The sequence below is a fragment of the Citrobacter sp. LJND-P06 genome, from assembly GCF_058188415.1.
The window spans coordinates 2,243,499-2,358,841 of record NZ_CP187317.1 but is presented as its reverse complement, the minus strand read 5'-3'; the positions used below and the strand labels follow the sequence as shown (position 1 = coordinate 2,358,841).

At 53.3% G+C, this 115,343-nt stretch carries 101 protein-coding genes and 1 pseudogene (1 of these 102 only partly in view); 50 read left to right on the top strand and 52 right to left on the bottom strand.

The window, feature by feature from the left end:
- Positions 1–150: 150 nt before the first annotated feature.
- The 4 genes from ACO7SM_RS11230 to hdeB all read right to left on the bottom strand — a co-directional run bounded on the left by ACO7SM_RS11230 (position 151) and on the right by hdeB (position 4,308).
- Positions 151–1,419, bottom strand: a complete 1,269-nt coding sequence (locus tag ACO7SM_RS11230) for a type II toxin-antitoxin system HipA family toxin (RefSeq protein WP_490467610.1) — start codon at positions 1,417–1,419, stop codon at positions 151–153.
- Positions 1,412–1,726, bottom strand: coding sequence for a helix-turn-helix domain-containing protein (locus ACO7SM_RS11225; RefSeq protein WP_490467609.1), 315 nt, complete (start codon positions 1,724–1,726; stop codon positions 1,412–1,414). The genes ACO7SM_RS11230 and ACO7SM_RS11225 overlap by 8 nt, the downstream gene beginning before the upstream one ends.
- 138 nt (positions 1,727–1,864) lie before the next feature.
- A complete protein-coding gene (locus tag ACO7SM_RS11220; RefSeq protein ID WP_490467608.1) occupies positions 1,865–3,811 on the bottom strand; it encodes a methyl-accepting chemotaxis protein in 1,947 nt (648 codons plus the stop codon).
- Positions 3,812–3,978: 167 nt separating this feature from the next.
- Positions 3,979–4,308, bottom strand: a complete 330-nt coding sequence (gene hdeB, locus ACO7SM_RS11215) for an acid-activated periplasmic chaperone HdeB (RefSeq protein ID WP_490467607.1) — start codon at positions 4,306–4,308, stop codon at positions 3,979–3,981.
- 404 nt (positions 4,309–4,712) lie between these two features.
- Between hdeB and ACO7SM_RS11210 the strand changes: the two genes are divergently transcribed.
- The 7 genes from ACO7SM_RS11210 to ACO7SM_RS11180 are packed head-to-tail and all read left to right on the top strand — an operon-like array spanning position 4,713 to position 11,636.
- Positions 4,713–5,579 (top strand): MurR/RpiR family transcriptional regulator, encoded by an 867-nt coding sequence (locus ACO7SM_RS11210; RefSeq protein WP_490467606.1) that lies wholly within the window; start codon positions 4,713–4,715, stop codon positions 5,577–5,579.
- A gap of 14 nt (positions 5,580–5,593) precedes the next feature.
- The gene (gene ddpX, locus ACO7SM_RS11205) at positions 5,594–6,175 is read left to right on the top strand and encodes a D-alanyl-D-alanine dipeptidase (protein WP_490467605.1); all 582 of its coding nucleotides are present in this window, start codon (positions 5,594–5,596) and stop codon (positions 6,173–6,175) included.
- 27 nt (positions 6,176–6,202) lie between these two features.
- The gene (locus ACO7SM_RS11200; protein ID WP_490470929.1) at positions 6,203–7,750 is read left to right on the top strand and encodes an ABC transporter substrate-binding protein; all 1,548 of its coding nucleotides are present in this window, start codon (positions 6,203–6,205) and stop codon (positions 7,748–7,750) included.
- Positions 7,751–7,794: 44 nt separating this feature from the next.
- Positions 7,795–8,817: an ABC transporter permease gene (locus ACO7SM_RS11195; protein ID WP_192612206.1), complete on the top strand. Its 1,023-nt coding sequence runs from the start codon at positions 7,795–7,797 to the stop codon at positions 8,815–8,817.
- Positions 8,814–9,710, top strand: a complete 897-nt coding sequence (gene ddpC, locus ACO7SM_RS11190) for a D,D-dipeptide ABC transporter permease (RefSeq protein WP_490467604.1) — start codon at positions 8,814–8,816, stop codon at positions 9,708–9,710. Before ACO7SM_RS11195 ends, ddpC begins: the two co-directional genes overlap by 4 nt.
- The gene (locus ACO7SM_RS11185) at positions 9,707–10,693 is read left to right on the top strand and encodes an ABC transporter ATP-binding protein (RefSeq protein WP_490467603.1); all 987 of its coding nucleotides are present in this window, start codon (positions 9,707–9,709) and stop codon (positions 10,691–10,693) included. The genes ddpC and ACO7SM_RS11185 overlap by 4 nt, the downstream gene beginning before the upstream one ends.
- A complete protein-coding gene (locus ACO7SM_RS11180) occupies positions 10,686–11,636 on the top strand; it encodes an ABC transporter ATP-binding protein (protein WP_490467602.1) in 951 nt (316 codons plus the stop codon). Before ACO7SM_RS11185 ends, ACO7SM_RS11180 begins: the two co-directional genes overlap by 8 nt.
- Before the next feature lie 13 nt (positions 11,637–11,649).
- Here the strand turns inward: ACO7SM_RS11180 and ACO7SM_RS11175 are convergent, their stop codons facing one another.
- The gene (locus ACO7SM_RS11175) at positions 11,650–12,540 is read right to left on the bottom strand and encodes a LysR family transcriptional regulator (RefSeq protein ID WP_490467601.1); all 891 of its coding nucleotides are present in this window, start codon (positions 12,538–12,540) and stop codon (positions 11,650–11,652) included.
- A gap of 142 nt (positions 12,541–12,682) precedes the next feature.
- Here ACO7SM_RS11175 and ACO7SM_RS11170 point away from each other — a divergent pair, with 142 nt between their 5' ends.
- Genes ACO7SM_RS11170 through ACO7SM_RS11145 form a run of 6 tightly spaced genes read left to right on the top strand, consistent with a single transcriptional unit; the run spans position 12,683 to position 18,398 of the window.
- Complete coding sequence (locus ACO7SM_RS11170) at positions 12,683–13,381, top strand: CoA transferase subunit A (protein WP_490467600.1); 699 nt, start codon at positions 12,683–12,685, stop codon at positions 13,379–13,381.
- 11 nt (positions 13,382–13,392) lie between these two features.
- Positions 13,393–14,049 (top strand): CoA transferase subunit B, encoded by a 657-nt coding sequence (locus tag ACO7SM_RS11165; RefSeq protein ID WP_490467599.1) that lies wholly within the window; start codon positions 13,393–13,395, stop codon positions 14,047–14,049.
- Positions 14,050–14,059: 10 nt separating this feature from the next.
- A complete protein-coding gene (locus ACO7SM_RS11160) occupies positions 14,060–15,265 on the top strand; it encodes an acetyl-CoA C-acetyltransferase (RefSeq protein WP_490467598.1) in 1,206 nt (401 codons plus the stop codon).
- Positions 15,255–16,178, top strand: a complete 924-nt coding sequence (locus tag ACO7SM_RS11155; RefSeq protein ID WP_490467597.1) for a 3-hydroxyacyl-CoA dehydrogenase family protein — start codon at positions 15,255–15,257, stop codon at positions 16,176–16,178. Before ACO7SM_RS11160 ends, ACO7SM_RS11155 begins: the two co-directional genes overlap by 11 nt.
- Before the next feature lie 43 nt (positions 16,179–16,221).
- Positions 16,222–17,616, top strand: a complete 1,395-nt coding sequence (locus ACO7SM_RS11150; protein WP_490467596.1) for a GntP family permease — start codon at positions 16,222–16,224, stop codon at positions 17,614–17,616.
- Between the two features lie 11 nt (positions 17,617–17,627).
- A complete protein-coding gene (locus ACO7SM_RS11145) occupies positions 17,628–18,398 on the top strand; it encodes a 3-hydroxybutyrate dehydrogenase (protein ID WP_490467595.1) in 771 nt (256 codons plus the stop codon).
- Positions 18,399–18,468: 70 nt separating this feature from the next.
- Here ACO7SM_RS11145 and osmC read toward each other — a convergent pair whose 3' ends face one another.
- Positions 18,469–18,900, bottom strand: coding sequence for a peroxiredoxin OsmC (gene osmC / locus ACO7SM_RS11140; RefSeq protein WP_490467594.1), 432 nt, complete (start codon positions 18,898–18,900; stop codon positions 18,469–18,471).
- Between the two features lie 227 nt (positions 18,901–19,127).
- Between osmC and sra the strand changes: the two genes are divergently transcribed.
- The 6 genes from sra (at position 19,128) to ACO7SM_RS11110 (ending at position 25,176) form a co-directional block, all read left to right on the top strand.
- On the top strand, positions 19,128–19,268 hold the full coding sequence (sra, locus tag ACO7SM_RS11135; protein WP_192612217.1) for a stationary-phase-induced ribosome-associated protein: 141 nt from the start codon (positions 19,128–19,130) through the stop codon (positions 19,266–19,268).
- Between the two features lie 179 nt (positions 19,269–19,447).
- Positions 19,448–21,145 carry a malate dehydrogenase gene (maeA, locus tag ACO7SM_RS11130; RefSeq protein ID WP_490467593.1) on the top strand — a complete coding sequence of 566 codons (1,698 nt, stop codon included), beginning with the start codon at positions 19,448–19,450 and terminating at the stop codon, positions 21,143–21,145.
- 326 nt (positions 21,146–21,471) lie between these two features.
- On the top strand, positions 21,472–23,190 hold the full coding sequence (locus ACO7SM_RS11125; RefSeq protein WP_490467592.1) for an ABC-F family ATP-binding cassette domain-containing protein: 1,719 nt from the start codon (positions 21,472–21,474) through the stop codon (positions 23,188–23,190).
- Positions 23,191–23,418: 228 nt separating this feature from the next.
- Positions 23,419–24,429: an alcohol dehydrogenase AdhP gene (adhP, locus tag ACO7SM_RS11120; RefSeq protein WP_490467591.1), complete on the top strand. Its 1,011-nt coding sequence runs from the start codon at positions 23,419–23,421 to the stop codon at positions 24,427–24,429.
- A gap of 184 nt (positions 24,430–24,613) precedes the next feature.
- Positions 24,614–24,892: a type II toxin-antitoxin system RelE/ParE family toxin gene (locus ACO7SM_RS11115; protein WP_490467590.1), complete on the top strand. Its 279-nt coding sequence runs from the start codon at positions 24,614–24,616 to the stop codon at positions 24,890–24,892.
- On the top strand, positions 24,892–25,176 hold the full coding sequence (locus ACO7SM_RS11110) for a HigA family addiction module antitoxin (RefSeq protein ID WP_490467589.1): 285 nt from the start codon (positions 24,892–24,894) through the stop codon (positions 25,174–25,176). Before ACO7SM_RS11115 ends, ACO7SM_RS11110 begins: the two co-directional genes overlap by 1 nt.
- A gap of 63 nt (positions 25,177–25,239) precedes the next feature.
- Here ACO7SM_RS11110 and fdnI read toward each other — a convergent pair whose 3' ends face one another.
- The 3 genes from fdnI to fdnG are packed head-to-tail and all read right to left on the bottom strand — an operon-like array spanning position 25,240 to position 29,831.
- Positions 25,240–25,893, bottom strand: a complete 654-nt coding sequence (gene fdnI / locus ACO7SM_RS11105) for a formate dehydrogenase-N subunit gamma (RefSeq protein WP_162382270.1) — start codon at positions 25,891–25,893, stop codon at positions 25,240–25,242.
- Positions 25,886–26,770: a formate dehydrogenase N subunit beta gene (gene fdnH / locus ACO7SM_RS11100; protein ID WP_490470842.1), complete on the bottom strand. Its 885-nt coding sequence runs from the start codon at positions 26,768–26,770 to the stop codon at positions 25,886–25,888. Before fdnH ends, fdnI begins: the two co-directional genes overlap by 8 nt.
- Before the next feature lie 13 nt (positions 26,771–26,783).
- Positions 26,784–29,831, bottom strand: a complete 3,048-nt coding sequence (gene fdnG, locus ACO7SM_RS11095) for a formate dehydrogenase-N subunit alpha (protein WP_490470841.1) — start codon at positions 29,829–29,831, stop codon at positions 26,784–26,786.
- Between the two features lie 233 nt (positions 29,832–30,064).
- On the opposite strand from fdnG, the gene yddG reads away from it, so the two are divergent.
- From yddG to ACO7SM_RS11080, 3 genes are all read left to right on the top strand, one after another.
- Positions 30,065–30,946 (top strand): aromatic amino acid efflux DMT transporter YddG, encoded by an 882-nt coding sequence (yddG, locus tag ACO7SM_RS11090; RefSeq protein ID WP_490470928.1) that lies wholly within the window; start codon positions 30,065–30,067, stop codon positions 30,944–30,946.
- Between the two features lie 570 nt (positions 30,947–31,516).
- Complete coding sequence (gene ompC, locus ACO7SM_RS11085) at positions 31,517–32,608, top strand: porin OmpC (RefSeq protein WP_490470840.1); 1,092 nt, start codon at positions 31,517–31,519, stop codon at positions 32,606–32,608.
- 143 nt (positions 32,609–32,751) lie between these two features.
- Complete coding sequence (locus ACO7SM_RS11080; RefSeq protein WP_490470927.1) at positions 32,752–33,132, top strand: GFA family protein; 381 nt, start codon at positions 32,752–32,754, stop codon at positions 33,130–33,132.
- 1 nt (position 33,133) lies between these two features.
- Here ACO7SM_RS11080 and ACO7SM_RS11075 read toward each other — a convergent pair whose 3' ends face one another.
- Positions 33,134–34,621 (bottom strand): MFS transporter, encoded by a 1,488-nt coding sequence (locus tag ACO7SM_RS11075; protein ID WP_490470839.1) that lies wholly within the window; start codon positions 34,619–34,621, stop codon positions 33,134–33,136.
- Positions 34,622–34,739: 118 nt separating this feature from the next.
- Here ACO7SM_RS11075 and ACO7SM_RS11070 point away from each other — a divergent pair, with 118 nt between their 5' ends.
- The 7 genes from ACO7SM_RS11070 (at position 34,740) to ACO7SM_RS11040 (ending at position 44,662) form a co-directional block, all read left to right on the top strand.
- Positions 34,740–35,321 carry a TetR family transcriptional regulator gene (locus ACO7SM_RS11070; RefSeq protein WP_490470926.1) on the top strand — a complete coding sequence of 194 codons (582 nt, stop codon included), beginning with the start codon at positions 34,740–34,742 and terminating at the stop codon, positions 35,319–35,321.
- Between the two features lie 212 nt (positions 35,322–35,533).
- Positions 35,534–36,919, top strand: coding sequence for a NarK family nitrate/nitrite MFS transporter (locus ACO7SM_RS11065; protein ID WP_490470838.1), 1,386 nt, complete (start codon positions 35,534–35,536; stop codon positions 36,917–36,919).
- 117 nt (positions 36,920–37,036) lie between these two features.
- The gene (locus ACO7SM_RS11060) at positions 37,037–40,777 is read left to right on the top strand and encodes a nitrate reductase subunit alpha (RefSeq protein ID WP_490470837.1); all 3,741 of its coding nucleotides are present in this window, start codon (positions 37,037–37,039) and stop codon (positions 40,775–40,777) included.
- A complete protein-coding gene (narH, locus tag ACO7SM_RS11055) occupies positions 40,774–42,318 on the top strand; it encodes a nitrate reductase subunit beta (RefSeq protein WP_490470836.1) in 1,545 nt (514 codons plus the stop codon). Before ACO7SM_RS11060 ends, narH begins: the two co-directional genes overlap by 4 nt.
- Positions 42,318–43,013: a nitrate reductase molybdenum cofactor assembly chaperone gene (gene narW / locus ACO7SM_RS11050; RefSeq protein ID WP_490470835.1), complete on the top strand. Its 696-nt coding sequence runs from the start codon at positions 42,318–42,320 to the stop codon at positions 43,011–43,013. The genes narH and narW overlap by 1 nt, the downstream gene beginning before the upstream one ends.
- Positions 43,010–43,690, top strand: coding sequence for a respiratory nitrate reductase subunit gamma (gene narI, locus ACO7SM_RS11045; RefSeq protein ID WP_490470834.1), 681 nt, complete (start codon positions 43,010–43,012; stop codon positions 43,688–43,690). The genes narW and narI overlap by 4 nt, the downstream gene beginning before the upstream one ends.
- A 78-nt stretch (positions 43,691–43,768) precedes the next feature.
- The gene (locus ACO7SM_RS11040) at positions 43,769–44,662 is read left to right on the top strand and encodes a PhzF family isomerase (RefSeq protein WP_490470833.1); all 894 of its coding nucleotides are present in this window, start codon (positions 43,769–43,771) and stop codon (positions 44,660–44,662) included.
- A gap of 46 nt (positions 44,663–44,708) precedes the next feature.
- Here ACO7SM_RS11040 and nhoA read toward each other — a convergent pair whose 3' ends face one another.
- On the bottom strand, positions 44,709–45,554 hold the full coding sequence (gene nhoA, locus ACO7SM_RS11035) for an N-hydroxyarylamine O-acetyltransferase (RefSeq protein ID WP_490470832.1): 846 nt from the start codon (positions 45,552–45,554) through the stop codon (positions 44,709–44,711).
- A gap of 159 nt (positions 45,555–45,713) precedes the next feature.
- Between nhoA and ACO7SM_RS11030 the strand changes: the two genes are divergently transcribed.
- A complete protein-coding gene (locus ACO7SM_RS11030) occupies positions 45,714–46,283 on the top strand; it encodes a flavin reductase family protein (protein WP_490470831.1) in 570 nt (189 codons plus the stop codon).
- A gap of 161 nt (positions 46,284–46,444) precedes the next feature.
- Positions 46,445–47,494, top strand: a complete 1,050-nt coding sequence (locus ACO7SM_RS11025) for a GGDEF domain-containing protein (protein WP_490470925.1) — start codon at positions 46,445–46,447, stop codon at positions 47,492–47,494.
- Between the two features lie 4 nt (positions 47,495–47,498).
- Here ACO7SM_RS11025 and pptA read toward each other — a convergent pair whose 3' ends face one another.
- Entirely contained in the window at positions 47,499–47,726 is a 228-nt protein-coding gene (gene pptA / locus ACO7SM_RS11020) for a tautomerase PptA (RefSeq protein WP_490470830.1), read from the bottom strand.
- A gap of 57 nt (positions 47,727–47,783) precedes the next feature.
- Positions 47,784–48,401 carry a glutathione S-transferase family protein gene (locus tag ACO7SM_RS11015; protein WP_490470829.1) on the bottom strand — a complete coding sequence of 206 codons (618 nt, stop codon included), beginning with the start codon at positions 48,399–48,401 and terminating at the stop codon, positions 47,784–47,786.
- A 328-nt stretch (positions 48,402–48,729) separates the two neighbouring features.
- Here ACO7SM_RS11015 and ansP point away from each other — a divergent pair, with 328 nt between their 5' ends.
- A complete protein-coding gene (ansP, locus tag ACO7SM_RS11010; protein WP_490470828.1) occupies positions 48,730–50,220 on the top strand; it encodes an L-asparagine permease in 1,491 nt (496 codons plus the stop codon).
- A gap of 78 nt (positions 50,221–50,298) precedes the next feature.
- Here ansP and ACO7SM_RS11005 read toward each other — a convergent pair whose 3' ends face one another.
- The 5 genes from ACO7SM_RS11005 to ACO7SM_RS10985 form a co-directional block, all read right to left on the bottom strand.
- Positions 50,299–50,520 (bottom strand): YgdI/YgdR family lipoprotein, encoded by a 222-nt coding sequence (locus ACO7SM_RS11005; RefSeq protein ID WP_490470827.1) that lies wholly within the window; start codon positions 50,518–50,520, stop codon positions 50,299–50,301.
- 140 nt (positions 50,521–50,660) lie between these two features.
- Positions 50,661–51,722, bottom strand: coding sequence for a 7-bladed beta-propeller protein YncE (gene yncE / locus ACO7SM_RS11000; RefSeq protein ID WP_490470826.1), 1,062 nt, complete (start codon positions 51,720–51,722; stop codon positions 50,661–50,663).
- A gap of 251 nt (positions 51,723–51,973) precedes the next feature.
- The gene (locus tag ACO7SM_RS10995; protein WP_490470825.1) at positions 51,974–52,639 is read right to left on the bottom strand and encodes a GntR family transcriptional regulator; all 666 of its coding nucleotides are present in this window, start codon (positions 52,637–52,639) and stop codon (positions 51,974–51,976) included.
- A 387-nt stretch (positions 52,640–53,026) separates the two neighbouring features.
- Entirely contained in the window at positions 53,027–56,356 is a 3,330-nt protein-coding gene (locus ACO7SM_RS10990; RefSeq protein WP_490470824.1) for an autotransporter outer membrane beta-barrel domain-containing protein, read from the bottom strand.
- 423 nt (positions 56,357–56,779) lie between these two features.
- Positions 56,780–57,355 (bottom strand): helix-turn-helix domain-containing protein, encoded by a 576-nt coding sequence (locus ACO7SM_RS10985; RefSeq protein ID WP_490470823.1) that lies wholly within the window; start codon positions 57,353–57,355, stop codon positions 56,780–56,782.
- Between the two features lie 37 nt (positions 57,356–57,392).
- Here ACO7SM_RS10985 and ACO7SM_RS10980 point away from each other — a divergent pair, with 37 nt between their 5' ends.
- Positions 57,393–57,911 (top strand): GNAT family N-acetyltransferase, encoded by a 519-nt coding sequence (locus ACO7SM_RS10980; RefSeq protein ID WP_490470822.1) that lies wholly within the window; start codon positions 57,393–57,395, stop codon positions 57,909–57,911.
- Entirely contained in the window at positions 57,908–58,357 is a 450-nt protein-coding gene (locus ACO7SM_RS10975) for a DMT family transporter (RefSeq protein ID WP_490470821.1), read from the top strand. Before ACO7SM_RS10980 ends, ACO7SM_RS10975 begins: the two co-directional genes overlap by 4 nt.
- 5 nt (positions 58,358–58,362) lie before the next feature.
- On the opposite strand, the gene ACO7SM_RS10970 is transcribed toward ACO7SM_RS10975, so the two are convergent.
- Together ACO7SM_RS10970 and ACO7SM_RS10965 are read right to left on the bottom strand one after the other, a co-directional pair.
- Positions 58,363–58,596, bottom strand: coding sequence for a YdcY family protein (locus ACO7SM_RS10970; protein WP_490470820.1), 234 nt, complete (start codon positions 58,594–58,596; stop codon positions 58,363–58,365).
- Positions 58,597–58,613: 17 nt separating this feature from the next.
- On the bottom strand, positions 58,614–60,212 hold the full coding sequence (locus ACO7SM_RS10965; RefSeq protein ID WP_490470819.1) for an ABC transporter substrate-binding protein: 1,599 nt from the start codon (positions 60,210–60,212) through the stop codon (positions 58,614–58,616).
- A gap of 282 nt (positions 60,213–60,494) precedes the next feature.
- Here ACO7SM_RS10965 and ACO7SM_RS10960 point away from each other — a divergent pair, with 282 nt between their 5' ends.
- Genes ACO7SM_RS10960 through ACO7SM_RS10950 form a run of 3 tightly spaced genes read left to right on the top strand, consistent with a single transcriptional unit; the run spans position 60,495 to position 66,923 of the window.
- Positions 60,495–61,790: an SrfA family protein gene (locus ACO7SM_RS10960; protein WP_490470818.1), complete on the top strand. Its 1,296-nt coding sequence runs from the start codon at positions 60,495–60,497 to the stop codon at positions 61,788–61,790.
- Positions 61,791–61,794: 4 nt separating this feature from the next.
- Positions 61,795–64,776 carry a virulence factor SrfB gene (locus ACO7SM_RS10955; protein ID WP_490470817.1) on the top strand — a complete coding sequence of 994 codons (2,982 nt, stop codon included), beginning with the start codon at positions 61,795–61,797 and terminating at the stop codon, positions 64,774–64,776.
- Positions 64,773–66,923, top strand: coding sequence for a virulence factor SrfC family protein (locus ACO7SM_RS10950; RefSeq protein ID WP_490470816.1), 2,151 nt, complete (start codon positions 64,773–64,775; stop codon positions 66,921–66,923). Before ACO7SM_RS10955 ends, ACO7SM_RS10950 begins: the two co-directional genes overlap by 4 nt.
- A gap of 41 nt (positions 66,924–66,964) precedes the next feature.
- On the opposite strand, the gene ACO7SM_RS10945 is transcribed toward ACO7SM_RS10950, so the two are convergent.
- On the bottom strand, positions 66,965–67,138 hold the full coding sequence (locus tag ACO7SM_RS10945; RefSeq protein WP_192612253.1) for a GhoT/OrtT family toxin: 174 nt from the start codon (positions 67,136–67,138) through the stop codon (positions 66,965–66,967).
- 192 nt (positions 67,139–67,330) lie between these two features.
- Between ACO7SM_RS10945 and yncL the strand changes: the two genes are divergently transcribed.
- Complete coding sequence (yncL, locus tag ACO7SM_RS10940; protein WP_301697096.1) at positions 67,331–67,426, top strand: stress response membrane protein YncL; 96 nt, start codon at positions 67,331–67,333, stop codon at positions 67,424–67,426.
- Between the two features lie 89 nt (positions 67,427–67,515).
- Here the strand turns inward: yncL and patD are convergent, their stop codons facing one another.
- From patD to ACO7SM_RS10900, 8 genes are all read right to left on the bottom strand, one after another.
- On the bottom strand, positions 67,516–68,940 hold the full coding sequence (patD, locus tag ACO7SM_RS10935) for an aminobutyraldehyde dehydrogenase (protein WP_490470815.1): 1,425 nt from the start codon (positions 68,938–68,940) through the stop codon (positions 67,516–67,518).
- 21 nt (positions 68,941–68,961) lie between these two features.
- Positions 68,962–69,768, bottom strand: a complete 807-nt coding sequence (locus tag ACO7SM_RS10930) for an ABC transporter permease (protein ID WP_490470814.1) — start codon at positions 69,766–69,768, stop codon at positions 68,962–68,964.
- Entirely contained in the window at positions 69,758–70,702 is a 945-nt protein-coding gene (locus ACO7SM_RS10925; protein ID WP_490470813.1) for an ABC transporter permease, read from the bottom strand. Before ACO7SM_RS10925 ends, ACO7SM_RS10930 begins: the two co-directional genes overlap by 11 nt.
- On the bottom strand, positions 70,703–71,716 hold the full coding sequence (locus ACO7SM_RS10920) for an ABC transporter ATP-binding protein (RefSeq protein ID WP_490470812.1): 1,014 nt from the start codon (positions 71,714–71,716) through the stop codon (positions 70,703–70,705).
- Positions 71,717–71,733: 17 nt separating this feature from the next.
- Entirely contained in the window at positions 71,734–72,879 is a 1,146-nt protein-coding gene (ydcS, locus tag ACO7SM_RS10915) for a putative ABC transporter substrate-binding protein YdcS (RefSeq protein ID WP_490470811.1), read from the bottom strand.
- A 337-nt stretch (positions 72,880–73,216) separates the two neighbouring features.
- Positions 73,217–74,626: an aminotransferase-like domain-containing protein gene (locus tag ACO7SM_RS10910; protein WP_490470810.1), complete on the bottom strand. Its 1,410-nt coding sequence runs from the start codon at positions 74,624–74,626 to the stop codon at positions 73,217–73,219.
- Positions 74,627–74,741: 115 nt separating this feature from the next.
- Complete coding sequence (locus ACO7SM_RS10905) at positions 74,742–75,158, bottom strand: type II toxin-antitoxin system HicB family antitoxin (protein ID WP_490470924.1); 417 nt, start codon at positions 75,156–75,158, stop codon at positions 74,742–74,744.
- 46 nt (positions 75,159–75,204) lie between these two features.
- Positions 75,205–75,381, bottom strand: a complete 177-nt coding sequence (locus ACO7SM_RS10900) for a type II toxin-antitoxin system HicA family toxin (RefSeq protein WP_490470809.1) — start codon at positions 75,379–75,381, stop codon at positions 75,205–75,207.
- 260 nt (positions 75,382–75,641) lie between these two features.
- On the opposite strand from ACO7SM_RS10900, the gene ACO7SM_RS10895 reads away from it, so the two are divergent.
- From ACO7SM_RS10895 to ACO7SM_RS10880, 4 genes are all read left to right on the top strand, one after another.
- Positions 75,642–77,045, top strand: coding sequence for a cytochrome ubiquinol oxidase subunit I (locus ACO7SM_RS10895; RefSeq protein WP_490470808.1), 1,404 nt, complete (start codon positions 75,642–75,644; stop codon positions 77,043–77,045).
- Positions 77,045–78,055, top strand: coding sequence for a cytochrome d ubiquinol oxidase subunit II (gene cydB / locus ACO7SM_RS10890; RefSeq protein WP_490470807.1), 1,011 nt, complete (start codon positions 77,045–77,047; stop codon positions 78,053–78,055). Before ACO7SM_RS10895 ends, cydB begins: the two co-directional genes overlap by 1 nt.
- On the top strand, positions 78,055–78,183 hold the full coding sequence (locus ACO7SM_RS10885) for a DUF2474 domain-containing protein (protein ID WP_192612264.1): 129 nt from the start codon (positions 78,055–78,057) through the stop codon (positions 78,181–78,183). Before cydB ends, ACO7SM_RS10885 begins: the two co-directional genes overlap by 1 nt.
- 146 nt (positions 78,184–78,329) lie before the next feature.
- Positions 78,330–78,560 (top strand): DUF2554 family protein, encoded by a 231-nt coding sequence (locus ACO7SM_RS10880; RefSeq protein ID WP_203361271.1) that lies wholly within the window; start codon positions 78,330–78,332, stop codon positions 78,558–78,560.
- A gap of 3 nt (positions 78,561–78,563) precedes the next feature.
- Here ACO7SM_RS10880 and ACO7SM_RS10875 read toward each other — a convergent pair whose 3' ends face one another.
- Complete coding sequence (locus ACO7SM_RS10875; protein ID WP_490470806.1) at positions 78,564–80,525, bottom strand: peptidase U32 family protein; 1,962 nt, start codon at positions 80,523–80,525, stop codon at positions 78,564–78,566.
- A 78-nt stretch (positions 80,526–80,603) separates the two neighbouring features.
- Positions 80,604–81,140, bottom strand: a complete 537-nt coding sequence (locus ACO7SM_RS10870; RefSeq protein ID WP_490470805.1) for a helix-turn-helix domain-containing protein — start codon at positions 81,138–81,140, stop codon at positions 80,604–80,606.
- Between the two features lie 94 nt (positions 81,141–81,234).
- Here ACO7SM_RS10870 and ACO7SM_RS10865 point away from each other — a divergent pair, with 94 nt between their 5' ends.
- Positions 81,235–82,404 (top strand): benzoate/H(+) symporter BenE family transporter, encoded by a 1,170-nt coding sequence (locus ACO7SM_RS10865; protein ID WP_490470804.1) that lies wholly within the window; start codon positions 81,235–81,237, stop codon positions 82,402–82,404.
- A gap of 33 nt (positions 82,405–82,437) precedes the next feature.
- On the opposite strand, the gene ACO7SM_RS10860 is transcribed toward ACO7SM_RS10865, so the two are convergent.
- The 3 genes from ACO7SM_RS10860 to tehA all read right to left on the bottom strand — a co-directional run bounded on the left by ACO7SM_RS10860 (position 82,438) and on the right by tehA (position 84,876).
- On the bottom strand, positions 82,438–83,115 hold the full coding sequence (locus ACO7SM_RS10860) for a DUF3313 domain-containing protein (protein WP_490470803.1): 678 nt from the start codon (positions 83,113–83,115) through the stop codon (positions 82,438–82,440).
- A 163-nt stretch (positions 83,116–83,278) separates the two neighbouring features.
- Complete coding sequence (gene tehB, locus ACO7SM_RS10855) at positions 83,279–83,875, bottom strand: tellurite resistance methyltransferase TehB (protein WP_490470802.1); 597 nt, start codon at positions 83,873–83,875, stop codon at positions 83,279–83,281.
- Positions 83,872–84,876 carry a dicarboxylate transporter/tellurite-resistance protein TehA gene (tehA, locus tag ACO7SM_RS10850; protein WP_490470801.1) on the bottom strand — a complete coding sequence of 335 codons (1,005 nt, stop codon included), beginning with the start codon at positions 84,874–84,876 and terminating at the stop codon, positions 83,872–83,874. The genes tehB and tehA overlap by 4 nt, the downstream gene beginning before the upstream one ends.
- Before the next feature lie 112 nt (positions 84,877–84,988).
- On the opposite strand from tehA, the gene ydcK reads away from it, so the two are divergent.
- On the top strand, positions 84,989–85,969 hold the full coding sequence (gene ydcK, locus ACO7SM_RS10845; RefSeq protein ID WP_490470800.1) for a YdcK family protein: 981 nt from the start codon (positions 84,989–84,991) through the stop codon (positions 85,967–85,969).
- Here ydcK and rimL read toward each other — a convergent pair.
- The 5 genes from rimL to hglS form a co-directional block, all read right to left on the bottom strand.
- Positions 85,961–86,506, bottom strand: coding sequence for a 50S ribosomal protein L7/L12-serine acetyltransferase (gene rimL, locus ACO7SM_RS10840; protein ID WP_490470799.1), 546 nt, complete (start codon positions 86,504–86,506; stop codon positions 85,961–85,963). The genes ydcK and rimL overlap by 9 nt on opposite strands.
- Positions 86,507–86,596: 90 nt before the next feature.
- Positions 86,597–86,815, bottom strand: coding sequence for an HP1242/YdcH family protein (locus ACO7SM_RS10835; protein ID WP_192612273.1), 219 nt, complete (start codon positions 86,813–86,815; stop codon positions 86,597–86,599).
- A gap of 167 nt (positions 86,816–86,982) precedes the next feature.
- Positions 86,983–88,641 carry a glucan biosynthesis protein D gene (locus ACO7SM_RS10830; protein WP_490470798.1) on the bottom strand — a complete coding sequence of 553 codons (1,659 nt, stop codon included), beginning with the start codon at positions 88,639–88,641 and terminating at the stop codon, positions 86,983–86,985.
- 231 nt (positions 88,642–88,872) lie between these two features.
- Positions 88,873–90,381, bottom strand: a complete 1,509-nt coding sequence (locus ACO7SM_RS10825; protein ID WP_490470797.1) for a carboxylesterase/lipase family protein — start codon at positions 90,379–90,381, stop codon at positions 88,873–88,875.
- A gap of 48 nt (positions 90,382–90,429) precedes the next feature.
- Positions 90,430–91,773 (bottom strand): 2-oxoadipate dioxygenase/decarboxylase HglS, encoded by a 1,344-nt coding sequence (gene hglS / locus ACO7SM_RS10820; RefSeq protein ID WP_490470796.1) that lies wholly within the window; start codon positions 91,771–91,773, stop codon positions 90,430–90,432.
- Positions 91,774–92,068: 295 nt separating this feature from the next.
- On the opposite strand from hglS, the gene ACO7SM_RS10815 reads away from it, so the two are divergent.
- A complete protein-coding gene (locus ACO7SM_RS10815) occupies positions 92,069–92,992 on the top strand; it encodes a LysR substrate-binding domain-containing protein (protein WP_490470795.1) in 924 nt (307 codons plus the stop codon).
- Between the two features lie 80 nt (positions 92,993–93,072).
- On the opposite strand, the gene ACO7SM_RS10810 is transcribed toward ACO7SM_RS10815, so the two are convergent.
- From ACO7SM_RS10810 to ACO7SM_RS10780, 7 genes are all read right to left on the bottom strand, one after another.
- Entirely contained in the window at positions 93,073–94,746 is a 1,674-nt protein-coding gene (locus ACO7SM_RS10810) for a methyl-accepting chemotaxis protein (RefSeq protein WP_490470794.1), read from the bottom strand.
- 169 nt (positions 94,747–94,915) lie between these two features.
- On the bottom strand, positions 94,916–96,034 hold the full coding sequence (locus ACO7SM_RS10805) for an S-(hydroxymethyl)glutathione dehydrogenase/class III alcohol dehydrogenase (RefSeq protein WP_490470793.1): 1,119 nt from the start codon (positions 96,032–96,034) through the stop codon (positions 94,916–94,918).
- 32 nt (positions 96,035–96,066) lie between these two features.
- Positions 96,067–96,342, bottom strand: coding sequence for a metal/formaldehyde-sensitive transcriptional repressor (locus ACO7SM_RS10800; RefSeq protein ID WP_003833178.1), 276 nt, complete (start codon positions 96,340–96,342; stop codon positions 96,067–96,069).
- Positions 96,343–96,576: 234 nt separating this feature from the next.
- Complete coding sequence (locus tag ACO7SM_RS10795) at positions 96,577–96,738, bottom strand: hypothetical protein (RefSeq protein WP_490470792.1); 162 nt, start codon at positions 96,736–96,738, stop codon at positions 96,577–96,579.
- A 45-nt stretch (positions 96,739–96,783) separates the two neighbouring features.
- Entirely contained in the window at positions 96,784–97,683 is a 900-nt protein-coding gene (locus tag ACO7SM_RS10790) for a hypothetical protein (RefSeq protein ID WP_490470791.1), read from the bottom strand.
- A gap of 166 nt (positions 97,684–97,849) precedes the next feature.
- Positions 97,850–99,874, bottom strand: a complete 2,025-nt coding sequence (locus ACO7SM_RS10785; protein ID WP_490470790.1) for a hypothetical protein — start codon at positions 99,872–99,874, stop codon at positions 97,850–97,852.
- A 288-nt stretch (positions 99,875–100,162) separates the two neighbouring features.
- Positions 100,163–100,594 (bottom strand): bacteriophage antitermination protein Q, encoded by a 432-nt coding sequence (locus ACO7SM_RS10780; RefSeq protein ID WP_490470789.1) that lies wholly within the window; start codon positions 100,592–100,594, stop codon positions 100,163–100,165.
- Between the two features lie 72 nt (positions 100,595–100,666).
- On the opposite strand from ACO7SM_RS10780, the pseudogene ACO7SM_RS10775 reads away from it, so the two are divergent.
- Positions 100,667–101,039, top strand: a pseudogene (locus tag ACO7SM_RS10775) (IS4 family transposase); the annotation flags it as partial.
- A 41-nt stretch (positions 101,040–101,080) separates the two neighbouring features.
- Here ACO7SM_RS10775 and ACO7SM_RS10770 read toward each other — a convergent pair.
- From ACO7SM_RS10770 to cybB, 3 genes are all read right to left on the bottom strand, one after another.
- Positions 101,081–102,001: a Tle-like phospholipase domain-containing protein gene (locus ACO7SM_RS10770; protein WP_490470788.1), complete on the bottom strand. Its 921-nt coding sequence runs from the start codon at positions 101,999–102,001 to the stop codon at positions 101,081–101,083.
- A gap of 449 nt (positions 102,002–102,450) precedes the next feature.
- The gene (locus ACO7SM_RS10765) at positions 102,451–102,663 is read right to left on the bottom strand and encodes a hypothetical protein (RefSeq protein ID WP_162382219.1); all 213 of its coding nucleotides are present in this window, start codon (positions 102,661–102,663) and stop codon (positions 102,451–102,453) included.
- Positions 102,664–103,037: 374 nt separating this feature from the next.
- A complete protein-coding gene (cybB, locus tag ACO7SM_RS10760) occupies positions 103,038–103,568 on the bottom strand; it encodes a cytochrome b561 (RefSeq protein ID WP_490470787.1) in 531 nt (176 codons plus the stop codon).
- 191 nt (positions 103,569–103,759) lie between these two features.
- On the opposite strand from cybB, the gene gap reads away from it, so the two are divergent.
- A complete protein-coding gene (gene gap / locus ACO7SM_RS10755) occupies positions 103,760–104,761 on the top strand; it encodes a type I glyceraldehyde-3-phosphate dehydrogenase (RefSeq protein ID WP_490470786.1) in 1,002 nt (333 codons plus the stop codon).
- A gap of 62 nt (positions 104,762–104,823) precedes the next feature.
- On the opposite strand, the gene aldA is transcribed toward gap, so the two are convergent.
- Together aldA and ACO7SM_RS10745 are read right to left on the bottom strand one after the other, a co-directional pair.
- A complete protein-coding gene (gene aldA, locus ACO7SM_RS10750) occupies positions 104,824–106,263 on the bottom strand; it encodes an aldehyde dehydrogenase (RefSeq protein WP_490470785.1) in 1,440 nt (479 codons plus the stop codon).
- Between the two features lie 204 nt (positions 106,264–106,467).
- Positions 106,468–107,268 (bottom strand): YdcF family protein, encoded by an 801-nt coding sequence (locus ACO7SM_RS10745; protein ID WP_490470784.1) that lies wholly within the window; start codon positions 107,266–107,268, stop codon positions 106,468–106,470.
- Positions 107,269–107,655: 387 nt separating this feature from the next.
- Here ACO7SM_RS10745 and ACO7SM_RS10740 point away from each other — a divergent pair, with 387 nt between their 5' ends.
- Positions 107,656–108,975, top strand: a complete 1,320-nt coding sequence (locus ACO7SM_RS10740; protein ID WP_490470783.1) for an MFS transporter — start codon at positions 107,656–107,658, stop codon at positions 108,973–108,975.
- Positions 108,976–109,031: 56 nt separating this feature from the next.
- Here ACO7SM_RS10740 and hrpA read toward each other — a convergent pair whose 3' ends face one another.
- Positions 109,032–112,934 (bottom strand): ATP-dependent RNA helicase HrpA, encoded by a 3,903-nt coding sequence (gene hrpA / locus ACO7SM_RS10735; RefSeq protein ID WP_490470782.1) that lies wholly within the window; start codon positions 112,932–112,934, stop codon positions 109,032–109,034.
- A gap of 201 nt (positions 112,935–113,135) precedes the next feature.
- On the opposite strand from hrpA, the gene azoR reads away from it, so the two are divergent.
- A complete protein-coding gene (gene azoR / locus ACO7SM_RS10730) occupies positions 113,136–113,741 on the top strand; it encodes an FMN-dependent NADH-azoreductase (RefSeq protein WP_192612286.1) in 606 nt (201 codons plus the stop codon).
- A gap of 620 nt (positions 113,742–114,361) precedes the next feature.
- A protein-coding gene (locus ACO7SM_RS10725) for a peroxidase family protein (protein WP_490470781.1) crosses the window boundary here: on the top strand, positions 114,362–115,343 show its beginning. 4,310 nt of this gene lie beyond the right edge of the window; only the first 982 of its 5,292 coding nucleotides appear in the window; its start codon is at positions 114,362–114,364; its stop codon lies beyond the right edge, outside the window.

Below are 115,343 nucleotides of genomic sequence, written 5' to 3'. Positions count from 1 at the left end.
TATGTATATATAACGCGATTCTTCCCCCTCGCCAACCCTTTTCTGTGTTTCGGGATCACAGTTTGAGCAACCGTAAATCCAATAAAAAAGCCGCGCTGAAGGTATTCAACACGGCTTTTTCGCCATCGGCTAACCTGTGGTTTTCTCAGGTCATTCGTTCAGACGACGGATATTTTCCACGATCCGCTTTTGTATGGTTGTAAGCGTTGGCAGGGTAATGTGTCCGGGATACAGGTCGTTCGCTATCTCACTGAATCTGGCTGCCACCGTACAAATCTTCGCAATGATTTCGGCCACCTTCTCCGGCATTAACTCCGCTTCCTGTTCACCCAGCGCCTGCAGATGTTTTCTTCCGATATCTAATGCCTCGCCCATAACATCCATCTGGTGATAGCCGCCTGGCCCTTCACACCAGGTGACATCATACGCGGGAGCCAGCGTCCAGTTGCCCTCTGCGGACATCAGCCAGGCAAAATTCTTCGGATGATCGTCGCGATTATTAAACACGACGTTGAAGACCACGCGCTCAAAGGCGACGGCTTTTTCTCTGACATCATTGGTGCATATCTGGGTGGCGCGTAAAAAACTGCGATAGTCCAGTGCCCCCGGAACCTGATAATTCGCCCCGGTAAAAGAGGCCAGACTTTGCATCGGAACACGGCGATCGTTGTTGCGGTCAAAGCGGCGCGTGGCAAAGGCGGCCTGTTGATCATCCAGCGAAAAGTAAGCGGTGTCCGGGGTGGTAATCCCGCACCGACGCAGACATTCAGAGTACACCGCTTCAATGGCGCAGACTTCCGCGTGCTCATGTTGTGCCGGAAACTTGATTAACCAACTTTCGCATCCGGGTTGCGGCGACGTGGTGAATTTTTTAGTGACAGTGTCACGATAAAGTAACGCCTTGGGTCTTGCGCCCTGTGGTGAGCCTCCCATTTGCAGTAACTTTTGCAGGAACTCGCCGCCCTCGCCGCTCAACACCTCCTGCACTTCAGAGGCTAACTGAATCAGGGGGATCTCCTGTGCGGTAACGGTTTCTGCTTCCGGCTGAACCGGCTGGAATGTCATGGCGCCCATCGCATTGCTGCCGATCCAGGTCAACCGCTCCAGAGGGCCAATACGCGCGGCATTGAGTCCCCGTCGTTTAAACAATCGATCCATGAGCAGCATTCCCCAGCCATCGGGTAATGCGTCATAAACGGGGCCAGGCAGACCAAGCTGATGGGCGGGAAAACCTTGTCGTAAGCGAGAACCGTTAAGCGGCAGGGTCAGCCGGGAGAGTTCGAAGCCTTTGCGCATGGCTTCATCACTGTATTCGAAGGCAATCAACGGCCGTCCCGTCACGGCGGTTGACGACATCAGTCGGCCCCAACGCCAGCGCTCCCCCCATCCTTCATAAAAGACATCAATTTGTTCAGGCATCGTCATTTTTCCTTCTCACACGCTGACGTGCTGAACTTTCCTCGTAGCGCACCATGTCATCCAGGCTCTCAATTTTCGGTTTGAACAGGTTTTCCAGTTCATCCCCTAACCCCAGCACCACGGCCACCCTGACCAGCCCCTCAAAGCCCACATTTCGTCCGGCCTCGAGATTCGACACCGTATTCACGCCAATCCCCGCGCGTGCGGCGACCTCCGCCTGCGTCATCTGTTTTGACAGGCGTTCTTTGCGTAATCGTTCGCAGAGAAGTTTGACGATTTCAACAGGCGTTTTGAGCATTAAATCCATAATAAGGTGTCTTATCTCGCTTAATTGCACTTTACCCACAATATTATAGAGTTAATAACGCACCTGCGCAAACCGCCATAACACCCAAAATAAAATAATTAAGTGCATTAATGCGATTTAATACACTTAATATTGGAGTTAACTGGCTGTGACAGGTTCCGGCAGTCTGAACGACGAAACCAGTAGCGCCAGTTGCTCCGCCTCTTCTTTCAGCACCTGGGTACGCGTCGTCGCATCGTCGATAAGTGAAGCGTTCTGCTGAACCGTACTGTCCATTTCGGTGACGGCCATCGTCACTTCAGAAACCCCTTTGCGCTGTTCTTCCCCCGCAACACGGATCTCCCCCATCAACTGCCTTACCTGTCGCACATTGCTGACCAGTTCTTCCAGTCGGTCACCCGCATGATGAATTTGCTGACTTCCGCTCCCCACATGCGAAACCGATTCATCTATCAAGGTTTTGATCTCTTGCGCGGCAGTGGCGCTACGCTGCGCCAGCGTACGCACTTCGGAGGCGACAACCGCAAAACCCCGCCCGGCATCGCCAGCCCGTGCGGCCTCAACCGCCGCATTGAGCGCCAGGATATTGGTCTGGAATGCGATGCTGTCGATCACCGCCACAATCTCGACCATCCGCCCGGATGACGCGCTGACGTTGTCCATGGTTGAAATCACCCCCTGCATCACATCGCCGCAGCGGTTCGCGGTTTGCGCGGTGCTTTCGGACAGCTCATCTGCCAACTGGGTATTGCCTGAGTTTTGATGCACGGTCGCATTTAACTGTTCCATCGCCGCCGCACTCTCCTCAAGCGCTGCTGCTTGCTGAGTAACACGCGTGGATAACTCCGTATTGCTGTCTGCCAGACTGACGGCGTTATTGGCAACCACGACGCTACTGCTACGCACGTTGATCAAAATGGCGGCTATTTTGTCGACGAAAAGGTTGAATGCCTGGGCGATATCAGAAATTTCATCTTTCCCGCGAACGTCCAGACGTCGGGTGAGATCGCCTTCCCCCTGAGCAATATCATCCAGGGCGCGACGGGTATCATCCAGCCGGGAGATAAGCCGACGCACCACCAGCCATGCCCCCACCAGCAACAGCGTCATAATCGGGATCAGGACTTCAAGAACATCCTGCATCATCACTTTCGCCAGCCCGACAATGCGTTCTTGCGGCGTGACCAGACCGACCACCCAACCGGTGTCAGCCATCGGGAACAGCATGACCCGTGAAGGGGCGTTTAGGATGTTGTCATGTTCGAGCGCGAGAGAGGTCACCTGTGCGCTGCCGCGTAGCGATTTCAGGCTCTCTGCCACCGGCGTCAGCCAGTAAGAAGTGCTGAGCAGATCGCGAAACGTTTTGTATTTTGCCGGGTCAGCCTGCGGGAAATAGAGAATTTGCCCCTGCTTATCCACCACAAAGGCGTAGCCACCGGTGCTATTACCCTGTTGCTGCATAAACGTCGCGACATTATCCAGACGGATATCGGTGGTGGCGACGCCAGCAAACGCGCCTGCGTGACGATAAGGAATGCTACAGGTCACCATATTGACGCCGGAGATCGCATCCCGATAAACATCAGACCACACACAGGTTTCCTGCGAATGCCCTTTTGCCTGCTGATACCAGTTTTCGCTGTGGTAGCCGTTGCCGCCGGGCACGTTATAGTCATCTGAAAACACCAGCTTTCCTTCGGCGTTACGCGACCAGAAAAAACTGCGACGTTCTACACCTTGCGTAAAGGCATCCGGTTCTGGCCAGATCCCGCCGCCGGTAATCATGGCGTTATTCTGCTCGCCAATAAGATGGGGAACCACACTGCGATAAAGCGCCTCATCATTGGGAAGCACTTCGGCCATCCGCGCGAGGGTGACGGTTTCCCCTTCAATACGGGATAAGACAGTACTGAGATGCCGGGTCAGACCTTGTCCCGTCTCCTCTATAAGGGCGGAATTGATCTCGATGACCCGTGGCTGACCGCGCCACAGCATAATCGCCACGATGACCAGCGTGGTGACGACCAACAGCAAAATGCCGCCGAGAGTTAAACGGGTAGAAATACGTGAGGGATACCAGGCCATACAAACTCCTTATGTAAAAGGCGAACGTTTAACCAGTATCGGCACCTCAATTTATATCTTTATAGCGCTTGAGGGATAAAGCATTGAGGGGTTTTAGCTTCTTGCACGTGACAATGTCACAAATAGCAAAACCCAGCACTCTGGCTGGGTTTTAATAACGCTAAAACTTATTTAGATAATTCTTTTTTGATTTCGTCTTTAATTTTGCTTAATTCACTCTGAGGATGTTTTTTGCAAATTTCAACGGTTAACGGAACCGCCGTGGTCACGGTTTCGTCGAAGCTAACAAAGTCACCACCTTTGAAATCTTCATCTTCATTAAGCACCCAGAAAGCCACTGGTGCCATGGTTTGCGGATTCAGATCAACGAACTCCTGGCAGCGCATATCTTTGGGGGTGACGTCTTTTTTTGCGTTATCTGTTGCTGCACTTACGCTTACACTGGTCAACAGCGCCGCCACTAAAATACCTGCTGTAGAAAGGGAGAACTTATTCATTTTTGTGACTCCATAAACACAATAATTAATATCTACACACGCGCTTTAAACCGTTAATGTAGGACGAAATAAATAATACCCCAGACGTTTCAGGAATAAAGTCAGTCGCAGTTGTTATGGCTATTATTGATATTTCCGGTGACTGATTTTTATGTCTCAGGCATTAAAGCATCCCGCGCTTTGTGATCGTGTCTACGAATTCAACATATTCCGCCCCCGCCGCTACAGCCGTTGCACCAAAAGTGAACTACGCTGCACAAATGTTGATCATTAGTTAATTAAAAATTACCGAAATTTAACAAAAAAGGCGTCGGGACGACGGTCGATGGCATGGCACGCGTCCTGCATTGTTAATCAGATAACAACAACGCGGTATCTGACAGCGACTTAACAGCGAGACGGTAATGACAGCGAAACCTGAGTTATTTGCCCGCATTGAACGCACATTCAGCCAGCAAACGCCAAGCGAAAAGCGTGTTGCAGGCTGGCTGTTGAGCCATGCAGCGCAGATCCCCTTTGAAACAGCAGACGGCATCGCCAAAGCCACCGGCACCAGCGGGATAACGGTAGGACGCTATTTGCGTAAACTCGGTTTTCGCAATCTGGAGGATGCCAAAGCGAGTCTGCGCGAACTCCCCGCCATCCCCTATCAGCCCTGGGGAATGAACGAGCGTCTGGGGTCGTGGCAGCAACAACAGCGGTTGCCGGACAGAGCGCAACAGTCATTGTCGCTGGAAATTGACGCCATTAGTCACGTCTATCAACTGGCGCAAAGTGAAACGTTTTTACGGATTGCACAGCGACTGGCGCACGCAGAAGCCGTCTACATTCTGGGGATCCAGTCGACTCGCGGTATCGCGAATGCATTTTTTAGCCATCTGGAATATCTGCGTCCTAAAGTGAGTTACTCCGAAGGGTTGTCAGGGAGTTGGGTGGAATCGCTGAATTCCGGGTTTACGCAGCCTTATGTGGTGATTACCGACACCCGCGCCTACTCCGCTACCGCACGGCACTACTGTCGCGTAGCCAGTGAACGGCACATTCCGCTGGCGCTGGTCACCGATGTCTGGTGTCCGTGGGCAAGAGATTATTCCATTGATTTATTGCAGGTAAAAACCGATACCGGGCATTTCTGGGATTCCCTGGCGCCCGTTAGCTGTCTGTTCAACTTATTACTCTCCAGTGTGGTTGAGCTGTTGGGCGATTCCCTCGCCGAACGCTTACACACCAACCGTCAATTACAACAAGAATTTGGTCAATTCGAACAATAAACAGGAACTGTGCTATGTCAGAAAACCCCGTACTGCGCGATGTCGCGGCGATCTTCCCGTCGCTGCATATCGATCTCAAATACGCCACGGCCGATAACCTCACCGGCGCGCCCATTTATCGGGAAGCGCGTTGCCTGTTACACAAAGACGCCGTTGCTGCGCTGGCAAAAAGCATCAGCATTGCGCAACTGGCGGGCTTATCTCTGGTGGTGTACGACGCCTACCGCCCCCAGCAGGCGCAATCCATTCTGTGGGAGGTCTGCCCTGACCCGCAGTATGTGGTGGATGTGGCAATCGGGTCGAATCACAGCCGTGGCACCGCTATCGACGTCACGCTGAAGGACGCAAACGGTCAGGTGCTTGATATGGGCGCGGGTTTTGACGAAATGCACGACCGTTCTCACGCGTATCACCCGTCGGTGCCGCCGCAGGCACAGCGAAATCGCCTGCTGCTGAACGCGATTATGTTCGGTGGCGGTTTTGTCGGGATCAGCAGCGAATGGTGGCATTTTGAGTTACCTGCCGCCGCGAAATACCCCTTACTCGACGACTGCATTGCCTGTTTTTCACCCACAACAACACAACACACACTTTAATTCTGGAGCAAGGTCATGAAGACAACAATGACATTAACCTCGCTGTTTCGCCCCGCATTGATCGCCGCAGCTCTGGCAATGGCGTTGCCTGCTCAGGCTGCCGTTCCCAAAGATATGCTGGTGATCGGCAAAGCGGCCGATCCGCAAACCCTCGACCCGGCGGTCACCATCGACAACAACGACTGGACGGTGACCTATCCCTCGTATCAGCGCCTGGTGCAGTACAAAACAGAGGGCGGCAAAGGCTCTACCGAGGTGGAAGGCGATCTGGCGAGCGGCTGGAAAGCCTCTGACGATCAAAAGGAGTGGACTTTCACGCTCAATAACGAGGCCAAATTTGCCGATGGTACACCGGTGACCGCCGAGGCGGTGAAACTCTCGTTTGAGCGCCTGTTGAAGATGGGCCAGGGGCCAGCGGAAGCCTTCCCGAAAGATTTGAAAGTGGAGGCGCTTGACGATCATACGGTGAAATTTACGCTGACTCAGCCGTTTGCGCCGTTCTTGTATACGCTGGCTAACGATGGTGCCTCTATCATCAATCCGGCGGTGTTGAAAGAACATGCGACGGACGATGCGCGCGGTTTTCTGGCGCAGAAAACAGCGGGTTCCGGGCCCTTTATGCTGAAAAGCTGGCAGAAAGGCCAGCAATTGATCCTGGTGCCGAACCCCCATTACGCGGGCGCGAAACCGGCGTTTAAACGTGTGTCGGTGAAAATCATTGGCGAGAGCGCTTCCCGTCGCCTGCAACTGTCGCGTGGGGACATCGATATTGCGGATGCCTTACCGGTTGATCAGCTCACCGCGTTAAAACAGGAAGGCAACGTTGCGGTGGCCGAATATCCGTCATTGCGGGTGACTTATCTCTATCTCAACAACAGTAAAGCGCCGTTGAATCAGGTTGATTTGCGCCGCGCTATCTCCTGGTCAACAGACTATCCGGGCATGGTGAACGGTATTCTGAGCGGTAACGGCAAGCAGATGCGCGGGCCGATCCCGGAAGGCATGTGGGGCTATGACGCCAATGCGATGCAGTACAGTTCCGACGAAGCAAAAGCAAAAGCCGCCTGGGAGAACGTTGCCGCCAAACCGAAGACCCTTAGCTTCCTCTATTCGGATAACGATCCAAACTGGGAACCGATCGCCCTCGCAACCCAGGCCAGCCTCAGTAAGCTGGGTATCCAGGTGAAGCTGGAAAAACTGGCGAATGCCACCATGCGTGACCGCGTTGGCAAAGGGGATTATGACATTGCGATTGGTAACTGGAGCCCGGATTTCGCCGATCCCTACATGTTTATGAACTACTGGTTTGAATCCGATAAGAAAGGATTGCCGGGCAACCGCTCCTTCTATGAAAACGCCGACGTCGACAAACTGCTGCGTAGCGCGCTGGCCACCACCGACCAGACGGTGAGGACGAAGGATTACCAACAGGCGCAAACCATCGTGATTGACGAAGCCGCTTACGTTTATCTGTTCCAGAAAAACTACCAGTTGGCGATGAACAAAGAGGTTAAAGGCTTTGTATTCAACCCGATGCTGGAACAGGTGTTCAATATTTCTACGATGAGCAAATAAGCCACGTTGATGCGGAGCCGTACTGGCTCCGCAAGGGGAAGCCAATGACGTTCTGGACTATTTTACGTCAGCGATGCTGGGGACTCGTCCTGGTGGTCGCTGGGGTTTGCGTGATTACCTTTATTATTTCGCACCTGATTCCTGGCGACCCTGCGCGCCTGCTGGCAGGCGATCGCGCCAGTGACGAGATTGTGGAGAATATTCGCCAGCAGTTAGGGCTTAACCAGCCGCTGTATATTCAGTTCTTTCGCTATGTGAGCGATCTCTTTCATGGCGATCTGGGCACCTCGATTCGTACCGGACGCCCGGTGATGGACGAACTGCGCGTCTTCTTCCCTGCGACGCTGGAACTGGCGTTTTGTTCGTTGCTGCTGGCGCTGATTATCGGTATTCCGCTGGGCATTTTATCTGCCGTCTGGCGCAACCGTTGGCTGGATCATCTGGTGCGTCTGATGGCCATTACCGGCATTTCAACCCCCGCATTCTGGCTGGGACTTGGCGTGATTGTGCTGTTTTACGGTCATCTGCAAATTCTGCCCGGCGGTGGACGGCTCGATGACTGGCTGGATCCGCCGAATCACGTCACCGGGTTTTATCTGATCGATGCCCTGCTGGAAGGCAATGGCGAGGTCTTTTTCAATGCGCTGCAACACCTGATTTTACCCGCCCTGACCCTCGCCTTTGTGCATCTTGGCATTGTGGCGCGTCAAATTCGCTCCGCGATGCTGGAACAACTGAGCGAGGATTATATTCGTACGGCGCGCGCCAGCGGCCTGCCCGGCTGGTACATCGTGCTGTGCTATGCGCTGCCTAACGCGTTGATCCCGTCCATTACCGTTCTGGGACTGGCGTTGGGCGACTTGCTCTACGGCGCGGTACTCACCGAAACGGTGTTTGCCTGGCCGGGGATGGGCGCCTGGGTCGTAACGTCTATTCAGGCGCTCGACTTCCCTGCCGTGATGGGCTTTGCCGTGGTGGTCTCTTTTGCTTACGTGCTGGTAAATCTGCTCGTGGATTTACTCTACCTGTGGATCGATCCCCGTATTGGTCGCGGAGGTGCTGAATGATGTTAACCGAGGAAACGCAGACGCCACCGCAAACCACCCGTCGTCGCACCGACTGGGCGAAGCTGTGGTGGCTTATCAAAGGCAGTCCGCTGACGCTGATTGGCGGCGTCATTATCGTTCTGATGCTGCTGTTGATGGTGCTTTCGCCGTGGATAACGCCCTATAACCCGAACGCCATCGATTTAACCGCCCGCCTGCTGGCGCCTTCTGCCCGCCACTGGTTTGGCACCGATGAAGTCGGACGCGATCTGTTCAGCCGCGTCCTGGTGGGCAGCCAGCAATCTATCGTTGCCGGTCTGGTGGTGGTCGGTATTGCGGGCGGCATCGGTTCGCTGCTCGGCTGTTTATCGGGCGTGATGGGAGGGCGAGCCGATGCCGTCATCATGCGCATGATGGACATTATGTTGTCGATTCCCTCGCTGGTACTCACCATGGCGCTGGCGGCCGCCCTCGGCCCCAGTCTGTTTAACGCCATGATGGCGATCGCCATTGTCCGTATCCCGTTTTATGTGCGCCTCGCGCGCGGGCAAACGCTGGTTGTCCGTCAGTACGCCTATGTGCAGGCGGCACGAACCTATGGCGCATCACGCTGGCATCTGATCAGTTGGCACATTTTGCGCAATTCGCTGCCGCCGCTGATTGTTCAGGCCTCGCTGGATATCGGCAGCGCGATCCTGATGGCCGCGACGCTGGGCTTTATTGGCCTCGGCGCACAACAGCCGAGCGCAGAATGGGGCGCGATGGTGGCGATTGGCCGTAATTATGTTCTCGACCAGTGGTGGTATTGCGCCTTCCCCGGCGCGGCGATCCTCATCACCGCCGTGGGATTTAATCTGTTTGGCGACGGTATTCGCGATCTGCTTGACCCCAAAGCCGGAGGAAAACAGTCATGACGCAACCCGTACTGGAAATTGAAGATCTGCATTTGAGTTTTCCGGGCTACAAAAGTGAAGTTCATGCGCTTAACCGGGTGTCGTTGCATATTCAGCGTGGCGAAATTGTTGGCGTGGTTGGCGAGTCGGGCTCCGGTAAATCGGTGACCGCGATGCTGGCGATGCGTTTGCTGCCTGAAGGCAGCTATCGCATTCATCAGGGACGCGTCTCGTTACTGGGGGAAGATGTCCTGAACGCCAGTGAAAAACAGATGCGCCAATGGCGTGGTGCGCGAGTGGCGATGATTTTCCAGGAGCCGATGACCGCGCTGAATCCGACCCGCCGCATTGGGCAACAGATGGTTGAGGTTATCCGCCACCACCAGCCAATGCGCCGTTACGATGCGCGGCAGAAAGCCATCGCGTTGCTGGAAGAGATGCAAATCCCGGACGCCGCGCAGGTGATGTCGCGATTCCCGTTTGAACTCTCCGGCGGTATGCGCCAGCGTGTGATGATCGCGCTGGCCTTCTCCTGCGAGCCGGAACTGATCATCGCCGATGAACCCACCACCGCGCTGGATGTGACGGTTCAACTTCAGGTGTTGCGCTTACTCAAACATAAAGCGCGCGCCAGCGGGACTGCCGTGTTGTTTATCAGCCATGATATGGCGGTGGTGTCGCAACTGTGTGACAGGCTGTATGTCATGTATGCGGGCAGTGTTATCGAAAGCGGCCCGACGGAAAACGTGATTCGCCACCCCACGCATCCTTATTCCATCGGTTTGTTGAAATGCGCCCCGGAACACAGCCAGCCTCGCGAGGCGCTGCCCGCGATCCCCGGAACCGTACCGAATCTGACTCATTTACCCACCGGATGCGCTTTTCGCGAGCGCTGTTTTGCCGCTGGACGGCAGTGTGATGTTATCCCGCCGATGCGCCGCACCGGCGACACGACGCAGCAATCTGCCTGCTGGTATCCGCAACTGGAGACAACGCATGTCTGATATTTTACTGGCGCTACAGGATGTGCACGTCAATTTCCCGGCCCGCAGCAACTGGCTGGGGCGCGTCACCGAACGGGTTCACGCCCTGAACGGACTGGATTTGCAGATCCGCGAAGGCGAAACCCTTGGCATTGTCGGAGAGTCCGGCTGCGGCAAAAGCACGCTGGCGCAGTTGTTGATGGGGATGCTGAAACCCAGTCAGGGCGAATGCTCCCGGGCAAAGGTACAGGGTCGCGGGTCAGCCAACGGGATGCAGATGGTGTTCCAGGATCCGCTCTCCTCGCTCGACCCCCGATTGCCGGTCTGGCGGATCATCACCGAACCGGTTTGGATCCAAAAACATAACAGCGAGCGGGAACGCCGTGCGCTGGCAGAAGAGCTGGCGCTGTTGGTAGGCATTCGTCCTGAGTATCTCGATCGTCTTCCCCACGCGTTTTCCGGCGGGCAACGCCAGCGTATCGCTATCGCGCGGGCGCTCTCCTCTGAGCCGGACGTGATTGTGCTGGATGAACCCACGTCGGCGCTGGATATCTCCGTACAGGCGCAAATCCTCAATCTGCTGGTTGCGCTTCAGGCCCGCAGAAACCTGACCTATGTGTTGATCTCACATAACGTGTCGGTGGTCAGGCACATGAGCGATCGCGTCGCGGTGATGTATCTTGGGCAAATTGTTGAACTGGGTGATGCCCGGCAGGTGTTAACCTCGCCCGCACATCCCTATACGCGCTTGTTACTGGATTCAGTACCGAAAACAGGCGCGCCGCTGGCGGAAGATCTCGTGTTACGCAAAACCGAGCTTCCCGGTAATCGCACCCTGCCGCAGGGCTGTTTTTTTCGCGATCGTTGCCCGTTAGCGACGCAGGGATGCGAGAAAAAACAGGCGCTACTCCCGCAAGACACGGGGCATGATGTGCGCTGTTGGCGGGCGCTTGAGGATCGTTGATGCCCGGTTTGCGTCAGGCGTTGTAGGCTTTTTTCAGGGTTTCCATCAGCGCCTGGGCCGCCGTTGACAGTTTTTGATGCGCCGCGCACAGCACTCCCACCCGACGCTCAATCACCGGCCCGTCGAGATCCAGACATGCTGCACCCAGTTCGGTCATTTGGGTGCGGCACAACGCGGGTACTGCGCTGCCGCCCAACCCGTTCGCGACAAGACGTCCGATAGTCACCAGTTGGTGACTTTCGAGCGCCACTTCCAGCGGTCGACCGCTTTGCGCCAGTTTCTCTTCTAACATCAGGCGAACCGCAGAGGGGCGCTGTAACGCAATGAAATCCAGACTCAACAGCTCTCGCCAGCAAATACGTTTTCGGGCGGCCAGTTTACTGTCAGGTGGAACAATGGCGATAAAGCGATCCATCCCCAGTGGCGTAAAATGGAGGTGCCCGGAAAACTCCGGTTCAAACGCAATCCCCATCTCCACCCGCCCTTCACTGACCATCTCAATCACCTGTTCATTAATCACATCGTGGACGGTGACATTGATCCCGGAATAGCGATCGCGGAACGTTTTCAGCACCGGCGGTAAAACATTGGCGGCAAATGACGGCATGGCGGCAACGGAGACTTTTCCGCGCTGTAAGGTAAACCGCTGACGCATCGCCTCTTCGGTGTTTTCCCAGTCGGCGAGCAGTTGCCGCGCCATGGTCAGAAACGTTTCCCCTTCCTGCGTCAGCGTGACTTTGCGGGTCGTTCGTAACAGCAGCGCCCCACCAAGCGCATCTTCCAGCCCTTTAATGGCCAGACTCAGTGCAGGCTGCGACATATTCAGCCTTTCACTGGCATGAGCAAAATTAAGAGTGTGAGCTACCGCTAAAAACGCGCGTAACTGTTTGATGCTCATTCTCATTTTTCTTCTCTTTAACTTATTGAATACGTTTAATTAACATTAAATTGATAAAAAAACCAAATGAGTGAGTCACAAATTTAAAATTAACAAATCATTTTTCGCCCCTAATGATGTCGGCAAGGTTAACAGGAGGGGCAAGTGTATGGCTGGACTGGATAAACGGGTTGCCACCTATAAAGAGGCACTGGAAGGACTGACCGACAACATGACGCTGCTGGCGGGCGGGTTTGGTTTATGCGGCATTCCGGAGAACCTGATCGAGGAGGTTCGCCGCCGGGGTGTCAAGGGGTTAACGGTCGTTTCGAATAACTGCGGCGTGGACGGTTTCGGGCTTGGCGTCCTGCTGGACAACCGCCAGGTACGCAAAGTCGTTGCCTCGTATGTGGGTGAAAATGCGCTGTTCGAAAAACAGGTATTGAGCGGTGAACTGGATGCCGTGCTGACACCACAAGGCACGCTGGCTGAGCAACTGCGTGCTGGCGGCGCGGGCATTCCCGCCTTCTTTACCGCTACCGGCTACGGTACGCCCGTCGCTGAAGGCAAAGAGGTGCGTGAATTTGACGGTCGTCCTTACATCATGGAACGGGCGATCACCGGGGATTTCGCGTTGGTTAAAGGCTGGAAAGCCGACTGGTACGGGAACGTGATTTACCGCCATACCGCGCAAAACTTCAATCCCTTAGTGGCCGCCGCCGGGCGAATCACGGTGGTGGAAGTTGAAGAAATTGTCGCTCCTGGCGAGCTTGATCCCGCCGCCATCCATACCCCCGGTATTTTCGTCAACCGCATTATCCAGGGGCATTTCGAGAAACGTATTGAACAACGCACCCTGCGGGCCTAAGGAGTCTGACCATGTTAACGCGTGAACAAATGGCGATGCGTGTCGCCCGCGAACTGCGCGACGGTTACTACGTGAATCTGGGGATTGGCATCCCGACGCTGGTCGCGAACTACATTCCCGACGGAATGGATGTGATGTTGCAGTCAGAAAACGGTTTGCTGGGCATGGGCGTATTTCCGACGGAAAGCGAACTCGACGCCGACATGATCAATGCCGGGAAACAGACCGTGACGGCCCGCAAAGGGGCGGCAATTTTCGATTCTGCGCAGTCGTTCGCCATGATCCGTGGCGGTCACGTCGATCTGACGGTGCTCGGCGCGTTTGAAGTCGACGTCAACGGCAGCATCGCCTCGTGGATGATCCCCGGCAAGATGGTGAAAGGGATGGGCGGCGCAATGGATCTGGTTGCCGGCGCCGAGAACATCATCGTCGTCATGACCCACGCCTCCAAAAATGGCGAATCCAAATTACTGCCTGCCTGTACCCTGCCGCTGACCGGCGTGGGATGTATCAAACGTGTTCTGACCGACCTGGCGTTGCTCGACATCGCCGATGGCGCGTTCATTCTGCGCGAACGTGCTCCTGGCGTCAGCGTGGAAGAGATAGTCGAGAAAACCGCGGGCAAGCTGATCGTTGCGGATCAGGTTCCTGAAATGCACTTTGCCTGAGGAGAACATCATGCAGGACGTCGTCATTGTCGCGGCAACGCGAACACCGATTGGCAGTTTTCATGGCGCGCTGGCGCCCCTTTCCGCCGTCGAACTCGGCGCGGCGGTCATTAAAGCCTTGCTGGAGAAAACCGCCGTTTCGCCTGAACTGATTGATGAAGTGATTTTGGGTCAGGTACTCACCACCGGCAGCGGACAAAACCCGGCAAGGCAAAGTGCGTTGAACGCCGGTTTACCCGTCACAACCACTGCCGTGACCGTCAATCTGGTCTGCGGTTCCGGGCTAAAAGCGGTACATCAGGCTGCGCAAGCGATTCGTTGCGGCGATGCGGAAATCGTCATTGCCGGGGGACAAGAAAGCATGAGCAATGCCCCCTATTTTCTCGACGGCGCCCGCGCCGGATTACGCCTGGGTCACACCAGTCTGAAAGACAGCGTGGTGCATGACGGGTTGTGGGACGCCTTCAACGATTACCATATGGGCATTACCGCCGAAAATCTGGCGGAAAGGTTCGCCATTAGCCGGGAGCGTCAGGACGCCTTCGCCCTGCGCTCGCAGAAACTGGCAGCCGCCGCGATGGAATCCGGGTGCTTTGTCGCAGAAATCACCCCGGTGAGCGTTCCGCAGGGCAAAAAACCGCCGCGTCTGGTCACGGCCGATGAGCAACCAAGACCGGACACCGCCGCTGAAAAACTGGCACAGCTCAAACCGGCATTTCGCCCAGGGACTGGCACCGTCACGGCGGGAAATGCCTCTTCTCTCAACGACGGCGCGGCGGCGGTGATGATGATGAGCGCCGGTAAAGCGCAAGCGCTGAATCTGCCGGTTCTCGCACGTATCTCCGGTTATGCGGTTTCCGGCGTTGACCCGTCGATCATGGGTATTGGCCCGGTGAATGCCAGTATCGAGTGCTTGTCCCGTGCGGGCTGGGCGCTTAACGACGTTGATCTTATCGAAGCCAATGAAGCCTTTGCCGCCCAGGCACTGGCGGTCGGCGATTCGCTGCAATGGGACAATGACAAGGTCAATGTCAACGGCGGCGCGATTGCGCTGGGCCATCCAATTGGCGCATCTGGCTGCCGTATTCTGGTGACGCTGCTGCATGAAATGGCGCGCCGTGATGTTGCCAAAGGGCTGGCGACGCTGTGCGTCGGCGGCGGCCAGGGCGTGGCGCTGGCGGTGGAACGCCCAACGGGAGTCCATCATGCAAAGTAACCGTTTCGCCGTTCTCGGCGCAGGATTGATGGGCGTCGGGATTGCCACCCACTTTGCCCGTTACGGGCATGAAGTTCGGCTGTTTGATACCGATAGCGCCAGAATTGCCGAAATTAGCGCCGTTGCTGGCTCAATTCTTGATGAGCTGATCGCCACCGGGCAATGTTCGCCCGAGGATAAAACGGCGGTGATTCGCCGACTGAAAGGCACCACTACGCTTCAGGATGTCGCCTCCTCGCATGTTCTGGTCGAAGCCATTCCTGAGCGTCTCGAGCTTAAACATGCGCTGTATGCGCAACTGGAAGCGTGCATTAGTACCGACACGGTGATCGCCAGTAACACCAGCGGATTGCCGCCGGACGCGCTGGCCGCGCCCCTGAAGCACCCTGAACGCTTGTTGATTGCCCATTTCTGGCATCCGCCCCACTTTATCCCGCTGGTTGAAATTGTGCCCGGCACCGCCACCCGGCCAGAATTGACGGGCTGGCTGCAACACCTTCTGCTCGACATGCAACTGGAAGCGGTGGTGCTCGATCGCGCCGCGCCCGGGTTTGTCGGTAATCGTCTGCAATTCGCCCTGCTGCGTGAAGCACTGCATATCGTGAAAAGCGGGATTGCCAGCGCCGAGGTGGTTGATCAGGTGATGCGCGCGTCGTTAGGTCGCCGTTACGCCATGGTGGGGCCGCTGGAGGCCGCAGACATGACCGGTCTTGCCACGGTGCAGGATATTTGTCGGCATCTGCTGCCTGAACTGGCCACCGGCAGCGACATGCTGTCGCTGGTCACGGAAAAAGTGGCGCGTGGTGAGACAGGTTTACGCAGCGGTCAGGGATTTTATCGTTGGGATGACGCCCGTAAGGAGTACATCCAGCAGCGTCGGGAACATCAACTGCGGTTTGCCTTAAAACCGTAACTTCTCTTTCTGTACCCCACTATAACAATGATATTGAGGAGTCTTGATGAGTGTGTTAATCGCCCTGGCCGCGTTAGGCCTGCTAATGCTGGCAGCCTATCGTGGATACAGCGTCATCCTGTTTGCCCCCATCGCGGCATTAGGCGCTGTTCTGTTGACGGATCCGAGCGCCGTTGGCCCGACCTTTACCGGTTTATTCATGGAGAAAATGGTCGGCTTTGTAAAACTCTACTTCCCCGTCTTCTTACTGGGCGCCGTGTTTGGCAAGTTGATCGAACTGTCTGGTTTTTCCCGCTCGATAGTCGCCGCGGCAATCAACATTCTGGGGCGGCGTCACGCCATTCCGGTGATTGTGCTGGTCTGCGCGCTGCTGACCTACGGCGGGGTGTCACTCTTTGTGGTGGCGTTTGCGGTGTATCCGTTTGCGGCGGAACTGTTCAGACAAAGTAATATTCCTAAACGGCTGATCCCGGCAACGGTGGCGCTGGGGGCGTTTTCTTTTACGATGGATGCCCTGCCGGGAACGCCGCAGATCCAGAACATCATCCCGACCAGCTTTTTTGGCACCAACGCCTGGGCAGCGCCCTGGCTGGGATTAATCGGCTCGCTGTTTATCATCTGCGTCGGGCTTTTTTATCTCGAACGCCAGCGTCGCAAAGCGCAGGCGAAAAACGAAGGGTACGGTAGCAACCTGCTCAATGAGCCGGAAACACCGGATAATATCAATCTGCCGAACCCGATCATCGCCATTTCGCCACTGATTCTGGTGGGGGTGTTTAACCTGTTGTTTACCCGCTGGATCCCGCAGTGGTACGGTGCAACACATCAACTGGAGCTTCCAGGACTTGCCAAGCCAATAACCACTGAAGTGGGGAAAATCACCGCGATTTGGGCCGTTGAGGCGGCGCTGATTTCCGGGATCATCCTGGTGGTGGTGTTCGGCTATCGCAATATTCATGGCCGTATGGCAGAAGGCAGCAAAACCGCGGTTGGCGGCGCTATTCTGGCGGCAATGAATACCGCATCCGAATATGGTTTCGGCGCCGTTATCGCCGCCCTGCCGGGTTTTCTGGTGCTGTCGAAAGCGCTGGCGGCGATTCCCGATCCGCTGCTCAACGAAGCCATTAGCGTCACCACGCTTGCCGGGATCACCGGCTCGGCATCGGGTGGGATGAGTATCGCCCTGGCGGCGATGTCCGACACCTTTATTGCGGCGGCGAACGCGGCAAACATTCCGCTGGAAGTGCTACACCGCGTGGCTTCTATGGCCAGTGGCGGTATGGACACGCTGCCGCACAACGGCGCGGTGATCACGCTGCTGGCGATCACCGGATTGAGTCATCGCCAGGCTTACGGCGGAATTTTTGCCATCACCGTGATTAAAAGTCTGGCCGTACTGTTTGTTATCGGCGTCTTTTACGCCACCGGCATTGTCTGAGGAGAATCATAATGAATTTACACGGTAAAACCGCGCTGGTTACCGGTTCCACCAGCGGTATTGGTTTGGGGATTGCGCAGGTGCTCGCAAAAGCAGGCGCCAACATTATTCTCAACGGTTTTGGCGATATTGAGGCGGCAAAAGACAGCGTGGCGCAATACGGCACCACGCCGGGCTATCATGGCGCCGATCTCAGTGATGAAACACAAATCGCCGACATGATGCGCTACGCGCAAAGCGAGTTTGGCGGCGTGGATATTCTTATCAACAATGCCGGGATCCAGCATGTTTCCCCGCTTGAGAGCTTTCCGGTGGAAAAATGGAACGCCATCATTGCGATTAACCTCTCGTCTGTGTTCCACACCACGCGGCTGGCGCTGCCGGGGATGCGCGAGCGTAATTGGGGACGGATTATTAATATTGCCTCGGTACATGGACTGGTGGCGTCGAAAGAGAAATCCGCCTATGTCGCGGCAAAACACGGGGTGGTGGGACTGACCAAAACCACGGCGCTTGAAACAGCGCAAAGCGGTGTCACCTGTAACGCGCTCTGCCCTGGCTGGGTGTTGACGCCACTGGTACAGCAGCAAATCGACAAACGGATTGCCGACGGCGCCGCGCCGGAAAGCGCCCGCGATGCGCTGCTCGCAGAAAAGCAGCCTTCCCGTGAGTTTGTCACTCCTGAACAACTTGGCGAGCTGACCCTCTTTTTATGTTCCGAAGGGGCAGCCCAGGTGCGCGGTGTGGCGTGGAATATGGATGGTGGCTGGGTCGCGCAGTAAATGATGTCAGCTTATCTGGCCTACGTCATGGTAGGCCCGATAAGCGTTATGCCACCAGGCGACGGAACCGTTACGAGGTTAACTGATACTCAAGGGTGATTTCAGCCTTCAATACTTGTGAAACCGGGCACCCGGCCTTCGCTTTCTGAATAATCCCGTCAAAGGTCGACGCATCAATACCGGGCACCGCCACCACGCTGTTTAGCGCAATTTTGGTGATCGCAAAACCGGCATCCACCTTATCCAGTGAGACATCTGCCGTGGTATCAATTGCGGTTGGCGTAAACCCGGCCTCTCCCAGCATCAACGAAAGCGCCATCGAGAAACAGGCCGCATGTGCGGCGCCAATCAGCTCTTCCGGGTTGGTACCTTTGACGCCTTCAAAGCGCGTGTTAAACCCGTAAGGCTGCTGGTTCAGCACGCCGCTTTCGGTGGAAACGGTGCCTTTTCCGCGTTTAATGTCGCCTTCCCAGTGTGCCTGACCTTTCTTATGGATAGTCATTACTGCTCTCCTTAATTGTCATCGGGATAACAAGTATAGGACGCCTGTACGCAAAGCGGATAGATAAGAGAACGTTCTGAATTACCGCTTAAACATTGACCTTTCAGATAAAATGGTCGACCATCCAGTAAGCCGTTTTCGCTGAGAGCGGCTTTCTATGGGGTTGTATTTCGTCCGACATCGCGCGGGCTCATCCTTGAAACCATTAACAGGATTAAGGAGTTAGAATGAAATCGAACCGTCAGGCCCGTCATATTCTTGGACAGGACCACAAAATCTCCAACCAACGTAAATCCGTGACCGAAGGCGACAAAACCAGCGTGGTCAACAATCCAACCGGAAGAAAACGCCGCGCTGACAGCAACTAGTCCCCGCCTGTGTTGATATGACGACAAACACCATTGCCACCGCAATGGTGTTTTTGCTTATAAAACCCCTCTATCTATACACAATGCTTTATAATCTGTGCCCGATTCCCTGGCGGCAAGGCAACATATGAACATAAATGACAATGCCAGGGACGGTAATTCAAAAAAGAGTGAGTGACATGGACATCAAAACCAAGAAACCGCGTTCCCTATATATTCCCTACGCCGGCCCTGTACTGCTTGAATTTCCTCTCCTGAACAAAGGCAGCGCATTCAGTGCGGAAGAGCGTGGTAACTTCAACCTGCTGGGGTTACTACCGGAAGTCGTCGAAACGATTGAAGAACAGGCCGAACGCGCCTGGATCCAGTATCAGGGATTCAAAACTGAAATCGACAAACACATTTACCTGCGTAACATTCAGGATACCAACGAAACCCTGTTCTACCGCCTGGTGCATAACCATCTCGATGAGATGATGCCGGTCATCTACACCCCAACGGTCGGTGCCGCCTGTGAGCGTTTCTCTGAGATCTACCGTCGTTCGCGCGGCGTATTTATCTCCTATCAGAACCGCCACAACATGGACGATATCCTGCAAAACGTCCCGAACCACAATATCAAAGTGATCGTGGTGACTGACGGTGAGCGTATTCTGGGTCTGGGCGACCAGGGGATTGGCGGCATGGGGATCCCTATCGGGAAACTGTCGCTGTACACCGCCTGTGGCGGAATAAGCCCGGCGTACACCCTTCCGGTGGTGCTGGATGTCGGCACCAATAACCAGCAACTGCTGAACGATCCGCTCTACATGGGCTGGCGTAACCCGCGTATCACCGACGATGAGTACTACGAATTTGTCGATGACTTCATCCAGGCGGTGAAGGAACGTTGGCCGGACGTGCTGTTGCAGTTCGAAGATTTTGCCCAGAAAAACGCGATGCCGTTACTCAACCGCTATCGTGATGAAATTTGCTCTTTTAACGATGATATCCAGGGAACGGCTGCGGTCACCGTCGGTACGCTCATTGCGGCCAGCCATGCTGCGGGTAGCCAGTTAAGCGAGCAAAAAATCGTCTTCCTCGGCGCGGGTTCCGCAGGTTGTGGGATTGCCGAGCAGATCGTTGCGCAGATCCAGCGCGAAGGGCTAAGCGAAGAAGCCGCTCGCCAGCGCGTCTTTATGGTGGATAGATTTGGTCTGTTAACCGACAAGATGCCTAACCTGCTGCCGTTCCAGACCAAACTGGTACAAAAACGCGAAAATCTGCATCAGTGGGATACGCAAAACGACGTGCTCTCCCTGCTTGATGTGGTGAGAAACGTGAAGCCGGATATTTTGATCGGCGTTTCCGGTCAGACAGGGCTGTTTACCGAAGAGATCATTCGCGAGATGCACAAGCATTGCCCGCGTCCGATCGTGATGCCGCTGTCTAACCCGACTTCTCGCGTGGAAGCCACGCCGCAGGACATCATCGCCTGGACGGAAGGTTGCGCGTTGGTGGCCACGGGCAGTCCGTTCGCCCCGGTGGTATGGAAAGACAAAACCTATCCTATCGCCCAGTGCAATAACGCCTATATCTTCCCGGGTATCGGTCTGGGCGTGATCGCCGCGGGCGCGTCACGTATTACCGACGAGATGCTGATGTCGGCCAGTGAAACGTTAGCGAAATATTCGCCGATGGTGCTCAACGGTGAAGGACTGGTTTTACCGGAGTTGAAAGATATCCAGGCCGTGTCGCGCGCCATTGCGTTTGCCGTCGGTAAAATGGCCCAGCAACAGGGTGTGGCGGTGAAAACCTCCGCCGAGGCGCTGCAACAGGCTATCGACGATAACTTCTGGCACGCAGAATACCGCGATTACCGCCGTACCTCGATTTAACTCACCTGTACCCCGGCGACGACATGCTTGCCGGGGTATTCTCCCCCCGATGTTTGCAGTAGCGAAATTCCTCCTTTGTGCTTACACTTTCACCACCCATTCACATTCGGAAAATAAAAGGAGGATACTTATGCTGTACTGTGAACGTTTCATCGCTTCACATACATTAGGCGATCGTCAGTGCTCAAGCGTTATCGATATCGTGCTGCGATAACTTCGGCTTGAGCGAAGCGACCTTCTCTTCCCCCTTCTCTCGGGCTTACCGGGTTGTCGTCAGCGATGTTTGACGAGGCGTTTTAACGCCTGTAACTCTTGAGTAAGCAACAATGAGCACGTTATTAACCGCACACTCTTTACACGTTGATACGGCGTTTGGCCCGTTATTCCGAGATCTCACCTTTACGCTGAAAAAAGGCGATCGTCTGGGTCTTATCGGCGACAACGGCTGTGGCAAAAGCACACTGCTAAAGATTCTCGACGGCAGCGAAACGCCGACGTCAGGCACGGTTTCTCTGGCCAGCCACTGTCATCTCGCCCGTGTTGAACAACATTTGCCGCCAAACATTCTCGCGTTACCCCTGCGTGAAGCGTTGTTGGTGCAACTGCCGGAACGCGAACGCCTCAGCCAGCAATGGCAGGCGGAGTCATTACTCGCAGAAATGGGTTTTGCTGCTGAGGATTTATCACTGTCAGCACAAGTGCTGAGCGGCGGGCAGCATACGCGTCTGTTACTTGCCCGTGCGTTGATGCGCCGTCCCGACCTGCTGTTACTGGACGAACCTGGCAACCATCTGGATCTCCCCACCTTATTGTGGCTGGAACAGTTCTTACAACGCTGGTCGGGCAGTTTCGTTGTCGTCTCCCATGATCCGAATCTCCTGGATGCGGTCACCAACGGCACCTGGATCCTGCGCGATCGTTGCCTGCACGCGTTCTCGCTGCCCTGTAGCGCGGCCAGAAACGCATTAGCTGACGCGGATGTCAGTGATGCGCAGCGCCGTAAAGCTGAGCAAAAAGAGATTGACCGGGTGACCGCCAGCGCCAAACGCCTGGCGAACTGGGGACGGGTATACGACAACGAAGATTTGTCTCGTAAGGCAAAGCAGATGGAAAAACAGGTTTCCCGTCTGAAAGCCGCACAGACCGACGTTACGCCAGGAAGTCAGTGGTCACTAACATTACAGGGGGATAGCGTTCGCGCTGACCGCCTGCTAGAGATAAACGACCTGTTCCTGTCACCGGCACCGGAAACCCCGGTGCTGTTTTCTGCTTCGGGGGCGAGGTTAAAAAGCGGTGACCGGGTTGCGATTGTCGGACGTAACGGCTGCGGAAAATCATCACTGCTCCGGTTACTCTGGCAGCAGTTTCAGTCTCAGCAGGACAATGCGAGTGTGTCTGTACACCCCCGCGTCTCGCTGGGCTATTACGATCAAACGCTACAGCAGCTTGCAGATAATGATTCGCTGTTGGATGCGCTTGAACCGTTTGCCCCACAGCCCGACGTACGCAAGATGGCGCTGATTGGCGCAGGGTTTCCCTGGAATCGTCATCAGCAGCAGGTCAAAACGTTAAGCGGCGGTGAGCGCTCACGGCTGTTGTTTGTGGGTTTGTCGCTGGCGCGGTTTAGCCTGTTGATGCTTGACGAGCCGACCAACCATCTGGATATGGAAGGCAAAGAGGCGCTGGCGCAAACTCTGCAAACCTTCAGCGGTGGCGTGCTGCTGGTGAGTCATGACCGGCAGTTGATTAGCCAAAGTTGTAACCGTTTCTGGTTTATCGACCAGGGTGTGCTGAGTGAATGGCACGATCTTGAGGCGATCAACGCGCGGATTCGGGAAACGTCTGTCGCGTGGCCGACGGTGACTCTCTCGGCTCAGAAATCGGCTCTTCCCCTCCCGGATGACAGCGATCGCCTGCTGGAAAAGCTGCTGGCGCTGGAACAACAGTTAGCGAATGACCTGGCACGTAAGCCAAAGCACCAGAAGCCGCATTTACAGGCGCAATGGCGTCAGGAAATCGACGCGCTGATTTTACAGCTAGAATAATCAGGACATCGGGGCACCGGCGGGTGCCCTTTCTCGCCCGTTTCGTCAAGCTATTAACATTAGTATTTATTATGTTTTGACAAGGCTAATAACGGTAAAGGCAGGCCAAAACAAGGAAATAATCGTGTTTTACGCTTGCATATATCATCAGAAAAATTAATCCTTACGAGGTAGAAGAGAATAAGACTCACTCGCTATGCAGTTCACCATCATGATAAGGAGAAGACTATGAAGGCTGCTGTTGTCACTAAAGATCATCAGGTTGATATCACTGAGAAAACGCTACGTTCGCTGCAACACGGTGAAGCGCTCCTGAAAATGGAATGCTGTGGTGTGTGTCATACCGATCTCCATGTTAAAAACGGCGATTTTGGCGACAAAACCGGCGTTATCCTGGGACATGAAGGCATTGGCGTCGTCACGGCCATTGGGCCAGGTGTGACGTCCCTTAAGCCAGGCGATCGCGCAAGCGTGGCATGGTTCTTTGAAGGATGTGGTCACTGTGAATACTGTAACAGCGGCAATGAGACGCTGTGCAGGAACGTCAAAAACGCAGGTTACAGCGTTGATGGCGGTATGGCTGAAGAGTGCATCGTGGTCGCGGATTATGCGGTGAAAGTACCGGATGGTCTGGAATCCGCCGCAGCAAGCAGCATCACCTGTGCGGGTGTCACCACGTATAAAGCGGTAAAAATCTCGAAGATCAAACCCGGTCAGTGGATTGCTATCTACGGACTTGGCGGTCTGGGCAACCTGGCGCTGCAGTATGCGAAAAACGTCTTTAACGCCAAAGTGATTGCCATTGACGTGAACGATGAACAGCTCAAACTCGCCAAAGAAATGGGTGCCGATCTGGTCATCAATTCACGCACTGATGATGCGGCGAAAATCGTGCAGGAGAAAACGGGCGGCGCACACGCGGCCGTGGTGACTGCCGTGGCGAAAGCGGCGTTTAACTCTGCGGTTGATGCGGTGCGCGCTGGCGGTCGGGTGGTTGCCGTTGGTCTGCCGCCGGAAGCCATGAGTCTGGACATTCCGCGTCTGGTGCTGGACGGCATTCAGGTGGTCGGTTCGCTGGTGGGAACGCGTCAGGATCTGACCGAAGCGTTCCAGTTTGCCGCAGAAGGCAAAGTGGTGCCTAAAGTGGCCCTGCGTCCGCTCGGCGACATCAACGCTATCTTTAAAGAGATGGAACAAGGCCAGATTCGTGGCCGTATGGTGATTGATTTCCGCCGTTAATCGGTAAACGGCGACGGCTTTACGCTTCGTCGCCGTTTGTTTTGCGAAGCGTTTTCCACAATCCTCCTCTCCTGCTTCACCTTTAAGCCCATTCCCGACAAAATTTCGACAATCGTAGCGAATGTTGTTGCGTCATACGGAACAATAATGGTATGTTCCTCCTGAAGGAACAAGGATAAAACGGATGATCATGAACTTCAGACACAAGGGATTGCGTGACTTGTTTCTTCATGGGCGCACGTCAGGCGTTCTGGCAACGCAGGTAAAGCGATTGCGCCACCGTCTCGCGGTTATTGATGCCGCCAGCAATATAAACGATATCGACATGCCGGGTTACAGGCTGCACCCGTTGGGTGGCGATCGTGATGGTGTTTGGGCGATATCTGTCTCGGGGAACTGGCGAATAACCTTTGAGTTCGTCAATGGCGATGCATACATATTGAATTACGAGGACTATCACTGATGAAAATGGCAAATCATCCCCGCCCGGGAGACATTATTCAGGAAGCGTTGGACGAACTTAACGTCAGTCTGCGTGAATTTGCCAGAGCAATGGACATTGCTCCCTCTACGGCGAGCCGGTTGCTCACCGGAAAAGCGGCGCTAACCCCCGAAATGGCGATTAGGCTCTCCGTGGTGATCGGCAGTTCACCGCAAATGTGGTTGAATCTGCAAACGGCCTGGAGTCTGACAGAAGCCGAAAAAACCGTTGATATTTCAAAGCTTCGACATCTGGCAACGCAATAATTTATCAGATAAAAAAATGGCGCCTTTTTCAGCGCCATTTTTATAGTACAGAGTCAAAAGAGATTATAACCCTTCTTCACTCTCTTTTTTGGCTTCGGCTTTCTCGACGTCGCGATACCAGCGCGGATGGTGTTTCTTCGCCCAGCGACGGCTGACTTTCCCTTCGACCATACCTTTGATCGATCCCTTCACCCAGAATGCCATGTACATATGGATGAGGATGGCGTGCATCAGAATAATGCCCGCCGCCGCGTGGATCAGCAGGCTGTAACGCACCACCTGCATCGGGAAGAACTGCGCGAAGTACGGACGCCAGATAATGACGCCGGTGACCAGCAGAACGAAAATCATGCTCATGATCGACCAGAACATCATTTTCTGCCCGGCGTTGTACTTACCTACGTCCGCCACTTTGTGTTCATTGCCCTTCAGCACTTCCACAATATTCTTCAGCCACGGAATGTCTTTCTTATCCGGGATGTTGTGTTGTACAAAACGGAAGAACATAAACATCAGCGCGACAAAGATAGCGATGCCGAAGAACGGATGCAGAATGCGTCCCATCTGCGGCGTACCGAAGGTTTGCGTCAGCCATTGCAGCGTCGGGAAGAAAAACGAAATTCCCGACAGCGCCACCAGGAAGAAACAGATCACCACCGTCCAGTGACAGGCGCGGTCGATAAATTTCGTGCGCACTATCATTTTTGACTTACTCATGATGTTCCTCCTCTTCGTCGTCCACTTCTTTGTTCGGGCCAATACCAATGTAGTGGTAAATCAGTCCGGCGAAAGTGGCGATAAACCCTGCTGCCGCCAACGGTTTCAACGCCCCTTTCCAGAGGTTGATTGAGGTGTCGACTTTCGGATCCTTCGGCAAACCGTGATACAACTCTGGCTGGTTGGCATGATGCAGTACATACATCACGTGCGTCCCACCCACACCCTGCGGGTTATAAACACCGGCATGTTCATACCCGCGCGCTTTGAGTTTTTCTACGCGCTGCTCGGCCATTTCCAGCATCTCTTGCTTCGTGCCGAAATGAATCGCCCCCGTCGGGCACGTTTTCACGCATGCGGGCTCCTGGCCGACACTGACGCGATCAACGCAGAGCGTACATTTATAGACGCGGTTATCCTCTTTATTGAGGCGCGGTATATTAAATGGACACCCGGCAATGCAATAGCCGCAGCCAATGCAGTGTTCAGACTGAAAATCGACAATCCCGTTAGCGTACTGGATGATTGCCCCGGCAGACGGGCACGCCTTCAGGCAGCCCGGATCTTCACAGTGCATACAGCCGTCTTTACGGATCAACCACTCCAGCTTGCCGTTTTGCTCGGTTTCGCTAAAGCGCATTACCGTCCAGGATTTCGCGCTCAGATCGGCAGGGTTGTCATACACCCCCACACAATGCCCAACCTCATCGCGAATGTCGTTCCACTCCGAGCACGCCACCTGGCAGGCTTTACAGCCTATGCAGGTGGAAACGTCGATCAGTTTGGCGACCTCAGCCTTGTAATCACGCGCCTGGGGAGGCGGCGTGATGGCGTTTGTTGCAGACCGTTTGATGATGTCCTGCGTTTCCAAAGACATATGTTCGCCTCCCTTACGCCTTCTCGATGTTAACTAAAAACGCTTTGTATTCCGGCGTTTGCGAGTTTGCATCACCGACGTTCGGCGTCAGAGTGTTGGCGATATAGCCTTTACGCGCGACCCCTTCAAAGCCCCAGTGAATCGGGATCCCCACCGTTTCGACCTGCTGACCGTTAACCTGCAAGGTACGCAGACGGCGTGTGACCACCGCAACGGCACGAATAAATCCGCGCTGGCTGCTGACTTTCACATGGTCGCCGTTGGCGATACCTTTTGCGGCGGCCAGCGTCTCGCTGATTTCCACAAACTGCTCTGGCTGGGCGATAGCATTCAGCAATGCGTGCTTGGTCCAGGTGTGGAAGTGTTCCGTCAGACGGTAAGTGGTACCGACATACGGGAACTTATCTTTTTTACCCAGGCGCAAGGCATCTTCTTCATACAAGCGCACCGCCGGATTGGAAATAACGTTTGGATGCAGCGGGTTGGTTCCCAGCGGTGTTTCAACCGGCTCGTAGTGTTCCGGGAACGGCCCTTCCGCCATTTTATCAATGGCGAACAGACGTCCCAGCCCTTCCGGCTGCATGATAAACGGCCCGGTTGCACTGCCCGGCGGAGCGGTATTGAAGTCCGGAATATCGTTACCCGTCCATTTCGCACCGTTCCATTGGATCAGCATCCGCTTCGGATCCCACGGTTTACCCTGCGGATCGGCGGACGCGCGGTTATACAGTACGCGGCGGTTCAACGGCCACGCCCACGCCCAGCCCAACGTGTTACCCAGACCAGACGGATCGGCGTTGTCACGGTTGGCCATCTGGTTGCCCTGCTCCGTCCAGCTACCGGTATAAATCCAGCAGGAAGAGGCCGTAGAACCGTCATCGCGCAGTTGAGCGAAACTGCTCAGTAACTGGCCTTTTTTCGCAATCAGCACACCGTTGGCGTCATAGAGATCGGCCAGCGCATAACCGTTGTTTTCTTTGGCGACCTCTTCGGATTCCGGATGGTCTGGCTGCTTGTAGTTCCAGCTCATTTTCAGCAGCGGCTCTACACCTTTACCGCCTTCGTTGCGGTAGAGTTCGCGCAGACGATGGTAAATCCCGGCCAGAATTTCGCCGTCATTGCGGGCTTCGCCTGGCGCATCCTGACCTTTCCAGTGCCACTGCAGCCAGCGACCGGAGTTGGCAATGGAGCCATCTTCTTCCGCAAAACAGGTGGACGGCAGGCGGAACACTTCGGTCTGAATCGACGCCGGGTCGACATCGTTCGACTCGCCGTGGTTCTGCCAGAAGGTTGACGTTTCTGTCACCAGCGGATCGATAACCACCATGTACTTCAACTTGCTCAGGGACTGCACCACTTTGTTTTTGTCCGGGAAGGACGCCACCGGGTTGAAGCCCTGACAGATATAGCCGGTCACTTTACCGCTATCCATCATGTTGAAATATTTAATGACGTCGTAGGACTGATCCCATTTCGGCAGCCACTCAAATCCCCAGTCATTTTCTTTCTGCGCCGCGTCGCCGTAGAACGATTTCATCAGGCTGACAAAGAACTTCGGATAGTTGCCCCAGTAGTTCACCTGCTCGGCAAGCGTCGCTTTCGGCGTATTGGCCTGCAGATAGGTTTGCAGATCGGCTTGTTTCTCAGACGGTAGCGTCAGATAGCCGCTCAGACTGGTAGAAAGAAGACCTAAATCCGTTAAGCCCTGAATGTTGGAGTGCCCACGTAAGGCGTTCACGCCGCCGCCGGCCATGCCCATGTTGCCGAGCAGCAACTGGATCATCGCCATCGTACGAATGTTCTGTGCCCCGACGGTGTGTTGCGTCCACCCCAATGCATAAAGGAAGGTGGTCGTACGGTCAGCCGCACTGGTGGAGGCTAACACTTCGCACACTTTCAGGAAGTCAGCTTTTGGCGTACCGCAGATGTTTTCCACCACATCCGGCGTATAACGGGAAACGTGCTGTTTGAGCAAGTTCCACACGCAGCGTGGGTGACTTAACGTGTCATCGCGTTTGGCATAGCCGTTTTCATCGAACTGATAGTTCCATGATGACTTATCATACTGACGTTTTTTCGCGTCATAGCCACTAAACAGGCCGTCGTCGAAAGCAAAATCATCCCGTACCAGCAGGCTGGCATTGGTGTAATGCTTCACATACTCCGCGTTGATTTTCTGATTTTCGATCAGGTACAGCAGAACGCCAGACAGGAACGTAATGTCCGTACCGGAACGGATCGGCGCATAGATATCCGCAACCGACGCTGTACGCGTAAAGCGAGGATCGACGACAATCAATGTCGCATCATTATTATTCTTCGCTTCCATCGCCCAGCGGAATCCCACCGGATGTGCTTCAGCGGCGTTACCGCCCATCACCATGACGACGTTGGCGTTTTTGATATCAACCCAGTGGTTGGTCATCGCACCGCGACCAAATGTTGGAGCAAGACTTGCTACCGTTGGTCCGTGTCAGACGCGTGCCTGGTTGTCGACTGCCAGCATACCGAGCGAGCGCACAAATTTTTGCGTCAGCATACCGGTTTCATTACTTGCCGCAGAGGCGCAAAGCATCCCGGTGGACAGCCAGCGGTTGACGGTGACACCCTGCTCGTTCTTTTCAATAAAGTTAGCGTCACGGTCAGCTTTCATCAGTTTTGCGATACGGGAGAATGCCTCATCCCAACTGATGCGCTGCCATTTGTCTGAACCCGGCGCGCGATATTGTGGATAGCGCAGGCGGTTTTCACTGTGAACATAGTCCAGCAGACCCGCGCCTTTAGGACATAATGCCCCACGGCTTACCGGATGATCCGGGTCCCCTTCAATATGGTAAATCGCTTCTTTCGCGTTTTTGGATCCATCTCCCAGGCTATACATTAATAGCCCGCATCCCACGGAACAGTATGTGCAGGAGTTTCGGATCTCTTTGGCGCGCAGCAGTTTGTAATTACGCGCCTGAGCCAGTGCAGACTTGGGGGCGAATCCAAGCGCTGCGACTGTTGTTCCTGCCATACCGCCCGCGCAGATTTTAAAAAATTGTCTGCGGCTGACGTCCATTGCTTTCCTCTTTTTTACAGGGATGTAACTTCGCGACGAAACTAACAGCTATGACCATATCTTTTTTGCGTCAAATCAATAACGAATCGGTTCCGCTACTAAATAGTGCCGTTTGCCGAACATTTATACCCACAAAGAAGTATCAGCCCGGACGATTTATTAACGCCCGACTGTTTAAAAGTGCTATAAATTTCAGCTTCTTTAATGAAAAGGAACGAGGACAGACGAACAGAATGACGAGAAAAAAAGCAACGCTAATTGGACTGATTGCCATCGTGCTCTGGAGCACCATGGTGGGGTTGATTCGTGGCGTGAGTGAAGGACTAGGGCCGGTGGGCGGCGCCGCCATGATCTATTCATTAAGCGGACTGTTGCTTATTTTTACGGTCGGCTTTCCTAATATTCGCCGCTTTCCTGTTCGTTATTTAATCGCTGGCAGTTTCCTTTTCGTAACGTACGAAATATGCCTGGCGCTGTCGCTGGGTTATGCGGTGACGCGACATCAGGCGATTGAAGTCGGCATGGTCAACTATTTATGGCCCAGCCTGACGATTCTTTTTGCCATATTGTTTAATGGTCAAAAAACAACCTGGCTGGTTATCCCAGGATTAATTGTGGCGTTGACCGGCGTCTGTTGGGTATTAGGAGGTGAAAATGGACTCAATCCTGGCGAAATAATCAGCAATGTTGCCACTAACCCGTTAAGCTATTTTCTCGCCTTTTTGGGGGCATTTATCTGGGCGACATATTGTACAGTCACCAATAAATATGCCAGAGGATTTAACGGAATCACGGTCTTTGTTTTGCTCACTGCCGCAAGTTTATGGGTCTACTATTTACTGACGCCACAGCCTGAAATGCATTTCACGCTTCCCGTCACCATCAAACTATTTTCGGCGGCGTTGACGTTAGGTTTTGCCTACGCGGCCTGGAATGTTGGAATTTTGCACGGAAATGTCACCATCATGGCCGTGGGTTCTTATTTCACCCCTGTGATGTCGTCTGCGCTGGCTGCGGTTCTTTTAAGCGCCCCCCTTTCATTCTCTTTCTGGCAAGGCGCTATTATGGTGTGTGTCGGTTCGCTGCTCTGCTGGCTGGCAACACGCCGTTCCTGAGGCCAATGTTCGGGTCTTAATATCATCCATTGGATGAAAAACGACCCGACAACCTATTTCCTGTTACACATTTTTATCTGGCAGTTATTACGTGGATATTCCATGCGCAGAAAATTCTTATTTGCTTTTTTACGATTTTATTGCCATACCGTTAATACCCTGCCCGCTGTTCAATTTGACGTCACATGAACAAATTGTATGCAATCATTTTCTTTTGTGTTAAATATGTTATCAATATGATTATGTTTTGATAACACCCAGCATTTTATGCGCAAAAGAAACTGTATTCATGCATATAGTTAGCCCCGGCAACTAACGAATATCAAACAATAAATACAGATATAGTCCCCCTCGTAAATATATCTTTTTAGTAAGTTCCTAATTTAAACTAAATTTCTCAGCTCTATTATGTAGATCTGGATCACATAACTGTAAATATTCAGTAATATTATGAAACTTATTATTGAACTTATACCACTGCGTACTTTAAAAATAGTCTGCCATTGACGGACGGGTTCGTTTAGAAATGGTTTAGGAAACACGCTAAGAAAAATATAAGGATTATTGAGCATGAAACTTAAATTAGTTGCAGTGGCAGTGACTTCCCTGTTGGCAGCAGGTGCTGTAAACGCAGCAGAGGTATATAACAAAGACGGCAACAAACTGGACCTGTACGGTAAAGTACACGCTCAGCATTATTTCTCTGATGACACCAGCAGCGACGGCGACAAAACCTACGTGCGTACCGGTTTCAAAGGTGAAACTCAGATCAATGACCAACTGGTTGGTTTTGGTCAGTGGGAATATGAATTTAAAGGCAACCGTGCTGAATCTACCAATAGTTCAAACAGCGATAAAACCCGTCTGGCATTTGCTGGTCTGAAATTCGCTGAATACGGTTCTTTCGACTACGGCCGTAACTACGGCGTAGCGTACGACATCGGCGCATGGACTGACGTTCTGCCTGAGTTCGGTGGTGATACCTGGACCCAGACTGACGTGTTCATGACCAGCCGTACTACTGGCGTTGCAACCTACCGTAACACCGACTTCTTCGGTCTGGTTGAAGGTCTGAACTTTGCTGCTCAGTACCAGGGCAAAAACGAAGACAAACGTAACCCTAACGAAGCCAATGGCGACGGTTTTGGTCTGTCTACTACCTATGAGTACGAAGGTTTCGGCATCGGTGCTACCTATGCAAAATCTGACCGTACCGATGGTCAGGTATCTTATGCCGGTGGTTTGGACGGCATGAACGCCGACGGCGATACCGCTGAAGTATGGGCTGCTGGTCTGAAATACGATGCGAACAACATCTACCTGGCAACCACCTACTCTGAAACCCGTAACATGACTGTGTTTGGTGATAACGATTATATCGCTAACAAAACTCAGAACTTTGAAGCGGTTGCTCAGTACCAGTTCGACTTCGGTCTGCGTCCGTCCGTGGCTTACCTGAAATCCAAAGGTAAAGATCTGGGTACCTGGGGCGATCAGGATCTGGTTGAATACGTTGACCTGGGCGCGACCTACTACTTCAACAAAAACATGTCTACCTTCGTTGATTACAAAATCAACCTGCTGGATGACAACAACTTCACCAAACGTGCTGGCGTAAGCACTGACGACATCGTAGCTGTAGGCCTGACCTACCAGTTCTAATGTTGTTGTAACGTGAAATCAGAGCCAGCCCATGATGGGCTGGCTTTTTATCTTGATCCAGACTCGGTCATAAGGAGTATGCCGTGCAGACGTTCACAGGTCGTTGTCTTTGCGGACAAAGTCATTTTACCGTTAACGTCGAAATGCTTGATGTTTATGCCTGCCACTGCACATTGTGCCAGAAATGGTCAGGTGGCATTGCTATGTACCTGGAAGCCAGCGGTCAACCGCTGTTGTCGCCAGAGTCATCAGAACCTTCGCACTTCCCCTCTTCAACGCGTGGAGAACGTTTTTTCTGTTCCGGTTGCGGATGCCCACTGTGGTTTATGTTGACCGACAGTGAGCGCTACTTTATTCCGTGGACATTGCTGGAGCTTAGCGAAGTCGATCGCCGTCGTCTGATCCTGGCAGCCGAAATCTACACCGAAACGCAACCCGCTTTCTGGCGACTCACGGGGCAATATGCCCGCCTGAGCGGTAAGGAAGTTGAGGAGATGGATTACCCTTGCCAGTTAGCCCACTAAATTAATGCTGTTTTATGCGGGCGAGGCTGAACCACATCCCGACCGCCAGTAGGATCAACAGGCTTCCGGCACTGCTTAACGCCACACTGTGCGACCAGGTGAATGCCTGTCTGGCCGCCCCAAGAACCGCTTCGCCAAGATTCGGTGAGAGCGTATGGGCAAGTTGTACCGCCTCACCCATTGATGACGACGCGCGTTCTATCTCCTGCTCACTTAATCCGTCCGGCAACATGACCGACGCCGAGAAACTCCGGCTCAGCAGTAAACCGAAGATGGCGATACCTAACCCTGCGCCCAACTCATAGGCCATCGTTTCAATGGCGCCCGCGGCGGCGGCTTTTTCTGCCGGTGCCGCTGCCATAATGGCCGCCGTTGACGCCAGAAGCGCACTGGCGGCGCTGAATCCCAGCAATGCCATCAGCCCCCAGGCCTGCCATTGTTGGCTACTGAAGTCAGTCAGCGCCAGGCCGTAGAAACTCAGCGCACTGAGCGCCATCCCGCCCGTTGCCACCCAACGTAACCCCAGTCGTGATACCAGCATTCCGGCTATCGGGCCGCTGAATCCGCTGGCCACCATCACGGGCAGCATAAACAGCCCCGCCTGATACGGCGTCAGGCCGTGCACAAATTGCAGCTCTTGCGCCATCAGCAGTTCAAAACCCACTAGCGTTATCATCGCGGTCATCGCCATCACCACGCCGCTCAGAATGATCCGGTGGGTAAAAAGACGCATGTCGATCATCGGACGCGACGCCGCCAACTGGATGCGCACAAACGCAGCCAGTAACAGCGCCCCCACCAGTAACGTCAACGCAATCACCCCGACCGCAAGATGCCCTTTCAGCGCCGTCTTTGCGCTATAGACCAACAGCAAAATGGCGATGATCAGCATGACCGCGTGCGCCAGGTTGAGCGACTGATCGCGACGGCCTGCCTGTGGCGGAACAAAACGCGCCGTCAATCCCATCACCAGTAAGACAATCGGGACGTTGATCAGAAATACCGAGCCCCAGTAGAAATGCTCCAGCAACATTCCCCCGACCAGGGGACCAAACGCTGCGCCCCCCGATCCCACGGCGGCCCAAACGCCCAGCGCCATATTGCGATGACGCGCTTCAGAGAAGGTGGCGCGGATCCCCGCAAGCGTCGCAGGAACAATCATTGCCGCACCGATCGCCAGCAGCGCACGCGTTGCAATCAGCAGACTGGCGCTATGAGCAAATGCGGCAGCCAGCGAGGCCAGACCAAACAGGCTCCCGCCCAACAACAGAAGACGTTTAAAACCAATGCGATCGCCAAGCGCCCCCATCGGTAAGACCATCCCGGCCATCACCAGAGAATAAATATCAATGATCCACAGCAGCTCGTTGCCACTGGCGCCCAGCGTCATACTCAGCGTGGGGGCGGCAACATGCAGCACCGTTGCGTCGATCGCAACAGGGATGTAGACCAGCACAATAATCACTAACGTTAACCACTGACGAAACATAAAACTCCCGCTAAAAACAAAGTTGGACACATGTCCAGCTTTAGCGATCCTACGGAAAGTTGAACGCATGTCCAGCTTTTTGTTACACTGCCGTCACGGTGACCAGAGTGAGGAACGTATGGGCTATTTAAATCGGGATGAACGTCGCGAAGTAATTCTGCAGGCAGCCATGCGCGTTGCATTACAGGAAGGCTTTAACGCTATGACGGTGAGACGTATTGCGACAGAAGCCAACGTGGCGACCGGGCAACTTCACCACCATTTCAGCAATGCGGGCGAATTGAAATCGCAGGCGTTTATTCGTCTGATTCGTACTCTGCTGGACACCAACATCGCACCGGAGAACGCCAACTGGCGCACGCGTCTTCATGCCATGCTGGGCAGCCACGACGGCGGTTTTGAGCCGTACATTAAACTCTGGCGGGAAGCACAAATACTGGCGGACAACGATCCTGAAATTAAGCATGCATATCTGCTGACGATGAAAATGTGGCACGAAGATACCGCACGACTGATCGCGCAAGGTCGTGAGGCCGGTGAGTTTACCTTCACCGACGGCGCAGCGCAGGACATCGCCTGGCGTTTGATAGCGCTGGTGTGTGGTCTGGACGGCATGTACGCGCTGGGCATGACGGAAATGGCCGACCCCGCCTTTGAGCGCCATCTCGATCACATGATTTCACGGGAACTGTTTATCTGACGGTAAATATGAATTAACAATACATCTTTGTAATTTACATTTAGTTACACTTAAGCAACCTGTTATTCCCCCTACACGTCACGTGGCTGCGCTTTCTTATCTATCCTTTCAAACAATATTCTCAAAAAAACTAATATTTTCTAAAAAGAGCCATTGCGGCTTAGCCTCTTATTATTTCTTTTTCATGAACGACGCGTGCATGTGAGGGTAATATGGCACCACAAAATGAGAAAAAAAATCGTTATCTTTTAAGTGACTGGAAGCCTGAAAACCCCGCTTACTGGGAAAAAAAAGGTAAGCATATCGCACGAAGAAACCTCTGGATATCAGTCCCTTGTCTGCTTCTCGCCTTCTGCGTCTGGATGTTGTTCAGCGCCGTCGCCGTTAATTTGAATAAAGTCGGCTTTAATTTCACCACCGACCAACTCTTTTTATTAACCGCATTACCTTCGCTTTCCGGCGCCATATTACGCGTTCCCTACTCCTTTATGGTGCCCATATTTGGCGGGCGCCGCTGGACGATTTTTAGCACCGTTATTCTGATTATTCCTTGCCTGTGGCTCGGTTTTGCGGTGCAAAACCCGGCTACTCCCTATGGCGTATTTATTGCTATCGCCTTGCTGTGCGGTTTTGCCGGTGCCAATTTTGCGTCGAGCATGGGCAATATCAGTTTTTTCTTCCCCAAATCGAAGCAAGGCAGCGCCCTGGGGATTAACGGTGGTTTAGGCAATCTGGGCGTCAGCGTGATGCAGATGGTCGCGCCGCTGGTGATTTTTCTGCCCATCTTCACGTTCCTCGGCGTGCAGGGCGTCCCACAAGCCGACGGGTCGCTGTTGTCGCTGGCGAATGCCACCTGGATTTGGGTTCCGCTGCTGATTGCCGCCACCGTTGCAGCCGGGTTGGGAATGAATGATATTTCCAGCTCAAAATCTTCTATCGCCGCGCAACTGCCGGTGCTCAAACGTTTTCATCTCTGGTTGTTAAGCCTGCTGTACCTCGCCACGTTTGGATCGTTTATCGGCTTTTCCGCCGGATTCGCCATGCTGGCGAAAACACAATTTCCCGATGTGAACATACTGAAACTGGCCTTTTTCGGTCCGTTTATCGGCGCGCTGGCGCGCTCTGCCGGGGGGGTTATTTCCGATAAGTTCGGCGGTGTGCGCGTGACGCTGATTAACTTCATCTTTATGGCCTTGTTTAGCGCCCTGCTGTTTCTCACCTTGCCGGGGTCGGGTTCCGGCAGTTTTACCGCTTTTTATCTGGTGTTTATGGGGCTTTTCCTGACCGCGGGGCTGGGAAGCGGCTCAACCTTTCAGATGATTGCGGTGATCTTTCGCAAAATCACGATTTATCGGGTGAAGCTGCACGGCGGAACGGAAGAACAGGCCCAGCGGGAAGCGGTGACGGATACCGCCGCCGCGCTTGGGTTCATCTCTGCTATCGGCGCTGTGGGCGGTTTCTTCATCCCGAAAGCGTTTGGTTCATCCCTGGCGCTGACCGGCTCTCCGGTTGGCGCAATGAAAATATTCTTAGTGTTTTACATCGTCTGCGTGCTGGTGACCTGGCTGGTCTACGGCCGCAAATCACAAAAAAAATAACAACATCTTCATGTAGGCCTGATAAGACGCGTAAGCGTCGCCATCGGGCGTTGAAATAAGGCACAAGACCTTATCCGGCCTACATGCCTGACACATTATCGGAGCAGGAGAAATGTCATGAGCAAACTGCTGGATCGCTTCCGTTACTTTAAGCAAAAAGGGGACACTTTCGCTGAAGGGCACGGTCAGGTTATGCATACCAACCGGGATTGGGAGGACAGCTATCGCCAACGCTGGCAGTTCGACAAAATCGTGCGCTCGACCCACGGGGTTAACTGTACCGGCTCGTGTAGCTGGAAAATCTACGTCAAAAATGGCCTGGTGACCTGGGAAACACAACAAACCGACTATCCACGCACTCGCCCGGATCTGCCTAATCACGAACCGCGCGGTTGCCCACGCGGCGCCAGCTATTCCTGGTATTTATACAGCGCTAACCGCCTCAAATATCCGCTGGTGCGCAAACGGCTGATTGAACTCTGGCGCGACGCCCTCTCCCGCCAGCCCGATCCGGTTCTGGCCTGGGACGCTATCATGAGCGACCCGCAAAAGTGCCAGAGCTACAAACAGGTGCGCGGACGCGGTGGATTTATTCGCTCAAACTGGAAAGAGCTCAATCAGTTGATTGCCGCAGCGAACGTCTGGACGGTCAAAACCTACGGCCCCGATCGCGTCGTCGGTTTCTCGCCGATCCCGGCCATGTCGATGGTTTCCTACGCCGCCGGCACCCGCTATCTGTCGCTGCTCGGCGGCACCTGCCTGAGTTTTTATGACTGGTACTGCGATTTACCCCCGGCCTCACCGATGACCTGGGGCGAGCAAACGGACGTCCCGGAATCGGCCGACTGGTACAATTCCAGCTACATCATCGCCTGGGGCTCTAACGTGCCGCAGACGCGTACCCCGGACGCCCATTTCTTTACCGAAGTGCGCTACAAAGGCACCAAAACCATCGCCATCACGCCCGATTATTCAGAAGTCGCCAAGCTGTGCGACCAGTGGCTGTCGCCGAAACAAGGCACCGACAGCGCGCTGGCGATGGCGATGGGGCATGTGATCCTGAAGGAGTTCCATCTCGACAACCCGAGCGACTATTTTATCAACTACTGTCGTCGCTATACCGATATGCCAATGCTGGTGCTGCTGGATGCCCGTGACGACGGCAGTTACGTGCCCGGGCGGATGATGCGTGCCTCCGATCTGGTGGACGGTCTGGGCGAGAGCAATAATCCAGAATGGAAAACGGTCGCCTTTACGCGCACAGGAGAACTGGTGGCGCCCAACGGGTCGATTGGCTTTCGCTGGGGTGAAAAAGGCAAATGGAACCTTGAAGCGCTGGCTGCCGGTAACGAAACAGAACTGTCGCTCTCGTTGCTGGGTCAGCATGATGACGTGGCGGGCGTGGCATTCCCCTATTTCGGCGGTAACGAGAATCCCCATTTTCGCAGCGTGAAGCAGGAACCTGTGCTCATTCGCCAGCTCCCGGTGAAAAACCTGACGCTGGCCGACGGCAGCGTGCGTCCGGTGGTCAGCGTTTACGATCTGGTACTGGCCAATTACGGGCTGGATCGGGGGCTTGATGATGACTGCGCCGCCAAAGAGTACGCCGAGCTCAAAGCCTATACGCCTGCGTGGGGCGAACACATCACCGGCGTGCCGCGCCGTCATATCGAACAGATCGCCCGTGAGTTTGCCGATACCGCGCACAAAACCCACGGACGCTCGATGATTATTCTCGGTGCCGGGGTGAACCACTGGTATCACATGGACATGAACTACCGGGGAATGATCAACATTCTGGTCTTCTGCGGCTGCGTCGGGCAAAGCGGCGGCGGCTGGGCGCACTACGTCGGACAAGAGAAACTGCGCCCGCAAACCGGCTGGCTCCCGCTGGCGTTCGCACTGGACTGGAACCGACCCCCGCGCCAGATGAACAGCACCTCATTTTTCTACAATCACTCCAGTCAGTGGCGCTATGAAAAACTGACGGCGCAGGAGTTGCTCTCGCCGCTGGCGGATGCCACGAAATTTACCGGGCATCTGATTGATTTCAACGTCCGGGCAGAACGCATGGGCTGGCTGCCTTCTGCGCCTCAGCTCAATCTCAACCCGTTAACCCTGAAAACTAAAGCGGACGAGGCTGGATTATCCCCGGCGGAGTACACCGTTGCGGCGCTCAAGTCCGGTGAAATTCGTTTCGCCTGTGAGCAACCGGACAGCGGGAAAAACCATCCGCGCAACCTCTTCGTCTGGCGTTCAAACCTGCTGGGTTCCTCCGGTAAGGGTCACGAGTACATGCTCAAATACCTGTTGGGCACCGAGAGCGGTATTCAGGGCGAAGCGTTAGGGTCAAACGAAGGGATCAAGCCTGAAGAGGTCGAATGGCAGTCTGCCGCGATTGAAGGCAAGCTCGACCTGCTGGTGACGCTCGATTTTCGGATGTCCAGTACCTGTCTGTTTTCCGACATCGTGCTGCCGACCGCCACCTGGTATGAAAAAGACGACATGAACACCTCGGATATGCATCCGTTTATTCATCCGCTCTCCGCCGCCGTCGACCCGGCCTGGGAGTCGAAAAGCGACTGGGATATCTACAAAGGGATCGCCAAAGCGTTCTCAGAGGTGTGCGTTGGGCATCTTGGCAAAGAAACGGATGTGGTGTTGCAACCGCTGCAACACGATTCTCCGGCAGAACTGTCGCAACCCTTTTATATTCAGGACTGGCGAAAAGGCGAATGCGACCTCATTCCCGGAAAAACCGCGCCCAATATTGCGGTGCTCGAGCGTGACTATCCGGCCACTTACGAGCGGTTTACCTCGCTCGGCCCGCTGATGGACAAACTGGGTAACGGCGGTAAAGGCATCTCCTGGAATACGCAGACGGAGGTCGATTTCCTCGGCAAGCTCAACTACACCAAGCTGGAGGGCCCGGCGAAAGGTCGTCCGCTCATCGACACCGCCATCGATGCTTCAGAAGTGATCCTGGCGCTGGCGCCGGAAACCAACGGCCAGGTGGCGGTGAAAGCCTGGGAAGCGCTGGGCGCCATTACCGGTCGCGAACACACTCATCTGGCGCTCAACAAAGAAGATGAGAAAATCCGCTTTCGTGATATCCAGGCGCAGCCGCGTAAGATTATTTCCAGCCCGACCTGGTCCGGTCTGGAAAGCGAGCATGTCTCCTATAACGCCGGTTACACCAACGTCCATGAATTGATCCCGTGGCGCACGCTCTCGGGTCGCCAACAGTTGTATCAGGATCACGCCTGGATGCGGGCGTTTGGCGAAAGTCTGGTGGCATACCGTCCGCCTATCGACACCCGCAGCGTCAGTGCGATGCGGGAGATCCCTCCCAACGGCTTCCCCGAAAAAGCGCTCAATTTCCTGACACCGCACCAGAAATGGGGCATTCACTCCACCTATAGCGAAAACCTGCTGATGCTGACGCTGTCGCGCGGCGGGCCGATTGTCTGGCTCAGCGAGACTGACGCCAAAGAGTTGGGCATTGAAGATAACGACTGGATTGAGGCCTTTAACGCCAACGGCGCCCTCACCGCCCGCGCGGTGGTGAGCCAGCGCGTTCCGCCGGGGATGACCATGATGTACCACGCCCAGGAACGCATCATGAATATTCCCGGCTCGGAAGTTACCGGTATGCGCGGCGGCATCCACAACTCGGTGACGCGCGTGTGCCCGAAACCGACGCACATGATTGGCGGCTATGCCCAACTGGCGTACAGCTTTAACTACTACGGCACGGTGGGTTCGAACCGCGATGAATTCATCATGATCCGCAAAATGAAACATGTTAACTGGCTGGATGATGAAGGTCGGGATCAGGTACAGGAGGCGAAAAAATGAAAATACGTTCGCAGGTTGGCATGGTCCTCAATCTTGATAAGTGCATCGGCTGCCATACGTGTTCGGTAACCTGTAAAAACGTCTGGACCGGGCGTGAAGGCATGGAATACGCGTGGTTTAACAACGTTGAGACGAAACCGGGTATCGGGTATCCAAAGAACTGGGAAGATCAGGAGGAGTGGCAAGGCGGCTGGGTGCGCGACGTTAACGGTAAGATAAGGCCGCGTCTGGGCGGCAAAATGGGCGTTATCACCAAAATCTTCGCCAACCCGGTGATCCCGCAAATCGATGATTACTACGAGCCGTTCACCTACGATTACCAGCATCTGCATAGTGCGCCTGAAAGCAAAAATCAGCCCACCGCCCGCCCGCGTTCGTTGATTGACGGCAAACGGATGGACAAGATTATCTGGGGGCCAAACTGGGAAGAGCTGCTCGGCGGGGAATTTGAAAAACGCGCCCGTGACCGTAACTTCGACAAGATGCAAAAAGAGATGTACGGCCAGTTTGAAAACACCTTCATGATGTATCTGCCGCGCCTGTGCGAACACTGCCTGAACCCCAGTTGTGTGGCAACGTGCCCGAGCGGCGCGATTTACAAACGTGAAGAAGACGGCATTGTGTTGATTGACCAGGACAAATGCCGCGGCTGGCGTTTGTGTATCAGCGGCTGTCCGTACAAAAAAATCTACTTCAACTGGAAGAGCGGCAAATCTGAAAAATGCATCTTCTGTTATCCGCGTATTGAATCGGGCCAGCCGACCGTCTGTTCAGAAACCTGCGTTGGCCGCATCCGTTATCTCGGCGTGTTGCTCTACGATGCCGACAAAATTGAAGAAGCGGCCAGTACCGAACATGAAACCGACCTCTATGAGCGTCAGTGCGATGTGTTTTTGAACCCGAACGATCCGGCGGTGATCGAAGAAGCGCTGAAACAAGGCATTCCGCACAACGTCATTGAGGCAGCCCAGCGCTCGCCGGTCTACAAGATGGCGATGGACTGGAAGCTGGCTCTGCCGCTGCACCCGGAATACCGCACCCTGCCGATGGTCTGGTATGTCCCGCCGTTGTCGCCCATCCAGTCGTATGCCGATGCAGGCGGACTGCCGCAGACCGACAGTATTCTGCCCGCCGTCGAAAGTTTGCGCATCCCGGTGCAGTATCTCGCCAATATGCTCAGCGCCGGTGACACCGGCCCCGTGCTGCGCGCCCTGAAACGAATGATGGCGATGCGCCATTACAAACGCTCGCAAACCGTCGAAGGCGTCACGGACACCCGCGCGATTGAGGAAGTGGGATTAAGCGTTGAACAAGTTGAAGAGATGTACCGCTATCTGGCTATTGCCAACTATGAAGACCGTTTCGTGATCCCGACCAGCCACCGGGAAATGGCGCGTGACGCCTTCCCGGAGAAAAATGGCTGCGGCTTTACCTTCGGCGACGGTTGCCACGGCTCAGACACCAAATTCAACCTGTTTAACAGCAGCCGAATCGACGCTATCGATGTCACGGAAGTGCGCGACAAAGCGGAGGGCGAATAATGCAAATTCTCAAAGTGATTGGGCTGCTGATGGAGTATCCCGACGAGTTTCTTTGGGAGTGTCGGGACGACGCCCTCGCGTTGGTTCGTAATGAAGCGCCGATGCTGAGCGACTTCGCGGCCGATCTCCTGAATGCGCCCTTGCTCGAGAAACAGGCGCAATGGTGCGAAGTGTTTGATCGCGGTCGCGCCACGTCGTTACTGCTGTTTGAGCATGTTCATGCGGAGTCCCGTGACCGGGGTCAGGCGATGGTGGATCTGCTGGCGCAGTATGAACAGGTCGGACTGCAGCTTAACTGCCGGGAATTACCGGATCATCTTCCACTCTATCTGGAGTACCTGAGCGTATTGCCGGAGGCCGAGGCCAAAGAAGGATTGCAGAATGTCGCCCCTATTCTGGCCTTACTCGGCGGGCGCTTAAAACAGCGCGAAACCCCGTGGTATCACCTGTTTGACGCGTTGCTTGCTCTGGCAGACAGTCCGCTATCAAGTGACAGTGTCACTAAACAGGTCAGCAGCGAAACGCGGGATGATACGTCTCAGGCGCTGGACGCGGTGTGGGAAGAAGAACAGGTGAAGTTTATCGAAGATAACGCCACCGCCTGTGACAGTTCACCGTTACAACATTATCAACGACGCTTTAGCCAGGACGTGGCGCCACAGTATGTTGACGTCGGTTCGGGAGGTCAGAAATGATACAGTACCTGAACGTCTTTTTTTACGATATCTACCCTTACCTGTGCGGTACGGTGTTTATCCTCGGCAGTTGGTTACGCTACGATTACGGGCAGTACACCTGGCGCGCCTCCTCCAGCCAAATGCTGGACAAACGCGGCATGGTGTTATGGTCGAATCTGTTCCATATCGGCATTCTGGGGATTTTCTTCGGACACCTGTTCGGGATGTTAACCCCGCACTGGATGTACGCCTGGTTTCTGCCCATTGCGGTGAAACAGCAGATGGCAATGCTTGCCGGCGGCCTTTGTGGCGTACTGACCCTGGTCGGCGGCGTGGGACTGCTGGTGCGCCGTTTGACCAATCCCCGAATTCGCGCGACGTCGTCCACCGCCGATATTCTTATCCTCTGCATCCTGCTGTTTCAATGCATCCTGGGTCTTACGTCGATCCCCTTTTCCGCCCAGCACCCGGACGGCAGCGAAATGCTGAAACTGGTCGGTTGGGCGCAGTCAGTGGTGACGTTCCAGGGCGGAGCATCGGCGCATCTGGACGGTGTGGCATGGGTCTTCCGGGCGCATCTGGTGCTGGGAATGACCATCTTCCTGATCTTCCCCTTCACCCGTCTGGTTCATGTCTGGAGCGCGCCGTTTGAATACTTCACGCGCCGCTACCAGATTGTTCGTTCGCGTCGCTAATTCTCCGTGCCGCCGGATAGCCTTCACTCTCCGGCGGCTGGCGCGTTATGATGGTTCTCCGACCTAAGGAGAACCCGAATGAAACCCCAGGTTTATCATGTTGATGCCTTCACCTCCGTACCGTTTCGCGGTAACTCAGCAGGCGTCGTGTTACATGCTGACGGACTCAGCGAGGCGCAAATGCAACTTATCGCCCGCGAACTGCGTCACAGTGAAACGGCATTCGTCTTAAAAAGCGATGATTGCGATGTGCGTATTCGCTACTTTACGCCCACGGTTGAAGTCCCGATTTGCGGCCATGCGACCATTGCGGCGCATTATGTTCGCGCCACCGTTCTTGGGTTAGAGAATGGAACCGTCTGGCAACGTTCGCTTGCCGGGCGCCATCGGGTCGATATCCTTGCGCAAGACAACGGCTATCGCATCACGCTGGAACAAGGTACGCCGGGCTTTGAGCCGCCGCTTGAGGGTGAAACGCGCGCCGCCATCATCCGCGCATTCCACCTTGGTGAAGACGATATTCTTCCTGGCCTGCCGATTCAGGTGGCGACAACGGGACATTCGAAAGTGATGATCCCGCTGAAACCCGACGTCGATATCGACGCCCTTTCCCCCAATCTTGCGGCACTGACGACCATCAGCCAGCAGATTGGCTGCAACGGCTTTTTTCCGTTCCAGATCCGCCCTGGCAAAAATGAAACCGATGGGCGCATGTTCTCACCGGCAATCGGTATTGTTGAAGACCCGGTGACGGGCAACGCCAATGGGCCAATGGGGGCATGGCTGGTTCATCACAATGTGATGCCACACGATGGCAAAACGCTGCGTGTTCTGGGGCATCAGGGACGTGCGCTGGGGCGCGATGGCGTCGTCGATGTTAACGTTACTATCCGCGATAATCAGCCGGAAAAAGTGACGATTTCCGGCACGGCGGTTATTTTATTTCACGCCGAATGGTCGATTGACCTGTAGTGTTTCTCCGCCGAAGGGCATGGCTCTTCGGCGGAGGCTGGCGCAATTATTTTCCCGCTTCCGGATGGGTATCAAAGGCAGACATCACCGCCGCCAGTTCCGCTTCGCTAAAACCGTGCTTCGCATCGTCAACGCCCAGTCCAAACCGCGTCTGCAACAGCGCATACAAACTGGCCACATCGGGTAAATTGATCTGCTCTATCGCGTGCCCATCCTGGTAGTGGGTAAAGTGGAAGTTGGTCAACGTCAACTTACCGCCGTCCGGCAGATGGCGACACATCAACAGATGGTGACGGAAATGCGACTGTGGCCAGTGCGCCGACCAGAAGTTGCCCATCACATAATCGCTTTGATGCTGTATGCCAAGATCGAAACAGTACATGGATTGCCAGTGGTCATGATGACGGAACTGCAAAATCCACGCGTCGTCCTCCTGCACCAGACGGTATTCCCCGTGAGGTGTCTGTTGTTCAAGGTCGGCCTGTAGCCGGATCGGCGCGGTCAGTGTTTGCCCACCGAAACCCACGTCGGCTATCCACTGTTCGCCCTCTAACTCAACCAATAACAGGCGATGCGTGCGCGGCGGCATACTCGCCGGATTCGCCAGCACCACTCTTCCCAGTAAACTGCGGACGGTAAATCCAATCTCACGTAGTGCCCGTTCAAAAACGCCGTTTTGTTCGAAACAGTACCCACCACGACGGGCGACGATCAGTTTTTCTTCCAGCGTCTGGTCGTCAAGCTGTATCTCGCGGGGTAACAACACATCAAGGTTTTCAAACACAATGGCGCTGTTGTGATGCAAATGCAGCGCCCGCAGGGTATCGATGTTGATCTGCGCCGTGGTTGACCAACCCAGGCGGGAAAAATAAGCGTTTAAAAAAGGCGTCATAGGGCATTCCTGTTGATAGCACCCTGTATTTATAACGTATTTTTATTGTTGCACCGGCGATTTTGTGCGGTGAATAGCGACAACGGGGCGACAAAATCGCTAATCCCGTTAATATCAATACTATTCCCGTTACGCTTTTCATCTTTCTAAGGAGATGCCATGAGCCGTTTTCGCCCTGTTGAGTTAACGCATGCTTGCCGACTGTTAAATCATGGCCCGACGATTCTGATTACCTGTCGGGATAGCCACACCGAACGACGTAACGTGATGGCGGCGGCGTGGTCTATGCCGGTTGAGTTTGAACCGCCACGTGTTGCGATTGTGGTCGACAAAAGCGCCTGGTCGCGCGAACTGATTGAGCGCAGCGGCATGTTTGGCATTGTGGTTCCGGGAGTGGCCGCCACCAACTGGACCTATGCGGTAGGCAGCGTTTCCGGGCGGCTGGAAGACAAATTCAACTGCTACGGGATCCCGGTGGTCAAAGGCCCGGTGCTCGGATTACCGCTGATTGAAGAAAAATGTCTGGCCTGGATGGAGTGTCGGCTATTACCGGCGACGTCTGCGCAAGAGAAATACGATACGCTGTTTGGCGAAGTGGTTTCGGCCTCTGCCGACGAGCGCGTTTTTACGGAAGGTCGCTGGCAATTTGACGACGATAAGCTCAATACCCTGCACCATTTAGGCGCCGGAACCTTTATCACCAGCGGGAAACGGGTCACTGCGAAGTGATCGCCTCAGGTTAAGGATAAATGTGAATTCTGCTTCACTATTGTTACAGCATACTCCACACTCCCCGGGGGCGGGATTTCCGCCCGCTTTACACCTGTATGAAGTTTATGACGCCAAATAACAGAAAATCTGCCTATACCGTGTGGGCCAAACGTGAAGATATGGTTGAACGCGGGATGGCTATCAGCCTGCCGTGGTTCGCCTTTGTGAACATCAGCTTTGCGCTGATGATCCTTTTTCGTCGCGCCCTGTTTACTGATGCGGATACCCTGTATCAGGCTGAGAAAAGTCTCCTCCTGTCCATCGACAGCGCGGCGATGGGAATCGTACTGATAAGCGTCGTTCTGATTTTCTCGCCACGACGAAAATCGTGGCTGTACCAGGGCTTGCTGGCGCTGTTGAGTCTGTTCTGGTGCTGGTGCATTTACTCTTTCATTGACCAGTGGCAATTACCGGTTGCCTATCCGCTGTGTTCCGTTTTGCTGCTCAGTGCCGTCGTGGCGCTCTATTTTCACACGCCAACGTTACTCTCCTACGTGACCCCGCTGTGGTTTACGGTGCCGGTAGCAAGCGTTGTGCTTAACCATGGCGTAAATCCCCATTTTGCGGTCATCTGGGTTATCTTCACGCTGATTATGCTTGGCGGGCGCGTTATCCTGCTTCGCTGGTTCGATGAAGCCTGGTATCAAAACCAACACAACAACGTGCTCATTGCTCGCCTTGACGCCCTCGCACACCGGGACGCGCTGACCGGCGCGGCAAACCGACGCGCGCTGGAAGATGTGCTGCACAGCGCCACCGCCAATGACAGCGCGTTCACTCTGCTGATGCTCGATGTCGATTTCTTTAAACGCTATAACGATACCTACGGGCACCCAAAAGGCGATGCCTGCCTGACGCAGGTGGCGGAAGTGTTGATGCAGTCGGTGCGCAGCCCAGAAGATGTGGTTGCGCGCTACGGCGGCGAAGAGTTCGCGGTGGTGCTGTTTGGCGCGTCGCTGCAAGAGGCTGAGCAGGTTGCCGCCAGAATCAAAGCCGGTCTGGAGACGGCGGCAATCCCCCACTCCGCGTCAACGGCAAGTGACAACGTCACGGTAAGTCAGGGTATCGCCTGTTCAGCGAAGAGGAAAACGGCTGAACAGACGATTGCAGAGGCCGACGCCGCACTGTATCGGGCAAAACAGGCCGGGCGGAATCGTTGGTCACGCTAGCCGGTTACATACTGTAGCCCGGTTTTTTGATCAGTGTATCCATCTGGGGCGCGATTTCCGCATCCCAGACCGCTTTCCACTCTGCGGGTTGGATTTCGTTTAGCGCCACGCTCACCGAACTCTCTTTACTTTGCAGGTGACGAACGATCACGGCGGTAATGTCTGTGGCCAGTGCGGTTTTCTCATCGTCATTCAGTTCGCGGGGAAAACATTTAATATCGACGTGCGGCATAGCAGGCTCCTTATTGTGAATGTGCTACCAAAACTAGCATACCCGTCTGCAACCGGATTAAATAATTTCATTACTTTTCAGCACCGTTCGCAGTTGCGGTAACTGGCATACCGCATCGGCAATCGCGCTAATGTTCGGCGTATGCTCCTGAAACCAGTCATGGCCTGGCCCCCAACCGCGCATCACCCCCAGATAGCAATCCAGCAACGTGAGCTGTTCGCCAAAGGCGTACGGTTCAGCAATGAGCCGATCGTTTAGCCAGAGATAGAGTGACTTGCGGTATTCCATGCACGATGTTTTCAGTTGCAAAGGTGCATCTGTTGTCCAGCGTTCGGGATAATCGGCATAGGTAAAAGTGGGATACACATTCGCGACCAGCCAGATAAGCAGACGCTGAAACTGTTGCCGCTCCGGGTGATGAACAGACGGAGCAAGATCGGGACGACGGTCGAGGATCATCAGCGCGATGGCCGCCGTTTCCGTCATGATGACGCCATTTTCCAGCACCAGCGTCGGCACCTGACACAGCGGATTACGTGTTTTCAATAAATCGCGTTGCGGTCCCTCGTTATCAAAACCGGTGACATCGACAAATTTGTACGGGATTTCAGCCAGGGTCAGCATGACCTCGCTGATTGCCGATCCCCAACCGGGTACACCATAAACAGTCATCATACCGCCTCCAGCGTGCGTAAAACGCTAAGTGTAGAACAGCCTGGCCCGTTGCAGGTTTCTGCCCGGGAATACGGGCTAAAACCGCGGTCATTATCGCAAAAATACCCACTGGCTGAATCGAGGCCATCCCCTGCCTGTTCTGACTTCATGAATTCTTATGCATTGGTTTTGCGTCAAAAAAAATTAGCAGGTAGGATGCTGCGCCACTCATGTTTATCCCCACCCAGAATAACGGGAAAAGATGAGTGGCATGCAGCGAAGCAATCGTTTGGGTCGTCAGCGGTAGCTAGCTGCATTCCTTCGGACAGACAGGCTAACAGGTAACTTAATGAAAACAGACAACGCAAGCTCACTTGAGCAACACGCTGCGAAACGACGCTGGTTGAATACCCACGAGGAGGGGTATCACAAGGCGATGGGAAACCGTCAGGTTCAAATGATCGCCATTGGCGGCGCGATTGGCACCGGCCTCTTTTTAGGTGCAGGCGCACGTTTACAGATGGCAGGCCCTGCGCTGGCGCTGGTGTATCTGGTGTGCGGTATTTTCTCGTTTTTTATTCTTCGTGCATTGGGCGAACTGGTGCTCCATCGCCCTACCAGCGGGAGCTTTGTCTCCTATGCCCGTGAGTTTTTGGGTGAAAAAGCGGCCTATGTCGCAGGCTGGATGTATTTTATCAACTGGGCGATGACCGGGATCGTCGATATCACCGCCGTGGCGCTGTACATGCATTACTGGGGCGCATTCGGTGATGTTCCACAGTGGGTTTTCGCCCTCGGCGCGCTGGCTATTGTCGGCACCATGAACATGATAGGCGTAAAGTGGTTTGCCGAGATGGAGTTCTGGTTCGCGCTGGTAAAAGTGCTGGCGATTGTGGTTTTTCTGGTGGTCGGTACCGTCTTTTTAGGCTCAGGCCAACCGCTGGATGGCAATACTACCGGGTTCCATTTGATAACCGATAATGGCGGATTCTTCCCGCACGGTCTTCTGCCAGCGCTGGTGCTGGTGCAAGGCGTGGTGTTTGCCTTTGCCTCCGTTGAAATGGTGGGAACCGCCGCCGGGGAATGCAAAGATCCGCAAACCATGGTGCCAAAAGCTATCAACAGCGTTATCTGGCGCATTGGTCTGTTCTACGTCGGTTCGGTGGTTCTGCTGGTACTGTTGCTGCCGTGGAACGCCTATCAGGCAGGCCAGAGTCCGTTCGTGACCTTTTTCTCAAAACTGGGCGTGCCTTATGTCGGCAGCATTATGAATATCGTGGTATTGACCGCGGCGCTCTCCAGTCTTAACTCAGGTCTGTACTGCACTGGACGTATTTTACGCTCAATGTCGATGGGTGGTTCGGCCCCTAAATTTATGGCGAAAATGAGCCGTCAACAGGTGCCGTATGCTGGAATTCTGGCAACGCTGTTCGTCTACATTTTCGGCGTATTGCTCAATTATCTGGTGCCTGCTCAGGTCTTTGAGATCGTGCTGAACTTTGCATCGCTGGGCATTATTGCGTCGTGGGGATTCATCGTGGTCTGCCAGATGCGTCTGCGTAAGGCAATTAAAGAAGGCAAAGCGGCAGACGTCAGCTTCAAAATGCCGGGCGCGCCGTTCACCTCGTGGCTCACCCTGCTGTTCCTGCTCAGCGTGCTGGTGCTGATGGCGTTTGACTATCCTAACGGAACCTGGACCATCGCTTCCCTGCCGTTAATTGCGATTTTGCTGGTTGCCGGTTGGTTTGGCGTACGTCAGCGCGTTGCGGAAATTCACCGTCATGCGCCGGGCGTTTCAGAGGATGTTGCGCGTAAAGAAGTCGTCGCGGATCAGCGATAAATTGTGTTGGATGCCCGGTGACGTAACGTTTTCCGGGCATTGGCGAAAGGCCGGACAGCATGTTCCGGCTGAGTAACATTAATTCGCTTCGATAAGCTCAGCGACGTCACTGCTGTTAATTTCCCGCTTATTGCCGTCCTGATCGGTGTAACTGGTCATTCCCGTCTCTTTATCCAGCTTCGGCTTGCCCTGAATCACAATGGTTTTCCCCTGTTTTGTCGTCATGACGTAATCGGTGGTGCAACCCGCCAGAGTGAAAATCATAACGCCCGCGCAAAGGCACATAAGTGGCTTCTTCATCATATTCCTGTATTTTTCAATCATCCAAACGTGCCGGTAGTGTAGTTCCCGGATGTTGACCAGGCTACTTGCGGGGTGTAACGAGGCATGTCGGCTCAAGGGCGGGAAGACAGGAGAGGAATTGCCTCTCCTGTTGAAGATTACAGCGCGATACGAATCACATCATCTGGCTGGGTGGCTTCCTGCTCGCGAGTCGATTTTTGTTTAACGCTCACGTAGAGGGTTTTTCCATCGGCAGAAAGCGCGAGGCTGTTCGGGAACGTCGGCGTGTCAAACGTCTTCACCACGTTGTAGTGCTTCGCGTCAATCACGCTGACTTTACCCGCCTGACGATGGGTAACGTAGGCTTCGTTACGCGCAGGGTTGAACAGCACCGCCAGCGATTCAGGCGCGGCCACTTTTGCCAGAACCTTGCCGTCACGCGTATCAATCACTAAGACTTCCGCCGCTTTCGAGTCGGTAATAAACGCGCGGTGGCCTGCGGTGTCCAGGCTCAGGTTAATAAAGAAGTGCTCTTTACCGTCGTCCAGCAATTTCTTGCGGCTCAGAATTTTATTATCGGCGGTATCGATGGTGATAAATTCGCCATCGGCGTTGGTGGTATATAAACGCCCGGCTTTACTGTCGACGGCCAGACCGGTGCTCATCTTGCCGGTATTCTGGATGGTGGTTTTCAGTTTGATGGATTCACCATCAACCACCCAGACAACGCTTTCTTTACCGATGCCGCTGATGTAAACCGTGTTGGTTGCGTCATCCGCCACCAGTTGGCGAGGCTGCAACGGACGCACCTCTTCTGAACGCTGGCGGGGATCAAGCACCAGGCGCCCTTTGACCTCACCCGTTTTGGCGTCAATGGCCGTCAGCGCGCTGTTGACCGTATTGCCAAACCACAGCGTTTGGGTTGCATTGTTAAGGGTTGCGCCAAACGGTTTGAGATCGCTGTGAATCGCCTGAGTGACTTCCAGCGTGACAGGGTCAAGGCGATACACGATGCCGCCTTTGTCAATTTTACGGCTCTGCGACGTGGCCAGCCACAACGCATTTTCCTGCTGGCTATAGGCCATTTCATATGCGCCCTTACCTACGGCTTTACGCAGCATTTCTTGTGCAGCCTGCGTGCTAAATGACGACGCAACAAGCAGTGAACCTAACAATAATGAACCCCGCAGGCGCGGCGAAAACAGATGACGTAACGGCATGACGACTCCCTTTGATAAATATCTGATAACTGCTTCACACGGCTTCAATGAGCAACATCATGGTGTCGCTCATTTTTATGAATGCGAATAGTAATCATTATTTATCAATATGTGGAGCATTCTTTTCACCCGCCGCGCAATCTTCTTAATTTCTCCACGAAGGCACGACAGCACAGAAGGTCACAGAGTATTGGCGTTTTGAATATTAATACATCAATAGCGGGGGTTCTCCCCGCTCTATTTTGGCAAGATTAATTAAGATATTGCGTTCTAATAAGAGTCACATTTTTAGCAATGATCTCTTTCAGGCACTGACGGGATTCATCTTTATCTCCTTGCGCCAGCGCATCGAGCAACCTGTGATAATGCTCCACACGGCTCTGATTACTGTCAGGTGCACCATTGCTATATAAAAAATGCAGGCTGGGGCCCATTCGAACCCACAACTGTTCAATCATTTGATAGAGCGTCGGCATATTGGCATAACGGTAAATTTCAAATCGAAACGCGTGATTCGCCAGAAGTCGTTCTTGTATCGTGCCGCTTTCGTACGCCTGTTGATACTGCTCCAGTAACGTGGTGAGCGTCTGCAGATGCTCGGCAGACATCGCCTCTGCGGCCGCCGCGACCGCCATTCCTTCAAGTTCGGTGCGCACGTGGTTGATCTCTTCCCATCTCGCCAGTGAAATGTCGGGCACCATAAAGGCCTGCGCCGGCGCAACGGTCAATGCGCTGGAGGAGACTAACCGCAGTAAGGCTTCACGAACCGGCGTAATGCTGACTCCCAGATCGTGGGCAATATTTTTCGTTATCAGTCTCGCACCTGGTTTTAATGCACCTATCGTCAACTGGTGTTTCAAACCGTTCTCAACTTGCGTTGTCAGGCTGATATGTGATGTTCTTTCCAAACCGGGCATTTTACATCCTTCCGTTATTCATCGAGCGACACCTCAATTAAACCCATACATAAAGAAAGGTATTTAATTTAAAAAAAGTGAACCTGGTCAGGAAAAATAAAAACCAAAAGTGATAGTTTACCCGCGTGATATTAAGTTTATTAACGTTCGATGACGCAATTTGCGGTGCCTTAATTAAAGCCGCAAATGAAAAATTTGCCCATTTTTTATAGCGGCATTATTACTTTACACTGCACGAAACCGTTGTTTTACGGTTTTGCGGCGATTTTTCTGCCATCGTTGGGTAAATACAAAAGTGCAAAAAAAACCGGGATCAAAAAATGATCCCGGTTTATGGCGGCTTAAAAACAGATTAACCGATTGATTTAAAAGATTTTAAAACACCCGTCAGAAACTGTATTTCACGCCGATCATCGCTGAGCTATCACTGTAGCCTTTATCACCTACCTGAACGCCGATATTGCCCCACAGGTTCAGATGCGGATTCAACTGGCCCTCTACGCCGGTTTTCAGTTCGCCAAGATCCTGCGAGCCGTCCTGACTGACGCGCATGCCATCCATCCGGACGCCAAACTTCTCGCTGTTGTGGATCCAGTTGGCTTCCACAAACGGCTGGAAGATCCGGTTTTTTCCGTCATCGATTTTGCTATGGCCTTTCAGGAAGGTACGCATACCCAGACGGGTTTGCACATTGTTCTCCCCTTCACCGCTAACGCGGGTGCCATTGCTTTCACGGTGATCGTCTGCGGTGACGCCCATCCAGATGACCTGCGCCTGCGGCTGGATATACCATTCATTCAGTGAGCCCTGACTGCCGGTAAACTCGCCCAGTTTATGCGTGTAACCCGCTTCAAGCGACGCGGTAAGACCGCGCGATTTGTAGGACTCATTGTGAATATCCTGCCCTTTGACGTCATTATCAAACCAGCCGTACTGCGCCCAACTGTCCAGGTACATGCCTTGTCTGGTTTCGTCGTTCTGATACCAGGTAGCGTAAAGCCCGGCGCTGTAACCGCTGACGGTGCCTTCTGAGCGATAACCCGTGACAGTCGAACGGCTGTTGCTGCTGTTACGACCGTAACCGGCCATCACGCCAAGATGCCAGCGTTGCAGCTCATCCGAACGCCATTGCGCAATATCTCCGCCCAGTTGCACCACGTAACGGTTGCTCTGAGTACTGATTTGCCCGCTGCTGTCTTTAGAGCGGTTATGCCCGCCGACCTGACGCAGCCACATGCTGGTGACTTTCTTCTCGCCGGTCAGCGCGTCGGTATACTGAGGCTCTCCCAGACGATCGTGCAGACGAGTGATGAACATCGTATTGGCCGCCATCAGGTTAGCGCTATAGCTGGCTGATTCAGGACGAACAACCGGCTTACCCGGAACATCCGGTGTTTTTGGCGTGACAGGCTTATCTGGCGTACCCGGATTTTTCTGTTCATGAGAAGAATCCGGTGTTGTTGGCTTTTCTGATGTGTCCGGTTTTTCTGATGTATCCGGCTCGTCAGGCGTATCCGGCTTTTTCGGCGGTATCTCAGGTTTAACATACTGATTAGTCAGGAACCAGTCAGCGCCTTTTTTCTCCAGACTGTAGTCGTAAGCCCCGGCCACAATACGCCCGGATTTGGTGAAGCTCCCGTCAGACTCGCCTTTCACTTCGACAACACGGATCCCGTTAAGGGTCCAGTCACCATTGCCCCCGGCATTATTCACTTTCACGAAGGTGTTGCCGCGAGTATTGCCATTGACCACAATGTTGTCCGTCACGGAGGCATCATTGCCCAGCACGGTGTTCAGCACGACCGTACCGCCCTGACCATTCCAGTTATTGGCGGTCAGGGTACGTCCTGTGCTCATCGGCAGCGAGGATGGCGCCACAATGTTCACGGTTCCCGCGAGATGAATATCATCAACCCGTGAATCCGCCGTCATGTTCCAGCGACTCTCTTTGTCGATGTTGACGTTCGTCGGGTCAATCCAGCCTGTCAATATCGCGTGGTTACGCAGTGATAACGCGGTATTGTCCTGGCCGATGATATTGCTCACCAGATGTGCCCCGTCATTGCTGCCGTCCAGCACCAGTTCTCCGCCGTTAATACGGGTGTCGCCACTCCACAGCGTATTGCCTGAAAGCGTGAGCGAGCCCTCACCGGTTTTGGTCAGACTGCCTGCCGTTGTGCCGTCAACGATGTCTCCGGCAAAGGTCGTATTGTCTGAGGCCGTGGCGTTGTTCGCCGTCAGCGTCGCCCCGTTCAGACGCACTTCTCCGCCGATGCCGCCCAGTCGGTTAACCCGCTGGTTATTCGCGTTCAGGTCAAACACGCCGCCGTTGACAGTCACTTCATTGCTGCTGGCAATGCTGTCAACCACGTCCGTGCGCAGCGTACCGCTACTGAGGGTAGTTTTGCCGGTGTAAGTATTCACGGCACTGAGTACCGTTTCCCCTGCACCCTGCTGGGTCAGTGAACCCGTACCAGAGATGACGCCAGAGAGGGATGTTTCGTCAGGGTTGTTGATAACAAATTCGCTGTTGTTAAGCACGTTACCCCTAATCGAGCCTGCGCTTGCGCCATTGCCCAATTGCAGCGTCCCACCGCTGATGGTGGTACCGCCCTCATAGGTATTTTTGCCCGTCAACACGGTCGTTCCGCTGGTATTGCTCAGGGAGCCCAGCCCTGAAACGTCAGATGAAAACAGGTAATTTCCGGAGGTATCGGTGTGATTAAAGACTAACTGGCTACCGGCAGCATGCAGTCTGACGGCAGGTGCCTCTAATGTACCGGGTGTCGCCGCTGCTGAGTCTGGCTTCGCGCCAATCACCAGCATGCTGGTGTCATTATTAATATTGACGCCACCTTCAGCCACCATCGTGCCGTTATCTTCCAGCACCAACGCGCCGGTGCTGGACGCCTCGCCTGACCTTGGTTTAAAACCAATACTCAGGATGTGTTTTTCCCCGAGATTCCATGTTGAGCCCGCGCCCTTAATGGTTGCCGTCCCCGTCGCGCCCGATTCAGTGGCAATCCCGCCACCCATTGAATTGATGGTGCCGCCGTCGGTGACGCTTAATATACCGTCGCCGTGGCGCCCAACATTTAATTCACCGTTGGTAATGGTAAAACGGGAGTCTTTACCGCTGACGTTAACCGCACCCTGTGTTCCCGCGCTATCACCAACATAAGAAACCGAGTTGCTGGTGACGTTACCGCCGTGGGTAATATTCAGCGTACCGCTGCCGTTGTTCCCCACCGTAATTCCGGAGCGGCTCTCCGCTGTAGCAAATAATTCTGAGTCCGCGCCATCGACGGTAACAACACCGGTACTATTGTTGTTTTGGCCGATATTGATAAACCGGGTGTAGGCCTTGCCGCCGTTTTTAATCTCCAGCGCACCGTTGCCTCCACCACCGACCGCTGTGGTTCCTTCGCTTGCAGGAATATTGCCCGTGGTGACGCTATCGAACCATGTTCCGCCATCCACAGTGAGAGTGCCGTTATCATTTCGGCTAAACCCCATGACGGATCCGCTTTCTACAGCGGGATTTTGCCCAGCCACCACTGTGTCACCGCGAGAAATAAGCAGCGAACCCGTGCCGCCGTCGCCGACATATAATGCCGGTGGCGAGTCAGGAAGCTCTACAGCCGTTTTTGAGCCATTAATAGAAAGTGCGTTGGCATGCGCAGTTGTGCAAATTGATGCTAAAACAATTAAACCCATACCATCCAAAGGGGTTATTTTATAAATATTCTTGCCGTTGTAACTCAATATATCATTCTCCATGTTTCATTATTTTTTTGGCTGTGAATTCCATCAGTTCTGCCAAAATCAAAATTTAACATAGGGTTACATATTATTTCAAATTTGTGACATTGACCGCATAAATAATGCTCGCATTCAGTATAAATATTGCCATTGCTGGCAATTGATATTTATTTAAGGTAATATATAAAAAGAGTTTAATTCAGCTTTTTTAAAGTATTTATCATTGACAAATACATCACGTTATATATGCGCTGATCTTTTAAAGATGTATTTCATTTCAAACTTCACAGAAGAGTATGAGATTGCACCGCGTTGGACTTAATAATAAAAAAAGAAAACTGCTCCGGGAGAGCAGTTTATATCCACAGTGCTTGTGGCTTAATTGCCGGTGGGATTTAAACGTACCACCAGATAAACGCAGTGGAATGACGTTTCATTAATAAAGCGGCAGTCATTGGGCGGCCCGAGTTCAAGACAATCTCCTGCCTTCATTTCATGACGGGTATCCCCTTCAACAAACACCAGTTCACCCTGTTGTAACCAGATAAGCTGTCGGGCCAGCGCGTAGGACGACGCGGGCATCGGAACGTCGCTGCCGGGCGGAAGTTCTACCTGCACCAAATCGATCGGCAGATCGCTGCGCGGGGAGACATGGCGGCGCAGATAGTGCGTTTGCGGATCGTGCCAGACCGGTTGATTGGCAAAGCGCAACAGCTTGCCCTCCTGCATCTCGGCACGGGCGATCAGCGTCGACATACTAATGCCAAACGCGCCCGAAAGTCTGCCAAGCAGCGTTGCCGTTGGGCTACTCTCCCCCCGTTCAATCTTGTGGATCATCGCCCGTGAGACACCCGCCCGTTCGGCAAGCTCCGTCAACGACCAGCCCCGTGACTCGCGTTCAATGCGAATTCTGACACTGATCCGTTGATTTATATTGTCTTCAATAGTATTCATATCGTAATACTATAGTGAACACCCCCTGAGGTTCAACATGCCCATTCGATTTGCCAGCAAAGAAGACTGCGCCGCCATTGCAGAAATCTACAACCATGCCGTTTTACACACCGCCGCCATCTGGAACGATCAAACCGTTGATGTCGACAACCGCATCGCCTGGTATGAGGCGCGTCAGTTCCTGGGCTATCCGGTGCTGGTCAGCGAAGAAAATGACACGGTTACCGGATATGCCTCTTTTGGCGACTGGCGAAACTTTGAGGGCTTTCGCCATACCGTTGAACACTCGGTCTACGTTCACCCGGAACATCAGGGTAAAGGGCTGGGGCGAGCACTGCTCAAGAGACTGATTGATGAGGCGCGGGCGTGCGGTAAACATGTGATGGTTGCCGGGATTGAGTCGCAAAACCTCGCCTCGCTGCATCTGCATGAATCACTGGGGTTTAAAACGACAGCGCATATGCCGCAGGTCGGCACGAAATTTGGTCGTTGGCTGGATCTGACTTTTATGCAACTGCAACTGGACGATCGTCTCGATCCGGACGGACGCAGATGAACCAGACGCTGACCGTTGCTTTCCTGATTGCCGCAGGCATTGGCCTGGTTGTACAAAACACGCTGATGGTGCGGATTACCCAGACCTCGTCGACCATCCTTATCGCGATGCTGCTCAACTCGCTGGTGGGCATTATTCTGTTTGTCAGCCTGTTAGGGTTCAAACAGGGGGCGGCAGGATTTGGCGAGCTGATGTCGAGCGTGCGCTGGTGGACGCTGATCCCCGGACTGCTGGGATCGTTTTTTGTTTTCGCCAGTATCAGTGGCTATCAATATGTTGGCGCGGCGACCACCATTGCAGTGCTGGTTGCCAGCCAATTGATTGGCGGTTTAGTGCTGGATATTGTGCGAAGTCACGGCGTGCCGCTACGGGCGCTGGCAGGCCCCGTGTGCGGGGCGGTGTTACTGGTGATTGGCGCCTGGCTCGTTGCCAGGCGCACGTTTTAGGATGCTCAGAGGATCGTGCCGCCTTTGGTGAGCTGATCGCGGCGCGCTTCCATATCTTCTTTGTGCTGGCGTCCGTGATGCGCAATGGCGTTACGCAAGCGTTGCTGCTGGGTAAAGCGTTCTTCCCGGCTCAGCTCGCCATCTTCACTTAACACCACCAGCAGTTCATTCATATGGGTGATCACGCCTTCGTTAATGGCGGCATCGACGCGTAAACTTACCTCATCCAGATGCGACATATTTTCTCCTTAACGTCTTAATTCAATTTCGCTTTTGAAAAATCGCTGCCCATCAGGCTCACGCTGTAACCGCTCACGTTACTTCGCGTAGCGTAGAACGTTTTTCCGTTCGCCAGCGCTATCCAGGGCGCTTGTTGATAAAAAATGTCCTGCGCCTGACCGTACAACGCCGCGCGTTTGGCCGGATCGCTGACCAGCTTCGCCTTCTGCACAAGCGCATCATACCCCTTATCGCACCAGCGTGCGGCATTCGATCCGGTTTTGATGCTATTACATCCTAATAAGACATCGGCAAAATTATCCGGGTCACCGTTATCAGACATCCAGCCAAACAGCGCGGTATCATGTTCGCCTTTACGCATCCCGGAAAGGTACTCGCCCCACTCATAAGAGACAATTTTTGCCGTTACGCCCACTTTTGCCCAGTCGCTCTGGATCATCTCAGCAATTCGCCGCGAGTTGGGGTTGTAAGGACGTTGAACCGGCATTGACCAAAGCGTCACTTCAAAGCCCTTCTCCTGCCCGGCCTGTTTCAGCAGTTCTTTCGCCTTTTGTGGATCGTAAGTGTAGTCGTTAAGGTCTTTTTTAAAGCCCATCATCTTCGGCGGAATGGGGGATTTTGCCACCGTGCCGGAACCTAAAAAGACCGCGTTTATGATAGCGTTCTTGTCCGTGGCGTAATTCAGCGCCTGGCGAACCAGAACATTATCCAACGGTTTCTTCTCTGTATTAAACGCCAGATACCCGACGTTCAGCGCATCAACGGTATGCAGCGTCAGATCTTTATTCTTTTTAATCTCCTCAAACTGCACTGGCGCGGGGGCGGGAATAATCTGACACTCGTTGGTTTGCAGTTTTGCCAGGCGCGTCTGGACGTTCGGTGTAATCGAAAAAATCAGGTGCTTCGTCGGCACATCACCATCCCAATAGTGAGGGTTCGCCAGATAGCGAATCTGCGCATCCTGCTTGTACTGTTGTAAAACGTAAGGGCCGGTGCCAATCGGCCAGTTGTCGACGTTTTCCGGCGTGCCTTTTTTCAACATGGCATCGGCATATTCCGCCGAGAGAATAGACGCAAAATCCATCCCCCAGTCGGCGAGAAACGCCGCATTCGGCTCGCTTAAGACAAACTGTACGTGGTAATCATCGAGCTTCTTCACCTCTTTTATCAATGTATCCAGACCGACATCATTGAAGTATTCATAGCTCCCCTGCGAAACGTTGTGATAAGGATGGCTGGCGTCTTTCTGGCGCAAGACGGAGAAAATAACGTCGTCTGCGTTGAAATCACGGGTGGGCTTGAAGAATTTATTACTGTTGAACTTAACGCCCTGCCTCAGGGTGAAGGTATAGGTTTTGCCGTCTTCAGAGATAGTCCAGTCAGTCGCCAGAGACGGAACCGGGGTATTTTTTAGCGGATCAAAATTGATTAATCGGTTGTACAGCACCTGAGAACTGGCCACAAACGAGGGGCCGGAACTGGCGATTTGCGGGTTAAACGATTCGGGAGACGCTTCCGAGCAATAGATGAGGGTATCCGTCGCTGCCGCTAAAGCGGCGCCTGTGGGCAACATTGCGCTGAGCGCCAGTGCAAACACTGCTTTCCCTGTAGACATAGTTATAGGCCTTCTCATTTTAGTCGTAGGATGACCATCTGAGCATAGCTGACAAAAACTGACAAATAACGAATCACTCTCAGGTTATGCAAATCCGGCGTTTTCCGCTGATAAATTCCGCAACAGGCGTGAAAGAATTTCCCTTAAGTCTTTTTGTTAACGTCAAGATTTTTCCGTGTCCTCTATGCCTGGAAAATTCGCCCCTTTTTGCCTCTCTTCCGCCGTTTGTATGTCGCGGCTCCCCGTAAAGTAGATGCGTGAAGAAGTCTAAGGGACAATAACGTGGCAAAAACTCTCTTGCGTAGCGGCAATCTGGATGACTATCAGGCCGTGGGCGGCGGCGGTCAGGCCGTTTTTGATTCAGCATTGCAAATTCGTGAAACGCTGCGCCTGCGAAAACAGCAGGCCATGGCGGAATGTCTGGCGATACCGCAACTTAACGATAGCGGCGAGCGCGTTGACTGGTATTCCCCACTCGAGGGAGAGGCCATCGCGTGGAAATCAGCCAGTGAAGCGTCGCGTTTACGGGCGCTGCGCGTGCTGGCGGGCATGGTAGAGACGGCTGCGGCATTGAGTCGAAAAAGCCTGCAATCCGGTAAAACGTCCCTGCAACTGTTCGGATCGTTGCTGGAAAAAGCCCTCCAGTTCCCCGGTGAAAATCATGTTTTTGTGGTGAACGGCAAGCCGGTTATCACCTTCTGGGGCTTCGTGAATCTCAACGAAAATACCCGTGATGACGTCCTGGATTGCCTGCGCACGTTTGACGCGCCCCCTGCGCTTTGCGCGACACCAGAGCCAGAAGACGACCCCGTACCCGAGATAACCTTCGCTCAGGCGGATGAACCTTTGCTGGCGCCGGTCATCGAGCCACTCCCGGAGCCTGAGCCGATTTCGAGTGCTGCGCTACCTGTCAGTGAGCCGCAATCGCCAACGCCGTCGGTGAAACCCGTCCGTCGTCTGCCGGTGTGGTGTTTGCCGCTCGCGGCGGCGGTGATTGTGGTTATCGCTGCGCCATTGCTGTGGACATCATCGGCTGTCGTCACTGAAACCCCCGCCCCCGTAACGTTGGCAGCATCAGAGATAAAACCGTTGCCGAAGACAATCGCCCCGCTGCCGCTGCATCAGGCGGACGTTACCCCAGCGCCTCAAGTCGAGAAAAAAGTGGATCAGCCCGTGGTGATTGCCGCCATCGCGAAAGATGCGCTGGTGATGGATGCCAATCAGATGAAAGCCGGGACGACGCGGTTTTTAAACGGCAACTGGCGCGTGATGATTGATGTGAAAGATCCCATTACCGGCAAAGCGCCTTCTCTGCGCTATCAGTTGCAAAACAATAAAGGCACTGCGCGCGTGGTGCATGGCGACAGTATCGTCTGTCGTGCCGAGGTGTTCTCGGGTCTGCATCAGTCGGGCGAGCTGATGATCAAAAGTCGCGGCAATGCGCGTTGCACTGACGGATCACGCTACCCGATGCCGGAAATTACCTGTAAAGCGGGCGCTAATGACGTTGCGTCTTGCACGGCGCGTTACGATGCTCACGCGGCGCTGCCGTTGACGTTTAAAAAGATAGGTGCCTGATTTTATGCTGGTAAATCTGTGTGATTACAAACAAAGCGTAACGCTTATCGCCAACAGCGGCGTGCAGTTTCTGGATTTTGGGCTGACGCCGCAGGAGTCCGCGCACCTGGGACGGTTTGTGCGAAAAACCGCCAACGGCCCTTTACTGCGGCTGGATTTTGATCTCAGCAGCGGTCGTTATACATTACCGGTACGCACCGGCGGGCAACCCGAAGTCGTCAAGCCGGAAAGCACCCATACGCTGCATCATTCGCTGGAAGCGCTTGACGGCGTCTGGCTGCCGCTGCCGTTTTTGCGCTTTAATCCTCCCCGCACTTTCGTGGAAGGCCCGGATAACTGGGCGCGGGTACAGGTACGCAAACTGGCGCACCCCGACGGTGCTGGCAACACCCATCGCATTACCCTGGCGTTAGACAGCCAACTGGCACAGAACGTCTCTGCAACGCTTGCGCCAAACGAAAACGACCTGCTCAACGGCACCCGCTTTGCGCTCGCCTGGCGCGATGACGAAGTGGCCGATTTTCTTGATCAGACCTGGGTTGACGGCTGGCTGCGGGAAGCCTTTTTCCAACATCTTACCCACAAAGAAGATCACTCAGATCAGGACGTTCAACTGGCGCTGCGCAACTTTGAGTATCAGGCACACTGGCTGAATCTGCTGACGTTGCTGGGTGAACAACTTGCGGTGCCGGAAGTAAAACTGGTTACTCATACGCTAAGCACGCCCGCAATCCCGGTCGATTTGATTCTGGATGTCGGCAATACGCACACCTGCGGCGTCCTGATTGAAGATCATGGCGATGCCAACGACGGGCTGCGCCAGACGGCAGAATTGCAGGTGCGTTCGTTAAGCGAGCCGCAGTTCCTCAACGATCCTCTCTTCACCAGTCGCCTGGAGTTCTCTGAAGCACGCTTTGGCAAGCAGCATTTTTCCGTCGAAAGTGGCCGCGACGATGCCTTTGTCTGGCCGTCTATTGTGCGGGTGGGAGACGAAGCCCGAAAACTGGCCATGCAGCGTTTAGGCACCGAAGGCAACAGCGGGATCTCAAGCCCGCGTCGCTATCTGTGGGATGAAACGCCGGTGTTGCAGGACTGGCGCTTTAGCCAGATGAACAGTAAAACCCAGCGCGAACCGCTCGCCACGGCGTTTCCGTTAATGAACCTGATGAATGACGACGGACAGCCGCTGTTCAGTCTACCGCAGGATGACCGATTGCCGGTATTTTCCCCGCAATACAGCCGCAGCACGCTGATGACCCATATGCTGTGTGAAATTCTGGCGCAGGCACTGGGGCAAATTAACAGCGTCGCGACCCGTCTGCGGCTGGGCTTTCCAACCTCTCCCCGCCAGCTTCGCTCGCTGATTTTGACGTTACCCTCGGCGATGCCGAAACAAGAGCGCGAGATTTTCCGCCAACGCATGTTCGAAGCTGTCGCCCTGGTGTGGAAAGCCATGGGCTGGCATCCGCAGGACGAGGATTTCGCCACCCGCAAACAGCAGGAAAAGAGCGTAATTCCGGTGCCCACAATCCAGATGGAATGGGATGAAGCCAGTTGTGGGCAGCTTGTCTGGCTGTACAACGAAGCGATTTCACACTACGCCGGACGTACCGAATCCTTCTTTAATACCCTCTCCCGCCCGGATCGCTTGCCAGAGCCCGGTGAAGTGAAAGGTCGGGCGCTGCGCGTTGCCTCTATCGACATTGGCGGCGGCACCACCGATATGGCGGTTGTTCACTATCAGCTTGATGACGGTGTTGGCGCTAACGTCAAAATTACGCCGCATTTATTATTTCGTGAAGGGTTTAAAGTCGCCGGAGACGACCTGCTGCTGGATGTCATTCAACGTTGCATCCTGCCTGCGTTACAAATCCGTTTGCAACAGGCCGGGGTGAGCGATGCCGCCGCCCTGCTGGCGACCTTGTTTGGCGATTCGGGGCGGATAGATACACAAGCGATTTTGCGCCAACAAACCGCATTACAACTGTTTATGCCGCTGGGTCATGCGGTGCTTAGCGCCTGGGAACAGAGCGATATTAACGATCCGCTGGCGGGATTACATGCCTCGTTTGGCGAACTGCTGACGCATCGCCCCACGCGCAACGTGATGAACTATATCCAGCAGGCGTTCGATCATGCGTTGCCGCCTGGCGCTCCGGCATTTGATCTGCTGAATGTACCGCTACAGGTGCAGTTCAGTACGCTACAGGAAGCGCTGCTGGCGGGTCAGTTCACGCTGACCTCCCCGCTTCATGCTGTCTGTGAAGCCATTTCTCACTATTGCTGCGACGTGTTGCTGGTCACCGGACGACCTGCCTGCCTGCCGGGCGTACAGGCGCTGATCCGCCATCTGCAGCCGGTTCCGGTCAACCGAATTGTCTGGATGGATAACTACCGCGTGCACGAATGGTATCCGTTCAGCCAACAGGGGCGTATTGGCAATCCGAAATCGACCGCAGCCGTCGGCGCAATGCTGTGCAGTCTGGCGCTGGACTTACGTCTGCCGCGCTTTAACTTCAAAGCGGCGGATATTGGCGCCTACTCTACGGTGCGCTATCTCGGGGTGCTGGATAACACGGTGAATACGCTGCGCGATGAGAATGTCTGGTATCACAACGTTGATCTCGACAAACCCGGCATGACGCTGGACACTCGCCTGCATTTTCCTTTACGCGGTAACGTCACTCTCGGTTTTCGCCAACTGGCGAACAGTCGCTGGCCTGCAACGCCGTTGTATACCCTGAGCATCAATTCCGCTGAGCTGGCGAAAACCATTGCCGGAGACGGCGTCTTAAACGTGCGGCTACAACTGCGCGGCACCAGCAAAGAAAGTGGCCCGGAATCCTTTGTACTGAACGATGCCTGGCTACAGGATGGCACGCCCGTCGCCGCCAATGCCCTGACCCTCAAATTAAATACGCTGGCTGACCGCCGACACAGCGGCAGCCACTACTGGATCGACAGCGGGAGTGTGTACCTGAAATGAGTAAGCCGTTAAACACCACACAGGCCATCATTGACTGGGTTAATCACACTCGTCAGCAGACACCACGCCTTGATGATGAAGCCGATGCGCTGCTGGCGCGACTCACCCGAGCAGGCATGAAAGAATCGGCCCTTCACCAGGCGCAAACCAGCAGAGGCAGCGTGGGGCTGTATGGACATTCACAATCCGCGAAAGCGCACCTGCTCAGCGCGCTCTGCAGCGGTGGCAACGGTCAACTGAATGTTGTGACGCCGGAACGCAACTTTGACTATTTTTCGCATATTAATCCGGGACATGCGCCAACGAACATGGCACTGCGTTTTACCCGTGATAACGTCGCAACTGACAGCGACTGGCCGCTGCATTTGCGGCTTATTAGCGAAGCGGATCTGGTGCAGATTTTTATCGCCCAGGCCTGCGCGCAGCCCGCCCATCGACCGGTTGAAAGATCGATCATCGAATCACGATTAGAAAAGTGGCAGGCACTGCGCCAGCGTCAGTCTGTTCCGGGTGTCACGCCTGAAGACGTCGCGGCCATTGCCCATTTCTGGCGAACGTGCGTGCCCGCAGGGCAGCAGCAGATTGATGATGCGCTCTGGCACCAGTTTGCCACCCTCCTGCCCGCGGTCGATCTCACCACCCGGGCAAACGCGTGGGCGTTATTGTGGGGAGAGCAACCGGAACTGACCCGCCAATGGCTGGATCTGGCGCATACGTTGCAGCAAACCGGTCATGCTAAAGAACTGGCGGCACCGCTGAGTTTACTGGTCGACAATTTTGGTTTACCGGCGGAAAACTTTCTCACTCTGGGGATGCAGAACAACGGTGAGACACACAGCGATGTGGTGGTTCATCCGGTGGTGGAGGGGCAACGACAGAATGCGATCAGCCTGTCGCAGGACGCCCTGGCGCTGTTGACCCGTGAAGTGGTTCTGACCGTTGAAGAGACGGTGCTGGATAACGTTGATTTGTTAGATATTCCCCTGTCGCCTGAGGCCGCGATTTCCCCGTTGTGGCGGGCGAAACTGGACTGGATGCTGGAAAGTTATCGCCAGCATTTGCAACCCGACGTTCTGGTTATCTGTAACGCCCTTTCCTCCCGTTCACAAACCCCGGCCGTCGCCCGTAAGCTATCCGGCTGGGTGTATGACACCCAACCGTTGCACGACGCCGCTATGCCAGGTGTGGTGTGGGCGATTACGCCGCAGGACGCCCGCTTTGCGACGCAACAAAATCTGGATGAAGCCGTTCAGCAGTTAATGGGCAAACCCGGTTTGCACTGGGGAACGCTACAGGCTCTGGATAAACACAGCTTACAACGTCTGGTGGAGTGGCTCTCACAGGCAACATCGCCAGTTCAGCGTCAGGCGCGGCTGGCCTCGCTGACCGGGCAGCATCACCAACAGCTCCGTGACCTTCTGCTCCCGGATACGGGCGAGCTGATAACCACCGAGAGCGTCATTCGTCAGTTGCAGGCGCAGGCAGCCCGTCATGGCGAACTGCTCGACGGGCTGCTGCCACCGATTCATCGTTTTGAGTCATTGTTGCAGACTCAACAGCCGCGTGAAGAGCAGGTTAACGGGCTATTCAGTGAAGAGATCGACCTGTTCGCCGACATGCGCGATGCGCCCCGTGCGGTGGAAAACAAAGAAACCGGCGACCTGGCGCATCGAATGTGGGTTAACCATGTGCGTCAGTGGTGTCGTAATGAGGAGAATGCGCGTCGATTAGGTCTGGCGCCACAAACGCTGCGACACACCGTGGATATTCTGGTCACTGCGAGCTATCGGCTCAATCTGCCACAGCATTTACAGCAGATGATGCAGCGTGAAGAGGTGTGTGGCGCACAGTTGCACGCCGGAATCGGCAACTTTGTCGCCTGGCTCGGTTATGCACAGGTTGCAGAAGCTGCGCGTCCAGTCAGCCGAATCCGCAAAGGTGCCGCTATTTTTAGCGCGACAGTACAACCGCCGATGTCCCGCTTAACACAACTGGACGAACAACCCGTGCACGCCGCCAGTCGCTATGTCTATGACTGGCTGGTTGCGCTCTACACTCGCGCCAATGAAAACAAAGGATACCGGCATCCGCTGGATATCACCGATGCAGACAAAAAGCGGTTGTGCGAACTCTTGCCGCAGGCCTGATAACGAGGCTCAGGCCTCTTATCTGGCAGTGCCGTTTGGCATCAGAACAGTGAAAACAGCAAGGCGACAGGAAAACTCATTGGCCAGGTGGCGCCGACAAGAACGGCGCTCAGCAAGCGGATCCGTTTTTTATCGTGAGAGAGAAACCAGGTGGTCAAACAGGAGATTGACGCCATGACGGCGTAAAAAATTAACATCTTTTGGTAGACAGACATGTCAGGCATCCAGGCCAGAATTTAAAAACGCGCACAATATGCTCCCTTTTTTGATCTGCATCAAGCTTTATTGCTTTGAGTTACGGATTTAACAGAAGTCCAACACAACTCTGTCATGTCTGTAATAAGTACTATTGCGAATAGTTTGAAGCCGTACTATACACATAAGGGCAATATAAAAAGGTGGCAAAAATGAATGTTTCCAGTAGAACCGTAGTGCTGATAAATGTCTTTGCTGCTGTGGGGCTTTTTGGTCTTATCTCTTTGAGATTTGGCTGGTTTTCTTAATTTAATACCGTGCTTGCAATGTAGAATGGCAGAGAGAATTTCTCCTCTCTGCCATCGACTTCAGACCTTTCTGTGGATGACACGTTCCGTTAATGCTTAACCATGACGTGGCGGACAACGGTGTAATCTTCTAATCCATACAGTGACATATCCTTACCGTACCCCGACAGTTTTTGTCCACCGTGCGGCATTTCGCTGACTAACATGAAATGGGTATTCACCCAGGTACACCCATACTGCAGTCTGGCGCTCAGACGATGCGCCCGACCAACATCCCGCGTCCACACCGATGACGCCAGCCCGTACTGCGTGTCGTTCGCCCACGCCAGCACCTGTTCTTCATCGTCAAAGACGGTGACGCTCACCACTGGGCCGAATACTTCGCGCTGCACAATGGCATCTTCCTGTTTCGCGCCCGCCAACAGTGTTGGCGCAAAATAGTACCCCGCCCCCGCCACTTTCTGACCGCCGGTGATGACCTTGATATGGCCGAGCGCTTTCGCCTCTTCCACCGCTTTGCTTACCCGCTCAAGATGGGCCAGCGAACTCAACGGCCCCAACTCTGTGGTTTCATCTTCCGGCGCGCCGGTCTTCAGGCTGGCGACGGCTGCACCGAGTTTCTCAACCAACGCGTTATAAACCCCTTTCTGGGCATAAATCCGGCAGGCGGCGGTACAGTCTTGCCCGGCATTGTAGAATCCAAAGGTGCGTACCCCCTCGACCACGGCGTCCAGATCTGCATCGTCGAAGACAATCACCGGGGCTTTACCACCCAACTCCATGTGGGTGCGTTTAATCGACGGCGCAGTATGACTGATAATGTGCTCGCCCGTGGCGATGGAGCCGGTCAGGGAAACCATGCGCACCTTCTCATGACCCGTCAGCGGGTCACCCACCGTTTTCCCGCGACCGAACAGCACGTTAATCACGCCAGCGGGGAAAATGTCTTTTGCAAATTCGGCCAGTTTCAGCGCCGTAAGCGGAGTGATTTCAGAGGGTTTAATCACCACACAGTTCCCTGCCGCCAGCGCGGGCGCCAGTTTCCAGGCCGCCATCATCAGCGGGTAGTTCCACGGGGCGATAGAGGCGACAACGCCGACCGGGTCACGACGGATCATCGAGGTGTGCCCTTCCAGATATTCCCCCGCGGCCAGACCGTTCAGGCAACGCGCCGCCCCGGCAAAAAAGCGAAACACGTCGACAATTGCCGGGATCTCATCGTTCAGTACGCAGTGCAGCGGTTTGCCGCAGTTTTGCGATTCCAGCGCGGCAAAAACCCCGGCGTTAGCTTCGATCGTATCGGCCAGCTTAAGCAGCAGATCGGCACGGGACTTCGGCGTGGTGTGCCCCCATTCGACAAAAGCGCGATCGGCCGCCCGCACGGCGGCATCGACCTGCGCGGGTGAGGCTTCCGCAATCTCCAGAATCACCTCGCCCGTCGCGGGGTTGTAAACGGGTTGCTTTTCACCTTCACCGCTGACCAGCTCACCGTTAATCAGTAATTGATGTTGCATAGCATTTTCCCATATCGTCGTTTATTTACCGTTTTCGGCGAGCGAGTCGCCTTCACGTGTTAGCCACCAGGCACCTAAAATCGGAATCGTTGTCACCAGCATCACCAGCAATGCCACAACGTTTGTCACCGGGACATCGCGCGGTCGTCCCAGTTGATTGAGCAGCCACAGCGGCAACGTCCGTTCATGTCCGGCAGTGAATGTGGTGACGATGATCTCATCGAAGGAGAGCGCAAACGCCAACATGCCGCCCGCCAGCAGCGCAGACCCTAGATTGGGCAGCACCACGTAGCGGAAGGTTTGCCAGCCATTGGCACCAAGATCCATTGACGCTTCCACCAGACTCCAGGAGGTGCGTCGGAAACGGGCGATCACGTTGTTGAACACCACCACCACGCAAAACGTCGCATGGCCCACCACGATGGTGAAAAAGCCCGGCTCCAGATTAATGGTCTTAAATGCGGTCAGTAAGGCCAGACCGGTGATAATCCCCGGCAGCGCAATCGGCAGCAGCAACAGCAGCGAAATGGCATTCTTACCAAAGAAGTCGCGTCGCCACAGCGCAGCGGCCGCCAGCGTTCCCAGCACCAGCGCGAGCCCGGTGGATAACGCGGCGATTTTAAGTGACAACGTCACGGACTCCAGGATATCGCTGCGTTGCGCCGCGACGCTAAACCAGCGTAGCGTCAGCCCCTGAGGCGGAAAACTAAACGCCGCATCTTCGGTGTTAAACGCATAGGTCGCGATAATCAGTATCGGGAAATGAAGAAAAATCACCCCGCCCCAGGCGGCCAGTTTGAGGAAAAAAGGTGCGCGTTCAGAGTGCATCGAACGCTCCCAGGCGTTTCACGAACGCCAGATACAGTGCAATCAATACAATCGGCACTAACGTGAAAGCCGCCGCCATCGGCATATTGCCGATCGCCCCTTGTTGCGAATAGACCATGTTGCCGATGAAAAAGCCGGGCGGCCCCACCAGTTGCGGCACGATAAAATCGCCCAGGGTCAGCGAAAAGGTAAAGATAGATCCCGCCGCGATCCCCGGAATAGCCAGCGGTAGCACCACGTAGCGAAAGGTTTGTCCTGGGCGCGCGCCCAGATCGGCTGACGCCTGTAGCAGTGACGGCGGCAAACGTTCCAGCGCGGCCTGAACGGGAAGGATCATGAACGGCAGCCAGATATAGACAAACACCAGAAAACGCCCAAAGCCGGAGGTCGACAGCGTGTTGCCGCCCACTGCGGGCAGCATCAGAAACGAGGTCAGCAGTGGTTCCAGCCCCATATGGGTCAGGAACCACTGCGCCACGCCGTCTTTTGCCAACAGCAGTGTCCAGGCATAGGCTTTGACAATGTAACTGGCCCACATCGGCAGCATGACCGCGATGTAGAAAAAGGCTTTCATTTTGCCGCGAGTGTAACGCGCCATATACCAGGCCATCGGAAACGCCAGAATCGCGCTGGCGATCGTCACCGCCACTGCCATCGTCAGCGTTCGCAAAATGATGTCGTAGTTTGCGGGATTAAACAGCGCCTGTAAGTTGGCCAGCGTCAGGTCTGGCGTTACTGACATGGTGAAATCGTCAAAGGTATAGAACCCTTGCCACAGCAACGTCAGCAATGATCCAAAATAGACGATGCCAAACCACATCAACGGCCCCAACAGCAGCAGGAACAGCCCCAGCCCAGGGTTGCGCCAGAAAAATCCGGAGATTTTACTCAGGCGTTTTGATGGAGAGGGCGAATGTAATACGCTCATTGCCATTTACCTCTCCTCAATCAACGGCACCATGACATTGCGTGACCATGACGCCATCACGTTTTGTCCTGGCGACAGCGCCGGGGGCAAACTTTCCCCCGTCAGGTTGGCCTGACTGACCAGCAGTTTTTCGCCGCCGCTCAGTTTCAGCTCAAACCGGGTCGCCGCCCCCTGATACTGCACCGCCTGAATCACCCCCGCCGTCTGCACTTCACCCGGAACGTTTAACCGAATATGTTCCGGGCGCAGCGAGTACGTTCCGTCAAGGCCGCAGACACGGGAGGCCATCGGCGCATCAAACACATTTGATGTCCCGACAAATCCCGCCACAAAGGGCGTACGCGGTCGCATATAGAGTTCATGGGGAGAGTCAACCTGCTCGATACGGCCATTGTTGAACACCGCCACGCGATCCGACATCGACAGCGCCTCACCCTGATCGTGCGTGACGAAGATGAAGGTAATGCCGAGCGACTGCTGCAATTTTTTCAACTCAAACTGCATCTGCTCGCGCAATTTGAGATCGAGCGCACCCAACGGTTCATCCAGCAGGAGCACCCGCGGCTGATTGACCAGCGCGCGGGCAATTGCCACACGCTGGCGTTGTCCACCGGAAAGCTGTGAAGGTTTACGTCCGTACGCAAAACCCAGGGCGACTTTTTCCAGCGCCTCCTGGGCCTGTGCATAACGCTGTTTTTTAGCAACGCCTTTGACCATCAGTCCGTACGCGACGTTGTCGAGAATCGACATATGCGGGAACAGCGCGTAATCCTGGAAGACGGTGTTGACGTCCCGCTCCCAGGGCGGCAGTTCGCTGGCGTGCTGACCAAAAATTTTAATTTCACCGCCGGAGAGCTGCTCAAAACCTGCAATCAAGCGTAAGCAGGTTGTTTTGCCGGAGCCGGATGGCCCCAGCATCGAAAAAAACTCACCGTCATTTATCGCAATACTGACGCCATCCACCGCCCGTACGTCACCGTACAGGCGTGAGACGTTCTCAAATTCCACTGCGTACGTCATAAATCACCCCAGAGGAATTAGCGACCGCCCATAATGGCAATGTAGTCCTGCGTCCAACGGCTGTAAGGCACAAATTTGCCGCCTTCCGCGATCGGCGTTTTCCAGAAAGCGATTTTGTCGAAGAAGTTGTAGCCGTTGGTTTCACACCCTTTTTCACCCAACAACGGGCTGGCTTTACAGCCATTGGGCACCACGGGCAGAGAACCAAACCAGGCGGCGACATCGCCCTGCACTTTCGGCGTCAGCGACCAGTTCATCCACTTATACGCACACACCGGGTGTTTGGCTTCGCTGTGCAACATGGTGGTATCGGCCCAGCCGGTCACCCCTTCTTTTGGAAAGACCGTGGCGATAGGCTGGCCTTCGGCTTTCAGCGCATTCGCCTGATAAGGCCAGGCGCCCGAGGCGACCACGCCTTCATTTTTGAAATCACTCATTTGCACGGTGGTATCGTGCCAGTAGCGATGGATCAAACCGTGCTGGGTGCGCAGGACTTCGAGTACGGCCTGATACTGTCTCTCATTCAGTTGGTACGGGTCGGTAATGCCTAATTTCGGTTGGGTGGCTTTCAGGTATAACGCGGCATCCGCAAGATAGATTGGGCCATCGTAAGCCTGAACGCGTCCCTGGTTTGTTTTACCATCCGGGAAATCCTGCTTAACAAACACCACGCCCCAACTGTCCGGCGGCGTTGGGAAGGTTTTGGTGTTGTACATCAACAGATTCGGCCCCCACTGATATGGCGTGCCGTAAACCTTGCCGTCGACGTTAAACCACTCGCCTTTCACGACGCGCGGATCGACCTCTTTCCAGTTGGGGATCAACGCCGTGTTAATCGGTTGCACGCGTTTGCCCATAATCAGTCGCAGCGACGCATCTCCCGAGGCGGTCACCAGATCGTAGCCCCCTTTTGCCATCAGACTCACCATCTCATCTGACGTTGCGGCAGTTTTCACATTGACCGCACAGCCCGTCTCTTTTTCAAACTGGGTGACCCAGTCGTACTGTTTATCGGTTTGACCCCGTTCGATGTAACCAGGCCAGGCGATAATATCGAGGCGACCTTCCGGTTTTTCTAATGAGGTGGGCGGTTCGGCGGCGTGTGCGGTCATCAATGTCATACCGAGCGCACACAGGCTGCTGCGGGCAAATTTCTTGCTCATAACGTCTTACTCCTGTCGAAAAGTATTGAGCGGCAGCCGTGCCGTAAATATATGTCCTTTCCTAAAAATAGTCGGCGCCTTTGAAGCGCACCTGTCGGGGCAAGGAAATTTAATCAGGTTGTGAGCTGACACGCATTACGCTGCGGATTGCAGCGGCAATGCTAAATCTTCTGGAGTATAGACAATGAGTTAGGGCGCAGCGGAAAAATACAGCGGGCTATTCAAATTTCCTATGACCGGCAATACGTTAATAGCGATGGAATTAACAATCGATAATGAATAATTATTTTGAAAAAGCCCCGGCGCTATTCAAATTAAAACAATAGCGCCAGAGAATTTATTTCAGCATGTCGCGAATTAGATTTCCGAGTTGTTTCACCGCCTGCTCTTCTCTTTCTCCCCAGGGCCACGCGGTATTAAACCGAAAGAAACGCGTCCAGGTATCCGCGGTAGAAAACATTTTTCCAGGCGCGATACTGATGTGATGCGCCAGCGCTTGTGCGCTCAATTCTCCGGCATCCAGCGAATCAGGCAGCTCCAGCCAGAGAAAATAGCCACTGTCGTTATGGTGTATTTTGACCTCTGCCGGAAGGTGGCGGAGCAGCGTTTGCCAGGCCTGTTGCTTGCGCTCGGCGAGCTGGCGGCGTAAACGGCGCAAATGGGCGTCGTAACGACGGGTCGCGAGATAATCCACCAACGCCAGTTGCATCGGCGAACTGGTGGAGAGCGTGCTCATCAGTTGCAGCCGCTGGATTTGCCGGGCGTGCTGCCCCGCCGCAACCCAGCCGATGCGAAATCCGGGCACCAGACATTTCGAAAACGACGAACAATGCAGTACCCGGTCGCTGCGATCCCAGGCTTTGGCGGGCAAGGGTTTTTCACGACCAAAATAGAGTTCGCTGTAGACATCATCTTCTATCAGCATCACCTTGTAGGTTTCCAGCAGTGCGACCAGTCGCGCCTTTTTCTGTGGGCTGAGCGTGAAACCGAGCGGGTTTTGGCTGTTGGTCATCAGCCAGCACGCTTTCACCGGATACTCCTGTAACGCCTGTTCCAGCGCCGCCAAATCTATGCCCTCTTTGACATCGGTCGCCACCGACAGCGCTTTTAGGCGTAACCGTTCTAACGCCTGCAATGCGCCGTAGAAACAGGGGTTTTCAACAATCACCCAGTCGCCGGGTTCGGTCACGGCCTGCAGGCTGAGGTTTAACGCCTCCAACGCCCCGGCCGTGATAACGATTTCATCAGGAGAGACGGTAATGCCTTGCTGGGCATAACGGCGCGCAATCGCGTGGCGCAGTTCGGCATTTCCCGGCGGCAGGTTTTCAATGACGCTCATCGCCGTGGCGGTCTTGCTGACCTGAGCCAGGGAACGGTTAAGCTGTTGTAAGGGGAAGAGTCGCGGGTCGGGAAACGCCGAGGCAAACGGCATGACGGAGGCGTCCCGGCTGGCCTGTAATATCTCAAAAATGTAGGTATTGATGTCCACCGCTTCATCGCGCATAACCTGTGCAGGCGGCACAACAGGCTGGCGTACCGGACGCGGCGCCACATAGTAACCCGATTGCGGGCGGGCAATAATACGCCCCTGACTTTCCAGCAACTGATACGCATGACCGACGGTCATAAAGCTCATGCCGCTACTGGCAACCTGCTCTCGCAACGAGGGCAAACGATCGCCAGGCTGCCACACGCCGGAGGCGATTTGATCGCGAATCTGTTCGGCCAGTCGCTGATATTTCTTCATTTCTCTTCCTGAACGCATGCAGGGATAAACGCAATGTATATCAGTTTACATAATCGACGGATTTTTGATAACTGTTATGAACAATTTAGCACAAAACCTGTTACCCACGTGCTTGTCACACCAGCGTCAGTTTTAGTTCTTTCCCCAGCGCTTTGGCCGCAGCCTGGACGGTATCAATTTTCGTCGAATGGCGTAAATCAAAGAGCCGGGTGATTTCTTGTTTTGGCTTGCCAATCCGCGACGCCAACTCCTGCTGCGTGATGCTGGATTCCAGAAACGCGTTGAGTAACAAAACCTTGGAGGTCACGCTTAGCGGAACTTCCACGTAGGCATCCGCATCGTAACGCACCGAAGGCTGCGGTATCGGTTCATTGTCTTCAAAATAAAATTCTAACGCGGTCATCAGCGCATCATAGGCCGCCGCTAAAGATTCCTGACGCGTATCACCCTGTGTTAGTGCCTCCGGGATGTCAGGGAACGACACAACATAACCGCCTTCTGGCGCGGGCGTTAAATTGACGGGATAGCGCATATTGATTTGAAACTCTCGCATGTGGTCAACCTCTTATCCGTGATGATCAACGCAAACCCAGTTGCTTTAGTATGGCTTTACGCAACGGTTCTTTTATCTCATCGCCGGGATGTCTGGGCATGACGCTGCATTTTCCGTGATATCTCAGTTTCAAATGGTTCGCGCCATTTGTCACTTCAACGCCCTGAGATTCAAGCCAGCGTCTTAATTCGCTTTGCTTCACTGCGCCCCCAACGGGGTATTATAACCACAAAGTAAACGTTTATGTTTACCTGCCTCTCTTTTTAGTCTCTATATCACGCTTTTCTTCATTCTGTGTCTGCGGCATTTAAAAACGGGAATGCGGATTCCAGAATCGCGTTTATCGCCACAACACATAACAGCGTGCAACTGTTATGGTTAAATAAGCAGATTCTGTTTCTGCCACTGAACATGCCGGACGCTTAAAATTGCGCTGAATCAATTTTCTCCGTGGAGTTGGGCATGTTCGGTCTTGATGCGTTTCACCTGGCGCGAATTCAGTTCGCGTTTACGGTTTCTTTCCACATTATTTTCCCCGCGATAACCATTGGGCTCGCCAGTTATCTGGCGGTACTGGAAGGCCTCTGGCTGAAAACGAAAAACCCTACCTGGCGTTCGCTGTACCATTTTTGGTCGAAAATCTTCGCCGTTAACTTTGGTATGGGGGTCGTTTCCGGTCTGGTGATGGCCTACCAGTTTGGCACTAACTGGAGCGGTTTTTCCGAGTTCGCGGGCAGTATTACCGGCCCGTTGCTCACCTATGAGGTGCTTACCGCCTTCTTCCTGGAGGCTGGATTCCTCGGCGTGATGCTGTTTGGCTGGCACAAAGTGGGCCCCGGTTTGCACTTTTTCTCTACCTGCATGGTGGCGCTGGGCACCATTATCTCTACCTTCTGGATCCTCGCCTCAAACAGTTGGATGCAGACGCCGCAAGGGTATGAAATCATCAACGGCCAGGTCGTGCCGGTTGACTGGTTTGCCGTTATTTTCAACCCCTCTTTCCCTTATCGCCTGTTACATATGTCGGTGGCGGCATTCCTGAGCAGCGCATTGTTTGTGGCGGCTTCTGCGGCCTGGCACCTGTTGCGCGGCAATAATTCCCCTGCCATTCGTGCGATGTTTTCGATGGCGCTGTGGATGACGTTAATCATCGCGCCACTCCAGGCCGTGATCGGCGATATGCATGGGCTGAATACGCTGAAGCATCAACCGGCGAAAATCGCCGCCATCGAAGGTCACTGGGAGAATCCTCCCGGCGAGCCCACGCCGCTGCTGCTGTTTGGCTGGCCGGATATGGAGCAGGAACGCACCCACTACGGGCTGGCGATCCCCGCGCTGGGTAGCCTGATCCTCACGCACAGTCTGGATAAACAGGTTCCCGCGCTGAAAGAGTTTCCGAAACAGGATCGCCCTAATTCAACCATGGTGTTCTGGTCGTTTCGCATAATGGCAGGACTGGGCATGTTGATGATTCTGTTGGGCGCCCTCGCGCTATGGCTGCGCTACAAAGAGCGGCTGTACACTTCGCGACCGTTCCTGCGCTTTGCATTATGGATGGGGCCTTCAGGGTTGATCGCCATTCTGGCCGGATGGGTAACGACCGAAGTTGGTCGCCAGCCCTGGGTGGTTTATGGTCTGCAACGTACCGCCGATGCTGTCTCCGCCCACGGCGATCTGCACATGAGCATCAGTCTGCTGGGTTTCTTCGTGGTCTACAGTTCCGTGTTTGGCGTCGGCTACAGCTACATGATCCGCCTTATCCGCAAAGGGCCGCAGGAAGATGACCCAACCCTTCCGCCAACCGGTACGCCTGCACGGCCGCTTTCTGCTGCTGTCCTCGACGCTCAACAAGAGGCACATCGCTAATGGGTATTGATTTATCAGTAATCTGGTTTGTTATCATCGTGTTCGCCACGTTGATGTATATCGTGATGGACGGCTTCGATTTGGGGATCGGTATTCTGTTCCCCGCTACCCGGGATGCCGACGATCGCGATGTGATGGTCAATAGCGTCGCCCCGGTCTGGGACGGCAACGAAACCTGGCTGGTGCTGGGCGGCGCGGGATTATTCGGCGCGTTTCCGCTGGCTTATGCGGTGATTGTCGATGCGCTGACCATCCCACTCACGCTGATGCTGATGGGATTAATCTTTCGCGGCGTCGCCTTTGAGTTTCGTTTCAAGGCCACTCCTGCGCACCGACCGTTCTGGGATAACGCCTTTCTGGGCGGATCGATACTCGCGACATTTTCGCAGGGGGTGGTCGTCGGCGCGGTGATCAACGGATTTTCCGTCACCGGGCGCAGTTACAGCGGTGGGCCATTCGACTGGCTGACGCCTTTCACGCTGTTTTGCGGTGCCGGACTGGTCGTGGCCTATGCGTTACTGGGCGCAACCTGGCTGGTCATGAAAAGCGAAAACCCGTTGCAGGATAAAATGCGGACGGCGGCGAAAAAATGGCTGATGGCGTTATTACTGGTGATTGCCGTCATCAGTCTCTGGACGCCGCTGGCGCACAGTGACATTGCCGCCCGCTGGTTTAGTCTGCCAAATCTGTGGTTCCTGCTCCCCGTGCCGGTGCTCGTTGGGCTTTGCAGCCTGTGGCTGTGGCGATCGCTGAACCAGCCTGAAAGCCACGCGCTGCCGTTTGTCCTGACATTAGGGCTGATTTTCCTCGGTTTCAGTGGTCTGGGGATCAGTATTTGGCCGCACATTATTCCGCCGTCTATTACCCTATGGCAGGCGGCGGCGCCCGCGCAAAGTCAGGGCTTTATGTTGGTTGGCGCGCTGCTGATTATCCCGGTCATCCTGGTTTACACCTTCTGGAGCTATTACGTATTTCGTGGAAAAGTTCAACATGGCGAGGGGTATCATTGATGGAACACTCTGTCTGGAAGCGCTTGATGTGGTTGGTTATTTTGTGGGGAGGCAGCGTGCTGGCGCTGGCCGCCGTGGGCATGTTCTTTCGCGTATTGATGGCGGCAGCCGGGTTTAAAGCACATTAGTCCGTCAGCCGGGAGTTGTCCGCTCCCGGCTCACACCCTTCTTCAGCACTCGCTGACAAAGTCTTTTCGCAAATTTGAATTTTTGAATAATAACCCGACGAAACCGTGGGCATGATAGCCGCAAAAGGTGATCAGACGGTGGCATGATGTTTACGAAAGCGTTATCAGTAATGTTGCTGACCTGCGCGCTGTTTTCGGGTCAGTTGATGGCGGGACACAAAGGGCACACATTTTTGTGGGTAAAAAACGTGGATCATCAGCTTCGCCATGAAGCGGACAGCGATGAACTTCGTACGGTGGCGGAAGAGTCTGCGGAAGGCTTGCGCGAGCACCACTACTGGCAAAAATCACGCAAGCCTGAAACCCATTTTCGCTAACACTCAGCCTTTACGCTTTGGCAGCGTTTTCATCAGTTCGTCCGGGCTGACCGAGGCCACCACACTTCCCGGCATCGGCATTTTCAGAATATGATTTTTGATCTTGCCGATGACATGCATTTCACACGGACGACAATCAAACTTCAGCGTCAGCACTTCATCGCCGTGAACCAGTTGCATTGGCGTGGCCTTCCAGCTCTTGATACTGCCTTTCGCCTGTTTCGGGCACAGGTTAAACGCAAAACGCAGACAGTGCTTGGTGATCATCACCGGCACGTCGCCTTTTTCTTCATGCGCTTCATAGGCCGAATCAATCAGTTGCACGCCATAACGGTGGTAAAACTCACGTGCCTTGCGGTTATAGACATTCGCCAGAAAACTGAGATGGGATTCCGGATAAACCGGCGCGGGCTCTGCCACCGGTTTACGTTGACCGCGTTGATAACTGGCAAGACGCGCGGCGTCGAGCATCTCGGTGGCTTCCCGCCGGAACTGGTTAAGCACGCTGTTCGGCACAAACAGCGCACCGGGCAGCGCCACTTCAACGTGACGGGCGTAGTACATCGTCTGCCCCAGTTTGGCTAAGCCATCTTTTAAGTTGCTCAGCGCTTTTTCAGCATTGTTAGCTTCGTCGAACTGACCGTCCAGACTGTGCGTGATACTGACGCCCTCTTCGCTGGTCAGCGTTAAGAACAGTTGTTCCTGCCAGCCGCCCAGTTCAATATCAACCGCCACGCGGCGTTCACTGGAGGTTTTGGTTAAGGCCTGCTGCCAGTTGTGATCCAGGTTGCGATTAAGCGGGTGATGAGGACGCACCTTGTGCAGATCCGCGGGCATCTCATTTGGCCAGACGCGATAACGATTCTGCCCCGTTTTTTCAACGGTGTTGGCGCGAAAACCGACCACGTCGCGCTTAATCAGCACATTTAATCCGTCACCGTTGGACAGCGGTTCCGTGACGTCGACGTCCAGATGATCTTTTGCCACTTTCAGAACTTCACCGACCGGAAGACCAATAAATTTCGGTGAATCAAACGCGCCGATGTCGCCTTTGCGGTCATTCACAAAGTAATCGGTGCTGCCGCGATGAAACGTTTTGTCCGTCGAGGGAATAAAGAAATGTTCAGTACGTCCCGCTGATGCCCGGGCCAGGTCGCTACGATCGTCGATAATCGCATCCAGCATCTGCCGGTAATGGGCGGTGATGTTCTTCACGTAGCTCATGTCTTTGTAGCGCCCTTCAATCTTGAAGGAACGCACACCGGCGTCAATCAACGCCCCCAGATTGGCCGTCTGGTCGTTATCTTTCATCGATAACAGGTGTTTTTCATAGGACACCACTCGCCCCTGATCGTCTTTGAGGGTATACGGCAGTCGGCAGGCCTGGGAACAATCGCCACGGTTGGCGCTACGTCCGGTTTGCGCATGAGAGATATAGCACTGCCCGGAGTACGCAACACAGAGCGCGCCGTGGACGAAGAACTCAATAGTGGCATCGGTTGCCTGGTGGATCGCCTGAATCTGGCTCAGACTCAGTTCGCGCGCCAGCACAATCTGGGTAAAACCGACATCAGCAAGAAACTTCGCTTTTTCAACGCTACGAATGTCACACTGGGTGCTGGCATGCAGTTCAATGGGCGGGATATCCAGTTCCAGAATCCCCATATCCTGCACAATCAGCGCGTCCACACCGGTCTGATACAGGTCGGTAATCAACCGCTGCGCGGGCTCCAGTTCATCATCATGCAAAATGGTATTGAGCGTCACAAAGATCTTCGCGCCATAGCGGTGAGCGAATGGCACCAGTTCAGCAATATCTTTCAGGCTGTTACTGGCGTTATGACGAGCACCAAAGCCGGGGCCGCCGATATAGACGGCATCAGCGCCATGCAAAATCGCTTCACGGGCGATGGACGTGTCGCGGGCCGGGCTTAACAGTTCGAGGTGATGAGGTTGCTGGCGCATACAGTGATTACCATCCGATAACAGCAAAATGGCGGCTATTGTAGTCAGAAGTACCGATTTACGGAATACTTCTCCCCTTTAACGCCGTGGGTAATGAATGAGTGAATGAAAGTGCGCGGTTTGCCCACTGCTGTTGCGATACGCGTGGGCAGCGTCCCCGGCAAAGCGCACGCCCTCTCCGACCTGTAGCGTTTTCCACTCACCGTTGATGCGCATATCCAGTTGACCCGAAATGACCACCACATGCTCGATAACGCCGCGTTCATGCGGGGTTGATTCACTGAGCGCGCCGGGCGCCAACAAAATGGAAAAATGGTCAAAACAGAGCTCGGGATCCCAGGGAAACAGTGGTGTGACCACCATCGCCTGTTGTTGTGGGTCAAATGCAGGCGGCGTCCCGGATTCCGGTGGCGAAATAAAGGTAGAAAACGGCACGTTCAGCCCGGTCGCTATCTTCCATAGCGTTGCTACCGTGGGGCTGGACTCATTGCGTTCTATTTGCCCGAGCATGGCTTTTGAGACGCCCGTCGCCTCAGCCAGACGCGACAGACTCCATTCACGCTGCTGGCGCAGCGTTTTCAGGGTACTCGCCAGATAGTGGGTCAGATTGTCCATATGTCTCCTCCCGTAAAGACTCAGCTTATCACTTGTACGCTATAACGCACAAATGCTACAGTGAGCGACCGCTATAACGCACAAGAGGGTTCCCATGCGTTCATTTTCTCTTCCTCTGCCGACGGTGCTGTCCGGGTTTGTCGCCGTTCTGGTGGGCTACGCGAGTTCCGCTGCCATCATCTGGCAAGCCGCTATTGCCGCCGGAGCCACCACCGGGCAAATCGCCGGGTGGATGACGGTGCTCGGCATCGCCATGGGTGTCAGCACCCTCGCGCTGACATTGTGGTATCGCGCGCCGGTGCTGACAGCGTGGTCGACCCCTGGCGCGGCGTTGCTGGTCACCGGACTGCAGGGATTAACGCTTCAGGAGGCGGTCGGCGTTTTCATTGTCGCCAATCTGTTGATTGTCCTGTGCGGGGTTACCGGGCTGTTTGCAAGGCTAATGCAGATAATTCCACACTCTCTCGCAGCGGCCATGCTGGCGGGGATCCTGCTGCGTTTTGGCTTGCAGGCCTTTCACCGTTTTGACGGTGAGTTTGTGTTGTGTGCCGGTATGTTATTCGCCTGGCTGGTGATGAAAATCATCGCGCCGCGCTATGCCATTATCGCCGCGATGGTGGTGGGAATGGTGATTGCGCTGCTAAAAGGTGACGTTGTCACGCATGGTGTTCAGTTTTCACCGGTACTCCCTGCCTTTATCGCCCCACAGTTTTCCTTTGCCCACTCACTTAGCGTGGCGTTACCGCTGTTTCTGGTGACGATGGCGTCGCAAAATGCCCCCGGCATCGCCACCCTGAAAGCCTCGGGTTATGCGTTGCCGATTTCACCTTTGATCGTTTTCACCGGGCTTCTGGCGCTGCTCTTTTCCCCCTTTGGCGTCTACTCCATTTGCATTGCCGCCATTACCGCAGCGATTTGCCAAAGCCCGGAGGCGCACCCGGACGCCAAACGTCGCTGGATGGCGGCAGCGTCGGCGGGGATATTTTATCTGTTGGCTGGCGTGTTTGGCAGTTCTGTCACCAGTCTGATGGCCGCCCTGCCCACCAGTTGGATCCAGATGCTTGCGGGACTAGCCCTGTTAGGCACCATTGGCGGAAGTTTGCATCAGGCGCTGATGGATGCCACAGAACGCGACGCGGCTATCGTCACATTTTTAGTGACGGCAAGCGGCGTGACGTTGCTGGGGATCGGCGCTGCATTTTGGGGACTCATTGCGGGAGGGATTTGCTATGGCGCGTTACGCCTGACACATCGGAGAGTATAAAAAATTGCGCCATCCGAAGATGGCGCAGTGTTCTTATTTTTGAGCCGTTTTATTGACATCAAACATGGTGGCATCAGTCGCCATGTCGTCAACAACTTGCTTCAACGTTTCGAACGCCATCGGCGTGCTTTCGTTGTTCAGATCTTTACCTTCACCTTTACGGACAACTTTCATCACCGGCTTATTCGTTGCCGCGTCAATCAGTTCGCCTTCAAAGTAGAGGCTGGTATCCATGTCGCGGTGGCCCGTTGCCATCTGCGTACCTGCAATAACTAACGCTACAGGAACCACTTCATAGAATTGCAGTCCTTCTTTGCTGGTATCCACACCGGTAATTGCACCGCGGAAGATCAGGCTACGCGGACCCGGGGTCGCGACCAGCGGTTTACGCTGCCCAATAGCGGTTTTCATTTTGGTGTTGGTGTAGCTCAGCAGTTTATCGAGAACTTGTTGTCCAACCTGAGTGCTTGGTTTAGGAACCGGGTAATAGGTAACCGGGTTATAAACGATGCTATCGTATTTAGACGCATTGTAATTGGGATCGACCCAACGTAAAACCGGATGCCCCGTAGCAGATTTTGTTTCCTGAAGGCCAGAATAGTCTTTTAAAAAACCCGAGTATTTATCTGGCTGAGTGACTTTAGACGCACAGCCTGACAACGCCAGTAAACCAGTAAGCACTGCAACTTTTATTAAAGTTTGAGCACACATGAAACGATCCCTTAGTTTTGAAGATATGCATCTGAAATAATAGCAAAGAGATAATAAATACGATGTACCAAAAATGGTATCGCCCGCACAATTTTGATCTCTGCATCCGATAAAACCCTTATCGAATGCAGAATCGATGATAATCATCGTAAATCAATCAGATTTAGCCGTTTTTTCGCGCCAGCATTGTCGCAAAACGTAATTTAATTCGGTTACCGTTAGCATCCGTACGATGTAATTCCCCAACATCTTCATTGTATTTCAGCAGTTCCCAGCCTTCATAATAACGACATAATTCGCCTTCTTTAAAAGCAAATGGGAAACCCACGGTACACGGGAAGTCTTCCGTATCCATCGCCGCCACGATCAGGTTATACCCTCCCGGTTTTGTACAGCGCTGCATATTGGCAATCAAACCTGGAATCGTGCTGGCTTCAAGGAACATCAACACCACGGTAGAAAGAATAAAATCATATTCGCCGTCAAAGCGTAGCGTGTTGAGATCGACAATCTTTTCATGCAAATTTTCCAGCCCTTCCGCCGCTTTAATGCGTTCCACGTTGGCGATACTCATCGGGTTTTTATCCCACGCCGTCACGTCGAAACCGTTGGCCGCCAGATAAAGGCTATTGCGGCCATTGCCACACCCCAGATCCAGTGTTTTTCCGGGTTTGACAACCTTAACCGCCTCTAACACTTCAGAATGGGTGCGGGTGAGGTCGTATTTTTCCGTAAAGTAATTTTCGTCGCGAAGAGTCATTTTTTATCCTCAGATTTCTGTAATGTTGCACGTTCGGCGCGAATCAGCAGTCTTCCCTGCATCAGTAATGCAACCGTACGTACCAGCAATAACGCAATAATTAAATTGGTGAAAATAAACAGTGGGATCGACAAAGTATGGAAAAACCCTGTCGGCGCGCCGTGCCCCAGATGCAATCCGGTGGTGGCCAGCGCAGAAACGCCGAACGAGAAGCTCCAGAACGAGGCATTAAACGGTTGTGACAGATACCAGGGCATCAGTCGCAACATAAAGAGCAGTTGCAACAGACCGTAGCCAAACAGCATTTTCGCCAGAATGTCGCCTTCTCCTCCGTTGACGCTAAGCCAGGCGCTACAGGCCACCAGCGCGGGCGCAAGCTGAATGCCAAGTGAGGTGCGTAACATCGTCGGAAGCTCACCGGCGCTGCGCAGACGCTGCAAAATGACCGGCTCCAGGCTCAGCCACGAGAACACGCCAGCCCCTAAAAAGACCAGTCCGGCATCATTAAAGCCGAGCGCCCCGCAGGCCATCGCACTGATAAAGTTGTTCGCCACCGTCGGCAAATATAAACCCGGCGTTGTGGCCTCTTCAGGGTGCGAGCCCCGCCACAACCCGGCCGTTTGCCACGCGGCGTAGGTCAACTGAATGACCACCCCAATGCTGAACAACACCACCGATAACGGGCGACACCAGGGAACAAAGCCAATGGCGACCAGCATAGTGGTCGCGGGGAACAGACTCACAAAGCTGCTCATCACCGGATGGCGCACTTCAGCCAGCACACTGTGGGGAAAGCGCACCAGCCGACTGAGAAACGCCAGCGTCAGCAATCCCCAGATGATCATCGCCAGGATCACCAGCCCGTCGCCTACCCAGTGGCTTACAGGCCAGATATGGCTTGCGTAGCGCCACGCGAAGCCCATACCGATGGTGCCCAGAACCATGCCAAAATATCCCGCCGGTAGATTAAGCACCCGGTCGCTCTGTTTTTTATTACTCATTTTGTTTAATTTATAAAGTATATTTGAAATGCATTTTATGGAATTTCCGCGAGTTTATCCAGAGCCGAAATATTTGCTACGGTTATCTTAAGCGACTGAGTGGAAATAACCCATGACCAAATACCGTCTGAGTGAAGAACAGCGACCGTTTAGTTTTCAGGAGAATGGCAGTAAAAAAAGCGTACTCCTGCGCCAGATTATCGCGCTGAAAGACTTTAACGACGTCAAAGCGGGGACGCCCGGCGGCTGGGTGGACGCGGATTGCGTTCTCGCGCAGGACGGCCACTGCTGGATCTATGATGTAAACAGCATTGCCTTTGCGGGCGCACGGATTTCCGGGAATGCCCGAATTACCCAGCATTGTGTTATCAAAGATGACGCGCAGGTTGGCGGCAATAGCTGGATTGATCGGGCGGAAATCAGCCATGGCGCCCGAATTAGTGACAACGTCACCGTGCAGCATTCCGTGGTTCGCGGTGTCTGTCACCTCTTTGGCGATGCCCGCGTGTTGCATCAGTCTGAAATTATCGCCGCGATCGGGTTAACCCACGCTAACGACCTGATGCTGCAAATCTATGACCGCGCCACGGTGAGCCGCTCGCGGGTGGTACATCAGGCGCAAATCTATGGCGACGCAATAATCAATGAAGCGTTTATAGAGCACCGTGCTGAAGTGTTTGATTTTGCCCTGATCGAAGGCAACGCGGAAAACAATGTCTGGATTTGCGATTGCGCGAAGGTGTACGGCCACGCCCGCATCATTGCTGGAACCGACGAGGACGCCATTCCCACTCTACGCTACAGCTCGCAGGTGGCCGAACACGCCACCGTGGAAGGTAATTGTGTGTTGAAACATCACGTGCTGGTCGGCGGACGCGCCCATCTCAGCGGCGGGCCAATTCTGCTCGATGATCATGTCTTAATTGAGGGCGACACCCGTGTCATCGGCGAAGTGTTGATAGAACACCGCATTGATATCACCGACCGGGCGACGGTGGAAGCCTTTGCCGGCGACGTTATTCACCTGCGTGGGCCAAAGACCATTAACGGGGAGCAGCATATTACACGTACCCCCCTGGCGGGTTTACTCTGAAACGGTATCGATAATACGGGCGTACATATTGACGTCGTGATAATCACCGTTGAGAAATTCAGCCTGTTTCATACAACCTTCCAGCGTAAAGCCATTTTGGATAGCTACGCGGTTGCTTCTGGCGTTATCGACCCGGCATTTGATGACAAACCGCCGGATCTCGCCGCGCTGCGCATAACACTGGATAATGCCCTGCAGCGCACGCGAAAGGATCCCTTGTCCCTGATGGTCTTCATCCAGCCAGTAACCGATGTAGGCTGTTTTGTTCAGGGGTTCGATTAAATTAAACGAAATAACGCCCACGACATCGGTCTGCTTAAAAATAAGGTACATTTTGGCGTAGCCGCGCTCGTGCAACATCCTGTTACCCTGCACGTTTTTGCGCGTATCTTCTTCAGAATTCACGAATTGCGGCCAGTTCAACGACGCTTGCAGCCACACTTTATTTTTGAGAACCAACTGGTGCAGCGCCGTAACGTGACTTTCGTCTACCGCCCGCAGTTGTAAGGTATCGTCGAGAGGGATGATGTCGGACATTTCAGGCCATTCTCTGAGTAAAAATCAAGATGGCCAGAATAGTATCAGATGAAGGGCCTCACCGCAGGTGAAGCCCTTTGAGAACAGGCGTTATTCAACGCTCTCTTTTTGCAACATTTTAAGCAGATCGTCCTTCAACAAGAGTTTCTGTTTCTTCAGGCGAACAATATCCAAATTGTATCCCCGGCCATCTGAACCCTCCAGCCGGGCAATCTCGTGATCAAGTTTATTGTGTTTTTCAAACAAGGACAAAAAGCGAGGATTCTCGGTTTTCAGTCGGGAAATGAGATCTCTGTACTCTGGAAACATACGCTCTCCCTGTGAGTGGCAAAAATGTGTATAGAAAATACACACAGCCAGCTTACGCATTTGGCGCAGAGAATAATGAGAACGGGATCGAGTTTAAATCGTGTACAGGTGTCAATGGCAGGAAAGGTGAAAACGGCTCCCCCACAACGGAAGAGCCGTGATAAACATTACTCGCGCATGATGCGATCGTCAACGTACCGGCGTTTGTCCGGCGCTGGCGGGAAGTAGTGATACAGCCAGGTTTCACTGATGGCATCGCCCTGGCAGCGCAGGAACAGGCGCATATCCACCGGGTCGGTAGAGTCTGAAGTGGGATACCAGTCAAACTGAATGCGATAGCCGTCGAAAGGCTCAACATAGAGAATTTCGATCTGTTTCGCTTCACCGCTGGAGAGCGTAATCACCGGCTCAATGCCCTTCGGCGCCGCCGCTTTCAGATCGCCACCCACGAAATCAATGGCAAAACGACGCGACCATTTTTCCGGGTAATGTTCGCCCGGCGCCCAGCCTTCCGGGAACCCGCCCATACCGGTACGGGTTGCCATGACACGCGCCAACGGCGAGCGTACCGGCGGTTGTGCGCTCCAGTACAGACGGTATTTGAACGACAGTTCATCCCCGGCTTTTATCGCTTTCTCCGGTTGCCAGAAGCAGACCACGTTGTCCAGCGTTTCCCCGGTGGTCGGGATCTCCATCAGGCCGATCGTCCCCTTGCCCCATTGATTACGCGGCTCGACCCACAGGCTTGGACGTTTGTTATACCAGCCCATGATGTCCTGATAGTGGGTAAAATCACGATCAAGCTGCAACAGACCAAACCCTCTCGGGTTGTTGTCGGTGTAGGCGTTGAACTGCAATTTTTGCGGATTATTCAGCGGACGGCAGACCCATTCACCGTTACCGCGCCACATGGCCAGACGGTCGGAATCGTGGATTTGCGGGTGAATGGTGTCACACATACGGCGTTCGTTATTACCGCAGCTAAACATACTGGTCATTGGCGCAATGCCCAGTTGCTGAATGTCTTTGCGGGCATAGATGTGATTTTCCACATCCATGATCACCTGCGTTTTCTCGCAATGGATCACAAACTTATAGGCGCCCGTGACGCTGGGGCTGTCTAACAGCGCGTACACCGTAAAGGTGGTATCGCCCGGCTTCGCGGTTTCAAACCAGAACGCTGTGAAATCAGGAAACTCTTCTTTCTTATCCGCGTAGGTATCGACCGCCAGACCGCGCGCAGACAAACCGTACTGGTAGGTGTCATCGACGGCGCGGAAATAGCTGGCGCCGAGGAACGACACAATATCGCGACGCGCCAGTTCCGGTGCCTTAAACGCGCGGAAACCGGCAAAACCGAGGTCGGTCTGCCCTTCCAGTTGTTTGGTGTCGACGCCCGCATCGTTGTATTTGAACAGTTCAGGGCGGAAGTGGATCTCACGCGCCTGATGCGTCCCCGCATCCACGGAGAACATCCGCACGCGACGACGGAACCCCATCCCGACATGGAAGAACTGCACATCGAGCTCGCGTCCTTCAACGTTATTCCACAGCGAGTGTTCGGCATCATACTGGATGCTGTTGTACGCTTGCGGCGTCAGATTCGCCAGCGTGTTTGGCAGTGCGCGCGGCGCGCCGCCCCACGGTTTATCGGCCAGGTCGTGCGCCATGGATTGCAGAACAGAAAAGTCAAAACGGACGGTTTGACCATCAGCAATATCGGATTCGGCCGCAAAGGCGGCGCGAGAAAAGAGAGATGCAATACCACTGGTACCGCACACGGCGGCCATTGCCATTGAACCTTGAATAAATCGTCTACGATCCATACCTGAAAGTAAGTCCTTCTGGTCGTGTGAATGGTCCCGCGCTGGTACAAAACAGCGGCAAGAGAGTGCACGTTTCTGACCGCTCACTCTAGACAAAATCGATTAATAATCCAATTGTTGCCCGCCGATAATCTGTACAAAAATGAAAATATTTTCTGTCGATCGGAACAGACTGATTCCAATGTAAAGTTAGCACAGGCGTATTACAGTGTTGAAACACGTTTATCGGCGTTAATCCAGGCTGACATGATGTTTCATCACCCGCTTAAACAGTGACATCCGCGCCCGCATAAAACGGTTTTCAACCTTAAAACCGGCAAATTTATCCAGCCCAATCCGCAACAGACGATCGCGCCCCTGAATTGAGGCAGGCCAGCGTACCGGGCCGTGCAAAACATCACAGGTGCGACTGGCGTGATGGGCGAAATTCACCCAATAATCCGCCATCTGCGAGGCAAACGCCCGATCGTTGTCATTGGCATAATAGCGCGACGGTTCCGCCAGCATCAGCGTATCAAAGACATAAGGCACTTCATTGCCATGCCAGGCCCCCTTCGCATAGGTGGCATGCTCGCTCTCTGCAACATAATCGAACCAGTACCGCCAGCAGGGCTCGCCGACCCGTTGCTGCGCCTGCATGACCACATACCCCAGCGTGGTGAACGCCATATCCCGGCACACCTGACGGCCCAGCTCTTCGTCGCCTTTAACGCCGGGATACAACAGCCTGATAAGCCCCAGACCCAGTCGACGCTCCCGGCGTAATTGTTCGATTTTTCCGGCGAGATCCACGCCGAACACCGCCATCACGCTGGCTTCATCGCTGTTTGAACCGATCAACACCGGCATGGGATGCTGTTTCCCGGCAAAAAAGACGTCGAGCATCGGTTGTGGGAGAACCGCATCGCCGGAAATGGGCGTCGGCGCAATTTTTAATGGCGCGCCAAGTGACCAGAACTGACTCGCGGGAATGGCCCGCAGTTGTTCAGCCGTCGCATTTTGCAAACCAAAATGCGCCGCCACGGCAACGCCGTTTTCGAGCGCCATCTCACGCGGCGTATCGGGCAACGTATACCCGCTCTGAATAATCGCCCGCTGAAAAAGCCCTTTGGCACGCGGCGAGGCCATTAATGAGAGGACGCTGCGCGCCCCGGCGGATTCACCAAACAAGGTGACATTTTGCGCATCGCCCCCGAACGCGGCGATGTTGTCCTGCACCCAACGCAGCGCCGCAATCTGATCCAGTAAGGCAAAATTATTGAGGCATTCGCCCTCTTCGCCGTCCAGCGCCGGATGCGCAAAAAAGCCGAGATGACCGAGGCGGTAATTGAGCGTGACCACCACCACCTCTCGTTTTGCCAGCGCTTCGCCATCGTAAGGCGGCAAACACCCGGAACCGATGGTGTAACCCCCACCATGCAGCCAGACCATAACGGGTAATGGCCGGGAGCGCGTCGCCGGGGCCCAGATATTCAAATAGAGACAATCTTCTGAAAAACGCCCCGGGTCACCGCCGCCAAGCGCTTTGCAGTACTCAATATCCTGCCAGCTTGCACAGGAGAAGGCGTTTGCCTGGCGAACGCCATGCCACGCGGGCGCGGGTTGCGGCGCACGCCAGCGCAGATCGCCTGTCGGCGGCGCAGCATAGGGGATCCTACGCCAGAGATGGATGTCGCCTTGTGCGACACCCATAATTTTCCCCTGCGGTGTTTCTGCCAGAGGGATGGAAGGGATTTTCATAACAACATCCTGAAACGATTTCTTTTACATCCCAACAGGATACCGTGTTCAGAGCAGGCCGCAACGCCGCTTGCTGCGTTCTTCCGCCTGCTGGTACAACGCAAACTCATCATTGACCGGACAACCTAATGCCTGTTCAAAGGCGTCGCGGCTGGCATTACCATGGCTTCGCGCCTGCGTTTCATTACCGAGATTGGACTGAAAAATCCCCGCCGCGCTCACCGGCAGAAAATCTTCGTAGGTAATAGGTTGCGCCACCACCCACCCGCGCTCAATCAGCGGTTGCGGATCATCCCCCGGGTGGATCGCCTGGCGATGCGCCTCGCCCGATGGCGTCAGGCGATAGCGAAACCAGGCCAGCCCCTGCTGGCGCAGGAGAAATTCGCTGTCGGGAAAGGATTTGAACACCTCCTGTAGATGAAGCTGGTGCGTGAGATTATCTTTACCTGTCCCGGCCTTTTGCAGCAGCGTGTCATACAGTTCACGGCCTTTCGGGGTCAGCGCCACGCCGCGCTGTTCGATTTCACCAAACCTCGCCGAGTGGGTTCCCTGCATTTCGCCAGCAAACAACACGGGTTCTTCCAGCGCTTTAAAACTGGTCTGGCGCAACAAGATAGGCACCTCGCGGCGTGGCGGGCCTTCAATCAAAATTTTCGGTTCGATTCCGCACTCCGGCATCATGGATTGCACCCGGTCGATGTCCAGCGTACGCGGCGTCAGGTGATTAATATGGCAGCCGGGGAAACACACCACGTCTGCAATCAGGCGGTGTTCGTTATGCAGCGCGTGGTATGTCGCCTCATCAACGGTGGCATGTCGATGCCAGCGAAACGTTTCCAGCGCTTGCTGAACAAATTCTCGCGCCTGTGCAGGGGTAAAATGGCCCTGCGCGTCAAATTCATCCAACAGTGCATGACAACGCGGGGTAAAAATATCGCGCTTTGCCAGAGTCTCCGCCGCCCGTTTTCTGAGTTCTTCGTTCTCGATGAGCTCGAGTCGCAACAGTGAGGTAAAGACGCGGAACGGATTGCGGGAGAGCGACGCATCATCAATGGGGCGAAAGGCGGTGGAATGCACCGGGACGCCCGCCTGGGAAAGATCGTAATAACTCACCGGATACATTCCCATAATGGCGAACATCCTGCGTAGCGTGGAAAGTTCCTCTGCGGTACCCACCCGAATCGCGCCGTGGCGCTCCACGTTCAGCCGCGCCAGTTCATCGGCGTTGGCCAGTTTTTCATGCAGCGTCGGGTTATTTTCCAGTACCGAGAGATTCACATCAGCGACAAGTTCCAGCAATGTGCCGTATTGCGGCACTTCCTGCTGGTACATTGCTGACATTGCCTGCGAAAAGTGTTCCCGAATCTCATCTGCCGTGATGGTGTTCGCCATAATGTCATGCCTCCAGTGAATATTACCTGGAGTGTAGAAAACGCTATTCACTCTGGGGGGAAGAATTTACGAAGTGTGATCTCGCCTGAATTCATCCCCGCCCTCGTTTATGCCATCCCAGCAAAGGGGCGATGTGCACCCGAACGGAAAATACACGGCTAAACAGGATGAAACATAAGCAAAACAAAACAGTTGTAACTTAAATGCTTTAAATGTTAATAATAATTTGCCGCTAGGTTATCAAAAACAAATAACTTTACTTGTCACCAACACTGTTTTGTTTTTAACATCTATTATGGAAAAAAATGGTTTGTTCAGTCAGCGTATTCGTTTGCGCCACCTTCATACTTTCGTAGCCGTCGCCCAACAGGGAACACTGGGGCGCGCGGCTGAAACCCTTAACCTGAGTCAACCAGCCCTCTCCAAAACGCTTAACGAGCTGGAGCAATTGACCGGAACCCGTCTTTTTGAGCGTGGACGCCTCGGCGCACAGCTCACGCTACCTGGCGAGCAGTTTCTTACCCATGCAGTGAAAGTGCTTGATGCGCTAAACACCGCAGGACAGGCGCTGAACCGCAAGGAAGGCCTTAATCATGATGTGGTGCGCATTGGCGCCCTACCCACCGCCGCACTGGGGATCCTCCCCGCCGTTATTGGACAATTTCATCAGCAACAAAAAGAGACGACCCTGCAAGTGGCGACCATGAACAATCCCATGCTGCTGGCGGGCCTGAAGTCGGGAGAAATCGATCTGGGAATTGGCCGAATGTCCGACCCGGATTTGATGAGCGGACTCAATTATGAACTGCTGTTTCTCGAATCCCTGAAACTGGTTGTGCGCCCTAATCACCCGTTGTTACAGGAAACGGTAACGCTGAGTCGCGTGACGGACTGGCCGGTTGTTGTCTCCCCTAAGGGAACCGTCCCCCGGCAGAACGCAGAAGCCTTACTGGAAAGCCAGGGCTGTAAAATGCCTTCCGGCTGTATCGAAACGCTTTCAGCGTCACTCTCGCGTCAGCTTACCGTCGATTATGACTACGTTTGGTTCGTGCCTTCCGGCGCCGTCAGGGATGATTTACGTCAGGCGACGCTGGTGTCGCTGCCGATTCCGTCTCAGGGGCCCGGTGAACCCATCGGGATCCTCACGCGGGTCGATACAACCCTTTCCAGTGCAGCACAAACGTTGATTTCAACGATTCGCAAATCGATGCCGCTCTGACGCCTCGTCTTGTCGTCTCGCTTTAGCTACCCGGTCGGTCATTCACAAAAAGTAAGGCCGGGTAAACCCCGGCCTCTGACTCAGAACGTTTCCCAATTATCGCTATGAGCTGTGGCGGGTCGCGGTGAATATGCGCCCGACACGCTTGTCCCCCGGTTTTTGCCCTGCAAACGAAACGTCCCTACGGCGTCGGTTAATCGGGCAGCCTGCGCTTCCAGAGAGGCCGCCGCCGCAGACGCTTCTTCAACCAGCGAGGCGTTTTGCTGCGTCACTTTATCCATCTCTGAAATGGCCTGGCTGACCTGCACAATACCGCGGCTCTGTTCATCAGAGGCGGCCGCAATGTTCAGCATAATGTCGGTAACCCGTTTAACCGCGGCAACAATCTCCGTCATTGTGTCGCCCGCGGCCACCACTTCACCCGAGCCTTGATCGATAAGCCTGACGGATTCGCTAATCAGTCCTTCAATCTCTTTCGCCGCTTGCGCGCTGCGACTGGCAAGGGTGCGGACTTCGCTGGCGACAACGGCGAATCCGCGCCCCTGTTCGCCCGCGCGTGCAGCCTCCACGGCGGCATTTAGCGCCAGGATATTAGTCTGGAACGCAATGCTATTAATCACCGCCGTGATTTCGGAAATTTTCTTCGAACTGGAGGCGATATTGCCCATCGTTTTCACCACGCCAGAAACCATCTGGCCGCCCCGACTGGCTTTGTCAGAGGCGTCTTTCGCCAGTGTGCTGGCATGGTGGGCGTTATCCGCATTTTGTTTCACCGTCGCGGTTAACTGTTCCATGCTGGCGGCAGTCTGTTCGATCGCCGCCGCCTGCTGTTCCGTGCGTGAAGAGAGGTCGCTATTGCCCGCCGAAATTTCACTGGTGCCGCGATAGATCTCTTCCGTGCCCTGACGAACCGTGCCGACGGTCTGAACCAGCGCGTGCTGCATTTTTTGCAGATGACGGCTCAGTCGACCAATTTCACTGCCTCCGGTGGGTTCATCCTGGAGGGTCAAATCGCCGGAGGCAATCTGTTCGATACGCCGGGCGGCGCGTTGCAATGGCTGAATCACGGTGCGGCGTAGCACGATAAACGTCATCAGGGTCAATACCAGCGCCAGGGCAAAGGCGCCAATCATAAACATCAGCCCCAACTGGCTACGCTGGTGCGCCTCGCCGCTCAGTTGGTTTGCACGTTCCGTTCGCAATTTTACCGCGTTCTGCAACGTGGCGTTATACGCGCTGTCCAGCGGCCGCGCCTGTTCATTTTCATGGTTAATAATGGCTTCGAACATGCCGTTTCTGGCGTATTTAAGCATCGGCTGCAAACCGTCGGTGTAGGCGTTAAAGCGGGTGCGTAGCGTGTCGTCCAGCGCTTCATCCGCAGGGGTTTTCACGGCGCGCGCCATGTAAGCGTTAAACCCCTCCTGCGCCAGTTTGATGCGTTTTTCCGCCTCGGCGATATTCGCTTTCATGTCCGCCATTTCGGCAATACGGCTGGCGGCGCCAGCATGGATAAGACTGATACGCGCGGTACGCAGATGGTCAGAACTATTAGATAGCCCCATACGCACCTGGATTTCATCTGTTACATCGCGTTGGTCGCGGTCGGCCTGCAACAGAAAATAGCCTGCCAGCCCCGAACTGAGCGCGAACAAAAGCAGGATGCCACCGAGAATGGAGGAAAACAGCGGAACCAGCCGGATATGATGCAAAAAGCCCAGCTTATGCGGTGCTTGCATCGATGATGTGTTGTCCATGACCGTCGACTCTCTTGTAGGTGAATGCGCAAAAACACGCCCGTGAGAGGATCATCGGCATTTTCCGACAATGGCTTACCCTGAAAAGCGCCGTACTCGTCACATTTCAGAACAATTCATTCCGGGAAATTCAGGAAAGTGCCAGCGGCGAATACCGCTGGCGGACGACTTAGTTATCGCCGAAATGGATAACGGTGCGGATAGATTTGCCCTGATGCATGAGATCGAACGCCTCATTAATCTGTTCCAGCGGCAAACGGTGGGTAATAAACGGATCCAACTGGATTTTCCCGCTCATCGCCTCTTCCACCATCCCCGGAAGCTGTGAACGCCCTTTGACGCCGCCAAAGGCCGAACCACGCCAGACACGCCCGGTGACTAACTGGAATGGACGGGTTTTGATCTCCTGACCGGCTCCCGCTACGCCGATAATAATGCTCTCGCCCCATCCCTTGTGGCAGCACTCAAGCGCGGCGCGCATCACATTGACATTACCGATGCACTCGAAGCTAAAGTCGACGCCGCCGTCGGTCAGTTCAACAATCACATCCTGAACTGGCTTGTCATGATCGTTCGGGTTGATAAAGTCAGTCGCGCCCATTTCAGCAGCGAGTTTGAATTTTTCTGGATTGGTATCGATAGCCAGAATGCGTCCGGCCTTCGCCTGTACCGCCCCCTGAATGACTGCCAGACCAATACCGCCCAAACCGAATACGGCAACGGTGTCGCCCTCTTTCACTTTTGCCGTGTTATGCACCGCGCCGATACCGGTGGTCACGCCACAGCCCAACAGACACACTTTATCCAGCGGCGCCTGCGGGTTCACTTTCGCCAGAGAGATCTCTGCGCAAACCGTATACTCACTGAAGGTACTGGTGCCCATATAGTGATAAATGGGTTCCCCGTTGTAGGAGAAACGGGTGGTGCCGTCCGGCATCAGACCTTTCCCCTGCGTGGCGCGAACGGCCTGGCACAGGTTGGTTTTACCCGACTTACAGAACTTACACTCGCCGCACTCTGCCGTGTACAGCGGAATGACGTGATCGCCAGGCTTCAGACTGGTCACCCCTTCGCCAACCTCAACGACGATGCCGCCGCCTTCGTGTCCCAGCACCGCAGGGAACACCCCTTCCGGGTCATCGCCAGAAAGCGTAAACGCATCGGTATGGCACACCCCGGTATGGGTGATTTTAACCAGCACTTCACCCTTCTTTGGCGGTGCGACGTCAATCTCAACAATTTTGAGCGGCTGGCCGGGGCCAAATGCAACTGCTGCACGTGATTTCATTTGTCTCTTCCCTTTATAGTCAGGTGATGTATTTATTTTAGATAAGCACGAAGAAGGTGGCCGATTTCAGCCATGCGCACCGCGCGCTGGTCTGGCGTGGTTTCCCCGCTGACCAGCTCATCTTTCAGGTGGATCTCGACCATCTCGCCCATCAGGCCGTTAGAGGCTCCACGCACCGCCGCGATTTGTTGCAGGATAGCCAGGCAAGGTTCGCCGGACTCCAGCGCCCGTTCCAGCGCATCAACCTGCCCGCGAATGCGACGAACGCGAGTCAGAATACGTTTTTTATCTTCAGGGGAATGCGGCATATGCCCTCCATACTATAGGGGGGTATAGTACCGTTTTAAGCAACCTTATGTAAACATTAAGTTTTCTATGGTTATCATGTATTTACCCGATATTTTCAAAAGGCGCTATCGGACATTACAGTACTTTTTACTGCCCCCAAATTGCCCCCAAACAGTATTTTGCCCCCAAAAATGCGCTCGATCCAATCCTTCACATCACAGGATTATCATCAAATTCCATCGTTCGCATATCATTCACCGCATGGGTGATAACCCCAAAAATGCCGTCACCCCATCCCACAAAGAGAAAAGCAACGCGATAAAGAACGCCGTTAATGCGCCCTGAATTGCCATTCTGTTCTCGTGTAAAAAATGAAGTACCGGCCCCCATCCCCCTGACGGGGTGTAGTTCTGCATGTTCCCTCCTGAATTGCAGACATAAAAAAACCCGCCATGCGGGTTTTAGTTTAAATAATCATTAAATGCCGTTTTAACTCGGCCCCATTCCTTTTTCAGAAGGAATTGCGAACAAGAGGTTAGTGTTCTAATTTCATCATAAAGATCCGCATAAGATGCTTCATAATCTTTTACGTCCAGACCATATGAAGCTAAAACATTACGCAATCGCTTCATTGATTCTAATATTTTGTTTGAGTCATCTTCTGTTGGATTCAACATCATTTCTATTTTGTATCTCAGACGATCGGATTCATGCTTAACATCATCTAATAGCTGCGTCGATGAAATCAACTCGCTATAGACTTTATCATATAATTTTAAATCATTCTGTGATGGATTATCACGCTCACAAATTTCTGATATGCCATCAAACGCAATTTTTTGATTTTTACAATCAGCGCTAGCAGACAGATTTTTATTTGCCAGAGCACAATATTCAGAAACAAAATCTCGGAAAGAATTTATCCATGCCTGTCTATTTGCAGAAAGAACCTGCATATTGAAATTTTTAGTGGCGATTAATAGTTGTGCATTCCTGTCCGCCTCTAGAGACTCACCTTGAGCAATTCGTTCATCTTTTAAAAATTGTTGCTGAATGCTCCTTTCATCACTCAAGAATGTTTGCTGTGCTTCCCTTTCGCGTTTTACGTTCCTAGCATTTATCCAAAATGTGACCCCGGCAATTATGGCAGGGATGACGCCACCAACCAACGCTGCTCCCGCGGTAAGCATTAACCCTTTATAATCAGTGGCAGTCTCAAGCTTCATAGTCATCTTGGGGATGTTGCTTAATGCTAGTGAAATAAATTCATTCGTATCAATTGGAACGCGAAACGGTATGCCTTGCCAAGCCATTGATGAGGGAATCATATCAGAAGTATGAGTTAGTACACCACCCGACAAACCACCCCTGGTTAGTTGGACGGCGCTATGTGCTTCCCTGTTTTTAAATTACAAAAAAACCCACGACATGATGTGGGTTGATGTAAAAATGGCATGATATCAAATTACCATACAATTTAGCCTAATTTGTTGCACTTTGCAAGTTTATGTATAAATAAAGCGCTATTTATTGTCCTTTATATGCTCTCAATTTTTTATGTAAACTATACTCTTTGTAAAAGCATCGCGTAGAGTAAGTCATATGTTGTGAGCTTTTACTCAAGTCTCTAAATTCATTTTCATTGTTGACATCATCCAAAATTGTTAGAAGTTGAGGGATGCTCATGAACATATTATCCATAAAATGCTCATCCTTTAACTCATGCAACTCGCGAGATTTCATGGTGTAATCGTGAAAAAGATCAACATATTGCTTCCAACTTGCCAATTTTTTGTTTGCTTCGTTTTCCTTAGCACTAAAGTGTACCTGCAATGATAATTTTAAAATTGTAGAAAGAATGATTTTATCTTGCAGAGCACCAAAATCATGCAAACTCAAAGAAACCTTAACAACACGTTCCCCATTGTAAGGTATCGTTACATCCTGTCCGCCATCAGTCAAAGTAAGTTGTTTGTCAGTCAGTAATACATATTCTATTTTTGCGCACTGTGATTGCGAACGCATGACACTATCAGCAAGATCTTTTATGATTTGGTAATCAGTACCTGACATTGCTTTTCTTGTTAAAGCCTTCTTTTTCATTTCGAATATAAAAATATAACCATCAGCCTTTATTAGGAGATCACAATCACCTTTGATTTTTTTATCTATAGTTCTGTAATCCCCTCTGAAACATTTCACACCACTCTGGCTTACCTGAGTATATACAAATTCTTCAATGAACTTCCCTACCGAGCTGTCTTGAGCATTATCAAAAACACCATCAGGTCTACTAATATGATTTAAAATGGTATTTAACACGGCAAGGCATGTTATTGGCTTAGGTAATGCAAGGTATACACCATGAATATCTGAAAGAGGAGATGTAACATGATCCATTGCCTCACCAGAAGGAGGAAAACCTATTTCAAAATTATTTTTCTTTGCATAAATGTCATTTATAATTCTATTGATTAAATTTAGCTGCAACCCACTTTTTTTGCTGATTTTCGATTTGGTGATCTGTGCGATGTATTTTGGATTTGAAGATTCAATAATAGCGAGCCCTACTTTTATAACATCATTTAAATTAAAACCAAAGCTCGCAATACTCTCCTGTCTCCAATGTTTTTCTACAGCATTGATTATCTTAGAAGCATATTTACTGTTCAGTTGGAAAAATGAAATCAAATTATCATAGAGCACATTTTCTTGAAGAAACTCAACCGCTTTGATATTATCTACATATATAGACTCCCAAACAATATACGGTTGTATTTCAAAAGTAGTAACAAGGTCAGTTATGAACTGCAAAAACAAATTAAAATTATCAACATTTTTTTGCCCGGTTGTTTTCGGTCGTCGATTAAGGTTTTTTTCGCCCAGAGCTATTAAATACCCCCATGGGATCTCTGGTTTAATGTAGTCCACTCCTTGAGTAGTCTTTCTATAAATATGGAATCTTTCCTGCGAAGGTTCATATATAGTTTCCAGCATGCGGAACGTGTAATCAAGTATTGATATACCACCAATTTTTTCTATGAAACCGTCGATAATCTGAAGCACCAAATCATAAGAGCCCTTATCAATGAAAATATTGCCATTTTCAAAATCAAAAGAAATGCCTTGCTCAGAAAGTCTTCTACAAGCCTTTGAAAATTCTATTTCTTTATTGTAAGTAACCGGATAATCCTCTTCAACTCTAAAAAAATGTGACGTATTTTTAGTGCTCAAAGCCACTTCAATGATCTTATCCCAATCATTGAATTCATCCTTATTGGGAAAATTTATGTCTTTATTTACACCTGAATGACTTCTAGAAGCATCAAATATAACTTCCAAAACATTTAGGTATGGCTTCGGATTACTATGATTGACCACACTATCGAATATAATGCGCTTTATTAGGTCTCTACTTTTTCTCCTAACTACTTCAGCATAACCATTGCAGCACTCCCCTATTAGGAGATAGGCATCATCTGTGCTTCGCTCAATAACATTTCCATTTGATATAATAGCGTCGCACAAATTTCTAAACCCATTAATATCCATATAATCACCTTTAAACTAATAAGCTGTCTGATTTTTATTTAATATCCTACAACTATAATATCACAATCATTATTTCTCTTGTTAATATCCGTAATCATAACTCAACGTGAAAAATCATAAATACATGATTCTAAATCGATATCGACGGATCCAACAGTTATAGCAGCAACTTTACATCATGTCTATCCGTTAGAGCAACCTGCAAAAAAACTGCTTTTAAACAGCGTTTAAAGCAGTCGTTTTGAATGATAGCTACCTAATCATACCCTCCTGCACATAACCCTATTTTTATATGTTACAATAAAATTTACTGTCTAGATTTATTAATACACTCACATCAAATTCACATAGTAATCGCTTCATTTCCTGCCAATGCTTCGAATACCCCCTTAACCAAGTAGAACGTTCTACATTAATTAGCGTAGCTAATGATGCACCTGCATATTCCTTGTAAGTATCATTTCGATTCTTAGTCGCCATATCCTGTACCGCTAGCCACACAAGCTGAATTAAACGCTGTAGCACTCGCTTCTGGATCTTCACGCCCACCAGTTGTTTCATATAGCGTTCCCAGATGTGACGGCATACTTCTGTTTGATAATCAAAATGGAGATCAAACCCATAACAGTATCTGATCCACGCTTGCTGACTGGCATCTAACATAAGAACCGCCCTACGCCACGCACACGAAGAAAATGCCTTATCACTTAAGCAACCCATGGGTTCGTCATATGATTGGCGTAGGCGTGTCAGGAAATGGCGCAGGAGACTTCTGTCTCCCGTTATTCGCAGGAGCGTGACGGGCGGGCATCGGCAAAAGAGTCCTGGCTTATTTTCAGCAGTACAGTCGGAGGATGCAAATCGAGCAAAACCTTCGCTAACGCTTTGGTTTTGGTATTCGGGGCAGCCACAGCAGAACTGAGGGACGGATAAGGGTGCTGAGTTTACTGGCGACTCTCGCAACAGTTGCCCTGTGGCTAATTGGGTATAATGCTCAAAACAAAGGATCGCATCTGAGATATCACGCAAACAGTGTGAAATCACGGCGTGTGCTCTCATTCCTGACATTAGCGGAGAACACCTTACGGCATTCTCCGCTAATTTTAACAGTACCATCCTTACCCACCTCGCCAGAACCTACCGAAATGTGATGCTGGTTTATTAGCACTGATTTTATGGGGATCGCTCAGCGCGTAAGCGGGGTTTTTATTCATATTTTGCGATTCCGCATGATGCAAATTTTGATGCCCTAATAATAGCTAGTGGCTCAGTTGTAGCGGGGTTACGTCCTCTGTCTGATAATCCATAATCAGCTACGAACAACATTTGTTTAACGATATTCCATCTAAAATGTCCATAAATACTATTCGATTTAATTAAATAAAAGTTGGATGACATCTGGTTATCTGGACCAACAATTGCCCCCCAACCAGGAACCCAGAGAAATGAACGGGTTCTGGTTTTACGAAGAATTTCTGTATCTGTTGAAGCCAACCATATCCTGCTATCGAAGTTACTATCTGCATAGGTTCTGGGGCTGGGATTTATTGCCCATACTTCATCTATTTTACTTCTTGTCTCCGGGGCTTTTGCAACATGAACTGCCAACCCGCCTCCCAGCGAGATCCCTGTAACGACAATTTTTTCTTTGCCTGTGTCATATGATTTTAGGATTTGCTGCGTATATTCCACTGCCTGGTTATACTGTTTTTTGTACGGAAAAGGGTTTAAATTCGTTGATATCCAATCACAAAGGTCATCTGAACCCCGATATGCGATTACGATCTCATCTCGTTCGTCAGGCGACCGTCCTTTAACTAAAAATGTTGTGGCAGAGAAGCATGTCTTTTCTAAATTGTGATTTTCAAGAACGGTCATTCGGGATGGAGTAGCGAAGTAATGATCTTCGCTTTCGCTGTTGTTTTTTTGTAGCGTTAATGCAGAGGCAACAGCATATAGATATCCATGTGTAGCTACGTTAATCGTCGTTTCATCAAAGGGGCCACTATTGGGTATTAAGTAACGTTCATTGCAAAATACTGCACCTTTTTCCCCATACGGAGCCCTGTCTTTTCCAGTGCAACTCACCAATGCAAATGCGCATAACATCAGGACACTCTTTTTCATAAAAGTACCTCTGAATTTTATTGCTGTATTTTTCTGTCCTCATATTCAAGATAGCTTCGGATTGTTCACTTTATGAAAAATTTTAAGATAATTTGAATGTCATTAAGCACGGATGACGTCATGGCACGGATCACTGGATGCACTAAAGACGTCGGGTATACGGCAGCAAACCGTATTAGCTCAGAGCTTGCACAGCGCAAGACGTCTACGCACAGTAATTTGCCCACCTGAAATTCGATAAATTACATTTCTACATCAATGAGTTACATAATTCACTTCATGCTATTGGGCTATGGTAACAACGTTTGATGGCGGCTGTAAAACGATGATCCGCTGTTTGGAGAGTTCATGTGAATGATACAACGGGGAATGCGCACAAAACCCCGAACCGTCAGGTGTCCGGGTTTCGGGGTTTCTTTCACGCAGGCGGCGTATCGCCTGGCGGTGGTTTAATGATGCCGGTATTCTCCGGTACTGTGTTGAGGACCAATGCGTCCTGCTTCAATCAATATCTCTTCGATAAGCTCTTCAAGGCACTCTTTTCCGTGTTTGTCGCAAACCAGATGCACTTGTCTGCAGATCTCATCCCCCTTCATACCATCACACAGCGCCGATTTCAGCATGAGCGTCGCCCAGCGTCGGGCTTCAGAGTGAGTCAGCATAACCCCTCCCGATATCTATAACCTTCTAAGCGTAGTTCGCCGAACAGGCTTTATCCATGTTTAGGGTGCGGATAACCGGGGGAGCGTGTGCAAGCATGCGATTAAACTCGTTTGTATTTGTCATACAAATGAATATAATAGCCGCTTCCGATGTAGACCCGTTTTTTTCACCTGCGTACGGGTCTGGTTAGACGCAGGTGCTTTCTCTCCCCCGTTCAAAGCCCCCCACAAATACGTCACACTGTGAGTTTAAAACCGGGATATACGGGGCGACCACCGGGTTTGGCGTCCCTCCGGGAACCAAATCCCGGTGTTTCCCCTCATTCATTGGTTTACGTGAACAGTGTTACGCAGATGCAGGGCGCTGTGTGACGTCAGGAACGTTTACGCGGCATCATGCGCAACAGCGTATTATCTTTCCAGAAATAGTGATGTATCAGCGCGGCGGCGGCATGCAGAGCAATCACAAAATAACCCAGGTTTGCCAGCGTGACGTGCCAGGATTTCAGCGTATCCGCCAGGTCAAAATTGGCTTCGGTGGCATGTGGCATCACAATCCCAAATGCAATCCAGGGATTTCCCCGGTTGTAAATCATCAGCAGGCCAATGACCGGCAGAACAATAAACAGCAGGTAGATAACCAAATGCCCAAGGTGTGCAAAACCGGTCATCATCGGCTTCGGTTTTGGCACGATCGGCGGCGCGGGATACTTAAGCCGGACTAAAAGACGCGTCACCATCAATACCAGAATCGAGATACCGCATGAAACGTGGACTACATTGAACCACGGACGATAGCTGCGCGGTGCAAACCCGCGTAATTCCATGGCGCAGTAGGCGCCTACCACCAGTAAAAAAACCAGCCAGTGAATACCAATTTGCAGGCTTGAATACTTATTGCCCATAACAATTCCTGAATAAAAACAATAAAGCGCCAACATAGCGGGCTTTTGTTAAAAATTCATTAACTTTTGTTCCCTCGTTTTCAATCGGTTACGCCAGGTCGCAACAATGGTCATTGCCCGCAACGGCAGAGTGGACTAAGCCTGGTAGGGAAAAAATGTGGCGTATTGCCCTACCCTGACAGGAGAAAATCATGAGTAAAATTGGCATTAACGGTTTTGGTCGTATCGGTCGCCTGGTGCTGCGACGTCTGCTGGAAGTGAAGAGCAATGCGGATGTGGTGGCGATTAACGATCTCACCTCCCCCAAAATACTCGCCTATCTGTTAAAGCATGACTCTAACTACGGCCCGTTCCCCTGGAGCGTTGATTTTACTGAGGATGCGCTGATTGTTGATGGCAAGAAAATTGCCGTTTACGCAGAAAAAGAGGCTAAAAATATTCCCTGGAAAACCACCGGCGCGGAGTTCATCATTGAATGTACCGGTTTCTATACCTCTGCAGAAAAAGCCCACGCACACCTCGACGCCGGTGCGAAAAAAGTGCTGATCTCAGCGCCAGCAGGCGAGATGAAAACCATTGTCTTCAACGTCAATGATGAGACGCTGACGGCCAGCGACCAGATTGTCTCTGTCGCCTCCTGCACCACCAACTGCCTCGCGCCGATGGCCAAAGCGCTGCATGACAACTTCGGTATTCAGGTCGGCACCATGACCACCATTCACGCCTATACCGGCACGCAATCACTGGTCGATGGCCCGCGAGGCAAGGATCTGCGCGCATCACGGGCGGCGGCAGAAAATATCATCCCCCATACCACCGGTGCCGCTAAAGCGATTGGCCTGGTGATACCGGAATTGAGCGGCAAACTGAAAGGTCATGCTCAGCGTGTTCCTGTCAAAACCGGATCGGTAACGGAACTGGTCTCGATTCTGGGTAAAAAGGTGACCGCTGAAGAGGTTAACAACGCGCTGAAAAAGGCGACGGAGAATAATGAATCCTTTGGCTACACCGATGAAGAAATCGTCTCTTCCGACGTTATCGGCTCCCACTTTGGTTCGGTGTTTGACGCCACGCAAACAGAGATTACAGAAGTCGGCGATCTGCAACTGGTGAAAACGGTCGCCTGGTACGATAACGAGTACGGATTTGTCACCCAACTGATTCGTACCCTGGAGAAATTCGTCAAACTTTAAACGATGAGGGTGTGGCCGGGTGGCGTTCACGCTCACCCGGCCTGCCCGGTTCTGCTTGCCTGTCAGGACTGCAGATAGACAACCTGCGTTTGCAGATATTCATTCAGCCCGTGCTTGCCGTCGGCGCCGCCAATCCCCGATTTTCGCCAACCGGCGTGAAAACCCTGCATCGCTTCAAAGTTTTCGCGGTTGATGTAGGTTTCACCAAACTTCAGCCCTTTGATAGCCTGCATTGCAACGCTCAGATTCTGGGTATAAATAGACGACGTAAGACCATACTCGCTGTCATTTGCCATCTGCAACGCCTCTTCCAGGGTGTCAAACGCCACGACAGGCAGTACCGGCCCAAATGTTTCTTCGTGCATGATGGCCATCTCCTGACGGACATCCAGCAGCAGGGTTGGCGGATAATAGTAGCCTTTCCCCTCAACCGCTTTGCCGCCCAGCACCACTCTGGCCCCTTCCTGTACCGCCTTCGCCACTTTTTGCTCTACCCGCGCCAGCGCTGCGGCGTTAATCAATGGCCCCATGGCGATATCATCCCGCTGTGCCGGATCGCCAAACTGTACCGCTTTCATCGCCTCGCCCAGTCGATTAACGAAGCGATCGTAGATCCCTTTTTGCACATAGACGCGTTCCGCACAGTTACATACCTGTCCGGTGTTGATCACCCGGGAATCAACTATCGCTTTCACGGCCAGTTCCACATCCGCATCGTCCATCACAATCGCAGGCGCTTTGCCGCCCAGTTCCAGACACACTTTGGTGATATTTTTCGCCGCCGCCGTCATGATTTTCTCACCCGCCGCGACGCTACCGGTCATACTGACCATCGCCACTTTCGGGTTGCCCGCCAACTCCTGTCCCACGGTTTCACCCCGCCCTAACACCAGGTTAAAGACCCCGGCAGGCAAACCCACTTCATGCACAATTTGCGCAAAAGCAATGGCATTATTGGGGGTGAACTCACTGGGTTTAATTACGATGGTATTCCCGGTCAGTAGCGCCGGTGCCAGCTTACGGGCAATCAAAAAGAACGGGAAATTCCACGGGAGGATCCCGGTGGTCACGCCAAGCGCGCGTTTGAACAACAGAATATTTTCACCCGGACGGTCACTTTGCAAAATTTCGCCTTCGTAGCGGCGCGCCCACTCCGCCATGTAGTCGATGTAATCGGCCGTGAAAGCGACTTCTACCTGCGCCAGTTGCTGAATTTTCCCGCCTTCCTCAACGATCAAGGCGCTAATTTCTGCTGCACGCTCGCGGATACCCGCCGCAATTTTTCGCAGCCATCCCGCCCGTTGTATGGCGGGCAGTGCCTCCCAGCCAGGCTGAGCGCGTTCCGCCGCATCAATAGCCTGACGCGCCTCTTCTGCGCTGCCATCGGGAATGCGGGAAATCAGTGCTTCCGTTGCAGGATTAACCACATCAATCCATGACGTTCCCTGCCAGCTCACAAACTGGCCATTGATATACATCGGGTGTTGTACGGGTGCTGACATGCGCTGCTCCTGTAATTGATTTGTTTTTAACAAGTAAAATCATTGTTAATTAATATCAATCACGAAGCAGATGCTGCCGTCAGGTTAGCGACTTTGTGAAGCAGTTCATAAAAGAAGCCCTGAAACAGGCGCAGGAGGGACGCAGGTGCAGAAAAATCATGCCCGTTTGAGCAAAAGTCAGCGCAAACGGGCAAAAATGATCGGTTAACGCAGGGAACGGCTATCGATGGCCTGATTCAGGACTTCATCGTCTTGCAGGATCTGCCAGGCTGCCTCAACCTCATCGGGAATGTCAATGTGGACAATAAAATCACGCCCGCGCGGCCCGTAACCGCCCTCATTATCCCGCACTCGTGGGAGTTCTCCGGCAATTAATGACAGGTAACGATCAACAGGCCACACCCCTTGTTCCGCATTCGCAAAATCAACGCCCTCTTCCCGATGGCGTAACTCCGGCGTAAAACCAGGGAAGCTGAGCCAGCGCGGGGCGTCGGGATCATCCTTCGTCACACGCCGGAAGGTCGCCAGCGTACGTCGCTGCATGGTGGGGTCTTGCACCACAATCGCCGTGTTAATGGTCACCGGCGCCTGACGGAGTAATGCACAGCTAAAACGGGCGTTCTCTCCGCAGTTTGTTGACTGGTCTTCCACCCAAATGGATTCGCCGGGTATTTGCCAAAACTGATTGGCAATGTCGGCCAAAATTGCGGCTTCGGCCCGCCCGGTGGTACGTATCGTGTTATAGCGCGGGTGCTCTGCGATCGCCGAATAGAGGAACGTCGTTGAATGACCAATCCCGCCGCTTATCAACAATGGAATACGCTGCTCTTTCGCTATTTTGCAAGCCGCATCAATGGTGGGGATGACGGCATTTCCGGCCAGAATGACGCAGTCAGCCTGAAAGGGTTCCTCTGCTGAGAAATCGTTTTGCGCCAGCCATTGGCCAACGGTGTTCACTGCCTGTAACGTCACTTCGGACAGTGGCGGAAATTGACGCATGTTCATGATTCCTCCTCATTGTTCACTGCAGGGTACCGAACTCACTTCGCGAAAATAGCGGATCACTCTGAAAGACGGTCTGTTGAATTTCAGCACTTTTTATCATCTCTGTGAAATAACACGAAATAACTAAAAAAGTCGCGGTTGCACCTGGAGATTATCCTGTCAATGACGCCACGAATAAAGCATTGACTTACCATTGCGGTAAAAAACAGTGAATCGCGCTGCAAAAATGTTGCCTGTTTAGCCCTTTTACTGGTCTTGTCACTTGTTAAATATTACAAACAATTCTAGCTTGATTAACAATTTAACAACTTTTGTAACGCAGCAGGTTGCACCCACACCGCTTCGGGTATCACCTGATTTACACTCTTTGTGGCGAGGTTCCCAGTAATGACAACGCATGAAAGCAGCACGGCTATTTTGAAGAAAAACAAAAAAGTACTCATCGCCAGTCTGACCGGCAGCGCGATAGAGTGGTTTGATTATTTTTTATATGGCACCGCTGCCGCCCTGGTATTTAACAAAATCTTCTTCCCGATGGTTGATCCGGTCATTGGGCTGATTCTCTCTTATCTGTCGTTCTCCCTCACCTTTTTCATTCGTCCTATCGGCGGGGTATTGTTTGCCCACATTGGCGATCGTATCGGGCGTAAAAAAACGCTGGTGCTGACCCTCTCGCTGATGGGGGGCGCAACCGTGATGATTGGCCTGTTGCCGACCTATGAGATGATCGGCATCTGGGCACCGATTTTACTGATTCTGATGCGTGTCATTCAGGGGATGGGCATCGGTGGCGAATGGGGCGGCGCACTGTTACTGGCGTATGAATATGCGCCCGAAAAACGCAAAGGCTTTTTTGGCAGCATCCCGCAGGCGGGCGTCACCATCGGTATGCTGATGGCCACGTTTATCGTTTCACTGATGACGTTATTCAGTGAAGAAGACTTCCTCTCCTGGGGCTGGCGTATTCCGTTCCTGTTAAGTTCCGTACTGGTGCTGTTGGGGCTGTGGATCCGCAAAGATATCGATGAAACGCCGGAATTTAAAAAGGTGAAACAGTCCGGTCAGGTTGCCAAAGCGCCGCTGCGCGATACGCTGACGAATCACTGGCGTGAAGTGCTGATTGCCGCCGGGTTGAAAGTGGTTGAAACCGCGCCGTTCTATATTTTCTCGACCTTTGTCGTCAGCTACGCCACCACCACGTTAACCTACCAAAAATCCCAGGTGCTGGAAGCGGTCACGCTGGGCGCGCTGGTTGCCACGGTGATGATCCCGCTGATGGGGCTGCTTTCCGATAAGGTGGGACGCCAAAAAATGTACGCTATCAGCGTGTTTGCGCTGGGGCTGTTTATTGTTCCGTGGTTCCTGTTACTCAATACCGGCACCACCTGGGGAATTGTGGTCGCCACGGTCATCATGTTTGGCATCTTGTGGGCGCCGGTGACCGCCGTTCTGGGCACCCTGTGTTCTGAAATCTTTAGCGCTAACGTTCGCTATACCGGTATTACGCTGGGGTATCAGATTGGCGCGGCACTGGCGGGCGGAACCGCCCCGCTGATCGCCACCGGCCTGTTGGCAAAATACGATGGCGACTGGGTACCTGTCGCCATCTATCTGATGACCACCGTCGCCATCTCACTGACGGCGATTTTCTTCGCCAGCCGCCGTCGCCGCACAGCCGTTATTGACGCGCAAACGTCAACCCTGTAATCAGCAAAACGGCCAGCAAATGCTGGCCGTAATTTCATGCGCTGGCATGAAAAACGCTAGCCGCTAATCTGCTCCATTGCTTGCAGAATACGCTTATCCGAGATCGGATAAGGTGTTCCTAACTGTTGGGCAAAGTAGCTGACGCGCAGTTCTTCAATCATCCAGCGGATCGCTTTGACATCCTCATCGTCACGACGCGCTGGCGGCAGTTTGTTGAACCACTGCTGCCAGGCTTGCTGTACGCTTTCGACTTTCAACATCTGCGCCCGATCGCGGTGTGGATCGGTAGCCAGTTTTTCCAGCCGTTTTTCAATCGCCTGCAAATAACGCAGCGTGTCGCCAAGGCGTTTAAAGCCGTTACCGGTGACGAAACCGCGATACACCAGCCCGCCCATTTGCGCTTTGACATCGGAAAGTCCCAGCGCCATGGTCATATCCACCCTCCCTTTCAGGCGTTTGTTGATAGTGAAAACAGCCGTCAGGATCTGTTCAACCTGTTTTGCAATGTCGACAACCGTTTCGTTCAACTCGGCACGGACTTTCTCATGCAACGCCGCAAAGCCCTCTTCCGTCCACACCGGCCCGCCGTTGGCGTCAATCAACTGGTCTACGCCGCAGGAGATACAGTCGTCGATCAGTTCCAGCACCTTGCCGTACGGGTTAAAGTACAGGCCAAGTTTGGCTTTGTTCGGCAGCTTCTCGTGCAGATACTTGATCGGCGACGGAATATTCAGCAGTAACAGGCGGCGCAACCCGCACCACATCGCCTGCTGTTGTTCCAGTGGATTGTCGAACAACCGGATGGAGACGCTGTCGCGCTCATCCACCAGCGCGGGCCAGGCTTTCACTTTGTAGTTGCCGCGTTTCTGTTCGTAGCTTTCCGGTAGCTGACCAAAACTCCAGATATGCAAGCCGCTCTGTTCGATACCGTCATCGGCAACGGCGGAGAGCGTTTCCTGCACTTTGCTCTTCAGCGCATCTTTCAAATCGGCCAAAGAGCGCCCTTCCTGGAGCTTTTTGTTTTTGTCATCCACCACCCGGAAGGTCATTTTCAGGTGATCGGGCACCTGATCCCACTGCCAGGCTTCGCGGTCAACCGTTACGCCAGTCATCCGGCGCAGTTCACGTTCCAGTGAATCCAGCAGCGGCAGCTCGAGCGGCGTCACGCGGCCTAAAAACGCTTCAGCATAGTTAGGCGCGGGCACAAAGTTACGCCGTACCGGTTTCGGTAACGATTTAATCAGAGCGATAACCAGTTCGCGGCGCAGGCCGGGAATTTGCCATTCAAAGCCGCTCTCGTCCACCTGGTTTAACAACGGCAGAGGAATGTGGACGGTAACGCCGTCGGCATCCGCGCCGGGTTCAAACTGATAGCTCAACCGCAGCTTAAGATTGCCCTGATGCCAGAAGTTCGGGTAATCCAGCTTGCTGATGTTTTCCGCCCCCTCTTTAATCAGCATACTTTTTTCAAAGTTGAGCAGATCCGGGGTTTCGCGACTGACTTTCTTCCACCAGTTGTCAAAGTGACGCGCGGAGATAACATCATGGCTGATGCGCTGGTCATAGAATTCGAACAGCGTTTCGTCGTCGACCAGAATGTCGCGGCGGCGCGATTTGTGCTCCAGCTCTTCCACTTCGGCGCGCAGTTTCAGGTTCTCTCGAAAGAACGCGTGGCGTGTCTGCCAGTCGCCTTCCACCAGCGCGTGACGGATAAACAGCTCACGGCAAAGCACAGGATCGATCTGGCTGTAGTTGACCTTACGCGCGGCGACAATCGGCAGGCCGTAAACGGTGACTTTTTCCGTCGCCATCACGGCACCCTGCGCCCGTTCCCAGTGCGGTTCGTTGTATGAACGTTTGATCAGATGCTGCGCGACCGGTTCCACCCACTCGGGGTCGATTCGTGCGGCGATGCGTCCCCACAGTCGACTGGTTTCCACCAGTTCGGCAACCATCGTCCACTTCGGCGGTTTTTTAAATAAACCCGAACCGGGGAAGATGGAAAAGCGGGCGTTACGCGCGCCGGTAAACTCCTGCTTATCAGCATCCTTCATGCCGATATGGGAAAGCAAACCGGTGAGCAGCGCGATATGAATCTCTCGATACTCTGCGGGTTCACTGTTCACCGGAATACCAAGCTCTTTCACCACCTGACGCAACTGCGTGTAGATATCCTGCCACTCGCGTACGCGCAGGTAGTTAAGGAAGTCGACTTTGCACTGACGGCGAAACTGATTCGACGATAGCGCTTTCTGCTGCTCACCGAGGTAGTTCCACAGATTCACAAACGCCAGGAAATCAGACTCTTTATCGTGAAAGCGCTGATGCTTTTCGTCGGACGCCTGCTTTTTGTCCATCGGGCGCTCACGCGGATCCTGGATGGACAGCGCGGAGGTGATGATCATCGCCTCGCGCACGCAGCCATGTTTTTGCGCTTCCAGTACCATCCGCGCCAGACGCGGGTCCACCGGCAACTGCGATAACTGGCGACCGAGCGGCGTCAGTTTGTATGCGGTCTGCTGTTCATCGGTGGCGATCGCGCCCAGCTCTTCCAGCAGGCGTACACCATCCTGGATGTTGCGTTTATCTGGCGCTTCGACAAACGGAAACGCCGCAATGTCGCCCAGCCCCAGCGCCGTCATTTGCAGAATGACGGACGCCAGGTTGGTACGCAGGATTTCAGGATCGGTAAATTCCGGGCGCGACAGGAAATCGTCTTCAGAATAGAGGCGGATACAGATCCCTTCCGACACACGTCCGCAGCGGCCTTTACGCTGGTTAGCGGAGGCCTGCGACACCGGTTCAATCGGCAGTCGCTGGACTTTGGTACGGAAACTGTAGCGGCTGATACGTGCGGTGCCGGGGTCAATCACATACTTAATGCCAGGCACCGTCAGCGAGGTTTCCGCCACGTTGGTCGCCAGCACAATGCGACGCCCGCTGTGCGACTGGAAGACCCGGTTCTGTTCACTATTAGAAAGCCGGGCATACAGCGGCAGCACTTCGGTATGGCGCAGATTGAGTTTATTGAGCGCATCGGCGGTGTCGCGGATTTCACGCTCGCCGCTCATAAAGATCAGAATATCGCCGGGGCTCTCGCGTCCCAGCTCATCCACCGCGTCAAAAATCGCCTGCAGCTGATCGCGTTCGGTATCGTCCGCGTCTTCGACTATCGGGCGATAGCGCACGTCAACCGGATAGGTTCGGCCAGATACTTCGATGATTGGCGCATTATTAAAGTGGCGTGAAAAACGCTCAGGGTCGATGGTCGCGGAGGTGATGATAATTTTCAGATCCGGGCGACGCGGCAACAGCTCTTTCAGATAGCCGAGCAGAAAATCGATGTTCAGGCTGCGTTCGTGCGCTTCATCAATAATGATGGTGTCATACTGCATCAGCAGTCTGTCCTGCTGGATTTCCGCCAGCAGGATACCGTCGGTCATCAGCTTGACCATCGTGTTGTCGCTGACGTGATCGCTAAAACGAACTTTATAGCCGATACAGCCGCCCGGCTCCGTTTGCAGTTCCTCAGCAATACGGTTGGCGACGGTACGCGCCGCCAGACGACGCGGCTGCGTATGACCAATCAATCCTTTAATGCCGCGCCCCAGTTCCATACAGATTTTGGGTAACTGCGTGGTTTTCCCGGAGCCGGTTTCCCCCGCCACAATCACCACCTGATGGTCACGAACGGCTTCGAGGATATCCTGTTTTTTCTGACTCACCGGCAGGTTGTCCGGGTAAGTGATGTCAGGACGTGCCGCTTCACGCAGCAGGACTTTACCTGCCGCCTGTTCAATCTCTTTCGCCATCTCCTGGTAAATGGCCTGTTGTGCATCAGGATTTTTAACCTTCTTCACACCGTGCAGGCGACGAGCAAAGCGCTGGCGGTCACGCAACATCAGCGATTCCAGCTGTTGTTGCAGGCTGTGGAAAGTCAATTTTTGTTGTTCTGTCATAACGTTAGAGGGCAGTGCTCTGCCTGATAAAATCTCATTTCGATGTTGGGTATAGATTACCACATCGGCGCTAACCGTGTGTCGTTCAATAATTTCGAACATAGGATTCGATATATTGCGCTATCACTGCGGCAGGATTGTGAATAAAGTGTCAACAAGCAACGGGGCATCCCCCTTTCAAACACATACAAGGAAACACCCATGAGCAAGGTATTAGTCCTCAAATCCAGTATTCTGGCAGGGTACTCTCAGTCCGGTCAGTTGTCTGATTATTTTGTTGAACAGTGGCGTGAAAAACACTCCGCAGACGAAATCACCGTTCGCGACCTCGCAGCAAACCCAATCCCGGTACTGGATGGCGAGCTGGTGGGTGCCCTGCGTCCGAGCGACGCTGCGCTGACCCCGCGTCAACAGGAAGCGCTGGCGCTCTCTGATGAACTGATTGCGGAGCTGAAAGCCCACGACGTTATTGTTATCGCGGCGCCTATGTACAACTTCAACATCCCGACGCAGTTGAAAAACTACTTCGACCTGATTGCCCGTGCTGGCGTGACGTTCCGCTACACCGAGAAAGGCCCGGAAGGTCTGGTTACCGGTAAACGTGCGGTAATTCTCTCCAGCCGTGGCGGTATTCACAAAGATACCCCGACTGACCTGATCGCGCCGTACCTGAAAGTCTTCCTCGGCTTTATTGGTATTACCGACGTGAATTTCGTCTTTGCCGAAGGGATTGCCTACGGCCCGGATGTCGCGACCAAAGCGCAATCCGACGCCAAAGCGGCCATCGACAGCGTCGTTGCCGCTTAAAAATCACCCCTCTCACCGCCTGGTGAGAGGGTTTTGTCTTTCTTTTATATCCCAAAATCCCCCCATCGTATTTTGTATTACTTATTCCTTTACCTTCACCACAAAACCACACTGTTAATAAGTCTTTTATTTATTCATTTTGTGAATGTTTATTCTTTTTATCGCCTCTGCCATTTTTAATTACCGCGTAACAGTTTAGAAATCACAATTCGTATCATGAAAAAGTATGATGGTTGTAAAACCATGACCTTTCATAGTTATGAACATTACGCAATTGTAACGTCACTGAAATACTCCTTAATATTTATAAACAACGCTAATGTATTTTTATCTTACAAATGGTGATTTTTAAACAATTCTTTTTATTTTAATAAGTTAGCGTAATTTTTATGGGAGTTTTTATTATCACCTCACCTTGATAATAAACTTAGCGGACAAAGTAAATTTAAATATCGGAAAAAAATGGGGGGCTAAAGGTATTGTCATTTACCACTTAGAAAAGAACTCAGGTGCGTAATTATTAATCAGATAATTTTTAAGTCGGACTCAGTACATTTCTTCTGCCTTTATTTAGTCAGATGAGAATGAGAATGCTTACACAAGCAATGAGGCAATTATCTATGGCTACACAATACGACTTCACAGTGACGTTGCATGACCTGGCGTTTATTCTTCAACAAATCAAGATATCAGAAGCGGCGACCAATCCGGATGGAAGCGTGAATGGCGATCTGCTTCGCGAGCTCGTCTCCAGTCCCCTTTTACCCTACGGCGTGCGTACCGTAGATGGCTCATGGAACAACCTTTTGCCTGGCCAGGAGCTGTACGGCGCTGCCGACCAGACCATGCCCAGAATGGTCGCGCTGGATTTGAGCGATATGGCGGCGCTGGCAAAGTACTTCACCTTAAGCCCCAATCAGATGGTGACCGATGCCGATCCGCGCATTATCAGTAACCTGATTTCGGATCAAACCTCGTCTAACCCGGCGGCTCAGGAAGCCCATGACGGACTGGCTGACGTTCCCGGCGGCGGTGCCACTTCCGACAATGGCAGTTTATCGATTCCAAACCTCTCGCCTGACATCGGTTTATCACCGGCGTTTAATGGCTGGATGACCTTTTTCGGGCAGTTCTTCGACCACGGTCTGGATCTGATCCCGAAAGCAGGCAATGGCATTGTCTTTATTCCGCTGATGCCGGGCGATCCTCTGTATAAAGAGCCGGTAGATGGGGAGCCTGATACTAACTTCATGATCCTGACCCGCGCGAAAGTCGATGCCAATCATGAAACCATCAACACCACTACGCCGTGGATTGACCAGAACCAGACCTATACCTCTCACCCTTCTCATCAAGTCTTTATCCGCGAATATGTGCTGGACGCAGAAGGTAGGCCGGTGCCCACCGGTCATCTGCTGGAAGGTAGCAACGGCGGGCTGGCGACCTGGGCTGATATCAAACATCAGGCAGAAACAATACTGGGTATCAAACTGACCAATCAGGACGTTTTCGACGTGCCGCTGCTGGCGACCGACCGCTACGGCAACCTGATTTTAAGTTCTGATGGTAAAGTCCAAATCGTGACCGGTCATGGCCTGGTGA

What these genes read in the sequence shown, in the direction of transcription:
- ACO7SM_RS11230 (WP_490467610.1), bottom strand. Translation starts at nt 1,419, where the DNA reads ATGCCTGAACAAATTGATGTCTTTTATGAAGGATGGGGGGAGCGCTGG.
- ACO7SM_RS11225 (WP_490467609.1), bottom strand. Translation starts at nt 1,726, where the DNA reads ATGGATTTAATGCTCAAAACGCCTGTTGAAATCGTCAAACTTCTCTGC.
- ACO7SM_RS11220 (WP_490467608.1), bottom strand. Translation starts at nt 3,811, where the DNA reads ATGGCCTGGTATCCCTCACGTATTTCTACCCGTTTAACTCTCGGCGGC.
- hdeB (WP_490467607.1), bottom strand. Translation starts at nt 4,308, where the DNA reads ATGAATAAGTTCTCCCTTTCTACAGCAGGTATTTTAGTGGCGGCGCTG.
- ACO7SM_RS11210 (WP_490467606.1), top strand. Translation starts at nt 4,713, where the DNA reads ATGACAGCGAAACCTGAGTTATTTGCCCGCATTGAACGCACATTCAGC.
- ddpX (WP_490467605.1), top strand. Translation starts at nt 5,594, where the DNA reads ATGTCAGAAAACCCCGTACTGCGCGATGTCGCGGCGATCTTCCCGTCG.
- ACO7SM_RS11200 (WP_490470929.1), top strand. Translation starts at nt 6,203, where the DNA reads ATGACATTAACCTCGCTGTTTCGCCCCGCATTGATCGCCGCAGCTCTG.
- ACO7SM_RS11195 (WP_192612206.1), top strand. Translation starts at nt 7,795, where the DNA reads ATGACGTTCTGGACTATTTTACGTCAGCGATGCTGGGGACTCGTCCTG.
- ddpC (WP_490467604.1), top strand. Translation starts at nt 8,814, where the DNA reads ATGATGTTAACCGAGGAAACGCAGACGCCACCGCAAACCACCCGTCGT.
- ACO7SM_RS11185 (WP_490467603.1), top strand. Translation starts at nt 9,707, where the DNA reads ATGACGCAACCCGTACTGGAAATTGAAGATCTGCATTTGAGTTTTCCG.
- ACO7SM_RS11180 (WP_490467602.1), top strand. Translation starts at nt 10,686, where the DNA reads ATGTCTGATATTTTACTGGCGCTACAGGATGTGCACGTCAATTTCCCG.
- ACO7SM_RS11175 (WP_490467601.1), bottom strand. Translation starts at nt 12,540, where the DNA reads ATGAGAATGAGCATCAAACAGTTACGCGCGTTTTTAGCGGTAGCTCAC.
- ACO7SM_RS11170 (WP_490467600.1), top strand. Translation starts at nt 12,683, where the DNA reads ATGGCTGGACTGGATAAACGGGTTGCCACCTATAAAGAGGCACTGGAA.
- ACO7SM_RS11165 (WP_490467599.1), top strand. Translation starts at nt 13,393, where the DNA reads ATGTTAACGCGTGAACAAATGGCGATGCGTGTCGCCCGCGAACTGCGC.
- ACO7SM_RS11160 (WP_490467598.1), top strand. Translation starts at nt 14,060, where the DNA reads ATGCAGGACGTCGTCATTGTCGCGGCAACGCGAACACCGATTGGCAGT.
- ACO7SM_RS11155 (WP_490467597.1), top strand. Translation starts at nt 15,255, where the DNA reads ATGCAAAGTAACCGTTTCGCCGTTCTCGGCGCAGGATTGATGGGCGTC.
- ACO7SM_RS11145 (WP_490467595.1), top strand. Translation starts at nt 17,628, where the DNA reads ATGAATTTACACGGTAAAACCGCGCTGGTTACCGGTTCCACCAGCGGT.
- osmC (WP_490467594.1), bottom strand. Translation starts at nt 18,900, where the DNA reads ATGACTATCCATAAGAAAGGTCAGGCACACTGGGAAGGCGACATTAAA.
- sra (WP_192612217.1), top strand. Translation starts at nt 19,128, where the DNA reads ATGAAATCGAACCGTCAGGCCCGTCATATTCTTGGACAGGACCACAAA.
- maeA (WP_490467593.1), top strand. Translation starts at nt 19,448, where the DNA reads ATGGACATCAAAACCAAGAAACCGCGTTCCCTATATATTCCCTACGCC.
- ACO7SM_RS11125 (WP_490467592.1), top strand. Translation starts at nt 21,472, where the DNA reads ATGAGCACGTTATTAACCGCACACTCTTTACACGTTGATACGGCGTTT.
- adhP (WP_490467591.1), top strand. Translation starts at nt 23,419, where the DNA reads ATGAAGGCTGCTGTTGTCACTAAAGATCATCAGGTTGATATCACTGAG.
- ACO7SM_RS11115 (WP_490467590.1), top strand. Translation starts at nt 24,614, where the DNA reads ATGATCATGAACTTCAGACACAAGGGATTGCGTGACTTGTTTCTTCAT.
- ACO7SM_RS11110 (WP_490467589.1), top strand. Translation starts at nt 24,892, where the DNA reads ATGAAAATGGCAAATCATCCCCGCCCGGGAGACATTATTCAGGAAGCG.
- fdnI (WP_162382270.1), bottom strand. Translation starts at nt 25,893, where the DNA reads ATGAGTAAGTCAAAAATGATAGTGCGCACGAAATTTATCGACCGCGCC.
- fdnH (WP_490470842.1), bottom strand. Translation starts at nt 26,770, where the DNA reads ATGTCTTTGGAAACGCAGGACATCATCAAACGGTCTGCAACAAACGCC.
- yddG (WP_490470928.1), top strand. Translation starts at nt 30,065, where the DNA reads ATGACGAGAAAAAAAGCAACGCTAATTGGACTGATTGCCATCGTGCTC.
- ompC (WP_490470840.1), top strand. Translation starts at nt 31,517, where the DNA reads ATGAAACTTAAATTAGTTGCAGTGGCAGTGACTTCCCTGTTGGCAGCA.
- ACO7SM_RS11080 (WP_490470927.1), top strand. Translation starts at nt 32,752, where the DNA reads ATGCTTGATGTTTATGCCTGCCACTGCACATTGTGCCAGAAATGGTCA.
- ACO7SM_RS11075 (WP_490470839.1), bottom strand. Translation starts at nt 34,621, where the DNA reads ATGTTTCGTCAGTGGTTAACGTTAGTGATTATTGTGCTGGTCTACATC.
- ACO7SM_RS11070 (WP_490470926.1), top strand. Translation starts at nt 34,740, where the DNA reads ATGGGCTATTTAAATCGGGATGAACGTCGCGAAGTAATTCTGCAGGCA.
- ACO7SM_RS11065 (WP_490470838.1), top strand. Translation starts at nt 35,534, where the DNA reads ATGGCACCACAAAATGAGAAAAAAAATCGTTATCTTTTAAGTGACTGG.
- ACO7SM_RS11060 (WP_490470837.1), top strand. Translation starts at nt 37,037, where the DNA reads ATGAGCAAACTGCTGGATCGCTTCCGTTACTTTAAGCAAAAAGGGGAC.
- narH (WP_490470836.1), top strand. Translation starts at nt 40,774, where the DNA reads ATGAAAATACGTTCGCAGGTTGGCATGGTCCTCAATCTTGATAAGTGC.
- narW (WP_490470835.1), top strand. Translation starts at nt 42,318, where the DNA reads ATGCAAATTCTCAAAGTGATTGGGCTGCTGATGGAGTATCCCGACGAG.
- narI (WP_490470834.1), top strand. Translation starts at nt 43,010, where the DNA reads ATGATACAGTACCTGAACGTCTTTTTTTACGATATCTACCCTTACCTG.
- ACO7SM_RS11040 (WP_490470833.1), top strand. Translation starts at nt 43,769, where the DNA reads ATGAAACCCCAGGTTTATCATGTTGATGCCTTCACCTCCGTACCGTTT.
- nhoA (WP_490470832.1), bottom strand. Translation starts at nt 45,554, where the DNA reads ATGACGCCTTTTTTAAACGCTTATTTTTCCCGCCTGGGTTGGTCAACC.
- ACO7SM_RS11030 (WP_490470831.1), top strand. Translation starts at nt 45,714, where the DNA reads ATGAGCCGTTTTCGCCCTGTTGAGTTAACGCATGCTTGCCGACTGTTA.
- ACO7SM_RS11025 (WP_490470925.1), top strand. Translation starts at nt 46,445, where the DNA reads ATGGTTGAACGCGGGATGGCTATCAGCCTGCCGTGGTTCGCCTTTGTG.
- pptA (WP_490470830.1), bottom strand. Translation starts at nt 47,726, where the DNA reads ATGCCGCACGTCGATATTAAATGTTTTCCCCGCGAACTGAATGACGAT.
- ACO7SM_RS11015 (WP_490470829.1), bottom strand. Translation starts at nt 48,401, where the DNA reads ATGATGACTGTTTATGGTGTACCCGGTTGGGGATCGGCAATCAGCGAG.
- ansP (WP_490470828.1), top strand. Translation starts at nt 48,730, where the DNA reads ATGAAAACAGACAACGCAAGCTCACTTGAGCAACACGCTGCGAAACGA.
- ACO7SM_RS11005 (WP_490470827.1), bottom strand. Translation starts at nt 50,520, where the DNA reads ATGAAGAAGCCACTTATGTGCCTTTGCGCGGGCGTTATGATTTTCACT.
- yncE (WP_490470826.1), bottom strand. Translation starts at nt 51,722, where the DNA reads ATGCCGTTACGTCATCTGTTTTCGCCGCGCCTGCGGGGTTCATTATTG.
- ACO7SM_RS10995 (WP_490470825.1), bottom strand. Translation starts at nt 52,639, where the DNA reads ATGCCCGGTTTGGAAAGAACATCACATATCAGCCTGACAACGCAAGTT.
- ACO7SM_RS10990 (WP_490470824.1), bottom strand. Translation starts at nt 56,356, where the DNA reads ATGGGTTTAATTGTTTTAGCATCAATTTGCACAACTGCGCATGCCAAC.
- ACO7SM_RS10985 (WP_490470823.1), bottom strand. Translation starts at nt 57,355, where the DNA reads ATGAATACTATTGAAGACAATATAAATCAACGGATCAGTGTCAGAATT.
- ACO7SM_RS10980 (WP_490470822.1), top strand. Translation starts at nt 57,393, where the DNA reads ATGCCCATTCGATTTGCCAGCAAAGAAGACTGCGCCGCCATTGCAGAA.
- ACO7SM_RS10975 (WP_490470821.1), top strand. Translation starts at nt 57,908, where the DNA reads ATGAACCAGACGCTGACCGTTGCTTTCCTGATTGCCGCAGGCATTGGC.
- ACO7SM_RS10970 (WP_490470820.1), bottom strand. Translation starts at nt 58,596, where the DNA reads ATGTCGCATCTGGATGAGGTAAGTTTACGCGTCGATGCCGCCATTAAC.
- ACO7SM_RS10965 (WP_490470819.1), bottom strand. Translation starts at nt 60,212, where the DNA reads ATGTCTACAGGGAAAGCAGTGTTTGCACTGGCGCTCAGCGCAATGTTG.
- ACO7SM_RS10955 (WP_490470817.1), top strand. Translation starts at nt 61,795, where the DNA reads ATGCTGGTAAATCTGTGTGATTACAAACAAAGCGTAACGCTTATCGCC.
- ACO7SM_RS10950 (WP_490470816.1), top strand. Translation starts at nt 64,773, where the DNA reads ATGAGTAAGCCGTTAAACACCACACAGGCCATCATTGACTGGGTTAAT.
- ACO7SM_RS10945 (WP_192612253.1), bottom strand. Translation starts at nt 67,138, where the DNA reads ATGTCTGTCTACCAAAAGATGTTAATTTTTTACGCCGTCATGGCGTCA.
- yncL (WP_301697096.1), top strand. Translation starts at nt 67,331, where the DNA reads ATGAATGTTTCCAGTAGAACCGTAGTGCTGATAAATGTCTTTGCTGCT.
- patD (WP_490470815.1), bottom strand. Translation starts at nt 68,940, where the DNA reads ATGCAACATCAATTACTGATTAACGGTGAGCTGGTCAGCGGTGAAGGT.
- ACO7SM_RS10930 (WP_490470814.1), bottom strand. Translation starts at nt 69,768, where the DNA reads ATGCACTCTGAACGCGCACCTTTTTTCCTCAAACTGGCCGCCTGGGGC.
- ACO7SM_RS10925 (WP_490470813.1), bottom strand. Translation starts at nt 70,702, where the DNA reads ATGGCAATGAGCGTATTACATTCGCCCTCTCCATCAAAACGCCTGAGT.
- ACO7SM_RS10920 (WP_490470812.1), bottom strand. Translation starts at nt 71,716, where the DNA reads ATGACGTACGCAGTGGAATTTGAGAACGTCTCACGCCTGTACGGTGAC.
- ydcS (WP_490470811.1), bottom strand. Translation starts at nt 72,879, where the DNA reads ATGAGCAAGAAATTTGCCCGCAGCAGCCTGTGTGCGCTCGGTATGACA.
- ACO7SM_RS10910 (WP_490470810.1), bottom strand. Translation starts at nt 74,626, where the DNA reads ATGAAGAAATATCAGCGACTGGCCGAACAGATTCGCGATCAAATCGCC.
- ACO7SM_RS10905 (WP_490470924.1), bottom strand. Translation starts at nt 75,158, where the DNA reads ATGCGCTATCCCGTCAATTTAACGCCCGCGCCAGAAGGCGGTTATGTT.
- ACO7SM_RS10895 (WP_490470808.1), top strand. Translation starts at nt 75,642, where the DNA reads ATGTTCGGTCTTGATGCGTTTCACCTGGCGCGAATTCAGTTCGCGTTT.
- cydB (WP_490470807.1), top strand. Translation starts at nt 77,045, where the DNA reads ATGGGTATTGATTTATCAGTAATCTGGTTTGTTATCATCGTGTTCGCC.
- ACO7SM_RS10885 (WP_192612264.1), top strand. Translation starts at nt 78,055, where the DNA reads ATGGAACACTCTGTCTGGAAGCGCTTGATGTGGTTGGTTATTTTGTGG.
- ACO7SM_RS10880 (WP_203361271.1), top strand. Translation starts at nt 78,330, where the DNA reads ATGTTTACGAAAGCGTTATCAGTAATGTTGCTGACCTGCGCGCTGTTT.
- ACO7SM_RS10875 (WP_490470806.1), bottom strand. Translation starts at nt 80,525, where the DNA reads ATGCGCCAGCAACCTCATCACCTCGAACTGTTAAGCCCGGCCCGCGAC.
- ACO7SM_RS10870 (WP_490470805.1), bottom strand. Translation starts at nt 81,140, where the DNA reads ATGGACAATCTGACCCACTATCTGGCGAGTACCCTGAAAACGCTGCGC.
- ACO7SM_RS10865 (WP_490470804.1), top strand. Translation starts at nt 81,235, where the DNA reads ATGCGTTCATTTTCTCTTCCTCTGCCGACGGTGCTGTCCGGGTTTGTC.
- ACO7SM_RS10860 (WP_490470803.1), bottom strand. Translation starts at nt 83,115, where the DNA reads ATGTGTGCTCAAACTTTAATAAAAGTTGCAGTGCTTACTGGTTTACTG.
- tehB (WP_490470802.1), bottom strand. Translation starts at nt 83,875, where the DNA reads ATGACTCTTCGCGACGAAAATTACTTTACGGAAAAATACGACCTCACC.
- tehA (WP_490470801.1), bottom strand. Translation starts at nt 84,876, where the DNA reads ATGAGTAATAAAAAACAGAGCGACCGGGTGCTTAATCTACCGGCGGGA.
- ydcK (WP_490470800.1), top strand. Translation starts at nt 84,989, where the DNA reads ATGACCAAATACCGTCTGAGTGAAGAACAGCGACCGTTTAGTTTTCAG.
- rimL (WP_490470799.1), bottom strand. Translation starts at nt 86,506, where the DNA reads ATGTCCGACATCATCCCTCTCGACGATACCTTACAACTGCGGGCGGTA.
- ACO7SM_RS10835 (WP_192612273.1), bottom strand. Translation starts at nt 86,815, where the DNA reads ATGTTTCCAGAGTACAGAGATCTCATTTCCCGACTGAAAACCGAGAAT.
- ACO7SM_RS10830 (WP_490470798.1), bottom strand. Translation starts at nt 88,641, where the DNA reads ATGGATCGTAGACGATTTATTCAAGGTTCAATGGCAATGGCCGCCGTG.
- ACO7SM_RS10825 (WP_490470797.1), bottom strand. Translation starts at nt 90,381, where the DNA reads ATGAAAATCCCTTCCATCCCTCTGGCAGAAACACCGCAGGGGAAAATT.
- hglS (WP_490470796.1), bottom strand. Translation starts at nt 91,773, where the DNA reads ATGGCGAACACCATCACGGCAGATGAGATTCGGGAACACTTTTCGCAG.
- ACO7SM_RS10815 (WP_490470795.1), top strand. Translation starts at nt 92,069, where the DNA reads ATGGAAAAAAATGGTTTGTTCAGTCAGCGTATTCGTTTGCGCCACCTT.
- ACO7SM_RS10810 (WP_490470794.1), bottom strand. Translation starts at nt 94,746, where the DNA reads ATGGACAACACATCATCGATGCAAGCACCGCATAAGCTGGGCTTTTTG.
- ACO7SM_RS10805 (WP_490470793.1), bottom strand. Translation starts at nt 96,034, where the DNA reads ATGAAATCACGTGCAGCAGTTGCATTTGGCCCCGGCCAGCCGCTCAAA.
- ACO7SM_RS10800 (WP_003833178.1), bottom strand. Translation starts at nt 96,342, where the DNA reads ATGCCGCATTCCCCTGAAGATAAAAAACGTATTCTGACTCGCGTTCGT.
- ACO7SM_RS10795 (WP_490470792.1), bottom strand. Translation starts at nt 96,738, where the DNA reads ATGCAGAACTACACCCCGTCAGGGGGATGGGGGCCGGTACTTCATTTT.
- ACO7SM_RS10785 (WP_490470790.1), bottom strand. Translation starts at nt 99,874, where the DNA reads ATGGATATTAATGGGTTTAGAAATTTGTGCGACGCTATTATATCAAAT.
- ACO7SM_RS10780 (WP_490470789.1), bottom strand. Translation starts at nt 100,594, where the DNA reads ATGGGTTGCTTAAGTGATAAGGCATTTTCTTCGTGTGCGTGGCGTAGG.
- ACO7SM_RS10770 (WP_490470788.1), bottom strand. Translation starts at nt 102,001, where the DNA reads ATGAAAAAGAGTGTCCTGATGTTATGCGCATTTGCATTGGTGAGTTGC.
- ACO7SM_RS10765 (WP_162382219.1), bottom strand. Translation starts at nt 102,663, where the DNA reads ATGCTGACTCACTCTGAAGCCCGACGCTGGGCGACGCTCATGCTGAAA.
- cybB (WP_490470787.1), bottom strand. Translation starts at nt 103,568, where the DNA reads ATGGGCAATAAGTATTCAAGCCTGCAAATTGGTATTCACTGGCTGGTT.
- gap (WP_490470786.1), top strand. Translation starts at nt 103,760, where the DNA reads ATGAGTAAAATTGGCATTAACGGTTTTGGTCGTATCGGTCGCCTGGTG.
- aldA (WP_490470785.1), bottom strand. Translation starts at nt 106,263, where the DNA reads ATGTCAGCACCCGTACAACACCCGATGTATATCAATGGCCAGTTTGTG.
- ACO7SM_RS10745 (WP_490470784.1), bottom strand. Translation starts at nt 107,268, where the DNA reads ATGAACATGCGTCAATTTCCGCCACTGTCCGAAGTGACGTTACAGGCA.
- ACO7SM_RS10740 (WP_490470783.1), top strand. Translation starts at nt 107,656, where the DNA reads ATGACAACGCATGAAAGCAGCACGGCTATTTTGAAGAAAAACAAAAAA.
- hrpA (WP_490470782.1), bottom strand. Translation starts at nt 112,934, where the DNA reads ATGACAGAACAACAAAAATTGACTTTCCACAGCCTGCAACAACAGCTG.
- azoR (WP_192612286.1), top strand. Translation starts at nt 113,136, where the DNA reads ATGAGCAAGGTATTAGTCCTCAAATCCAGTATTCTGGCAGGGTACTCT.